This window comes from Pedobacter cryotolerans (genome assembly GCF_005116475.1).
In the GTDB taxonomy this organism is placed as follows: Bacteria; Bacteroidota; Bacteroidia; order Sphingobacteriales; family Sphingobacteriaceae; genus Pedobacter; species Pedobacter cryotolerans.
Genome location: NZ_SWBO01000004.1, coordinates 230,687 through 346,029, shown reverse-complemented (window position 1 = coordinate 346,029; position 115,343 = coordinate 230,687). Strand labels below are relative to the sequence as shown.

The following is a 115,343-nucleotide window of genomic DNA, read 5'->3' as shown; positions in this document are numbered from 1 at the left end:
ATTAGGAATTTTAACCGATCAGCAACATAATCTGATCATAAATAGTGAAGATCTTGTTTGGAAAACTGATCATAAAGACCATGAAATTTTCTGTTTAGACATTGACCTTTTCTTTTTAGAAAGATATTTACCAGTTGAACACCTAGGCTTATTAAACCTAAAGAAAGGTTTAGAAACAAATCAACTGGCCATGTTTTCACCTCAAAATCTACATATCAATCCAGAAATTGTTACTATACTTAATAACTTAAAAACTTCAAATCATACTGGTTTTTGTGAACGCTTGTTTTTAGAAGCAAAAGTTTTAGAATTGTTGATGTTTCAATCTTCGCAATTTGAGCATTTAAGTGAAAACGCTGAATTGAGACAGCTTAAAGAGGATGAAATGAACAGAATGTTAGCGGTAAAAGAAATATTGGTAAACCATATCGACAATCCATTTTCTTTACGTCATTTGGCGCACATGGTAGGCACTAACGAATTTAACCTTAAACGTAATTTTAAAATTGCTTTTGGCACCACGGTTTATGGTTACCTTAACCAGTATAAAATGGAAATGGCAAAAACCATGTTATTGGCCAAAAACATTACCATTGCCGAAATTGCCAATAAAATGGGCTACACCTACCCTACTCATTTTAGCAATGCTTTTAAAAAGTATTTTGGTTATTTACCTAATAAATTAAAATCTGGTAAGCTTTCGGTATTGATTTTTCGTGGATTGGAGAATTTTTAATACTTGTTTAAAGTTTAAGCAAACACCAATCGTCATTTCGAACGAGGTTCTTCACTGAGGAGAAATCTTTATCGTTTAGTTTAGGATAACTAAATATCAAAAATAAATACCTTTCTTAGCATTACGAGGCCCAGCCAAGCCACCATTGACGAACTGCTCTTCTTCCGCGTCATCCCCACGCAGGTGGGGATCTTAATGCGGTAGCAAAACTTTAAAAATCTCCTACCATAGATATTACGTTGCCCAGTCAAGCCACTATTGACGTTATTTTTTAAGTAACTGAAAATCAATTTTTATAAAAAGATATAAGCTCCTTGTTTTGTCATTCCCTGCCTGCCGGCAGGCAGGCGACTTCGGAGGAATCTCATAGTTGGAATACAAAATTCGAGATCCTTCGCTGCACTCTGGATGACAAAACGAGCTAAATTTATCGTCATATATATTAATTTTTATAAAATAAATTACCCATGAGTATGACGAACTGCTCCTCTTTCGCGTCATCCCCACGCAGGTGGGGATCTTAATGCAATAGCAAAAATTTAAAAAACCTATCATAGCATTACGATGCCCAGTCACGTGTCCCGAATTTACTTCGGGAAGCTGAGCATGATTTTTACGGATTAAACAACTGTAACCAAACACGTTATCTTATTCCTCGCCCTTCCCACTCCGATAAATCGGAATAAACTTTCCAGAGGCGGACAGGTATGATTTCGATTTTTGTACTTTCAGAAAAACCTCAATTATATTGATTTTAATAAAATAAATTATCGCTGAGCATGAAACAAAGCTAAAAGATCAATCCCTATCCTTAATTAAAATTCCTTTGTATTTGGGATATCTCTTCAATAGCTTTAAGCCTTCTTTTTTGCCCAATACCATAATCGATGTACTTAATGCATTGGCAAACTCTGCACTCGGACCAACAACTGTAACGCTAATTAATCCTATAGCTGGATAACCTGTTTTAGGGTTGATGATATGTGAATATCGAACACCATTAATTTCGGCAAATTTCTCATAACTACCTGAAGTGACAACGGCATGATCTTTCAATTTTATTTTTTTATAGATGCGGTTTCTTTTAAACGGATTGGTAATACCAACAACCCAAGGTTTGCCATTAAGCTGATTGCCCCAAGTCGCCATATCGCCAGAAGCATTTACAATTCCGCCAATTACACCTTTAGCCAGTAGCAATTCTTTACCACGATCGGCTGCATAACCCTTTCCAATAGAACCAAAACCAATTTTCATCCCTTTTTGAGCTAAAAAAATAGTGCAGTTCACACTATCTAAAATGATATTTTGATAACCAACATTTTTAATTGATTTTTTAATAGCTTCCTGATTTGGCAAAGTATCCATCGAGCCATCAAATTTCCAGATTTGATCTAACGCAGCAATGCTGATATCGAACGCACCATCCGTCATTTTAGCATAGTTGATTGCTCTTTTAGTTAAATCAAAAACTTCACGATCTACTTTAACAGCCTTAATACCTGCGTTTTGGTTAACTTTTGAAATCTGTGTTTCCGGTCTCCACTCAGAAATTAAATTTTCTATACGCTCTATTTCATTAATAACATCAGCAAAATTACTTTTTGCAGTTAAGTTATTTTTATCCACCACTGTGAAATTAAATACAGAACCCATTAAAGTTGTTTGCTTTTTTAAAATTACTTGGGCTGCACCTGGCTGAGAAGTAAACAGTACAACGACAAAAATGAAAAAGAAATATTTTGAAAGTAGTATTGTAGAAAAACTCATTAATAACAATCGCTAAGTAATTGTTTTTGATCTTTATATAAGCTCAATGGTATGTTGTTCATACTCATTGTTAATGTTTCTAAAACTTGCTCTACATCTTGTTGCATGGCAAGTGAACCACAAATCATAATCACACCACCATTAGCTAAAATATTTACAATTTTTGTAGCATCTTTTTTAATTAAATCCATCACATATTGCGAGTTTTCTTCTCGAGAATAGGCTATATCGAAACTATTCAATCTGCCTAAATTTATCTCCGCCGATGCGAAATCTTGATAGCTTTGCGTAAGTACGTTACGGTAACGAAAACCAGTATACAAATGAATTGGAATTTGTTTTTTGTTCTCTAAAATCATCCCTAAAAAGGGTGCAATACCCGTTCCATTAGCAATCATAACTATTGCTTTAACTTTTTTAGGCAAGTGAAAATTTGGGTTAAGCATTACTCTACCACTCAACGTATTGCCCTGCTCCAATTGATATAAAAAACTAGAGCCGAAGCCAGTAGTATATAATTTTACGATGAGTTGTATTTTTCCGTTCACTTGCGCAATTGAGTAAAATCTTTCTCTGTGATCTTCGGCCGGATAAATTGCCAATAAATCGCCCGATTTAAATTTCAATTTAGCTACAGGTTGTAGTATAATTTTAAACGTTGAATTATCATCGCTAACCAATGTTTTAGCAATTACTTTAAACTTTTTTAGATCAGGAATTTTCTCATTGTAAACTGCTGGGGCCGTTGCTAACGTAATTAACGATTTCTCGCTCCAATGCTTTACCCATTGCGTAAACTCTTCGGTGTCTTTATCATTAACAGTATGTATCGGTAAAAACTGTTTGGTCCAAGTTTGCTTATTTAATAATTCATCTAATTGAATAGCGAATGCACAATAATCTGGATAAGCTTTAGAGCCAAAACCAATAACAGAAAATTCTATTTGTTGCTGTTGAGGAAATTTTTGAAGTAAATTTTGAAATTGATTTGCATTAGTAGGTGCCGTACCCAAACCATAAGTTGAGGTAAAAATTAACAACTGTTTTGCATTAGGATAGACATTATATTGGTTGAGTTGAGCTATAAAAGAGCTTTTTCCGTCGGCCAATAATTGTTGGTGAATTTGGTTGGCAAAAAATAGCGTGCTTCCATTTTCTGAACCTACTAAAATCACAATTTCTGCCTGATCTGCTTTAAATTTGTTCTTAATTTTGGTGCGGGTTCTTTTGTAGGTAATTACAAAACCCGTGTAAATAAAAAATACAATATTTAAAGAGGCTAAACCTAATATAATTGCTAAAAGCACACTTGTTCTGCCGGTATGCCAATCTAAACTCAATTTTTCTAGCAGAGCTGAATAAGGATATTTAGTTTTGGCAACTATCTGACCATTAATTTGATTAACCGAAATTTCTTGATCTCTTAATTTTAAGATAAAAAACTCTTCGGGTTCATCTGCAATAAAAGGAAATTCTATTTTTTCTACTTCCGCCAGCTGAGTTATTTTAAAGATTGGAAATGCTGCTTCTTTAATTTTAGCAGCATCAACATTTACTTTCTGTTGCACCCTTTCTACTTTATTATTAGCAATCAAATTCATCCTTACCATAAAAAGATAAGTGCCAGTTAAAGCAATAATAAAAATTGGAATTAGAAATACCCTGCCGGTGATGACATGAAAATATTGCGCAAAAAAATCGCGGTTAATTTTGGCAAAAAAATGTTTGATCCCTTGCTGTCTTTTGATAATTAAAACCAACCCACTGATGGTGATTAATAGCAATAAAAAAGAAGCAATGCCGATGACAATTCTGCCTGTATCTTTTAAAAATAATGACCGATGCAAAGCGGTTGTCCATTGGATAAATTGGCTTTTGGTTTTTACTTGGCCTAATATTTCCCCATTGTTTGGATCGATGTAAGCTTTAACCGCCTCCCCATTCTGGTCAAAAGCATCAATACTTACAAACTGATTATGATCTACCGTAAGTTCGGTAATTTCTGGATAAACCTTTCGCAGCTCGGGCAAAACCTGCGAAAGATTTAAGTCATTAAAGTTTTCTACACGATAGGAAGGCACTTTTTCCTCCACTGCATCAAAAGCTAAAATAACTCCTGTTACAGCCAAAATAAGTACAAAAACTGAAGAAATTAAACCTAATGATAAATGAGAATACCTCCAGATAGATAAAGTCATCTTTGGTTTATTGCACTTTATTTAATTTAACCATTTTAATGTATCCTTTGCCTTTAGCCATTTCGGTAATGCCAACAGTGGTTAAAGGAATTTCTACATCGGTTATATGATATTTTTGCTCTTCTACCGCTGTTTCGAAACGCAAGGTATATCCCTTGTTCATTTTAGCGTTGTCAATTTCTAAAATTTTAATGGCTCTATCTCCACCTCCAATAGATGCACCTGTAACCGCACTTAATTTTTCTTTGGCTTTTGTTTGATATTTATACCAGTCTTTTAAAGTGTTATACCATTGTTTATCTGGCCCTAAAACCGCTAATGTTTTTTCGTAAGCACCCGCTTTGTTAACCAAAGACACCACAACATACGCTGCTTCACCTTCATAGCTAACCATCTGTATTAAACATTTGTATTTACTCGTTTGCGCATAAACATCAGCTTTGCTAAAACCTAAAACAACAAAAAGTAAGATTATAAATTTGATATTCAATTTCATGTGGGTTATTTTAAAAAGTCGACAGATACCTTATTTTTAGCCAAAAATTCGTTTTCTTTTGCTAAAGCATAAGCAGTTTCTTCAAACTCAGTTTTTAATTCCTTTTTAGCACCTAAAGCAATTAAAGTTTTTAAAATCGTATCATCCTTTGCAATTAAAGCCGCTTTATGTAAAGCTGTTGCTCCTTCGCTATCTTGCGCATTAATGTCTACTCCTAATTCTTTCGCCTTATTAATTAAGGTTAAATTTTCTTTTACTACAGCCAAATGAAATAAAGTACTTCCATTTTTTTGTGGTGTTGCAACATTTAAACCTGCAACTTTTAATACCGCCAGTTTAGCATCAAAATCATTGGCTTGTGTAGTTGCCGGTGCCCCTTGTGGTCTTCCAGCCGGTGCAGCATCTCTGTATCCATTAAACCAAAAATAGGCCAGGTTATTTTCATTTTTTGCAACCACCTTAACATCAGCGCCATTTTTTAAAAGTAAGGCAACAATTTCTGACGAACCTATAGCCACAGCTTGTGTTAAAGCACTTTCTCCTTTTTCGTTTACAGCATTTATATTTTTAGCTTTGGCTAAAAGTGTTTCTACCAATTGCGCATCTCTTCCACCAGCAGCAAGCATTAAAGCAGTATTACCTTCGTTATCAGCTTTTGCTACATCTACACCTTTTTCTAAAAAGTAATTGATTACCTCAGCATTTGGGCGGCGAACAACGGCATGTAAAAGCGTAGTTCCTTCCGGACTGATTACCTTTGGATCTAACTTTAAAGTTTCTACTAAATATTGAAAAGTGGCAATACCATTGCTTCCTTGTCTTGAACCTTGAGTTGCAAAAAATAAGGCCTGATTGGTTGGTTTTACACCTTTAGCTATCAATTTTTCTATCAATTCTTTATTACCAAATCTAGCAGCATAATCTGTTACTGTTCTGCCAAATTCGTCTTTATCGTTAATTGATAATCCTTTAGCAGTAAAATATTCAGTTAAAGTTAAATCTTGATCTGCTGCAATAGCTAACATCATTAATGTTGCACCATTTTTTACTTTTATTTTTGGATCAACGCCTTTTTTAAAAAGTTCATCATAAATAGCAGTATTCTTATTGCCAGATGATGCCGTGTAAGCTATAACTAAATCTCCATGGCTATCTTGGTGGTTAACATCTGCTCCTTTTTCTATTAAATATTTTACAATTTCTAAATTTCCAGCTGATGCTGCCCATTGTAAATACGTTCTACTATTGTGTGTTTTTTTAAGTGGTCCATTGCCTTCTTGCTCAATTAAAAACTGAATTACATCGTTTGAAACCTTATTGTTTATTGCCATGGTAGCAACATCAAAAGAATTTGAGTTTGATTGCGAGGGACTATTACCCTTGGCAATTTCTGCCTTCACCGCAGCCAAATCTGGCTTGGTTTTCCAAAAATCGGCACTTAACATAGTGTTGTTTTGTGCATTTGCATAAAGACCGGTTAATACCAGTGCAACAAGAAGGATCTTTTTCATCTTTATTTAAACTAATTCTAAATTGATGCGAAGATATAAAAATCTATCCGTTTACAAAAAATAGAGAAGAAAATTTGTTGTATCAAAATCGATATGACTAAAAAATTATATGTTTTTAAATTTTAATGTCTTTTCTTAATAGGCTGATAGCTACATAGGGTATAATTTTATGCATCAAAATCGTATCATTGCCATATCAAAACTTTATGTTAAAAGCCAAAGTAATCCTCCCTATTATTGTAATTGCGCAATTTTTTTGCACATCGATTTGGTTTGCAGGTAATGCAGTTATTACAACTATTCTTCCTCATGCAAATTCAACTAGCATCAGTAACGTATTATCGGCTGTGCAGTTTGGATTTATAACGGGCACGCTAATTTTCGCCTTTCTTTCGCTAAGTGATCGCTTTTCTCCATCAAAGATATTTTTTACAAGCGCTATTATTGCAGCAATTTTTAATATTGGAGTAGTTTATGCCAAAGGCGATTTAACAACCATACTTCTATTGAGGTTTGCATCAGGTTTTTTCTTAGCTGGCATTTATCCTATCGGGATGAAAATTGTTGCAGATTATTATAAAGATGGCTTAGGTAGTGCATTAGGATATTTAGTGGGTGCATTGGTGTTGGGCACTGCCCTCCCTCATTTATTAAAAGGTATTTCATTTAACCTCTCCTATCAATCTATTTTACAAATTACTTCTGCTTTGGCTCTAACAGGTGGAGTTTTGGTTGGCTTTTTAGTACCTAACGGACCATTTCGAGTTAAAAGTAATTTTGATGCATCAGCTTTGCTAAAAATTTTTAAACATGCAGAATTTAAGGCTGTTGCCATAGGTTATTTTGGGCATTGCTGGGAGTTATATGCGTTTTGGGCTTTTGTACCACAACTACTACTTCAGTACAACCGTATAAATGCAACCGTAGCTATAAACTCATCTTTAATGGCTTTTATAATCATCGCCTCTGGCAGTTTAGCTTGCATAATTAGCGGCTATTTTTCTAAAAAAATTGGCGTAAAAAGGTTAGCAACAATCATTTTATTGCTTTCATGTTTATGTTGTTTATTGTCCCCTCTGCTCTTTTACATTGCTTCAATTTGGCTAGTATTTGTTATTTTAGTTGTTTGGGGAATGCTTGTTGTTGCAGACTCTCCGCTGTTTTCGACACTTATGGCTCAGCATGCTCCAGTTGCTTTAAAAGGAACCGCATTAACCATTGCAAATTGTATCGGCTTTTCTGTTACCATCATCAGCATTCAATGTATTGGATTGTTAATTGAGCATATCAATCCATCTTTTGCTTATGTATTTTTAGCTTTTGGCCCTATTGTAGGCTTAATATCTTTAGCAAAAAAGAGACAAATTGAATAATAAGGATTAAAAAAAATATCAATTTCAAACAATTGACAGGCTACTGCGTTATAGGCAAATCCAATTTATATTTTAACGCAATTGAACGCTAACACATCACCTACTTCGGGCAAAGGTTTTAATGCCTTAAAAACCCTCATCATTTTAGGATTAGGTCTACTATTTTTAGCTGGGAGCTATTTTGGTTACCAATTGAACCAACTTTCTGAACGCCAACAAAAATTAAAAGAAGATTATGCAGCCATGAATAACATCATGTTGGGCTTATTTTCTATTGAGCAATGGCATGATAAAATTGAACGCATCATCAATTATCAAAGTAATAATTTAGACATTACTCCAGCACAAAAAAAAGCATTACAAAAAGAAATTGAACAGGTAATTTTAGCTTTAATTAACCGTGCCGAAGCGTTAGTTACCAAACCAGAGAAAAAATCGGTAAGGGGTAAACTGGTAAAATTTGCCGTTAAAAACTTTGTGGAGATTGACAGCTTCAAAAAACAGGTTCCCAGTTTAGCTAAATCTATGATGGATAAGGTGGATAACCCTCAAACTAAAAAGCAGCTTAGCAAAATAGGCTTAAAAAAGTTAGAGGAAATGGAAGATACCGAATTTATTGACAGTACTTTAAAAGCTAATGCAAGTAAAGTTGCCAAAGTTTATCGAGTTTATAAAGTCGATAACAGAGCTGCATTTAACCAAAAAATTAAAAGAGAACTAAAATCTATAGAAAGCCTAACCTACACCTACAGCATCGCAATACTTTGCGGCATTATAGTGATATTACTTTGTTGGTGGACCTTTAGAAAACGTAAAGATTTGCATGCAAGTTTGTTTATCATGTCGCTACTGTTTGCTTTTATGTTGTTAGGTGTTGGTTTAACTGCATCGATGATTGAAGTTGATGCTCGAATTAACACGCTAGAATTTACTTTATTAGGCCAACCAATTCAATTTAATGATCAAGTATTATTTTTTCAGAGTAAAAGTATTTTAGATGTGGTAGTTGTTTTAATGGGAGGATCAGGTTGGGATTCTATTGCCGTTGGAGTATTAATTTTAGTATTTAGTATTTTATTTCCGGTAATGAAATTAAGCTCAACTGGTATTCATTTATTAGGCAAAAAAAGCTTGGCAGAAAACAAAGTGATCAAATATTTCGCTTTTCAATCTGGCAAATGGAGCATGGCTGATGTGGTGGTTATTGCAATTTTAATGGCTTACATTGGTTTGAATGGTTTGTTAGAAGATCAATTGAAAAAGCTTGATATCCCTGCTGATACGCTTACGCTAATCTCTACACACAATACTGCTTTGCAACCTGGCTACATTATTTTTATCGCTTTTGTACTTTTCGGATTGGTACTATCTACCATTTTAAAGTTCATCACACCGCATGATTCGCATTAAAAATTAACAGAATTAAAGAAATTTCTATCAAATATACACTAACGTGGAAACCAATCAGCAGCCATCTCCTAATCCAAAACCTAAATATGCTAGTCTGGCAAATATTTTACTCCTATTGGGGCTGGGTATTTTGTTAGTGGTACAAGGCTATTTTGGATACCGTTTACATGAGCAATCTAAAAAACAACAACAGTTAAAAGAGGATTATGCCATGTTTAACAACATCAGTTTCGGCCTTTTTTCTGTTGATTTATGGAGCGATAAAATTTCAGCGGTTGTATCTGGCAAAATTAAAGGATTTGAGGTTACTGCCGAGCAAAAACTAGCCATCAGAAAACAAGTAGAAGCCCAGATGCACACCATGGTTAACCAAGTGGTGAGCCAGTTTAACAAAAAACAAAAAGGTATAGGCAATAAGCTTAAAAAATTTGCTTTTAAGCAGTTTGTTGATCCTAAAGAATTACATGCAGAAGTGCCAGGATTTGCAAAAACTATTGTGAATAGGCTTTTAAGTAAAAAAGCAACTAATCAACTTAAAAACATTGCTAATACAAAATTTGAGGAGTTAGCAGATCAAACTTATGACAGTACTGGTATTGCTATTGCAAAGCTGACTAAACACATGTATGGCAAATACAAGGTGAATAATCCCATTGCATTAAACCAACAAATTGAGCATAAAGTAGAAGATATAAGAAAGGTTAATTATAATTATGCCTACGCATTATTGTGTACATTGTTAATTGTTGTTGTAATTTGGGCTAGTTTAAGGAAGAAAAAACACCTGCAAACTAGTTTGTTTATCATGTCGCTGCTTTTTGCATTGTTGTTATTATTTGTTGGCGTAACGATACCTATTATTGAGGTTGATGCTAGATTAAGTTCCCTCAACTTTTTAATGATGGGCGAAAAGGTTGCCTTTGATAATCAGGTATTATTTTACCAAAGTAAAAGCATATTGGATATTGCAATCGTTCTCTTACAACAACCAAAGCCAGATTCAATTACTGTAGGTGTGATCATCATCTTATTTGTGATAATTTTACCCATACTCAGAATTACATCAAGAGGCATCCATTTATTATGCAAGCCATTAATTGCAGAAAATAAAGTAACCAGATATTTAGCTTTCGAATCTGGGAAGTGGGATATGGCGGATGTTATGGTAGTTGGAATTTTAATGACCTATATTGGATTAAATGGTATACTTAAAAGTCAACTCACGGATTTAAATATTAAGAATGAATTTTTAACCACTTCTACCGTAAATTATACTTCCTTACAACCTGGATATATCTTATTTGTTGGTTATGTGGTATTTGCCATTATGCTTTCTTACATGCTTAAACGCTTAACTTGTAGCACAAAGTAATTAAAGAAGCCACTTTATTTCATGTTATGCTCAGAAACCAACTCACCAAGCTGTTGTACAAAATCAGCATCTAAATCATCCATGGTTTTCCAAACTGTACCATCTTCTTCAACTTCTGGATAAATAACCCCTATTTTTTCTTCTCCATCAAAAATTCTGAAAGTACCATTTTCTTGCGGCTCTATTAAAAATGTTTGTTCTAATAATTGAATGCTAAATTTTTCCATACTGCCTTAACATTGGTTTTTAATAATTGTTTAAAAACAAATTTGTATTAACTAATCTCAACACACTTAACAAGTGTGTTGAGATTAGCATAAACATTGCCCATGGTATTATTAAAATACACATATACTTGTTTTTTATTGGCAAGCCAATCATTAATATAGCTGGAGTACTCATCTAAAACCTCATCATCATAAGTGCCTTTGTAATTGCCATCTGGACCATGGAAACGCAAATAGACAAAATCCATCTCAATATCAATAAATGGACTTGCAGACTTAGCCTTGTCATGCAGTACCATGCCCATGTTAAACTCATTTAAAAGTTCAAAAACTTCACCACAATAAAGCGAAGGATGACGAAATTCGAAAGCAATTTTCCAGCAATTATTAAGATTATTAACTTTCAAAACCATCATAAGTAAACGGATTTGTGCAAAATAATTAATGTTTATACTAGGAGGAAGTTGAACCAATACACATCCTTTTTTATTTCTAACATGATCAATTACCTTAAAAAATTGGCTTACTAAATCTTCATCAAATATTAAACCTTTTTGATGGGTAATTGCTTTAAAAAGTTTAAAAGTAAATTTAAAATCCTCTGGCACAGCTAAAGCCCATTTTGCAATGGTAATTGCCTGTGGTATTTTATAAAATGAACTATTAATCTCGATAGAATTTACTAGAGAGGAATAGTAACTAAGCCTACTTTTATCTTGAAATTTTTGGGGATAATAAGTTTTATTTGGAACAGGTAATAATAAGCCACTAGTACCCGCATAAAAATTATTTTTATTAATTGACATAGAATTTAAACAGCAATTAATAATTTTTGTTGCAAAAGAATTTGTATGAAATATTAAACATTCGAGACTTGAGAATGTTCATTAGGCACATTAACCTTACAAAATATGAATAACCTATTCGGACAAACATTTAACGACACTTTAAAAGACATTAATCTTAAACCAGCTAACTCCATAAACCTTGATGGTGGAGAAAGAACAATTTCTTTTTTAGCAGGGAGTTACTTACTTTATAAATCGCTCAAAAACATTACAAAACATCCTTTATTGGGCTTGCAAGGTGCAGCAGCTGGTGGTTTGTTAATCTATCGAGGTGCAAGCGGTGTGTGCCCATTATATCAACGTTTAGGAATAGACACTACAGATCCAGAGGCTATCCACATTTCAGAAACAATTACAGTTAACGCTCCAAGAGAAAAAGTATTTGCCTTTTGGCGAGAGCTTTCTAATTTACCAAAGTTTATGGCACACCTAAAAACGGTAACAGAAACAAGTGATACCACATCACATTGGATTGCAAATACACCAGGTAATTTAATCCCTTTAAGCTGGAACGCTGAAATTACTCACGAAGATGAAAACAAATATATTGGTTGGCAATCTACCACTGGATCGATGATTGAAAATGCAGGCAAAGTTGAGTTTATAGATACTTTGAATACGATTGGTACTCAGCTACATATCGAAATTAATTATTTCCCTCCAGCAGGCAGTGTAGGTAAAGGAATTGCCACTATTTTTAATGGATTATTTGAAAAAATGATAAGGGAAGACATACAAAGTTTTAAAAATTATGCAGAACATGCAGATTTTATGAATTATGCTGGTTTACAAATAGATAATTAATTTGTTTAACCGAAAAGGCTAAAAAAAATACAAGACTTTAAAAAAAATTAAAATGGAAAACACTCAAACAAGCGCATTAGAAAGCTTAAAAAGTAGCGAATATAAAATTGATGAAAATGAAGCTAATATTTTAGGTTGGGAAGTGAAAAATGAAGCCTCGTTGCAAATTGGAATAGTAGATGATTTGTTATTTGATTCGCTTACAAAAGATATCAGATATTTGATTATAACTTTAACTGCAACGAATTTAGAAGCTAAAAAAGTGATGATCCCGATAGGCATAGCTCAATTGCATGAAACCGAACCAGAGGTGATTTTACCTAATATTCATATTGATCAATTTAATGCTTTACCAAGTTTTGATGAAAATTTACCAAGCAATGATACAGAACAATTGGTTAGGCAAATTATTGGCAGTCCGGCAGCATTAAGAATTGAAGAAACAATTGCTGAATTAGATCAGCAAAATTTTTACAATCACCATCATTTTAATCCAACTAGTTTTTATCAAAACAGAAACTTATCTTCCAAATCATTTACAGATAGAGGCGCTCAAAAAGAGACCATTCACGAGTTGATTGAAAATTCAAAACAAAATGATTTGCATGCCGCTGATGACCATACCGGAGAAAATTCACATCACAATGAAGGAAAACATATCGATCTTAAAGAGCAGAAAAGAGAGATTTAATAGCAGATGGATAATTTAGCCGTTAGTGAAAAAATTGTTGCTGTAGTTAATTGGATGATTTTATTAGAACGTAAATGTGCCAAAACTTTTGATAAGTTAGCTCAGGCAGCATTTACTCCACAATTGGCAAAAGCGTTGCATCCAGAGCAAACTTATATTCAAAACCATTATCAGAGATTAAAGTTAATTACCAAGTTATTACCAAAAGGTAAAGCGCTAATATCATCTGCAATAGCAATTAACCCTATTAAACTTTCAAAAAAAAAATCTACTGAACAAGATGTAGAAATTATTTTCATAGCCAATCAGTTTTTGGCTATGAAAAATAATCAATATGAACTCCTCATTAATTTATTTAAGTTGTTGGCAGAAGATGAAGCAACTACCTTATTGCGCCAAACCATTACTGATAATGAAAACACACAAATTTGGATCAATAGGACATTAATTCAATTGGCAGAAAATTAAAACATTGTCCAATTTCTTATCTTTAAACCTTCAATATTTAATGATTGAAATGGTTACCAGTAACTTAATTTTTAACTGTTTTACCAAACATCTTTTTAACAACTGTCATTAATAATACAGCAATTAAGCCCGCTAAAACACCTAAACCAAATTCAGTAACCATTGCTGGTATGGTTGGAAAAAGTCCGTGTAAAAATCCAACATTATGTGCAAATATACCTCCAGCTACTAAAATGAGAGCAATTGTACCTACAACAGCAAGTATTTTAATTATTATTGGAAGTGCTTTTACCAATAAAACTCCAAGCGTATTTACTACACCCTTTTCGCCAGATTTTTTAATCAATTTGTAGCCCAAATCATCCATCCTTACTATCAAAGCTACAATTCCATATACCCCAACGGTGGCCACAATTGCAACAACAGATACCGAAAGTATTTGTACAGACATGCTACTTTGTGCGGCTGAGCCTAATGCTATGATCACAATTTCAACAGAGAGAATAAAATCAGTTAAAATGGCCGATTTTATCTTTGCTTTTTCTGCCTGTGGGTCATCCTGGATTATTTGAGTTGCAGGTTTGGCAGTTTCTTTTTTTCGATGAAATAAAAATTCTACAATCTTTTCCATCCCCTCATAAGCCAAATACAAACCACCTATTACTAAAATAACCTTAATAGAAATGGGCCAAAATATATTTAATCCGATGGCAATTGGTACAATAATCAATTTATTGATAAAAGAACCCTTTGTTATTGCCCATAAAACAGGGATTTCTCGCGAAGATAGAAATCCAGTAGCTTTTTCGGCATTAACGGCCAAATCATCACCTAATATACCGGCTGTTTTTTTGGTAGCTACCTTGGCCGCCATGGCCACATCATCCATTAGTAAAGCAATATCATCGAGAACAGCAAAAATACCAGAAGCCATATAAAATCATTTTGCGCAAAATAACAAATTGCATGCCACTACACAAATTAAGATTAGGCTTAACTTAATTAAGATTTAAAAATTAAGCTGACCAAACTACTTTAAAAAACGGAAAACAGTTTTGTAAGATAACATAGCTAATTAATCATCCTTAAATAAAATGATTAAAACACAATTTAAGCCAAAGGAAATATACCAAACGATTAAGGAATTAACCTACTCTTCTTTAGCTCATCAAACAGTTCTGTAAATACTTCCTGAGTATCCCTGTAAGCAGTGAAACCGAGTTTTCTGCTTTTTGACATATCGGTTAGCACTTCAATTGGTCTGCCAAGATCAAGATCAGTGTGCCAAGCACTAGATAATTGGTCTAATCTGCTTTCAATTAAGCCGTATTTTGTTGCCATTTCTTTCCATAAATCAGCATATTTTGGCATTTGAACATCCAATGGTTTTATTTTCTCTTCATAACCTACTGCTTCAACTCCGAAATAAGCTGCCAAATGAAACCACAAACTGCTCCAACGAAAAACATCACCATTAACAATATTGAATGCTTGGTTAGCAGCTACCTTATTACTTGATGCCCAAATCAATTGTTCTGCCAATATCCCTGCATCGGTTACATCTGAAATTCCATTCCATTGCGCAGCAGATCCAGGCCATACAAATTTAGATCCAAGCTCTTTACAAATACTAGCATAAACGGCAAGAGTTGTGCCCATATTCATTGCATTACCAACAGCCTTGCCAATTAACGTATGTGGCCTGTGAACGCTCCATGTATATCCATCTCTAGCTGCACCCTTAAATAATTCGTCTTCTTGCGCATAATAAAAATTCTCCATTTTCAATCTTGGTTGATTTTCTTTTAATGGAGTTTGAGGCAGAAAACCCTCTTGAGCATACGCTTCAAATGGGCCGAGATAGTGCTTAAGGCCTGTTACCAAAGCTATGTGTTCTGCCGATTTTTTAACTGACAATACATCTACCAAATTTCGTATCATCGCTGCATTTACCCTAACATTATCAGCCTCAGTGTCCATTCTTGTCCAAGTGGTAATAAAAACATGTGTTGGTTTAATGTCCGAAAGCGCAAATCCTAAACCTTTTTTATCCAAAAGATCAGCCGCAATCGGTTTAAGATCTTTTATATCATGTTTCGGGTGGCGAGATAAACCGTAAGTATTCCATCCTTCGGCTATCAGTTTCTCTGCAAGGTTACTCCCACTAATACCGCTTGCTCCTATTACGAGTGCAATTCTATTTTTCATATATTTTAATTTTTCTTTAACTCTTGGATTTAACTATCATAAATCCAGCCCCCAAAGATCTTGAGTTTTGATCCTTTAGTTGTTGACTTGCATCAAAAAAAACGATAGATCTAAATCAAGAAATTTCTTAGCGTTGATCATCCCAAACACAAAATAGCTAACTTTAAAAAAAAATCACCCCACATGATTGAAATACTTTTAGCCCACATACAGCAAAAAGTAACCCTTAACCAAACAGATAAGGTGTTGCTGAGTGCGTATTTCACACCTAAAAAAATCAGAAAAAAACAATATTTATTACAACAGGGTGATGTTTGCAAATCAATGGCATTTGTAGCCAAAGGACTACTTCGCACCTATAATATTGATGATAGCGGGCAACAGCACATGAGTATTTTTGGCTGGGAAGGTTGGTGGCTTTCAGACTTTAACAGCTTTCTAAATAGCGAACCTGCAGTATTTGATATTGATGCTATTGAAGACTCTGAGCTGCTATTGATCTCAAGAGAAGATTATGAAAAAATTACAATAGCTATTCCTATTATGGATCGCTATTTCAGAATTTTGTATCAAAATAGTTTAGTTACTAAGGAGAAAAGGTTAATGAGCAATATTACCCATACGGCAGAGGAAAAATACTTACATTTGGTAAAAAGCAATCCAGAACTCATCGCCCGAGTTTCCCAAAATCTTATCGCGTCTTATTTAGGTTTAGCCCCAGAAACCATCAGTAGGATTAAAAAATCACATGCTAGGAATAAATAAAATTAATTGAGCAACATGTGGTAAGCTATAAAAATTTATAGGTTAAAAATATATTTTGATCTCAAAACCAGAATTATGCTAAAAAGGTAGTTTAAACAATTTTAAGCGCTGTTTGCACTAACATAACCTACAATTGTTCGAATTTTTTCATCCAATTGGATAACAGAATTGTTAAGTACATTAAGATACTCCGGATTTAAATCAGATTTCTCTCCATTTATTAAATCCATAACACCAAGTATTGAAGAAACTGGCAGTCTTAATTCATGAGATTGAATACGGGCGATTTCCATAAAAGCCAAATTTTGCTGCCTCAACTTTTTTAGTGCCAGATCCAACTCCATAATATGACTTACCTGGCCAGCTAATGCAATTAAACTATTTCGCTGTTCGGCCGACAAGGTTTTTGGTTTAACATCATAAACACATAAAGTTCCTACATTAAAACCATCATAAGACCTCAGGTTTGCACTTGCATAAAAACGAATGTGAGGGTTATCCGCTACCACCGGGATATTGGCAAACCTTACATCCTTGGTTGCATCCTCTACAATCATTAAATCATCAGTTTCTATAGCTACGGTACAAAAAGAAGTTTTTCTGGGCATTTCTTTAATATCAGCTCCTATTCCAGCTTTAATAAACTGCAAATTTTCGTCCATTAAAGTAATTAGTGAGATTGGCGTACCGCAAATTTGAGAGGCTAACATTACCAGTTGATCCAATTCTTTCTCCCGATTTAGATTAAAATCAAGGTATCTTCGGGTTGCTTCTAGGCGAAAAATTTCTGTACTCAAAATATTTGGTTTATATCTATCGTAAACATACGTAAATAAACAAATACACAGACTTGGGAATTTAACAAAAATTTAATTTAAACTCTTGAATAAATAGTTGTTGCGCTATGCGCTATGACAATGTGATTAAGTTAAGCTTTTTAAAGCGGTCGTCCTTGCGAGGAAAGCGCAGAGACAGCCTTGTCCAGACTTTCGGGAAAGCAATCTTTTAAACAGGCTGGTATCTAATAGCTAAAATGCATGAAAGATTGCTTCGTTCTGTGAAAAACAGAAGCAATGACGAGCAAAGTTTCCTTAAATTAATAACATTATGCGCTAAGAAATAACGCTACTCATTTACTTAAACAGCATATAGGCAATCATCAGTGTGATAACGATATTGAACAATTGGGCAATTAAAAATGCATAAAAAGGAGTTTTGCTATGCTTATCAAAAAGTTCAGAGAATTTAGTTTCCAAACCTATGCTAGTAAATGCAAGGGCAAACCACAAACCCTGGAGGTTCTTTAAACTATCTTTTACACCAGTTATCGCCTCTTGGCTAAGTGCAAAACTAAACAGCAATGATGCCGCAACAAAGCCAATTACAAACTTTGGGAACCTTTCCCATATTACCCTTAGGGTAGGTTTTTCAACTACTGCCTGTCCATCAGGCTTTTGAGTATATGTCCAATACACTGAAATGGCAAATGCAGCAAGCCCTAACAATACATTTTGTGAAAATTTAACTATGGTACTGATTTTAAGAGCTTCCTCTCCAACTAAAGATCCGGAAGCCACCACTGCACCTGTTGTATCAATACTTCCTCCCAACCAAGCACCTGTAACCGCTTGACTTAAATTGAAATATTGAGCAAGGTATGGCATAAAGATCATCATAGGTATAGCGGTGATGAGTACCATAGAAATCACATAAGATAGCTTTTTTGGATCTCCTTTTATAGCTCCAGAGGTAGCAATTGCCGCAGACACACCACAAATGGATACTGCACTAGAAATCATCATGGTTAATTCTTGATCTACCTTAAGCTTTTTACATAGCCAAAAAGCAAAATACCAAACAGACAGCACAACCAGTAGTGCCTGTATTAAACCTAGTGATCCAGCCTTCAAAATATCGGAAAAGATTACAGAAGTACCTAACAATACCAGACCAATTTTTACAAAAAGTTCTGTAGAAAGGTTTGCTACAAACCATTTAGGCAGCCTAAAAAAATTGCTAATAGCTAGTCCTATACCCAAACTAAAAATAACCCCCTCGAGATTAAGTGACCTCATTGAAGCACTACCAGAAATAATTAGAGCTATTATGGTTAGTATATAAACAACAGGCACCACCACCAATAGTTTTTTAATTGGCCTTCCCATAGCGAGTGCGCCCAACATGGCAACAACAAAAATCAATAAAAATTGAGCGACAAACTTCAGCAAATTAGCTAGTGAAAGAATTTTATCGATTAATTCGGTCACATTTACCCACTTTAGCGCCGGAACTGGAACAATTAGGCCTGATAAGGAGAGTATAATAATAAGAAAACCAAGAACCACTACTGTCCAGTCTTCGGTAAGTAAGAATTTTGTTTTAGCCTGCATTAATCTATTGGTTGGATATCAATTTACCAAAACTCGTTAATTCAAAATTAAAAGCACAGAAATTATCATAATCTTTACTTTTCCGCTCGTTCTAACGCAATAACCATTCATTAATTGATCATTACCTTTTTACCTGTTTTTGCCGATGTTTTTGCTGCCTCCAATATCTTCACAACAATGAGGTTATTTGTTAAAGATGACAAATCATTTTTAGGTTCAATTTTTTTATCCAATACCGCTTTTAAATAATGTAAACTACTAGAATAGTTCTTCTCAATAGGTTCTGCCTTATAAATACTATAATTATTTTTTGAATTTTCTCGAAACCTTAACGTATTTGCATCAACTGCTTGTATATAGCCCTTATCTCCAAAAACTTCCATATCTTTTATGTTAAAGGGCCAATTCCAAGAAGCCTCAATAATACCTGTAGCATCTGCATACTCCAAAAGAATGGTTGCGTCATCATCTACATTAGGATATATTGTTGGTTTAAGCTGGTGAGTAATTGCACTCACTGAAATTGGAGCTTTTCCATCCATCAGCCAAGTCATTAAATTTGCACCATAACAGCCAAAATCTACCAAAGCTCCGCCACCATTTTTTACTGGATCAGTTAACCAATCTAAAAACTGTTTGCTCACACCAATTTCTTTCGGCCCTTGGTGCCCGTTGTGTACAATCATCTTTCGCACGTGGCCAATACGATTTTGCTCTTTAATATTTTTATAGCTTTCTTGATTGCTTGGATACCATGTAGTTTCGTAATTTGTAAGTATATTGATTTGGTATTGGTTAGCCAGTTTTACCATTCTTTCTGCCTGCTTTACGTTTACTGCCAAAGGCTTTTCTACCATAACAGAAATACCCAGCGGAGCGGCAACTTCAACAACAGCAAGATGATCAGCAATTGCATTATAGGCCAATACTGCATCTGGTTTATGCTTTTGTAATAATGTTTTGAGGTCATGATAAAATAAATGATTTGGGAGTTGATATCGCTTTTTGAAACGTTGCACCAAAATTGTATCAGCTTCTGCAATACCTATAATATTAACCTCACCTTTTTGATAACTATTCATGATTAAGTAAATATGATCATGACTTAAACCTGCAACAGCAACATCAAGTTTATCTTGCCCATTTGCTATAGAAAACAGACTAAGCGAAAAAATGAGCGTTAAAAAAGTCTTAAGATTTTTATTAAACATGATAACATAATTAGGGACAGCTCAAGTTAGAAATTTTAAATGATATTGAAACTTTTAGAAAGTTAAAAATCTATTGTTTACATAGACAAGATTTGAATTAAAATAAATTAACACACTGTAATTTAAATAAATAGATCAATCATTTTTAAATAAGACAAGGATAATAATGTTTTATACTGAGATTGTTTAGACTAAAAAATTGAGCGATTTCGATAAAAAGAAGATAAACTAAACGAAGAAAAAAACGTTTACTTTCTAACAAAAAAAGTGAAGTGATAATGATTATCAGGCATTTACATTATAAAAAATACAAATTCGGTACAAAACTGATTTATTTTGTTAATTCTAGCATATCGAGCTTTATCAATTCCCAGTGTTTACCACGCAAGCATTCGGGGTCAATATCCTTGTCTGCTTTTGTAAAATTAGACAGATTTTTAAGTATTAAATCCTTATCATGTCCATAGGGATATCTTTCTTCATGTAGTTTTATCATTTGCTCAACTGGATAGTAATCTAAAACTTCATGAATATCCCAAAAATCTTTCTTTCTACCAGCACTTTGAACAATTTCCATTTTCATGGCCATAATCTCTTGAACCGTGGCCAACCTCACTCCTTCTACAAATAACGCCTTTTGTATAAAAGGATCTGTATAGTTGATATCAAGCTTAACATTATTAAAATTATTTTCACCAACAGCATAAGATCTACCATTTGCAACCAACATTCCAAAAGACCCATCAACATAAGGAAAATTGTCTTTTAAGAACTCGTCAATTTTGTTAAAGTCTATAGATCTGTAAGGTGCATCAGTAAAAAGATCAATATCAATTGACATTCTATGCCCAAGTTGTAAACTTAAAGAAGTTCCTCCAACTAATCTAAATTGGTCGAATATGGAAGATTTCATCAACAGCAATAACGCATCTTTCAATGTATCATTTACAGTATTCCAATAGAGCATATACCGATATGTTTAAATTATTCTAATTTGATGTAACTACTCTTAGCTATATTTGAGCGTATATCAGCAACAACTTGTTTTCCGTAAAACCTCTCTATTTCCTCTTTCTCTTGCTGATTTCCTCGTTCAAAAATTCTTTGAATGATATACTCTTTATGGAACTCCCAATCTATTTTATTGATATTCGTATCCCAAAACAATACAGGACGTATTAATTTTAGATTTGGCGTTTTTTTATCTGCAAGCTTTTCTTTTACTTTTTTAATATCATAAAAAGATTGTAATATCATTAAAAAGCCTTCTTCCAAATTTAAAGCCTTTTCAATTCTTAAAGATAAAGCGGTATTCATATCCCTGTTTCCCTTAGTAATTGCACCAATAGTTTGGGGATGTTCTGACAAAGCAATTGCAAATTGTCGTTTAGACAATTTTTTCTTCTTGAGTTCATGCTCTAAGAAGAACCCTGGGTGAAGACCTTTTAATATGGATAGCTTTTCAAACATATACAAATATAAACAATTTTGTTTATATTATGTTTTTGTGCATTTCTAATTAGCAAATGAAATTATTCTCCTCAAAACACCTTTAAGAGTAAAGTATGTGATACCTTGACTTTAATAAAACTGTATACTTTTCTTTATAATCTTCAGAAAGAAAGGAATAGTTTATCCATTCTTCGGCAATAATTTTAAATTTTTCAAATCGTTTAAAAACACTCTTAATTTGCTTTTCATTGAGATCAAGCTTTGCTCCCAAATATTGAAAATTCTCTAGGCTAAGTTTTTTCTTTTTGCCTTCTAACGTTAAAGCCAATTCTTCCTTATCCTCGGGGTTTACAATTGCTACATTCAATAAATCATACGCTGGAGATAAACTCCACTTGTTATGATCTAATAGCAAAGAGAAATTTTTAAGGTGCATATCATTGTTTCCAGTTAAAAAACTGAAAACAGCTAATTCAAAAAAATAGAGTTGATCAAATGCTGAACGATTAGAATATTGACCTATGGCCTTTCCTACCTTTTCCATTGAACTTTTGTACTTATCAAAAGCCTCTAAAATTTGAAACATATCTAAAATGTGTTTCTTCTTGCCTAAATCAGTTCTGTCAAATCTTTTGGTGATATAGGAAAGTTCACCCGATTTTAAACGGATTAAGCTAGATTTTGCAGTCTTCATTCCAAAAGCTTCTGCCATTCTCATAGTGAGATGTTCATTTTGTGGCATTTCATTAAAGATTGAAGATGGTGGTTTAAAGATATAATTACCACCCAAAGCACCAACTACAGTGAGCCTACCATTTTTATCATCATCCAAAGCAGTATTAACCATCGTTAAAGACAGTTTAGGTTGTACTCCAGGAACTGCAATACTTCTTTCTATTACATTTTTCGCCAATTCATCCATCTGCGCTAACGAATAAGCAAATTCTGGCTGTTGCTTGGTGCCAAAAAAATCCAGACTACAATGCTCGTGGAAATCTCCATTCGTATCTTGGGGCAATTGGTTATAACAATATAAACAGTTCTTATTCATCACCCGTATGTATTGGTTTAACACTTACTGCACCTATACAATTTTGGCAACAGGCTAAAAGTAAACCCATCCTATCATTGGGATTAATTTTCCAGTTTTTTGATGCGATATTTAAAAGCCATCCCTCTGGAATTAAACCCTCGAAAAAAGGAAATAAACGATTGTCTTTAAATTTACCCTTGCCCACTGGCATAGAAAAAGTAAGAAATTGATTTGGATAGTTTTCGATATAATCCGTATCATATTCAAATGTATACTCCCCATCATTTGTCTCAATGAGTATTCCTGCCAATATATCTTGATAAAATATTTCAGCTATTCTCATACGTCATGATTTTGAGAAACACCATTTTTTTCAATCGGAGCTAACACATAACCAAACATTTTTAATACCTGATTTATACTAGAAAGATTAAGATTTTCTTTACCCTGTTCTATTTTTCGTATTACCGTTAGTGCCACACCCGCCCTATCCGCAAATTGTTCTTGGGTAAGCTTTTCTTCTTTTCTTTTCTCTTTAATAAACTCAGCTAAGTGTTTCATTATATGCAATTGCTCGTAATTTAATCAAATATATAAAATTATATGCAAAAAGATATACTTATAGATAATTAATAGTTTTATATGTTAAAGCATATACTAAAAAATGAAGCTAAAGATGTTGTTTCTTTCCTCAATTCAAAATCTAGAACATTCGGGATCAGCATTTTGGATGCAATAGACCTTAAATTTTACCGAGACGGAAAGCTACGCAATAGTTGATTAAGATAATTTATTGTTTTTAGGGAAAAGAAATTGGGCGTATGGAAATAGAAAATTTTGGAAATATTTTAGAAGGTAAGAGTATGAGGTGATGGCCTTTGCAAAAATTAGGGATTACAAAATCTGTTTATCATAAAATTTCGGGATGGCTTGCACAACATCTCCAATAGCAAAGTTAGTGCGTCAAACATCTTTTTTATGAACTTTCATCGGAACATTTTCAACCAAAAAATCATCAAAGGAGTCGCTTAAATCACTCATTCCTTTTTTTATCATTTCATTTTTAATTTCTTCATAAACACCAGGATAATGTTCATCAAGATATTTTTTAAAGAAACGTGATTCCATTTGTAGTGAGCGATTTAATGCTCGCCACATTTCAATTGAGTATGCCATAAAAATAATTTACATTAATGCTTAATCCTTTCCTACACGATTTTGCTCGTTTTTCTGCTTGAATAAATCAGTAATATCTATTGGAGGTAGGTCATAAGCACCAAAAACAGAAAGACTAGTCATTTGTAAAATGTGAGTTCTTAATCTATTGATTAATAAATTTACAGCAGAATAGTTCTGGAGATTTTTAATATGTCCTTCTGGAAGTTCCACTTCACTTTTAATCTGAAAAATTCCAGTTCCTTCTACCAAAATTTTATATCCAGCTTCTGGCTCATCTTCATTATTAATTTCAATTTTAGTGAAAGTTTGAAACGTTCCATCATCACTAATATTATTTGAAAAATCTACATCAATTACATATTTTTCAAAAAAAGTTGATGGGTCTAACTTCTTCTTTGAAATTGTTGCAGGTTGGATAAAATCAAATTCACTCTTTAGTAAAGCAAAATTCAACCAAATTAAAGGAGATAATTTCGCTTTCATTATGCTGCTTGAGTTTCATCATATTGAACATCACCATATTCAGCTTGAGGGGTTTGATAATCAGTCTCAAATTTATAATAATGCCATCCTTTAGGCTTAATTTCTGGAAAATCAAAAGATTTTTCTTCGGTTGTATGTTTATCTCGAACTTCAATGTCGAATTCCATACCTAAAGCTTCTTTCATCTTAGCTAAATTTATAAAATTCGGCAACCTATCTCCTCTAAATAATTGAGTGATGTAACTAGCCGATGTTCCGATAGATTCGGCCAAAGCTTTTTTAGACATTTTCTGTTCGCTCATCGCTTTATCAATCTCTGCCAAAAAAGAAAAAGCCAATGATTGAGCTTCTAGCTCTAAGCGTTCTTGTTCTGATGAGATGGATAAAATTTCATTAAAGCTATTTTGTATTTCTTCAGATGTCTTTGATGTCGTATTCATATTTAGCTATGCTTCTAATATTTTGTTTATCTTTTTTTGAGAGACCGGAGCTTGTTGTTTTTTTTGCCACAACACTGCAAGCTATAATCACAAACACTTTTTGTTCTCCGAATGTTTGTTCCTGACAATATATTCTTGGGTTATTTTTTCCTTTAAATAATTTTAAAGCGGTTATATGTTCGCAGCCTTTTTCAAAGTTTTCCTTATCATATAAATCTCTTGTAATTTTTCCATCTAAGAGTTGGTGGAGGGCAAAACGGAATTTCTTCTTGTAAGCTTCATCTTTATTAAGAATGGAATATATTTCTTTTGCATTTCGTTCGTCAACAAAGAAAGCTTTCTTTCCATCTATGGATTTCTTTACTAATATTGCTTTTCTTTGCATACAAACTTAAGCTATTGCTTAATTAAATTCAAATTTCTGATTAAATATTTACAATAAAAATATGTAAGTGTTTTTAATTTAATATTACAAAGACTAAAATAGATAATATCTAACTGAAATATTATAAAAGTTTTGCACCAATTTACGGTTTATCCCCACTTTTGTTTTACATACCCAATCATTTCTTCGGCATCTAACTCAATGGTACTTCCATTTCTACGAATGTAAAATTGCTTGCGGTTTTTATCTGCCTTGTTCTTCATAAAAACATGCGTTGCAGATTCTCTCACATCTACTACTGCTACCACTTTATCTTCAACTATGGCAAAATTTAACGAAACGTTATTCATTATTGCATTACCAAAGGCTGTACCAGTTAGGTTATCGAAATGCTTTACCCATTCATCTTGCAAGTTTTTGTTCTGTCTTAATCATTTTTGTTCTAATTATTTACTAGTATATATTGGAAAACTCATCTGTTATAAGCTTAGCCTGCTCTAATATTGTTTTAACTACTTGCTCCTGTTTCTCTAGCAGCTATCACATTGCCATTGGTAGCTAAACGCGTATTTACTTGCTGCATGGCTATGCTTGCATCTACTGCTTTGGTTTGTAATGCTGCTAGTTGAATGGATGCTCTCGATGGATTGTAAGTAGCACCATAGCTGGCTACAAATGAAATTAGGGTTTCGAAGTTGGCTACGTTTTTGGCGTGCCCTGTTTCATACACTTTTGACATAGGTTTGGTTTTTAATGATGAAGTTTTTGATTAATTGGTATCAAGTTAAGTATTAAAAACTATACAACAAATAGCTATACCTCTTTCATTATTTACTGAATTACAGCATTTTAACCAAAATATTCTTTAAAGAAATATTTATTTATTCAAAGTAAAACATTGATTGATTACCGATAATTTATTTCATTTAGGGAAAAGAAATTAAGCGTCTGGAAATAGAATAATTTTGAAATTATTTTATACAGGGCGAATAGGTGGTGATGGCTTTTGAAAAAATTAAGGATTATAAAATCTTTTTGTGCTAAAAAATTCGGGATGGCTTTGAGGATATATGGAATGGGTGGCGTGTTTTACTTAAGCGAAGAATTTATTGATGGGCGTAAAAGGGTTTGGCATGAGAGAGTTGGGGGAGTTACATAGAGCAGAAACCAAAAATAAATTTAACTATTAAATTAACTTAGGTTTTATACTATTGGTGTAAGCTTTATACAACCTTAAATTAAAAGTAGCAACATTTACATCTAAACCAAAGAAGTCTGCATCATGGGTTACAATAGTTGCGCCATATTCTTTAGCTAAAAGACAAAAATAATGGTCATTAAAGTCCATTTTATCTGCTTCGAAATTAGTTAAAGCATCAAAATCAAATTTACTTGGCTCTACCATTTGAAATCCATATGAAAATCCGGAGATATCATCAATAATACTTTCATATTTTAATTTGAAATCTTCGCTACATCTATATTCATCTTTATAAAAAGTGGTAAACTTTGGTATGCTTCCAGTCTTGCCATCATACTTCCTGTCATAAACCTTTCTTGCATCAAATCTTAATAATCTGTTTAAAATTTCGCTAAGCTGAACTGAACACAATAATATTTGTGGATTTTCTTTTTTAAGGAGCTTATCGAAAAATATTTGATAATGAGAACTTGTAGGCTCATCATCTAAACCTAGAATTGGCAGCCAAACGTTACTATCTAAAATATAATAGCAGTCTTGTGGACTGCTATTTATGTTTAAATTGATAATATTCAAGGCAATAAAAATTAAGCAAGCGCTTCCTCACGGTATGCTTGATAATTATCTTTATTGATAAAATTATCCCACATCTCTTGATACTTGTACATGAAATTTACAATTTCTGCATAGCTTGATGGATGGATAAATTTTTTCACACTTTCTTCACCATATTCAGCAAGTAATTTGCCGAATGAAGCGTTCAAGAATAGCGTAGAGCAACGTTTGATATTTGTAAAATCAACTTCAACCTGCTCATTTCTATTCGTATCGAAAGATTTTTGGATTGCATTGAAAAGCTGAATACCATCTGTATGTAATGAGGCATTTGCGCTATTTAATATATCATATACGCTGATTTTCATATCTAATTGGTTATTTTTCAATAGTATAACGATTATTAAATCAGTTTGTTTTTAAGAGGTTGCAAAGATATAACTTTTTACCGTTTTCTTAAAGACTTCTGAAATTAAGATTTTTTGTATTAAATTCCAAATTAATTGTAGCACCTAAATAATTATTTCGCAATGAACTTATACCATCTGGGTAGAGCACGCTATTAACTGTTTTGCTGCACCAACCTGCATCACCAGTATAAATTTGCATTGCTCCATTATTATTTTGTAAATAGGCATTTAAGCCTTTTAAACCGGTTCCCCCAGGCACATCAGGTTTAGTACTATTTCCTGCAATGGCCCATAATACAGCTTCACCGCAGGTTTTAATTTCTAAAGACTTTTGAGCATTAATCTTTTTAAAAAAACCTACACCCAAATCACTTATGGTAAAATTAAGTGCATTTTTTGATGGATAATATTGTCCACACACAAAAAATGGAAGCTCGGTTTCTGCATGTTTTTCTATATTTCCATATATCTCTCCTAAATTATCAATTAATTCATCCTGTATCGCTCGCGAAAGCTTTGGCATAGCATTATGTGCAAAAAGGTCGTTATCTAAATAATTAAAAAAATCATCTTTTTGATTGGGAAAGAAGCCTCTAAAGGGTAGGCATGAGTTTGTCTTATAATAATTTTCGTCTTGAGTAATCGGCAAAAAATCGTTAGCAAAGAGGATGTTACACTTCGCAGAAACCTGTTTAGCATCCATTGAAAATTTCAAATTATTCTCAATACTCAACCTATAAACTAATGCACCTAAAAATGCGCATAAATTTCCATCGATCCATCCGGTATTATCTAACTTGATATTTATGGTACAGTCGAAATATGCCTTACACTCATTATAAAATGCAAGCATCTGACGTATACCTGATGCATCAGTATAGATGTTATCCTGCCCTAAATTAATTTCTATTTCTTTATTCAAATTGTATTTTGTCTAACTTGCTAATTAATAAAACCCCTAAATCGTTTCACTCGTAATATCATAATATCTCTCAAAATAGGCGTTCAATTTTTCTAGCACTATTTCTTTTTTCTTAGTCCTATCTCCTGTTGCGGTAAACCTAGAAACTGGTGGTAAAATCTTGGCAAAAGTTGTTCCTGATGATTGTATCTCGCCATATTTAAAAGCATTATTTATAAAAGTGTAGGTCTCTGGTGCTTTTAAATTCTCTTCCTCAATTATCGTATCAAGCTCATCTTTTTTCTTTGTACTAACAAAAGCTTGCCAATCTTCTTCAACATTAGAAAATGGTGTTAATGATGCAATAAACTGTTCTATCAATTCTTTTTTATTTCTTAACTCAACGCTAGAATCTATTGCTTTACTAATATTAACAACTACTTCTTTATCTTTTAAATGGCTTTCATGATACTTCTGAATTAAAGCGATGATGTAATCGATATTAATTTCAACCTGCTTTATCAACTCCATTTCAAAAACAATATCATCATTTACATTTTCGGTATCTCCTTTTTCCTTATTTCTAAATTCTTGATACAGCTCTATATACATACTGTGATAATCCTGAAATTCGGCCTCACTTAATATCTCATTTCCTTCAAATTCATCAAAAGAAGTTAATATGTTTTTAAGTTTTAAGATTGCGCCATAAAGTTTGATAAACTCCTTTTTACTTTCTTCACTTATAATTCGTTTACCAATTGGGAATTTATCTTTTAATTCATGCACTAAATCGTAGTAACCGGCAATGTCTCTTTTACCATCGTTATAGCCATAATAGTAATCATTATATGCTTTTAACAATACAATTCCTCCTGCTTGGTTATCGCCGAATAAAGCTAAACTATCATTGGTAGCTTTTTCTAAATTACGGAAGCATACGATGTTACCAAAGGTTTTTATGGAATTTAAAATACGATTTGTTCTAGAAAAAGCTTGCAACAAACCGTGCATCCTTACATTTTTATCAACCCAAAGCGTGTTCAAGGTTGTAGCATCAAAACCAGTTAAAAACATATTTACAACAATCAACAAATCAATTTCCCTATTTTTCATCCTTAAGGAAACATCTTTGTAATAGTTTTGAAACTTATCTGCCGAGGTATCGTAAGTAGTTTTAAAATTTGTGTTATAATCTTTTATGGCATTATCTAAAAAGTCACGGTGACTAGCACTCAAACCATCCGTATTTTCGGAATTTTCATCTTCTACCCCATCTTCCTCAGGGTCATTTTGTGAGAAACTAAATATCGTTGCAATTTTTAATCTAGCTAACTTAGGTATTTCCTTTTGCTGTTTTTTAAATTCTTCATAATAAATCTTCGCAGCATCTATAGAGGCTACGGCAAAAATAGAATTGAAACCGCTTCTCCTTATTTTTTCTTTTACTTCTTCTATTTTATTACGATCTTTTGCTGATGCAACTTCGTAAACGTTAGACAGAGTTGTCATGTAATACGGCTTGCTATTGCGCTTTGTTTTTTGGTCGAAATGTTTTAAAATATAATCTACATTATTAAATATCCGCTGTGGTGCCATTAATGCATTTTCTCGATCAATATCTCTTACTTTACTATCTTTTACTTCCTCCTTTTCTTTCATTGTACGGATATAATCTATACGGAAAGGCAATACATTTTTATCAGCTATGGCATCTACAATGGTATAAGTATGAATAGCTGTTGAGTGATTTTCATCTGGACAATTTTCTGGTGCGCCGTGGGCATAACAGCCAAAAGCTTGTACCGTAGTTTTCATATCGGCTTTGCCTGCACTGCTAGAGTTTTTAGCAAAAATTGGTGTTCCGGTAAAACCGAAGAGAAAGTATTTTTTGAAGTTTTTGGTGATGGCTTCATGCATATCGCCAAATTGTGAGCGATGGCATTCATCAAAGATGATTACAGTAGGTTTACCAAAAGCAGCATTACTTTTATTTTTTTTAATAAGTATAGCTAATTTTTGGATGGTTGTAATAATTATCCTTGCGTTGGGATCATCTAACTGTTTACGAAGAACGGCAGTATTGGTATTACTATTGGCAGCACCTTTCTCAAACTTGTCGTACTCTTTCATGGTTTGGTAATCCAAATCCTTTCTATCTACAACAAATAATACTTTTTCTATAAATGGTAATTTACTGGCTATTTGTGCCGTTTTAAAAGAAGTTAAGGTTTTACCACTACCTGTAGTATGCCAAATGTAACCTCCAGAGCTTTCGGTACCGTATCTTTTATACTGATTTGCTGTATTTATTTTTCCTAAAATGCGCTCTGTTGCCACGATTTGGTATGGCCGCATGACCAACAGCAATTTATCGGAAGTGAGTACGCAATATCTTGTAAGAATGTTTAACAAACTGTGTTTGGCAAAAAAGGTTTTACCAAAATCCATTAAATCTAAAATGGGTGCGTTATTGGCATCAGCCCACCAAGAGGTAAACTCGTAGCTGTTACTTGTTTTACTCTTTTTAGTACTGGTGGTTTTCTCCTTTTCTTTAATATGAGTGTAGCGAGTGCTATTGCTATAATATTTTGTTAATGTACCATTAGAAATGATGAACAACTGTACATACTCAAACAAGCCACTGCCAGCCCAAAAAGATTCGCGATTGTAACGGTTAATCTGATTAAATGCTTCTTGTAAACTTACCCCACGTTTTTTTAATTCGACATGTATTAAGGGCAAACCATTTACCAAAATGGTTACATCATATCGGGTTGCTCTTTTGCCATCTTCAGTTTCATATTGATTAATAACCTGTAATTGGTTATTGTGTATATTCTCCTTATCTATTAAGCGTATGTTTTTTACCGAGCCATCTTCGCAATCTAATAGCTGGATAAAATCTTCTTGAATGATAGTTGTTTTTTCTACTATACCACTATTGGCATTGGCAATTTTAGCATCGAAAAACGTTTTCCATTCTTCATCTGTAAACTGGTAGCTGTTTAGCAATTCTAATTGTACACGTAAGTTATCTACCAAATCCTTTTCGGTTTTAATAGGTAAAAAAGTGTATGCCTGTTTCTCTAAAAGCGAAATAAATGCTTTCTCTAATTCTGCTTCGCTTTGATAAGAGGTTTGTTTTCTATACTCGGCTTCGTATTCGGCTACAACGGTGCTTTCTGGGTTTTCTGCTACCAGTTTATATTCTTTCATTCTGAGACGTTAATTAAAAGTTAGCAGTTTGCCACGGTAATATTCATACTGCTGCCTACGGGCTTTTATCTCTGCTGGCAAACCTGTAGAAATATCAGTTACCAAAGCATCAAACTTATCTAAAATGGCCACAATTCTATCTTGTTCTGCTCTTGGTGGAACAGGAATTTTAGCTTTACTTAAACCATTCGCGTTAATTGCAGAAATTTTACCAGATGAAATATGTGGTCTAATCTGGTCGTGAAAAAGTCTTGTTCTTAAAAAGTAAGAAACGTATTTAGGATTTAATGGACTTTTAAAAGAAAAGCAAGCATCGTGTGTAACCACATCTGTATCTGCCAACCAAGCTGTCCCTTTTCCAATATCTTCTATAGTTTCGCCAGCCGCAACAATAATCACATCGCCCGGATTGGCTTTTCGTAACTTACTAGCTAATTCTTCACTAATAAATGATTTAGATTGTTTTGCATAAATATTATAATGGGTGTACATTTCTCCGTAATGAATACAAGGAAAACCTTCTTCAATCATATCTGTACGCACAAATCTTTTACCTCTTAAAAACGTACCAACTTCGCCAAGCGTTTTCCATTCTACAGCCGTATTCTCAAAGCCTAATAATTTATCTCGATAGTATACATACTGGGTGCTTCTTGCCTCCAGCTCCGCCTCCAGCTCCGCTGTCAACGAAGTAAATTTATCCAAGATATTTACGATTTCTTGTTGGACGAGAAGTGGTGGGATAGGTATGGAAAAACTTCTAAGATTTTGTTGGGTAATTTTTGGAATATTGCCCTTAACAACTTTCGTAACATCAATTTCTGCAAGTGCAAAATAAATAAATCTTAATAAAGCTTTATCTTTATTTTCAGCTAAAATATGAGCATGATTATTAACCCATATCTTTCCAGATGCCCAATTCAGCACAGGCGAACCATCTTTATTAATTACACTGCCATCTTCTCCAAGTAATAGAAATGTTCCATCAAAAATATATCCCTCAACATAATCCTGAATACCGTTCGCACCGTAGTAAGGATATTTCCCTGCTATTCTATTTCCTTTTGAAATTGGCTTTCGTTTATTATCTAAAATCTGAACAATGTCACCCAAATCTTTATATTCTACTCCTTCTGGGCAATACTTCGCGATTAAATCATCAATCTTACCCATAGCTTTCTCCCTCTAAATCTGCTACAATTTCATCTATAGCATTGCGAAGTTCATTCTGTCGAGTAACGATTTCAGCAATGTGTTGGTTCAATAAAATGATATTGGTTTCTATACGGGTATCTTCTTGTGTAACATAACTGCTAACGGCAATGTTGTAATCGTTCTCAGCAATTAATGAATTAGGAACCAATTGAGCAAAATAGTCTTCATCTTCACGTTTTATAAAAGCATTGAGTATTTTTTTGCGGTTAGTTTCACTCAATTTATTTTTATTTCCGCCACGTACAAATTCTGCCGAGGCATCTATAAATAAAGTGGCATTATCCTTTTTGCTTTTCTTTAATACAATAATGCAGGTTGCTATACTAGTTCCAAAAAACAAATCTGGTGGTAATTGAATAACAGCATCAATGTAATTGTTATCAATTAAGTACTTTCTAATTTTTTGCTCAGCACCACTACGATACAATACACCAGGAAATTCTACAATTGCTGCCGTACCCGAAGTAGAAAGCCAATGCAACATATGCAAGGTAAAAGCTAAATCGGCTTTGCTTTTTGGCGCTAAAACACCAGCCGGAGAAAAACGAGGGTCGTTAATTAATAAAGGATTGGCATCACCATCCCATTTTATCGAGTAAGGTGGATTAGAAACAATGGCATCAAAAGGTTCATCATCCCAATGTTTTGGGTCGGTTAAGGTATCGCCATGCGTAATATTAAATTTCTCGTAATTAATATCATGCAAAAACATATTTATACGGCACAGGTTATGCGTGGTAATGTTTATCTCTTGTCCGTAAAAACCTTGGCGTACATTTTCTTTACCCAATACTTTGGCAAACTTAAGTAAGAGTGAGCCAGAGCCACAAGCAGGGTCGTAAACTTTATTTACTTCGGTTTTACCTACAACGGTAATTTCGGCCAATAATTCAGAAACCTCTTGTGGTGTAAAAAACTCACCACCAGATTTACCTGCGCTACCAGCATACATGGTCATTAAAAACTCGTATGCATCGCCAAAGGCATCAATAGAATTATCCTGAAAATCGCCCAATCTTAAACCTGCAATCGAATCAAGAATTTTAACCAACTTTTCATTTCTTTTTTGAACGGTGCCACCAAGTTTATTACTATTGACATCGATATCATCAAACAAGCCTTTTACATCATCTTCGCTATCGGTTCCTTTTGCAGATGCTTCTATATTTTTAAATACTTCGCTAAGGGTTTCATTTAGGTCTGCATTGCTTTTAGCATTTTGCTGTACGTTTTGAAAAAGCTCAGACGGCAGTATTTAAAATCCTTTTTCATGTACGGTATCGGTTCTTCCAAACTCAGCTTCTGCATCAGTTATTTTAGCATAATCGAAATTGGTACTACCTGTTTCTCGCTCTGCATTATTAATGTGACTTACTAAGTTCTCAGAAATGAAACGGTAAAACAGCATTCCTAAAACGTAGGATTTGAAATCCCATCCATCAACACTTCCTCTTAAATCATTAGCAATCTGCCAGATGGCACGGTGTAGTTCGTCGCGTTCTTGTTCTTTAGACATTAAATTTGTAGGATTAGAATTCAAAAAACTTTCATAAATGAAAGTTTTGGCTGAAATTACGTAAAAAGATGTTAAGGAAAAATGTTAACTTATTTAAATGTGTAATGCAAACACTTCATTATCCATTTATTTTTGGCTAATTTAAAAAAGAGTTATCACATCGTTTTACGGAAAACCGTATTTACATTTTTAAATCTTTAGTCAAAGGATTTTAACAAAAAAACTAAAGACTACCTACTTCCCGATACAAAAAGTTAACTACCAATGATTATCAATGAGTTACAAAAAATAGTCTGAAAATTGTAGGATGATTAGGTAGAGAATAGGAAGATATTAATAAATAAGGGCAAATAAACGATACAGACTACATACGATCACCTTCATACTTTCTAACGATCTCAAGTTGAATTTTCAATCCAGACAAAATATTTTTTGTCATAGAACTTGAAATAAATTCCCGAAGTCTGGATTCAAATTGATTACTATAAACATTCTCATATTTAGGTCTATTTTGTTTCGCGCTACCAAATAATATCATGTCAACTGGATATACGTTTACTAAGTCTTTCTGAATTACTTCAATTAATTTATAACTGTAGTATCTCATTTCGGGCACAACAAGATAAAGAGTATAAATAAGGCCTGTATTGTCATCATTGTATGTTCTAGTAACGTCCCCAGAAATAATTTCATCTGTCGCCTCTAATAACTGCCCTGCATACTCAACTAAAAAATCAAACGGAGTTTTTTCCTCTTTTTCTTCTTTTGAAAATTCCCAAATGCTTTTTGTCATATTAAATAATATTAAGATTAAATTTAATTGGAAGATGATCAGAATGTCCATAATGTAATAAACTTCCGCTCGATGTATAAGGTATAGATTTAACTAATTCATTTGTTGATATTTTAGTTATTACTTTCAGACTTTTCATATCTAATTCATTCATTATTTCTGGGCTCAATATAACACCATCAAAAAGGTTCCACGGATAGTTTTTAATGTCCTTTGGCACCCAATAGTAAGTACCAGAAATCTTATAACCTCCAGTTTGGTAATCAAAATCTCCTAACAAGTTCCACATAGGATTATAATAATATTTAACATCGAATGCTCTACCCTTTCTTGTCTTCAAAGCAGTAATTAGGTGTTTATCATTTAAGGCATTAAGAAATTTAGGGTGTAACATGTTTGCTTCGAATGGGTGATAATTAAAATCTCCGAGTATAACAGTTTTATCATTTTTCACCAATGCCTGATATTCATCAATATGTATTCTAACGGGTAAATTATCTAAATCTTGATTTGAAGATGTTTTTCCAACCTTACTATAAAGATGAACACCAATAATATTGAACTCATTCCCATTATACGTTTTAATCTTTAAACACTTGATCTTGTTATTTAGATAGGACACTGGATATGAATATGCTATCTTGGAATTTTTATTTAAAAAAACCCTTACATATTTTTTACCTTTTTCGGCCACAAATTCTGGTATCTCATCGAAATCAGATAAATTAGTTATTGGGTACTTCATCGAACATTCTTGCAAAACTAATATATCAATTCCTTGTAGTATCAGTTCTTTATTTAAATCTGAGTAGAACACAGAATTATTATTGTTCTTAACATTCCAAGTGAAAAAGTTAATCGCCATCTTAAAATTAAACTATATTCGAGTTAAACTTTTTACGATATCCCTAAAGCTATTTAGTGCACCTTCTAAATCATCAACAATTTCTTGCGCTAAAATATCAGGTTCAGGAAGACTGTTTAAATCAATTACATTATCATCCTTTAACCATGTTATATCGAAGTTGCTTTTTTCTCTTGAAATAATATCTTCATAATTATAACTTCTCCATCTGCCTGTAATATTATCTATTTCATTCCAAACATCGTTGGATTTATTTCTATCAGCTAAGTGATAAGAATTTATAAAATCCTTTAAATGTTCATATTGTAATTGATGCTTTTTTAGAGTGTGATGCACATTTGTCCTGTAGTCATAAAACCAAATTTCCTTTGTATTCGGTTTTTTTCTAATCTTTTTTTTCTCTAAAAATAAAACGTTTACTTTTACACCGTTTGCATAGAATATCCCTGTGGGCAATCTAAGTATGGTGTGAAGATTTGTTTCCTCAAGTAATTTTTTTCTTATTACTTCACCTGCCCCTCCCTCGAATAAAATATTGTCAGGTAGTACTATAGCGGCTCTGCCATTTTCTTCGAGCATAGAAATAATGTGTTGTACGAAACATAACTGCTTATTACTTGTTGTTGCCCAAAAATCCTTCCTAAGTATAAAACCTTCCTGTTTTGCTAATTTTTCATCGTTAGTTATAGTATAAGTACTGCTTTTTCCAAAAGGTGGATTTGCTAGTACAATTTTCACTTTTATCTTTGGCTCCTCTAACAAACTATCAATAACATTTATTTCCGGTGTTTCTTTTAAATCTCCAATACCATGCAGAAACAAGTTCATTAAACATAACCTCGCTGTTGATGGAACTATGTCCCAACCTTGAAAAGTTTTAAACTGCAAAAAGTCTTTTTTCACCTTATTCTCTCTCAGGTCCTTTTGAAAAGTTTTATTTAAATACTCAATTGAACCAAGAAAAAAACCGCCTGTACCACATGTTGGATCCGAAATGGTTTCAAGTGGCATAGGCTCAATACATTCTACGACTGCTTTTATTATTGACCTAGGTGTAAAATATTGACCCGCGCCGCTATTTTCAGCACTTTTCTGTAACAAATTTTCATAAATATCCCCTTTTATATCAACAGATTCTGACACCCAATCATCTTCGTTTAATAACTCAATAAGTTTTTTTAATTTGTAGGGATCATGAATTTTATTTTGAGCGCCATTAAATATTTTACTCAACATCTTCCCAGAATTTGATAACTTATTCAAGGCCGTCATATAATCCAAAGTCAACCCTTCTAATTCATGCGCTAACAAAAATTCCCAATTACAATCATGAGGAATATTATAATCTCTATTAAAAGGTGGTTTAGAATACTCATCAGCCATCTTTAAAAAGAGTAGATATGTAATTTGTTCTAAGTAATCACTGTAACCTACTCCATCGTCTCTCAAGGTATCACAAAATGACCAAATTTTTGCAACTAAATTATTTGTATTCATATTAGTGTTATTGCATTACTAAGTTTATATTCTCCAACCATGGGTAGTTATTTTTATCTTTAGACTTCTCCTTAATAAAACATTTCACAACCATTGTATAGGGTTCATTTTTTCTGGTTAGTGCTACTAATTGAATGAAACATTCACTTATTTTTGTATTTATTTGAACAGGTGTCGGGTTATGGAACTTGATATAGTTATTGGTTATGTCAACTATAGTTTCACATTTTTGCCACACCTTATTTCTGCTTCTTTGAATTGGTGTATGATCCAATCCATAAAACTTTATTGACAAAACCGCTTTCCTGTTATTTATTAAATTATCATTCAGCCCATAAGTTGGGTATACGTCTCCATTACTGTCAAAGGAAATTAAGGTAACATCATTAGGGTTAACAGGATCTATTAAAAGCGGGCTCTCATTGTTACATAAAAAATCTTGGGGTTGCGAAATAAAAGCATCCAGTAAAGGAAAAAAATTGCCTTTTCCAAATACCTCCTGACCGTTTTCAAATCTATCTTTTCTAAGTTTATTGACTAAACTTCCTGCAAGTCTGAAATTTTTCCAAAAATAAGAAAGCCACCAATATCCGTCTCCTCTAATAATAACTCCGTCTTCATTTTTTGATTGAGCTTTTGGTCTATAATGTTCGATTTCCCATTCTGATGAGTTTTCAGGAGCTTCTGAATACCAGCACTTGTGTCCAGAAAGTTCAGATAATGTTGAATAAAGATTTCTCCAATAATTATTTGTTCTCCAATAAGTACTTCGTTGTTGAGGGCTTAACGCTTCTATATTCTGCAAATGTTGGTTGGCATCATTTACCCAATTTTGAAAACTTGTATTTGGATTTAGCCTATTGAATGTTTCCTCTAACTCTGATATATCAATGTATCTCATGTTAATTATTTGAATTCATACTTTTTAGTATACCCTCAACTACCTTTTTGCTTTCTTCCTCTAAGAATTTCTTTTCCTCCTCTGAAAAATCAACTTGTTGAATTATTTCATATTTTGACATTTCAGATAAATACAATTTAAACCACTTATCTTCTACCTCCTCATAAAACCCAAATTCTTCTAATTCAGCTTTCTTTATCTGATATTCTTTATGCTCTTCCTCTGTTATATCATTCCGCATTAATTTTCCTTGCAAATACCGTTTTCTATTAAGCTTTATTTGAGTCTCCTTGTCTAGTATAGACGGCAACCCAAATAGTTCACTAGTTAGTATGCCTGCAACTCCCATTCCTTTCGGACTTTTAATTGGCTTCTCTACTATAATGTTTCCGTTTTCTGGATTTCTTTTGAAAATTCTTATTTGTTCTTTCTCTAATCCACCAATTACAAGAGGATCATGAGTATTTATAATTATTTGAGTTGTATCGTCTTCTTTACCAGTTTCAAAATCTTTTTTATAAATATTTTTGATGAGTTCAAGGTAATCCCATTTCCACAGAGGATTTAAATGAGTATCCGGCTCATCTAATAGAACCAAAGTTTCCTTATCCTTTGTAAATTTCAATAGTCCTAAAACAGTTAATAATTGTTGCTCACCTTCACTCAGCTCCTTAAATGTGATTTCATTATCTACATTTGATTTTTTAACCTTGACTTTAACCTCATCAATTAAATCAGAAATATATGTGCTTTCTAAAGCTTTAAACAATTCCGTATTTGTATGATAGAATTTATTTAATTCCCTAAGATGTTCTTTATCAGGTATATATAGATATAAATATTCCTTTTCCTTTCCAGCCGAGTCTCGAAAACTCTCTTTAAAATTCTCTACAACATCTATCGGACATAATGAAATTTCCCAGAGTTTTTCTAGAAATTCTCTCACTAATCCTTCTGCCCCCCACATAAAACTTTCTTTAAAATTCGATTTCTTTTGCCATTCGGGTCGTTGAAATTTAAATAGAATTGATTCTAGGTCTTCGATATTTAAGTACTTTGATAAAAAATCATTAGTTCCATCTTCTTCAAAAGTGTAAAATGCTAATAATACAAAATATGAATGCACTAATTGTACATAAAACATCCTTCTTAAATCCTCTACGTCATCTTTTGTAACACCTTTTGTTTTAGCTTTATTATAAAAATTCCTTTGATTTTCGTCAAAATGATTTTTTAGTTTATTGCTTATACCTGAATAATATGTAAAAACATATTTAGGCAAATAAATATCTTTATTTTTAAAAAACTGCTTTAAAGATTGTTTTTCTTTATCTACTTCAATCTCATATGCTTTCCTTTTTGTTTCTAATTCCGTGTAACATTTAACTTCAATAAATCGTTCTCTGCATTTATATTTTATCACGTAGTTAAACTCTGTATATAATCTTTTCGTTTCAGTACTTAAATCCAAAAATTTGAAAATTAATACCAAAGCCTCTAGAAAATTAGATTTACCTGTTGCATTTTGACCTAATAAGACCGTATTTAACTCATTTTCATCCAAGTCAATATTAAAGTCTATTAGATTTTTAAAATTTTCGATATGCACACTATCTATTCTCATAATTTTGACACTAGAACTTCAGTTTCATGTTTTTCCTGTTTAATTTTATTTTGAATTTTTTTGAGTTCAGAATAAAATTGTTCAATATTATCAATATACATAGAATCTTGCCACAATTTTTTAACAGTTATTGGCTCACTATTTTTTTCCAATACTTCTAATAGTGATAAAGTTGATTTTTCCATCTTTTTTAATTTTGGCAGATTTCGGGATATTTCAGACTTACTAACTTGATAGCCGGATTTTGCTGATTCGATTTTATTTAATAACTCATCTACTGAACTATCTGTATCATACTGTTTTGTCAAGTTTCCATTGAATGCATCAAACAGAATTTTAGATTTTAAAAGTTCAGTTTTAGCTAGGTTGACCTTCAGTTCATCTTGGAGTTTGTCAACCTCGGCAAAGTTGTGTTCAACATGCATTATTATTTTTTGCTGTTCTTCTAACGAAACTACGGGAATTTTAAGTTCTGATACTTTGGAACCATTAAAATTTGGTTGTCCAATGCCAGTAACTCCATCATTAATTTGTGTCCAGAATAAATTAGATTGAAAAAAAAAACTGAGATACTCTGGTAAAATTTTTTGTATGTCACATCTAATTCTTATTAGATATGAAGCATATAAAGATTTTGGAGGATTTTTAACTAAAACTGTTTTACCTACTGTATTTCCAGACCTAGCAAATAAAATATCATTTTCTAAAATTTGATATTTTTTTAAATCTTCAATATTAGCATCACAATAGGGTACCTTTTCCCAATCTATTTTCCCGTTTTGAATATCTGTAATACGTAAGTAAAAAATGCTGTTGTTATCCTTTGCACCTGTGTATGACTTTGCTGTAAATCCATAATCTACAGAGAGTGTTAAACTAGATAATGATTTATCAACAGCACCATGTTTTTTGTAATAATTATCTAACAATTTACTTTTGATATGCTTTGTTTTTCTCTCAGAAATTTTGAATTGTGCTATGTTTTTATCAATCTCACTAAATAATTCTTCAATCTTATCGACAATCCTATTTTGCTCCTCTACTGGTGCCAATGGAAAGGGAAAATCATTTAACACTTTTTGACTAATATTTGGTTGTGCACTTCCTTCTCGTTTGCTTAGCAAAGCATTGTTTGAAGACATCAAATAGTAATACACATATTTTGAATTGATTAGAAAAGTAGTAATTGATGCTATTGCCTGGTTCGTTGCTGCATCAATTCCTAAAAAAGCCATCCTACCAACAGTGTTACCGTAAAGAGCAATTAGAAGCGACCCTTTAGGAAAAAGCTTTGCACTTGAAGATCTTAATGCTTCCTTAGAAATATACTCCTCAGCTTTTAAAATAACATCATATTTTAGCTCTCCAGATTTCACCCACGGAATATCCCCCTTAAAATAATTAAAATTTTTTCTGTCAGGTGTTCCGCCACTACTAGTAACACAAATGCGCCCGATAGTGACCCATCTCCATTCAACTGGTATCTTATTTAAGTAATTATCCACAGCTAGCTAATGTAATCTTTAAATAATGAAATAAAAAGACATAAAATGTAAATCCTTAGATAGTAAATCATTAGTTTTTCAACAATTTTGAGTGAGAAAATAATAGAAATATAATGATAAATTCTAAAATATTTGAGACTTGTAAAGCCCATCGATAAATTCCTTTTTAATTGAACCTTTGGTATTTATGGTTTCTAAGAATTTGTTATCCAACCATTGTGCCCCTAATTCACTTAACTGCACATCCGCTTGCTGTCTTAAAGAATCCCATGGATTTGTTTTCTTACCACCAACAATGTATCTCATGTTAGTTCTAAAAAAAGCCTCATATTTTAAATCGTCAATCAAATTACTCATCATTGGACAATCACCCATCTTACCATCAATAAAAACTGGGTCTTTTATCCGAATATACACCCCATAATGTTCTTTCCATTTCACATGACTTATATCCTCTTCTGATGCCATATCTCTTAGATCGTTATGCTTAATTGCAGTTGCTTTTCCAAAAATTGCATATTCTCTGTTAGATAACATTGTTGCTAAATAGATAATATCGCCATCATTATATTTTCTAGGTCTCCCTTTTCTTCCCGAAAATGTTACAGCAAAATGGCAGTGACTACCCTCTACCATATCTTGAGTTGTGAATTCTTTATTTGCTCTAGAGTCTGACCTGCCAAAGAATTTGATAAAATATTTTTGATTTATGTTTTGCTTTCTGAAAGGAGAAGTTCCATAGTCTGGTAAATCCTCTGTTGGTTTATAAATTGGCTTTTCTTTTTTTATCTTATCTTCCCATATTTCGATTGTTTCTAGATTTAGGTTTTCAATATTAACGTTAAATAATCCTTCAAAATAAATTATTGCTTGATTTACTATTTTCTGGTCAAACGTCTTAATACCAAGTTCATAATTATTAAAAAATCCACCACCTGTGAAATTTGCCGATGAAATGATAGCACATCGATTATCAAAAGCGTACAATTTGCTATGCAATCCTTTAATACCCCGAACCTTGAACCCTTTCATTACAAGTCGCTTCAATGCAGATATGCTTGAAGCTCTAGACCTAAAATCGTTTAAATTATACCTAGTTATGACCTCAACTTCGGCATCACAGTAATTATCAATCAAATGGGTTACCATTACATTTGTAATGAATGGAGAAATTATACGAATTTTTTGAGCATTTTTTATCTGCTCTTTAAAATGTAGTAGCCAATCTTTACTTATTAATGAGAGCATTTTAACTATTTGAATTGTAAAAAGATAAGTATTTAATTATTTAAAGAAAATTTATAGTTTAAAATAATAATGTTCTCCATTTATGCTTTAAACTATAATATATATGGCAAATCTTCATGTTTTTATTTGCTTGCACACCATATTTTTTAAAAACCTGAATAATAGTTAATGGCCTATTAAATCATTTAATATCTTCCAATGCCTTTTTATTTGATTTTTCACCTTATTGTTTGGCATTTTGTTTACTGCTAAATGAGCATAAGAAATATAATTTCCCCAATTGTAACTTTCTGTTTTAGTCCATTTAGGTGGGATACCTTTATCCGGAATATACAACCTTCTTCTCTTGGCGCCTTTGTAGGAAAATTTTTTATACAAACGTGTTGTGAAAATTTGACCTATTGACTTTGAAGACTTTAGTACTCCTGAATAATATTGACTTCTGTTGTATGCCCTCTTCATTTTTCTATAAAACGAAGAAAGGCTAGATGATTTCAAATATGTGTTAAATCCATTAAAAGCAAAGCCCAAATATTCTAAATTTCTATTCGGAATTAATTTTGAATCGATGACTTGATAACATTTGAATTTATCATTTACTTTATTAAATTCAAAAATTTGAGTTTTGTCATGCTGAACTTCCAACTTTCGCTCCAAGATTTTTTCATCAAATAATTTAATAATATCCATAGTATACTTCTCATCGCACACCACAATCATGTCATCAGAATACCTTCTATAAATACCGCTAAAAGAAGATATAATATCGTTAACATTTTTATCAAAATCTAGCATATAGATATTTGCGAGGACAGCACTAATTGGAGAACCTTGAGGAATTCCTTTTGTTCTTGATGGGAATTTTAAATTTCCGTTCCCAATAATCAAATTTTTAGACCTTATTCTTTCAATATCTTTTAAGTCGCAATATGCAATTGCTCTTTGCTTTCTTAAATGATGAATTCTCTTTATCTCTCTTTTCTTCCTTATTTTACTTTCAGTTTCAGTAATAATTTCTTTTTGAAATTCATTAAATATTTCATTTTCATTCACGTAAGAAAATCTAGTTATATTTTTGAACACATTGTATTCATCGTCAGATAATGTGGTTGTTTGTGTTTCTTTAACCTGATACCAAGCTTTTTTTAAAAGTTTGTGATCCAAATTATCGAAGAAACCTTTAACATCAAATGTTATGGCAATCAACCTCTCTTTCTCACTTGCCAAGATATAATTAAATACTTCTGATGCGAAATCTGCACTTGATTTATGAGAAGATTCTTCTTGATCTAGATTAATCTTTATTCTTCTGTATGCAGTTACAATATCTTGCAATCCAGCTACAGCTATTTTTTTCTCATACTGTTCATTTAATAGTTTTGAATAGTAACTATAAATACAAGAATCTAGATGATTAGCATAATAAAGCTCTCTAGGTTTACTGCTTGCTGTTCTTAACTTGGACTTTTTTCCTGTAACTGGATCAATTGTTTTCCTAAATTTTCTAGTTATAGATGATCTGTGAATGAATGGATAAAACGCGTGGTTCTTTATTGACTTCAGATTTTTAACATATCGCTCAACCCATAGCCTATCAATTGTAGACAAGGGTAAGCCAATGTGCGGATATCTCTTTAATTTAAACCAATCTTTTTCCATACATAATTAAAGTGCAGGAACTAATAGTGACACGGGCTTGCTTTACTTAATGGGTTGTTACATGCTATACACGATGCTTTCACACCGCCCTTTCACGTCGGGAAATTATTTGCTTATCTTTACACTTCAGTAAAATGAAATACAGATTACTTATCAGCCTACTGGGCATTCTCCTAGAAGGATATTATCCAGAAATAGCTTTGATGTTAGAAATTTCGCACCCTTGAAGTCGTATATCACTTCAAGCTAATCTTAAAAAACGTATCAACCAGCTCCATCAGTTCACTGCACTTTATGCTAATATACAAGAAATTTATATTCAATCACAAAATGTAAATAAATAGAACATTTTAAAAGTTGAATTATATACATATCCACTATAATGACCAATAATTAAAAATAATAAGAGATTATCTATTATTTACGAATATTAACTACTTTTAAAAAAAATATATGTAAAAAAGAAAGCTTAAGAGTTATATTATAGATTTTGCATTTAGCAAACATCCCTGTATCTAAAAGGTCGAAAATTTAAGGTACTACAAGGAAGGTTAGTTAAGTGCTCAGGTAAAGCCTGGGCATTGAACTGCTTTGTAGTACAGGTATTCGACCACCTTAGATACGAGTAGAACTTTGTTCGGGCTTCTTTTATCTGAACCAAATCGAAAATCAAATGAAAAAATTAAACACTCTTATTCTAATCTGTTTGTTGTTTATCTCCTGCTCTCAAAACCCATGGAAAGGGAGAAAAGTGTATGTTCTAAATTGTAAGCTTCAAGGATATATCGCATCTTTGCAAGAAATAGAACTCAGCTTCATATCTGAAACTCATTTGGAAGCAAAGGAAACGCTAAATTCGACCCTAGGAGAATTTAGAACTTACAAAACAAACCCTCCTATTGGAACTCAATCAAAAATATTCAAATATAGCTATGAAGGAAGTGGTGACAATGAAATACTATCAATAGATGATTTAAAACTAAATCTTAATTTCACTAAGAATGGAAACGGAGAGTTAAAATCTAATTTAGACGAAACACTTTATAATACTTCCATAGTAGAGATAATAAATACAGAAGAAGCATTAGAACGGATTAGACAAGCAAGTCCGTCTCCATCATTGGCACCAATGTACATGAAGATGTTAAAGGCAAATAATAAAAACAAAATTAATTTAAGGGAAAGCAAGTCAGTAGCCGAAAAAAAGGTTGAGGATGAGGAAGAAGTTCCCGAGGGGTTTGAGTGCAAACAATAAAAGCAAAAAGCCTCTTAAATCAAGAGGCTAATAGTTAAAATTAATATTACACTGATATTTACAATGGTCTGATAGATGATTCATACACCTTTAATCTTTTATCTAACTCATTTTTTATAGTAACAAACTAATATTTAAAGCTTTACAAGAAAAATGCTTCTTTATACCACTGTAATTACATATTGTTTTACACAGATAAATGTGGTTACTTTCCCATTCAAAAAGTTAACAATATTGAGTAGCAGGTATTTACAAGTATCAGTTTTAATTAAAGCATTTTTTTGACGAAATTATTGTGTAGCGTAAAAACCAAACATCATAATTTTTGAAGTCAACTCTTCATTAAGGGCTGAAATTTTTACTAATACAGGATTATTCATCAAAGATCTTAATCTCGCTTTTATATTAGTTATTTGGTTGGGGTATTTATTGAAAGCTCCTTTCTTTTTACTTATATCAATCATTTCAAGTATCATATTCATTCCTCCGAGTGCTTTGATACCTTCTAATTGTAGCTGTTTGTAAAACATCCCTTTCTTATCAAATACTTTTTCATCGAAAAATTTCGGCTCATTGCTTTTATCAATCGATAGATAATTATCAACCCAGCTATTAACTAACTTCTCATAATTATCGAATATAGTATGTACAGTTACATCATTAATTGATAGAAATCTTTGAAGGGTGTTAGTTTTACAAAATCTATATTCATAACGCAAAACGTTGTTATCCTTTAAGATTTGGTCTATATTTTGACTTCTTTTTATTTGCAATTGTTTGATTTTATTATAAAAAAGAATTTTTCTATAACTATTACTGTAAGTTAGCGCGTTTGTATGCCTGAATCTCTCAGTTCTTTTGAAAGAGCTAAGAATTGAAAAATACTCCTCCACAGGTTTTTTAGTTAAAATATTTCCTGCAATATCAAGCCTTAATACCTTTGCATCCATTATATCTATCATTAGATCAATCCCTAATCTAAGAAGTCCATTAAATAGTTCATCTTTATAAGCTGTTTCCAGGGTATTTCCTTTAACATATCTAGTTAAACTACCTGTTATAAATAATCCTGTTAATCCTAAAGTGATATAAAAATTTTCATAATTACATATTAAGGTTGTTCTTCCAAATTCATTAGTGAAGTATCTTTTCCGAATAATTTTACTTTGAAGAAATGAGTAGTAATTTTCAGGAAGTTGATTAAGTTCTATTTTGATTCTTATTGTATCTATCATTATAAGTTTATATTATATTTTAATTGTTTATATCTATTGGTTGGCTAATCTCTTCTATGTATTCATTCAGCGAACCATTAATCATTAGTTGAAGATAATTAAGTACATGCCCCTTGTTGTTTGCGGAAACATAAATCTCAAAAATGTTTTCATTGGTAATTCTAAATAAAATAGCGTCTTTCACGTTTTCATATTTTACCACTCCAAACGGGAGTATACTATCGAATGATTGTAAGGATACAATGAGGTATTTATGGAATTTAGCTTTAAGTTTAATCTCAAAGGCTACATAATTGTTCATATCAGCTATGGGACCAATTTTAGTAAGCTCAAGAAATTCAGAACTTGCAAATATTTCATTTAAAATCATATTATTACCTCTTTTGAAAAGAGGTAATATTTTATAATTTTCACTATTATCAATTTCTTGAATTTCGAATTTATAATATGCGTCTAATCCTTCCATTTTTTTCCTTTTTGAGATGAAATATTATTTACATAATCAATAGCTTGCTGATTAATATCATCGGTGGAACTTACGGGGTTGGCTAGCAGAAAATTATCAACATCTGGTTTTCGAAAGAAAATAAGCTTTCCATTGGGACAGCTAAAAGGTAGTCGTTTTGCACTTGTTAATTTATATGCAAACGATTTTGAAAACCCTGTATAGCGACAGAATTCATCGATATTAAGAATTTGTTTTTGATTAAGAAGTAGTGCTTCTATCCGTTCAAGAGTATTACTGTGTGTGTTATCCATTTTTTTTGTTTTTAAGAATTTGAATTAGATTTAGGCCTTAAATCGTGTTCCAAAAGTCTTAAAAAACAAAGAGGTGTGAAAGAGCAAAACCTACACTTAGTGCAGCTAATGGTGTAGGTGTTATTTATATAACATACTATTAAACAATAAGTTAATATTGCTTTTTTCCTTATTTTTATTTAGATTTTGCTTATATCGAGTTCTACTACTTTTCATACTTTCAACTGTTACAGCTTGAGGAAAGCCGCTTTTTTCACCTAAACGAAAAAATTGATAAATAAAGCTGTTTTGCATCCTCTTATCTTTTGGTATCAAATAAGAAACTAGTTCTATTATAGACTGCTTGTTTATTTCATGACTATATGCTATGTCAATCCAGTAAATTATATCCGTGTTAGTTAGGTTTTTTTGTAGAATAATACGCTTAAAAGTGATATAAGATGTATCTTTTCCAATAAACCTAAATTCTAAAAGTTTCTTATGAAGTTCTGAAATTTGTTTATCATTTAAACTTATAATATTAAATGAAACTGGTTTAATTATTTTAGTTTTAAGTGATTTTTTAAAGTTCAAACTTTTTTCCTGATTTAAATGGCTATTTAAATCAGGATATAGTTTAATTGCATAATCTTCTAAGATTTCGTAAACATTTATATAATACAATTGAATAGCCAATAGAAATTCATCTTTGTCTAACCTTTTTTTATCATCAAAACGATAGATGAGATCTTGAGAAAACTGTTTGTCACTATCATATAATTCAAGCGCCTTATTGAAGTTTTTTATTAGATAATACTGTCTATCAAAGGACTGCTTTAAAAATTGGAAATATCCAACATTTTCATTCTTAATATTTAAATCTATTTCTTTCTTCCATAAGTGATCTTTCTTCCACTTTACAAAAAGCGTAAGTAGCCTTCTTAAGGCTAATGGTGGTTTATTGATAAAATCGTTTATTTCATTATCAAAATTATATACAAAGTTTGATTGATATTTAAATTCAATTTCCTCATACCTTGCTCTCGAAGAATTATATAACAAATCAATTTTATCAATAATAACCGTTTCCATATTTAACCATAAATTCTTGGTATCAAATCTACAGTTTCATTCTTCTTTGGATTAATAATTTTCGCATAAATTTGCGTTGTTTTTAGATTTTGATGTCCTAATAAACTTGATACAGTATAAATATCCCCTCCTGAGGTCAGCAACAAAGTCGCATATGTGTGCCTCGCACAATGAAAAGTGATTTTTTTCTTTATATCTGCATCCTTCCAAACCCATTCTGCAAGTTTATGATTATTCCATGCACTATATTTTAATCCTTTAAAAACTCTACCTAACTGATTTTGGTCGTTTACTAACATTTCATAAGCTTCATCAGAAATTGGATGATATTGTATTCCTTTGGTTTTTTTCTGCTTAAAATGTATCTTCCATTGATTTTCTGCTTCTGAATAAATTACTTCCTTCCAGTCTAATTTATTTATATCAGACCATCTTAATCCAGTGATACAGCTAAATAAAAACGCTGTTTTAAGCATTGGCACATCACATGGTGTTTTTACTAGTTTCTTTAATTCTTCATGAAGTAGGTACTCTCTAGGATTTTCTTCCTGTTGGATACCTTTAATTCTTGAACCTGGATTGTCTGTTATTATCCTATCATTATATGCTTGCGTTAGTGCTGCCTTAACTTTATTTAAATAAGAGAGTGCTGAATTATTTGAAAGTCTGGTATTGCTTTTAGTTAACTTTGCTTCTAACAAGAATCGTTTAAAGCCTTTCAAAAAATCATCATCACAATCACTGAATTTCACATCGTTACCATTAGCAAAATTTAGAAGGTGCTTATAAGCACTTTTCCAATTACCATAATTTCCTTCAGATTCTCTTCTCTCTCTACCTAATTTATTAAAGTACTCTAAAAAGCTACCTTGAGATTTAAAACCTGTATGAACGTTATAGCTTGTACTTTGAATTTCAAGCTGTCTCTTCGCAAGAATTGACTCCGCAAGTTTTTTTGTTTCAGCGTTATGATTCTTCTCATTGAGATTGGTGGGTTTCGAATACAAGAATAAATCTTTTAATTTATACTGTTTGCTTTTCCCTTCTTGATAGATTTTAAGCGCTAGGCTGACTTTGTTGTTTTGTAGTTTCTTTTGTACAATTTTGATACTCATTTCTGTATGTTTTTATGAATTGTAAAGGTAAGTTAGGTTAACATTACAAATGAAAATTACACCGTAAAACATTAGTCATCAACATCTTGCCTAAATTTAATCAGAAACTAAATGAAAACAAATGAAAATAGCGGCTATTTGAAGTGTTGTTACGTTTTTGAAACTTTTTTTGAGAGTTCTAAAAACGTAACAAAAATTATCAAGCAAATAGGCTTAAAAGAATTAAAAAGAAAGCTAGAGTATGCATTTGAACGCAATAGGCAATGATTCGTATATCAAATGCAAATTACCTACTTCCCAATACAAAACTTCGTAAAAATATTCTCCAATAAATCATCGGTAGTAACCTCGCCAGTAATCTCACCTAAATAATGGAGTGCCTGTTTAATATCCATCGCTAAAAAATCTGAAGTAACAGGGTTGTCTATATTATTCAGCACATTGGCTAAAGCATTTTCAGTTTGCTTCAACGCTTCTAAATGGCGAATATTCGTAACCAAAGTTTCGCTGGTATTAATGCTATGCAAGTTTACCTTAGCTAAAAGTGCAGTTTTCAACTCCTCTACCCCAACATTTTCTTTAGCCGACAGAAACAATACTTCTTTTTTAGCAAACTCCGCCTTTTGTTCATCGGTAAACAAATCAGCTTTGTTAACTATCGCTAAATATGGGATGTCTATTTTCTTCAAATCTGTCAATTGTTCATCTAGCTCATCTGGCGTTTGCAAAGCATCAACCATGTATAAAATCAGCTTGGCTTGTTTCATGCGTTCTAAAGTGCGCTCCACTCCTTTCGCCTCAATAATATCGGCAGTATCACGAATACCAGCCGTATCTATAAATCTAAAAATAATGCCGTTAATGTTCAGTTCATCTTCTATGGTATCTCTTGTTGTACCAGCAATATCAGAAACAATGGCTCTATCTTCATTTAACAAAGCATTTAACAAGGTAGATTTGCCTACATTAGGTTTACCTGCAATTACAATTGGCACGCCATTCTTCAACACATTACCCATCTCGAAAGAGGATATGAGACGTGAGATGTGAGTTATGAGACGTAAGATTAAAGCTTTTAATTGATCTCGATTGGCAAATTCTACATCTTCCTCCGCAAAATCTAACTCCAATTCTATCATCGATGCAAAATGGATCAGTTGCTCGCGTAAACCTTTCAACTCGTTACTAAAACCACCCCTCATTTGCTGCAAAGCTACATCGTGCGAGGCTTTACTGTCTGATGCAATTAAATCGGCCACCGCTTCTGCCTGACTTAAATCTAAACCGCCGTTTAAAAATGCCCGCAAGGTAAATTCGCCTGGTTTTGCAGGTCGAGCTCCTTTTTTAATTAGCAAGTTTAAAATTTGCTGGATGATGTAATTAGAACCATGGCACGAAATTTCTACCACGTTTTCTTTGGTGTACGATTTTGGCGCAACATACAATCCCGCAACTACTTCATCAATCAAAATGTCACCGTCTTTTACCAAACCAAAATGCAATGTATGCGAAGCTTGTTGTGTTAAATCTTTGCCAGCAAAAACTTCATTAGTTAAGGTAATGGCATCGGGGCCTGATAAACGAATTACGCCTATAGCACCGCTGCCTGGTGGAGTTGATAAAGCAATAATGGTATCTTGATTGTACATGCCACAAAAATACAGTTTTCAGTTGGCAGTTTTAAACTCAGGCCTAGATTTATCCATACAACAACGTTAACAATATTTTTTTTATTTTGAAAACGAATGGCAGTAGTTGATGGCTAAATCAGCCCCGCTAAACACTACAATTCCCGATAGAAAAAATCGGGAGATTTCCGTTCCTATCGAGTTTATAAAAAAAAGCTTTTGCTACTAGGAACGTTTTGAATAGCATAGTTTTTGCAAAATAGCCCTGATTGAGCGTAAATACTTTTTATAAAAGCCCCCTTTAGGGGGTTGGGGGTAAAAAGATTGCAACGAAAGCAGGAACAAAATTAAAAAGAGCGCTAAAATTGAGCTTCAAATTTTAAATCAGGCTCAAGCAAATTACTATAAAAAATATTTTAACGCATTAACTCCATAAAGCAAACAAATTGCCTAACTTTCTGTTGTTGCATCATAAATAAACTAAAATGAAAGAACTGCCACTTACCGTAAAGAGATCTATTGAATTATTGGGTATTGTACTTGCTGTTGCCATTATGGTAATTGGCAGAGATATCATCATGCCAATCATCATGGCATTCTTCATTAGCATCATGCTATTGCCTATCTATCGTTTTTTAAGAAGGTTTAAAGTTCCAGAATCGCTTTCTATAGTTATACCGATTTTATTGGTGGCTATTTTTATTGCTGGTATTGTTTGGTTCTTTTCGGCTCAAATTGGTATGCTGGTTGATGATTTTCCGCAGATAAAACAGAATGTAGCTAAACATTTGCAGTCGCTACAAGAATGGGTGGGCAGTTTAACTGGCATAGATACCAAAGAACAAACAAAATTCATTAACGAAAAGAGTGACGACCTACTTTCTATGGGCGGACAAGCTGCAAGTGGAGCAGCTGTAACCTTAACAGGTGTTTTTGTTTTTGTTGGTCTATTGCCAATTTATATCTACTTAATTTTATTTTATAAAGATATTTTATTGCGTTTTACTTTTATGTGGTTTAAAACCGACGATCATCCTAAGGTTAAAGATGTAGTTTATGAAACAGAAAGTATCATTAAAAGTTACTTAATTGGCTTGTTAATTCAAGTTACTTACATGACCATATTATTAGGCGGAATTCTGTTGCTTATCGGCATCAAACACGCTTTATTGATTGGGGTTATTTTCGCTATTTTAAACTTAATTCCTTATGTGGGGGCATTAATTGGAAACTTAATTGGGGTTTTGCTTACGCTTACTTCATCAACAGAGTTATGGCCAGTGGTAACTGTTTTAGGCGTTATTGCTGTAGTTCAGTTTTTAGATAATAATATTTTAATGCCTCGTATTGTAGGTTCTAAAGTAAAAATTAATGCTTTATTCTCTATTTTAGGTGTGCTAATTGGAGGTAGTATTGCTGGTGTTTCGGGTATGTTCTTATCACTGCCTATAATTGCTGTACTTAAAATTATTTTCGACCGTACTGAGCAATTTAAGCAATGGGGTGTTTTGCTAGGCGATGAAAGACCTGAGAAAAGCCCAATGCAATTTCCGAGTTTTAGAAGGAAAAAGGTTGTTGAAACAAAATCTGGGGTAGAGAAATAGATTATAGTTGATAGTTGATGGATTATATTTGATGGACTATGAGTTTATTGATTTGAAGTCAAAATATAAAGTGCTTAAAACATCTTAAAAATTTTTCTAAACAGTAGCAATTTTGGCTATTGACTATCAACTATTTACTATCAACTTCTTTATTTTAACACATCCCAAGCAAATCTTAATATCGTACCAAATACCACGATTAAAAAGAAAATACGGATAAATTTATTGCCTTTGAGCAAAGCTAACCTAGCACCAAAAAATGAACCGAGGATATTAAAAGCTGCCATTGGTAAAGCATATTGGTACAACACATGCCCTGTTGAACTAAAGTAAATCAGCGCTGCCAAATTGGTAGCAATGTTTACAATTTTAGCATGTGCACTTGCACCAACAAAATCGAAACCAAGCACAGCGATAAAAACTAAGATTAAAAAAGAACCTGTTCCTGGACCAATTAATCCATCGTAAAAACCGATTATTAACCCAAAAAAACCTGCTAACAAAACTTGTTTTTTAATGGAGTGTTCTTTATGCTGATGGATACCAAATTGCTTATTAAAATAGGTATAAATCGCAACTCCAATTAACACTACTAAAATTATTGGTTTTATTACATCATTGTTAATTAAGCTTACCGAATAAGCTCCTAAAAGCGATGCGCAGAAAGCGGTAAAAACACAGGATCCTAAAACTTTAAAATTAAATTTTACTTGTTTCGAGTATTTATATGCCGCTACGCTTGTACCTAGCAAAGAAGGTATTTTAACTGTTCCGAAAATACTTGCTACTGGATAATGTGGCAAAATTAACAGCGTTGCAGGTGTTTGCAATAAACCACCGCCACCTACAATGGCATCAATAAAACCTGCAGAAAATGCGGCAAGGCAAAGTAGAATAAGTTCTTGGATGTAGGTTGTCAATGGAGATGTGAGAATTTAGATATGAGATTTGAGACAAAGCTGCTTATTATGATCTTTGAAACAAAGATTTATAGCAATTTTATTGTTTGATAATGATGTTTTCTAATTCCCATTCGCCTTTTAAACAATTTTGAAAGCCGATTTCACTACCGTCTAATGGTTCAACAATCCATTTACCGACTTGTTTTCCATTTATTTTAACCATTAATGTGCCATCTTGTTGTATAATCTCGTATTTATTTAATATGTTGTATTCAAGACTAAATTCAGAGAATGATTTATCTATTAATTCATTGGACCATCTAAAATACTCCCAATTTTTTGGTTTGTTTAGTCTTGACAACCTCACTCTATTGGTATTAAAATCTAACTGGTAAATTGCAGTTTTCCTTACCCCATCAAATTCTTGCAACCTGCCCCATTGAATGTCAAATAAATAGTCTTTAAATTCAGAACTTAAACCTTTAGCTTCAAATTCTATCGTAAAATTTTGTCCAGTATTAAAGTTAGGTATTGTTTTTTTATACCATAAGCAACCATTTACAATTCTATTGTTATTGGCTTTACTAAAGAATAACTTTCCTTGATTTTGTTTAACAACAAACTCTTTATTTTTGATTTCTTGCCAATCATTTTCATAATCCTCAAAATCATCGCTAAAGATTAAGTTTTTTTGAGCAAATGATACTGATCCATAGATGATCATTAGAAAACAAATAATTAATTTTTGCATGAGTAGCGTAATAAGTTTAAAGTTTATTTTAATTAGATGATAATTTCTTGTAATCTTCTTAAGTGTAGATGATGTTTTAGTCATCTTCTCAAGATATTTTTCATTGCAATAAGAATGACAAACCTTATTAAGATTGATGTCAAATGAACTATTGAACGAATGATACCCTTTTTACATCCGCTCTGGCACATTAATCCCTAAAATTGCTGTTCCTGCTTTTAAAACATCAGCAGTAACTTTACAAATGTTTAAACGATGTTGCTTTAAAGTTTTGTTTTCTTCTTTTACAATTGGTGGTACTTCGTGGTAAAACTTGTTAAACAACTTAGCCACTTCATATAAATAATTTGCTAAAAACGCAGGACTATAGGCTTTTGCCGCATTAGTTAATTCTTCAGGATATTTTGCCAACAACATAATCATTTCCAACTCTGTAGGTTCTAATCCTTCGACTACGCTCAGGATGACATTCGATTTGAAATTAGCTTTTGCAAGCAAAGATTTAATTCTAGCGTGCGTATATTGAATAAATGGCCCTGTATTACCTTGAAAATCTATCGATTCAGCTGGATCAAATAACAAACGTTTTTTAGGCTCAACTTTTAATAAGAAATATTTTAATGCACCTAAACCAATGTTATAATACAATTCTTCTTTTTCTTCGTCCGAAAAATCGTTGATTTTACCTAATGCTTCAGTTTTTTCTTTTGCAGTATTAATCATTTCAGCGATCAAGTCATCAGCGTCAACAACGGTTCCTTCCCTACTTTTCATTTTACCGCTAGGTAAATCTACCATTCCATAACTTAAGTGATGTAAACCTTTTGCCCAACTTTTGCCTAATTTTTCTAAAATTAAAAACAATACCTTAAAGTGATAATCTTGCTCATTACCAACCACATAAATAGATTGATCCATATCAAAATCATCATATTTCATTTGGGCAGTCCCTAAATCTTGGGTAATGTAAACCGAGGTTCCATCGGCACGTAAAACCAGTTTTTGGTCTAAGCCATCGGCAGTTAAATCTATCCAAACAGAGCCATCTTCTTTTTTAAAGAAAACTCCCTTTTCCAATCCTTCCTCAACCGTATCTTTACCCAATAAATAAGTATAGCTTTCGTAGTAATATTGATCAAAATCTACCCCTAAATTTTTATAGGTTACTGCAAAACCATCATAAACCCAACGATTCATCTTTTTCCAAAGATTGATTACCTCTTCATCTCCGGCTTCCCAAGCTAACAACATTTGCTGGGCTTCTTTAATTAGTGGTGCATTCTTTTTGGCTTCGTCTTCAGTTTGCCCTTGTGCAACCAAAGCCTCTATTTCTTTTTTGTATTCTTTATCGAAAATTACGTAGTATTTACCCACTAAATGATCGCCTTTTAAACCAGAGCTTTCTGGAGTTTCTTCATTACCCCATTTTTGCCAGGCTAACATCGATTTACAAATGTGAATTCCTCTATCGTTTACCAAATTCACTTTAAAAACTTCGTAACCGTCAGCTTTTAGCAACTCAGCCACCGCATAACCCAATAAATTATTTCGCACATGACCTAAATGCAATGGTTTATTGGTATTTGGCGATGAATATTCTACCATCACTTTTTTACCATTTGCTTTGATCTTGCCAAAATCATCGCTCAATAGCTCATTATTAAAAAGATTTAACCAATAACTATCAGCTATGCTTAAGTTCAAGAAGCCTTTTACCACATTAAAGGCAGTAACCTCTGCTACGTTTTTAACTAAATATTCGCCAATTGCGGTAGCCGTTTCCTCCGGAGATTTTTTTGAAATTTTGGTAATCGGAAAAACAACAATCGTTACCTGACCTTCAAATTCTTTACGTGTTTCTTGTATATTGATTAAACTTTCAGCAATCTCTTCGTTGTAAATCTGTTTAACAGCCTTAAGTGTAGCGGTAATTATAAAATTCATGTTGCAAAAATAGCGATTAAAGACTAAAGCTGAAAGAAACATATTGATGCTTTCAAAATAATAATTTGGGCGTTCGGGCGGGCTATCCGCTATATCTTTTAGCTTTCCTTCGCTGCGCTCGGGCTAAAAGTATGCCGCTCCTATCCCTAACGCAACCTAACTAATTAACCAATGAACCATTCTTCCTAAATTTCCGTCTTTCCAACTTTCATACTTTCGGACTTTCAAAAATTCTAATAGCTTTGTAAAGAGACACCCCAAATATATGAGCGGAAAAGAAAATTTCGAAGTTAACGTAAATACAGAAATTGGCAGATTAAGAAAATTACTCATCCACAGTCCAGATAGTGGTTTAGGTAAAGTGGTACCTTCTAAGGCGCAAGATTGGCTTTTTGAAGATATTGTTCACTTAGATACCATCCGCAAAGGCGAATACGATTACTACCTTAAATTGTTAATGTACTTTTTAGATCCAGAAAAAATTAAAGGCAAATTAGCTGAAATTGATTCTGAGGAAGCTGATCGTAACTTCTTTAAACCCAACCATCCAGATTTTCATAATTCTAAAAATGTTATCGAAGTTCAAAACCTATTGAGCGAGATGTTGGAAAATGAATCCATCAGAAAAAAATTGGTTGCCGCTGTTGCTGCTATTGAAGGATGCACCTATAAAGTACAAATAGAATTAACCAATACCAATCCTAAAGATTTAGCAGAGATTTTAATATCTGGAACTTTACCAGACGACACCATGATTTTTGCGCCTATCCCGAATTTAATTTTTACTAGAGATGTAGGAACAACCATCAATAACCATATTTTATTAAATAAACCAGCAAAAAAAGCTCGTGTTCGCGAAACATTGTTGATGCGTTATATTTTCTTTAATCATCCTATTTTTGAAAGTTACAACAATAACATTTTAGAAATACCTGATGTTACCATGCACTTTTTACGTCCAGGAGATGAACCTGCATTTAGTACCACATTAGAAGGCGGTGATGTAATGATGGTTAGTCCGAATCATGTATTAATTGGTTGCAGCGAGCGTACATCAGAACATGGCGCAAATGAGGCTATTAAATTGTTATTTGAGCAAAATGTGGTAGAGAAAGTAACCGTTGTTAAAATTCCAGCAAAGCGAGATTACATGCACTTAGACACTGTTTTTACACAGGTTAAGCGAAATACTTGGGTAATTTTAAATTCTATTGCCCATTCGCCAAAGTTTAATGCTGATGAACCAATTAACTTTTTAAAAGAACCAGAAAAACTAGAAGCAACAACCGCCATTCAATTTCATAAAGACAAGCCTGGGCAGCCAAAATACTTTGAACATGTTGAGGCTTTGCTGAATGACATTAGTCAGAACGATTTAAAAAGCACCGAACCAACAAAAATTATCTACAGCGGTAACAATCAATTTCCTTACGATTCGAGAGAGCAATGGACTGATTCGTGTAACCTTTTAGCCATTAAAGAAGGTGTGGTTTTGGGCTACGACAGAAATGATAAAACAGTTGAAGCTTTTAAAGCAGAAGGTTTTAATGTGGTTGATGTTAAAGATTTAATTAACGATTTAGAAAGTGGTAAAGTTGATGCAGAAACCATTACAGATACTTTAATTTTAATGCCTTCGGCAGAATTATCTAGAGCAAGAGGTGGTTTTCATTGTATGAGTTTACCAATATTGAGGGATAATATTTAGAATTTTATCTTGCTACTATTACCAATAATTGGTAACTTTAGCTATAAATTTTGGAGCTATGGGAAATAACACTTCTGTATCATTAGGCAATTACTTTGAAGAATTTGTTGAAAATAGTATTGCAAAAGGCAGGTTTAAAAATGCAAGCGAGATGATCCGTGCTGGATTAAGACTTTTAGAAGAAGAGGAAGATAAAGCACTAGCATTAAAAAAAGCGATTAAAGAAGGTTTAGATAGCGGTATTGCACATCATTTCGATCCAAAATCACATCTAGCTGCCCTAAAAGCTCGTGCTAAAAATGGGTAGTTATGTATTATCCAATAAAGCTGTTGAGGACTTAACAGAAATTTGGTACTATACCTATCAAAATTGGTCTGAAAAGCAAGCTGACAAATATTATGAACTTTTAATTTATGCTTTTGATCAGATAGCAGAAAAACCTGATCTCGGTAGATTATACTCAACTATAAACTCAAACATTTTCGGACTGAATGTTGGTAAACATATCATATTTTATCAGGAAACGAAATTTAACAAAGTTGAAATTGTAAGAATTTTGCACGAACAAATGGATTACAAAATCAGGCTTAAAGAAAAGTAAAATGCAAACAACCAACCATATCCTAATGATACGCCCTGTTGATTTTAAGTTTAACGAACAAACAGCGGGCAACAATAAATTTCAACAAGCGAGCGAGCAAAGCGAAGTACAACAACAAGCTTTGCAAGAATTTGATGGCTTTGTTGCAATGTTACGCTCAAATGGTATTGATGTTACGGTAATTGACGATACTTTAAATCCAGCCACGCCAGATTCTATTTTCCCGAATAACTGGGTTTCCTTTCATGAGGATGGTTCGGTATTTTTATATCCTATGTTTTCTGAAAACCGTAGGTTAGAAAGAAGAAATGAAATATTAAAAACGCTTGAAAGTAATTTCGAAATAACCCATATCAATGATTTAAGCTTTTACGAAGATGGAAATATTTTCTTAGAAGGTACGGGCAGCATGGTTTTAGATCGAGCAAATAAAATTGCTTACGCCTGTTTAAGTGTACGTACCGAAGTAGAAGCATTTAATAATTTTTGTCAGCTGGCTGGATATAAATCGGTAATATTTAATGCTGTTGATTCAAAAAATTACCCAATTTACCATACCAATGTGATGATGTGTATTGGCGATAAATTTGCAGTAATCTGTCTTGATTCCATACCTAATTTATACGAACGTGATTTTGTACAAAAAGCATTAAGCCTTTCTGGAAAAGAAATTATAAAAATTAGTCTCGATCAAATGAACCATTTCGCTGGCAATATGCTGCAAGTTAAAAATGATAAAGGCGATAGTTTATTGGTGATGTCTGAGCAAGCTTATAAAATTTTGAATGAAACACAGATTGCTACTTTATCTAAATACGCAAAGCTGATTTATGCGCCTATTTATATGATAGAGCAAAATGGTGGTGGCAGTGCAAGGTGTATGTTAGCAGAGGTTCATTTACCATTAAAATAGGTTTTAACTATTACAGCCCTATTTGTACTCCTTTCATTTACCGTCATTTCGAAATGAGCTCTTCGCGATTGAGAACCCCGAAGGGCTCAGCGAAGCTAAATCTCTCTTTTTCTTAAGCACAAGCCAGCGGTCAGTCAGTGCTTTTTTGAAATAGATATCTCATCGCTCCCGAAGAAGTCGGGACTAGTGCGCTTTGTTGATATGACGTGAATCATTAATGTTATTGCTACTATTAAAACCCCAATCCAAATTAATTCAGTAATTTCGCGGAAAATCTAACATCAAATGTCTCTAGAAAAACAATTACAAACACGTTCAGGAAATAAATGCGAATTATGCACTGCAGACAGTAATTTAACGGTTTATGAAGTACCACCAACAGATAACGCCAATGCAGATAACAGCATTTTGGTTTGTAAAACTTGTTTAGATCAAATTGAAAAAACTGAACAAATTAATCCAGAACATTGGAAAGTACTAACAGAAACCATGTGGAGCGAGTTTGCACCCGTGCAAGTGGTAGCATGGAGAATGTTAAGTAGATTAAGAAATGAAGGTTGGGCTGCAGATAGTTTAGATATTTTATATTTAACTGATGAAACCTTAGAATGGGCTAAAAAAACTGGCGACCATGAGCAAGATGGCACAGTAGAATTTCACCAAGATAGCAATGGTGCTCGTTTATTAGAAGGAGATACTGTTGTGCTAATTAAAACTTTAGATGTTAAAGGAAGTACCATTAGCGCAAAATTAGGTACGGTTGTAAAAAATATTCGTTTAGTGCACGACAATACCGAGCAAATAGAAGGTAAAGTAGAAGGACAAACAATTGTGATTTTAACAAAATATTTAAGAAAAGGTTAATTTAAGGATAATACTACAACAATAATATTATTTATCAAGCTTTAAAATGATGAAAAATAAAATAGGTTTCAACTTAGTTTTTGCATTTCTAGCATTTCCGATAGGATTAGCATTGTTTCGTGAATTTGATTTTGAAAGTTTTACATTTAGAAAAACAGCTTTGGGTTTTCTATACCTGATTACTTTTATCGCAGTAATAGTTTTGATGCTGAAGAAAAATAAAAAATCAACAGAACAATAATCTGTCATTGTAACACATTATCGTCATTGCAAACGTAATAAAGCAATCTCCTTTTTGCTCTTTAACCACCAAAGAAACCTAAGTACACCAAAGCTTCAATTAGACCTAGTCATTTCGAACGAGTTTTTCACGAGGAGAAAACTGCTATTTCGTAGTACAGAATTTAATTTCACAAAAATTAGCTTATATAAACAAAAACATATCTTTCCGAAATTCGGAACAAGCTCTCGCTGCGCTACGTTCGATATGACGCCGAAGTATATTAAACCGCCAAGACACAAGAGCGCAAAGTTTTATTTTAGCTGTCAGTCTGAGCTTGTCGAAGACCTTCACAAATTCCTTGTATAAAATATAGGATAACATCTTTTTTTTTTGCGAGCCTGCAACCCATAATAGAATCACTACCCTAGCCACCTAAACCTGATGGCAGTGAAAATCCTTTTTGTCCTGCTGAGCGTAGTCGAAGCACAAAAAGATTGAAACGAACAGCAGGACCTCAATTGTCTATGAAAAACTGTTTTTGCTTTTCAAATGTTGTTAATTAATTATTTCTTTTTCGTAAAACTTTATACTACAAAACCGAATAATTTTAAACTACTACATTAATTCTCAATTTAAAATTACATTTTTGCAAAAATTATTTATTATAAATGCAGAGTTACTCCGAATTTCTTGACTTAAGTGTTGGTTTTCCGCAAGAAGGTTACAGCGTTATAGATGACGAATTGTACTTCCAAGACCTCAATTTAATGGAAATGATAGAAACCTATGGTACGCCATTGCGTTTCACCTATTTACCAATGATTAGTAAGAAGATACAACAGGCAAAATTGTTGTTTCAAACGGCTATCATTAAAAACAATTACCGTGGCGATTATAAATATTGCTACTGCACCAAGAGTTCTCACTTTCGCCATATTGTTGAGGAAGCGCTTAAAAACGGTATCCACTTAGAAACTTCATCGGCTTTTGATATGCCAATGATTGAGGCTTTGGAGAAAAAAGGATCCTTAAATAAAGACATTACTGTAATTTGCAATGGTTTTAAAACCTACCAATACAAGCAATACATTATCGATATGTTGCATGATGGTTATAAAAACATTATTCCGGTATTAGATAATAAGGAAGAATTTAATCTTTACGATGATGAAATAGAGATGGATACGCCTTGTAATTTGGGTATCCGTATTGCGGCAGAAGAGCAACCAGATTCGCAATTCTACACCTCTCGTTTAGGTGTGCGTATGGAAGATGTGATTGAGTTTTACAATAACAAAATTGCAGGAAACCCTAATTTTAGGGTTAAATTATTACACTTTTTTATCAATTCTGGTATTACCGATTCGCCGTATTATTGGAATGAGTTAGAGAAGTATGTAACGTTATATTGTAAGTTCAAAAAGATTAATCCAGAGTTAGATACCTTAGATATTGGTGGCGGTATGCCATTTAAAGATAGTTTGGTTTTCGATTTCGATTACGAATACATGGTAAACGAAATTGTAAAACGAATTAAAGAAATTTGTGCAGAACACGATGTAATGGAACCAGATATTATTACCGAATTTGGTAAATATACGGTTGCAGAAGCTTCTGGAATTTTGTACAAAGTTTTAGGCCGTAAACAACAAAACGACCGTGAAAAATGGTTGATGTTAGATGGTTCTTTCATTACCAACCTACCTGATGTTTGGGCATTAAACCAAAAATATATTCTCTTGCCTATTAACAATTACGATGCAGAATATGAGCGTGTAAACTTGGGTGGTATTACTTGCGATGGGCAGGATTATTACAATCAGGAAGCGCACATGAACAGTGTTTTTATGCCTAAAACGCGTAAAGTTCAGTATTTAGGTTTCTTTAATACAGGCGCTTATCAGGAGGTTTTGAGCGGTTATGGCGGTATTCATCATTGCTTGTTGCCTAGTCCGAAACATGTAATTATTCGCCGTAACAGAGATGAAACTTTTAATTTCGAGGTTTTTGGCGAAGAGCAAAATAGCAAGCAGGTGCTGAAAATTCTGGGTTATACTTCTTAAGCGAATTGAGTATACCGTATTGATCAAATACATTATCAAATCCTTCTCTTTTCGAGAGGGATTTTTTGTTATAAGTCCCCTTCAGGGGATTTAGGGGTAAAGCGAAACCATTGCTCATCGGTTTCTACAGTCCTGCCCTCGCTTCAATCTTTTTTGTGAGCACACTGAGCGTAATCGATTGCTGGCTTAACAAAAAAGTATTTCCGCTAAGTCAGGTTTAGTAAACAAAAGCTTGGGATACTATGATGTGGCTAAAGCCCAAAAGCATTGCTGGTAATCCGTCGTTTAAAACCGACGGTAATGAATAAGAAATCTAACAATTCTTTTTGCAACTATGCAAATTCATTACCGTTGGCTTCAGCCAACGGACATATAGATTAATTGAATTGGCTTTAGCCACATTTGGAAAATTCGTATTAATTTCCCTATCTTCCAGTTCCCTATTTAAATTTAAAGCTCAAATCTATCCATGCTTAAAGAAGTAGACTTAAATAAGGTTTTTGTAATTGATATTGAAACTGTACCCTTGTATGAGTTTTTCGAAGAAATGCCTCTACAAATGCAGGCATTATGGGACAATAAAACGCAATTTCATCGCAAAGACGATAAAACCCCTGAAGAATTTTACGAAAGAGCAGGAATTTGGTCGGAATTTGGGAAAATTGTCTGCATTAGTGTAGGATTATTTCACACACAAAAAGGCAAATTAAACTTCAGAGTAAACTCATATTACAGTGACAATGAAATAGATTTACTTAATCAATTTAATTTATTGCTAGCAAAACAGCCAAAAGACTTAATGTTATGCGCACATAATGGCAAAGAATTCGATTTTCCGTATTTATGCCGACGAATGTTGGTGAATGCGGTTAGTATTCCAGAACAATTACAAATAGCAGGTAAAAAACCTTGGGAGATTAACCATATCGATACTATGGAATTATGGAAGTTTGGTGATTATAAGAATTATACTTCGTTAAATCTATTGGCAGCTATTTTTAATATCCCAACTCCCAAAGATGATATTGACGGTAGTATGGTAAAAGATGTTTATTATAAGGAAAAAGATTTAAAGCGAATTGTAACCTATTGCCAAAAAGATGTAATTACTACTGCACAAATTTTATTGCGTTTTAAAGGGTTACTCGCAATTGCTGACGAAGATATTTCTATTGCTTCTGGAAATGCATAATTTTTTACATTGCCGATTACACTAACGTTAGATCACCTTTTCATTATTCACATCTTGGCGTTATAACGAATGTTTTGTTTTAGAATAAGAAAACATTATTACTTATGGCTTTGATCAATATCGTTGCGTAAAGCGTTGGCGAGGACGCCAACCCAAGAGATTTCCAACGTTGGCGTCCCCGCCAACGTATTTTAGTATTTAACCTTGTGCCATTTAGCGCCATGGTTCGTGTCTCCACGAACCAAACAATTAATTTACACCATAACAAGTCAAAATATTTTTTACCTTAGTAATTGATGTTAGATGTAAAAGAACTTGCCATATCATTTTATAACCGAGAAGAAAAAACTTGGAGTGAAGCTGTACACAAAGTAAGTTTTAGCCTCGCAAAAGGCAAGGTTTTAGGCATTGTTGGCGAAAGTGGTTCGGGTAAATCTGTTACTTCATTTTCTATCATGCGTTTGCATGATTCTAAAAACACCAATATTACAGGCTCAATTGATTTCGAAAACGTCAGTTTACTTAACTTATCTGATCATGAAATCAGGAATTATCGTGGCAACAAAATGGCCATGATTTTTCAAGAACCAATGACTTCATTAAACCCCGTTTTTACATGTGGCTACCAAGTGCAAGAAGCAATCATTCTTCACCAGAAAATAAGTAAAGAAGCTGCTAAGGCCAAAACTATTGCTTTGTTTAACGAAGTACAACTACCACGACCAGAAAATATTTTCGAAAGCTATCCTCATCAACTTTCTGGAGGACAGAAACAAAGGGTAATGATTGCTATGGCTTTGAGCTGTAACCCCGAATTACTCATTGCAGATGAACCAACCACAGCTTTAGACGTAACTGTTCAAAAAACAATCCTCGAGCTTTTACTTCGCCTTAAAACAGAACGCAACATGGGCTTGATATTCATTTCGCACGATTTAGCGGTAATGAGCGAAATTGCAGATGAGCTTTTGGTAATGTATAAAGGCGATATTGTAGAGCAAGGCCCAGCTAAACAATTGTTCGAAAACCCGCAACACCCCTATACTAAAGGGCTTTTGGCTTGCCGACCAGCACCGCAACGCAGATTAAAAAAACTACCCGTTGTGGCAGATTTTTTAAACGAAGATACTGCAATTGGTGTACAGCATTTACTTGCTGTAAACAGTTACACTAACCAAGAAATTGAACAAAGACGCCACGAACTATATACGCAAAAACCTTTACTACAAGTGCAAAATTTGTGTACTTGGTATCCGATAAAGAAGGGATTATTTGGTAAAACAAAATCTTACGTTAAAGCAGTTGATGACATTACTTTTGATGTTTTTCCGGGTGAAACTTTAGGGCTAGTTGGAGAAAGTGGCTGTGGCAAGACAACTTTAGGCAGAAGCATTCTACGGTTGGTTGAGCCAACATCTGGCCATGTTATTTTTGATGGAAAAGATTTAATCAAATTAGGTAAAGCCGATTTAAGAAAAATACGCAGAGATGTGCAGATCATTTTCCAAGACCCTTACTCCTCTCTAAACCCAAAAATAACCGTAGGCAATGCCATTATGGAGCCTTTGCAGGTGCATAAAGTTTTTAATAACGATCAAGAACGCAAAGCGCATGTATTACATTTATTAGAAAAAGTTAATTTAAATCCCGAACATTTCGATCGTTATCCACATGAGTTTTCTGGCGGACAAAGGCAACGAATTGTAATTGCCAGGGCATTGGCTTTAAAACCTAAATTTATTATCTGCGATGAATCTGTTTCGGCTTTAGATGTTTCTGTTCAAGCACAAGTTTTAAACTTATTAAGAGAATTACAGCAAGAGTTTGGTTTAACTTATATTTTCATTTCGCATGATTTAGCCGTTGTTAAACATATATCAGACCGCATGATTGTTATGAACAAAGGGAAGGTAGAAGAAGAAGGTTTCCCAGAAGTTATCTACAACTCGCCAAAAGCTGAATATACCAAGCGGTTGATTGCAGCAATACCAGGTAAGGATAGTTTTTAGTACGATTTTGTCATCCAGATCCGCCGTGGCGGAGAAGGATCTCTTTTATTGCATTTACAAATGAGATTCCTTCCCGAAAAGTCGGGATAAGCTGTTCCTCGGAATGACAAAAATTACTACTTGGTTATCATGGTGGTGGAATATTTATTACGTTTCCCTATGCGATGCAGATGCTGATCCCGAAAATTCGGTACAGCACGATAACTCTATTTTACTCTATACCTCGTAAAAGTGCTCGATAAACCGAACCGCATAAATGCATAACGATCTTTAAAATAAATATTATAAGGATCTTCGCCATAATAACCAATACTGCCCATTAAAAAAACATTCTGCATAAAAGGTAAACTGTAATTGGCTGATGCTTCAATATTTAACCTTCTCTTGGCAGCAAATAAATTATAATTATCGTATTTATTAACGGCGTAATCAACTTGAGCATTAAATCGCCATTTTTCTTTTTCTATCAATTCCGTAGTTGAGCTAGCTTTCTTTTTACCATCGTAAATTTGATAAATACGGTAGGAAAAATCATAATTTAAACGCGTAAAGCCATAATCGCCATTAAGCGCATTTTCATAAGCAAACCACTTATGCCACTCTAAACCAACTTTATGATGAATAGACTCTGAATTGCCATTTATAGCATTTGGATTTAAAAATTTACCAAATCGATAAGCAAACGTTAAATAGTTGGTGTTAAAATTTCCATTTTGAGTGTTAATGCTACCGTCTGCTAAAAATGCTGTTCCATCTTGCCCGTTTGAGTGATGTGTAAAACTGAGTTGAGCATATTGATAGTTTTTTATATCATCGGTTAAGCGAACATAAAAGGTTCCTCCCAATCTAAAACTAGGTGTCCTCACTCCTGCCGAACGCTCAGACCTAACCCTAACCGTAAAATCTGGATTAACAGAAAAAGCTACTGGCAAATTTTGATGGGCAAAAACTAGGTAGGAGGTGGTTAATTTACCGTTAAGTACATATTTAGATGGCGCTCCAATTTCGCCACCTGGCGATGTATAAGACATTTCACTATTTTCTTTATAAAGTGAGGTATAGAATAAATTTGCTTGTCTTTTACTTTCACTCAAAGTGTCAGATACTACTGTTTGGGCAAATAGATTACTCACTAAAAAACAAAACAACGTAGAAAGTAGTAGTTTATTCATATTTGCATTTACGTTGTTATTGGCGGGTAAGTTTTTAGCACAGCCTTTAGTTTAACAAACCTGATTGTAGTGTAAATACTTTTTGTTGCCCCAGCTTTCATACTTCGTAAGTTTTTAAAACTTACGAAGTTTTGCCCAAACCTTCGCAAAAAGATTGAAACGAAAAGCAGGACCACCACTAAAAAAGGCTACTGCCCCTGCTTTACCAAACAATTAGACAAGTAATTTGTGTTATAGAAACGTTATTTATTTATAAAAATAGCTTAAGCTAAACTTACAATTACTATCTTCGATACTATACGCAAATTGATATGGCTAAAAATAAAAATTCGCAAGTAAAACTCGTTTTAACACAGTTAATTACAGATATTTTTAATAAAAATAAAAACATTGCACTAAACCATAAACAGGTTGCAGCAAAGCTGAATTTAACTGATGGTGCATCTGCAGAAACCATTTTGGAAATATTGGTAGAACAAACCGAAAAAGGAATTTTTATTAGACCAGAGCGGGGTAAATTTCGATTAAAAGACCTAAAAACCTTTGTTACAGGTACGGTTGATATGACTGCAGATGGCTCAGCTTTTATTGTACCTGATGATGAGTTTGAAAAAGATATTTTTGTGGCTCCACGGAAACTCAAAAATGCTTTAAATGGCGATAAAGTAAAGGTTTATGTGTTCGCCAAAAAAACAAGTGGTCGCAAAAACGAAGGTGAAGTAGTTGAGATTATTTCGCGTGTTAAGACTGATTTTATTGGCGTTGCCAAAGTGAGCGAGCGTTTTGCTTTTGTAATTGCTGATGATAGAAAAATGCATCAGGATATTTTTGTACCCTTGAGCGATTTAAATGGTGCTAAAAATGGGCAGAAAGTGCAAGTGGCCATTACTGATTGGCCAGAAGGAGCTAAAAATCCAATTGGTAAAATTATAAATGTATTAGGTACGCAAGGCGAAAACGATACCGAAATGAATGCTATTTTGGCGCAATATGGGTTTCCATTAAGCTTTCCAGCTGAGGTTGAAAAAGAAGCGAATGCCATACCAGAAACCGTAAGCGAGGCTGAAATTAACGAAAAAGATAGAAGAGATTTTAGAGATACCGTAACTTTTACCATCGATCCTGCTGATGCAAAAGATTTTGATGATGCCATCTCATTTAAAAAATTAGCCAATGGTAATTACGAAATTGGTGTACACATTGCTGATGTTTCGCACTATGTAAAACCAAATAGCGCATTAGAAAAAGAGGCTTATGAGCGTGCCACTTCCGTTTATTTGGTTGATAGGGTAATACCAATGCTGCCAGAAAGATTAAGTAATGGGGTTTGCTCATTGCGACCAAATGAAGACAAGTTGTGCTTTGCTGCAGTATTTGAATTAGATAACGAAGCCAATATATTGGAACAATGGTTTGGCCGTACAACTATACATAGCAACCGTAGATTTAGCTATGAGGAAGCTCAAGAAGTAATTGAAACCAAAACTGGTGATTTTGCAGAAGAAATTTTGAAATTAAATGAGCTAGCCTACATTTTAAGAGATAAAAAGTTTAAAAATGGCGCCATTAGTTTTGAAAGTACCGAGGTTAAATTTAAGCTTGATGAACGCGGAAAACCAATTGGCGTTTATGTAAAAGAGCGAAAAGATGCACATAAACTAATTGAAGATTTTATGTTGCTGGCCAACAAAAAAGTGGCTGAGTTTATTGCCAAAAAAGGCAATGGCAAAAACAAGTTAACCTTTGTTTACCGCTCTCACGATACGCCAAACTTAGAGAATTTAAACAACTTTGCCACCTTTGCATCGCGTTTTGGTTATAAAATTAACATGAAAACCGATAAAGACATTGCCAAATCTTTAAACTTTTTAATGGCAGATGTAGAAGGCAAAAAAGAGCAGAATATGTTAACGCAATTGGCCATTCGCTCTATGGCAAAAGCAATTTATACTACGCAAAAAACCAGTCATTATGGTTTAGCTTTTGACCATTATACCCACTTTACCTCTCCTATTCGCCGTTACCCAGATGTGATGGTGCATCGCCTATTGGCAAACTATTTAGATGGTGGTAAATCTGCAAATGTAGATGCATATGAAGATGCGAGTAAACATTCATCAGCTATGGAAAAACGTGCTGCTGATGCAGAAAGGGCTTCTATTAAATACAAACAGGCTGAGTATTTAGAAGAAAATATTGGCAACATTTACACAGGCATTATTTCTGGCGTTACAGAATGGGGAATGTATGTAGAAATTAGCGAAAACAAATGCGAAGGCATGGTTCGTTTAAGAGACATTACCGATGATTTTTATGTACTGGATGAAAAAAATTATTGCATTGTTGGTCAGCGAAAACATAAAAAATACCAATTGGGTGATGAAGTACAGATTAAAGTTAAAAAAGTAGATCTTTCTAAACGCCAAATTGACTTTACCTTGATGCAAGATTAAAAATGAAGAAAGTAGCGATTTGTATTTTATTGGTTTTAGGCTTTTTGCAATTAAAAGCACAGGTTATACAAGGCAAAGTTATTGATGAAACTACAGGAAATGGAATACCATTTGTATCTATTGGTATTGTTGGCACTAATAACGCAACAGTTAGCAACGATAATGGCGAATTTATTTTAAGAACAAATGGTTACCCAGCAAAAGTTAGGGCAAGCCACATCAGTTATTTGCTAAGTGAAATAGACTTAAATGAAAAACCAGAAAATCTCATCATTAAACTTAATCCGGCTACTTTAACACTAAATGTAGTAACAATTGATCCATTTTTGGGGCAGCGTATTTTAAAATCGGCCTTAGAATTAGCCACTGCAAACAGCGAAATTTTCTATTACACCAACGCTTTTTATCGTCAATTAACAACCGTAAATGATAAACCAACCCAAATTTACGAGCTGTTTTACGATTTAAAATGGAATACCAAACGGGTACAGGGTTGGAATGCCAGACAAAGCAGGTTTGCCGAATATAAAGACGATATTTCGTTCTCGCTAAATAATCAATCTTATTTAACTTTCTCTTATAGTGGTTATTTATTACCTGTTAAAGGTGGCACATTTATTAGCCTCAATAACTTGGCAGATTATACCATCACCGTAGAAAAATACATCGATCAAGCAGATCAAAAAATTGCTGTTGTATCTTGCAAATACAAAAAAGCAAAACGCAAACAATACCATGTCAACTCAACCTATTACATTGGCTTAGAAGATTCTAAAATTTACAGGTTAGAAAATAATGTTTACAATTTACCCATCTCTACTTCAGATGCCACTGCAAAATATCCACCAGCAGTGAGCACAATTGCTACTTTCAACGGCAATGGGCATCCCGTTCCAATTTTAGAAAGTGTTTCTACCAAGTTTTTAATCAACATTACTTCTAAAGGTATTCCTATAAAAGCAGGTATTAACTCATTGCTAACTGTTTACAGAGAAGACAACAACTTAAGTAAGTTAAATTTTGAAGAGCTAAATAGAAAAACAAAAGATAAAAATGTAATCGAATCAATAGTTTATGATGCTAATTTCTGGAGAGACAATCCGGTAGTAAAGCAAACCACGCTAGAAGATTCGTTTATTAAAATGATGGAAAGCAAAAAAGCTTTCGGCACCATGATTAATCCATAAAGAATGCATACCCCAATACAATTACAAGAAATTTTAGAAAAAGCTATAGTAGAAATAGTTTACCCAAAACACCCTTCAAATCTATACGAACCTATTCGGTACATCATGAGTTTAGGCGGTAAACGCATCAGACCAGTAATGGTTTTAATGGCAGCCGAATTATTTACTGATGAATGTGTAAAAGCCTTAGATGTAGCATTAGCCATAGAAACCTTTCACAATTTTACTTTAGTTCATGATGATATTATGGATAATGCGCCATTAAGAAGAGGCAAAATAACGGTACACGAAAAATGGGGTGTAAACAATGCTATTTTAAGTGGTGATGTGATGATGGTTGAATCGAACAAACACCTTTCAAAAGTTGATATTTCGGTTTTAAAGCAAGTTTTAGACACTTTTAACTTAACTGCTCAAGGCGTTTGCGAAGGGCAGCAATTAGACATGGAGTTTGAACAGCGAGGCGATGTAAGTATTGAAGAATACATTGAAATGATCCGTTTAAAAACTGCTGTTTTGTTAGGTGGAGCCATGAAATTAGGCGCCGTTGTGGGTGGTGCAAACCAAACAGACGCTGATTTACTGTACCAATTTGGCGAAAACTTAGGTATCGCTTTTCAGCTACAAGATGATATTTTAGATGTATATGGCAACCCAGAAAAATTTGGCAAACAAGTTGGGGGCGATATCATATCAAACAAAAAAACGTTTTTGCATTTAAAAACCTTGGCTTTGGCGCATGGCGATGAAGCAAAAAGCCTAACCAGCGTAGATTTTGATCAAACCGAAAAAATAGATCAGGTAACTAAACTTTACAATAAATACGAAATTAAAGAATTGGCAACTGCCGAAATGGATCAGTATTTAACCAAAGCACTACAATCGCTTAACGACTTAGCAGTAGCTGATGAAAAGAAGACTCAATTTAGAGAGCTAGTGCAACAGATTATGGAGAGGGATCGTTGAGGTTTTTCATTGTATCATTAGTTCATTGGCTAAATTGTTGGTTATTCGCCTACATGTCAGTATGAGCTTGTCGAAGACCCTCCTCCGCATCATCTCGACTTTAGGAGAGATCCATTAAGTTTTGTCAGTCTGAGCCTGTCGAAGACCTTATCAATTAACATTCAAAAAAAATTCCTTCGACTACGCTCAGGATGACATTTTTTTTGATGATACTTAATTAATTAAAATTTTCCCCGTCATCTCGACCTAAGGAGAGATCCATTAAGTTTTGTCAGTCTGAGCTTGTCGAAGACCTTATCAATTAATATCAAAAAAAAATCCTTCGACTACGCTCAGGATGACATTTTTTTTTGATGATACTTAATTAATTAAATTTTCCCCGTCATCTCGACTTTAGGAGAGATCTATCTCCTCATGTCAGTCTGAGCTTGTCGAAGACCTTAACCTTGTCATCCAGAACGCAGTGAAGGATCTCTAATCCAAAAAAAACAACTAGATTCTTCGTTCCTCAGATTGACAAAAATTTATTAAAACTATATTTTGTCAGTCTGAGCCTGTCGAAGACCCTCCTTCGCGTCATCTCGACCTAAGAAGAGATCCATTAAGTTTTGTCAGTCTGAGCTTGTCGAAGACCTTATCAATTAATATCAAAAAAAAATCCTTCGACTACGCTCAGGATGACATTTTTTTTGATGATACTTAATTAATTAAATTTTTCCCGTCATCTCGACATTAGGAGATCTATCTCCTAATGTCAGTCTGAGCGTAGTCTAAGACCCTCCTCCACATCACCTCGACTTTTGGAGAGATCTATCATTTTAGTCTAAGCCTGTCTAAGACCTTAATCTTGTCATCCAGAACGCAGTGAAGGATCTCTTATCCAAAAAACAACGAGATATTTCGTTCCTCAGAATGACAAAAACTATTAAAACTATATTTTGTCAGTCTGAGCGTAGTCGAAGACCTTATCAATTAACATCAAAAAAAAATCCTTCGACTACGCTCAGGATGACATTTTTTTTTGATGATTCGCCGCGGCGGATCTGGATGACAAAGCAAGCTAAAATAAACATCAATTATATTGATTTTTATGAAATAAATTACCCCTGAGCCAGTCGAAGATCAAAAAAAAAGTCCCAATCAAAAGATCAGGACTTTTCCATTTGTAAATAAATTACAATATTATTCAGCAACTTCAGCTTCAGCTTCATCAGCTTTAGCCGCTTTTTTTGCAGGTGCTTTTTTAGCAACTGGTGCTTTAGCTTCTTTTTCTTCTTTAACCTCTACAGCAGCTTTAGCTACTTTTTTAGGTGCAGCAACTTTTGCAGGTGCAGCATCTTCTACAGTTAAAGGTAAAACCGAAACGTAAGATTTGTTATCTTGTTTCTTTTTGAAAGTAACGATACCAGGTACCAAAGCGAATAAAGTATGATCTTTACCAATACCTACGCCTTTATCTGGGTGGTGTTTTGTTCCGCGTTGACGAACGATGATGTTACCAGCGATAGCTTCTTGACCACCAAAGATCTTAATACCTAAACGCTTACTATGCGATTCACGTCCGTTTCTAGAACTACCGGCTCCTTTTTTATGTGCCATTTTATTTTATATTTTTTAAGCTGGCCAAGCCAAACTTACAATTAAACAATAAATTAACTACAGAGTGATACTCTCAATCTGGATTTTGGTGAAATACTGGCGGTGACCATTTTTCTTTTTGTAACCTTTTCTACGTTTCTTTTTGAAAACGATTACTTTATCACCTTTTAAATGAGACACGATTTTAGCTGTAACCGATGCACCTTTTACTGCAGGAACCCCTACTGTAATTTTACCACCATTATCAACCAACAATACATTGTCAAATTCAATACTAGCGCCTTCATCTCCTTGTAAACGGTGTACAAAAAGGTGCTGGTCTTTTGCAACTTTGAATTGCTGTCCTGCTATATTTACTATTGCGTACATTGTTAAATAATTATTTTATAGAATTGTTTATTTTTTTATCGAGGTGCAAATATAGAACAATTACTTTTCAATCGCAAACAGATATTCAAAATAATTTACATTGATTTTATTACGGTAAATCATATTTAAAATTTCATATATTTTATGATTAGAAAAGCAATTGCAGTGCAGCTGTTAAAATTAGTCCCGCTATTCGTTTTACTTCTGGGTAACCGCGAGGATTACCCCTACATGTTCACTCCTATCGGGTTTATTTAGCAAAAACACCTAAATTAGGTAACACCTAACCAACAACCTATGTATAGCGCCAAACTCATTAAACACAAAAATGAAGATCGAATTGCAGTAAATTTCAAAAACGATCCAGTATTGATCAGCAGATTTAAAAAGCTTAGCGGAGCAAAATGGAGCAATAGCTTAAAAACATGGCATCTGCCTGCAACCGAAAGTCATCTTAAAAGATTTAAGCTAACAAAAGAGCAAACACCTCCTCAAACATTTCATAAACAACAGATTAACAAATTTATCAGTTATTTAAAAAGCAAGCGATACAGCGAAAACACCATTAAAACTTATAGCGAAGCTATCGGAGTATTTCTTTCATTCTTCAATGAAAAAAGCTCAGTAGAAATCTCAAACGATGATGTGATCAGATTTAACAACGATTATATTTTAAAAAAACAACTTTCCGCATCCTATCAAAATCAAATGGTAAATGCCATCAAACTGTTTTTTAACATTGTTGAACAAAAACAGCTAGAAATTGGTCAAATTCATCGTCCTAAAAATGCCAAAACGCTACCTAACATCTTAAGCAAAGAAGAAGTAAAAATGATATTAGATGCAGCTACCAATATTAAACACAAAGCGATGCTTAGCCTAATCTACAGTTGTGGTTTGCGTTGTGGAGAAATACTAGCCCTAAAACCTATCCACATCGATTCGAAAAGAAATTTGGTAATTATCAAAAACGCTAAAGGCAAAAAAGACAGAATTGTACCTCTAAGTCTTAAAATCTTAGAACTATTAAGAGATTATTACAAGATTTTCAATCCACAAACCTATTTGTTTGAAGGAGAAACCAAAAATACACCATACCACCAAAGAAGTTTACAGCAAGTTCTAAAAAAAGCTTTGAGCAATACCAAAATCAATAAACCAGTTACACTGCATTGGTTGCGACATAGTTATGCTACTCATTTATTAGAAAGCGGCACAGACCTGCGCTACATTCAAGAACTTTTAGGACATAACAGTAGTAAAACAACAGAAATTTACACCCATGTAAGCACCAAAAGTTTACAACATATTAAAAGTCCTTTTGATGATTTATAAAAAAGAATATATTTACATAAAACTCGCATATAGTAGCGCATACATCTTAAAATTTGAAGGTATTGGCGCTATTGTATAGCGGATATAAATAAGTTAGTGGCAAGCATAGGACGAACCTGCAAACAATAAACAATGGCGACAATAATTGACAATATAGAATTAGACGAAACAAACGTTGAGTTCAATTATGCTTCCGACTTTGTAAAGCATACCGACAGACTTGTTTATCTCACAGGAAAAGCGGGAACTGGTAAGACAACGTTTCTTAAATATTTGCAGGAGACAACGACAAAAAATACCGTTATTCTTGCACCGACAGGAGTTGCAGCTATAAATGCAGGTGGACAAACTATTCATTCTTTTTTTCAGATAAAGCCAAGTGTTTATGTTCCAAATGACAAACGTTTACAAACTAGGGCTGACTTAAACGACACTGACAGAAGCACAATATTTGACCATTTTAAATACTTTAAAGAACGACTTGAAATAATAAGAGGTTTAGACCTTTTAATTATTGATGAAATATCAATGGTAAGATGCGACTTACTTGATGTAGTGGATAAATTGCTTCGTGTTTTTAGACGTAGAGAAAATGAACCATTTGGTGGTGTTCAGGTAATACTTATTGGTGACACTTTTCAATTACCTCCAATTGCAGATTTTGAGCAATGGGAAATACTACAACCTTATTACAAAAGTCCTTTTTTCTTTAGTTCAAAAGTTATTGAGCAAAATAAGCCAGTCTATATTGAGTTAAAAAAGATTTACAGGCAAAATGAACAAGAGTTTATTGACCTTCTAAATAGAGTTAGGGTTAATCAAGTTACTGCAAATGAGTTTAATCTTCTCAACTCAAAATACAATCCCACATTTACACCAAATGGAAGTACAAATTATATAACACTTGCGACACACAACAAATTAGTTGACAGCACAAATCTTACAAAACTTGCAGAATTACCCAGCGAACTAAAATTTTTTGAGGCAACCGTTAACGGACTTTTTCCTGAAAACATTATGCCTACCGACAGAATTTTGCAGCTTAAAGAAGGTGCACAAATTATGTTCATTAAAAATGACAAGGCTAAAAGATATTACAACGGTAAAATTGCAAAGATTAGTAAAATTGAGGAAAACAAAATTGTAGTTGAGTTTTCCGATGGCAACGAAATTACAGTTGAAAAACAAGAATGGAATAATATAAAATACACTTGGGACGAGCAAAAAAAGAAAATTGAAGAGGAAATTATCGGAACATTTACACAATTTCCGATTAAACTTGCTTGGGCAATTACAGTACATAAAAGTCAAGGATTAACTTTTGAAAAAGTAATTGCCGATTTAGGAGCAGCCTTTACATCTGGACAAGTTTATGTTGCATTAAGTAGATGCACAACATTTAGCGGTTTGGTTCTTAAAACAAAGATTGAGCAAAAGGCTATAAAGACTGACCCACAGGTTTTACAATTTGCACAAAACGAAACACCAAGTACTTTAATAGTTCAAGAACTAAATTCAGGGAAAGCTGATTTTTATTACAAAAAAGTCCGTGAAGGAATAAAAGCATTTGACTTTGTAGAAGCATACAATAACTTCACAAAAGCGATAAAATTTAGAAATGATATTGAAACTGAAAGTTTCAAAAAATATTTTGTTATAACAGCAGAAAGGTTTGGTAAAATAAAATCTGACTTTTTCATCCTTCAAGAAAAATATATAAAAGTTAATGACGAAAAGGTAGAATTAAAAGAAACTTTAAGAACGACCAAAATTTCAGTTAAAGAACAGAAGCAGAAAATAGATGACCAAAACAAATCATTAAAGTTGCTAATGCAAACAACTGCTAAAGCTGAACAAAAGAATACGGAAAATGAAGAATTAATTTCAAGATTATCTCTTCAAGTAAAGGATTTAGAAACGAGATTTCGGGTTTCTCAAAGTCATTTACAAACCGCAAATGAAAAAATAGGAAAAAAAGAATATCTAAATAAATTACAGGAAGAAACTATAAGAACGTTAAGACGTGATGAAGAAATCCAAGTAAAGAAAATACAAGAATTAAAATCAAATTTAGACAACTCTACAAAAGAAATCAAAAGATTGGAGAACTTAAAATGGCATCAGAAATTATTTGGACAGAAGTAATGCCAGCCACTAACATCGGTTTGGCAATATGGCGGCTGAAGTGCTTCAATGAAACATTTGTGCAAGGTTCAACAGCAGTAATTCTATTGAACTTTTGTGCTAAAAATCCGCCACATCGCCAAGCCGAAAAACGTTAGCGGGCATTGTAAAACGACATAGCAAAGAATGACTTTTAAAGACGACATAATCGCAAGAATAAATACTGATTTTGGAGAAAAAGCAGACAAAGCATTTTCAGTCTTATTTGACGCTATCTCAAAAGTTGACTATCTCAAAACAGACAGAGTAATTCGTTGTATCGTGTTTTTGGCAAATGGCGATTTGACAGACTTGAGCAAATACATTGAAACTGCAACTTTTGACACAAGAGATGTAATGCTTTGGGCGGAATATGAAAAATTAAGTGGTGACTTAAACTACAAAAGAAAGCGAGACTTTAATAAGGCATTTGACGAATGTACAAGCAATGTGAAAGAATAGGAATATGCAAATTGACACAAAACTTAAATTGCTATTTGTTTGTACAGTAAACAGAATGAGAAGTGCAACGGCTCATAAAATTTACGAAGGTGACGACCGTTTTGAAGTTAATTCGGCAGGAACTGACAAGTCAGCAAACACAGTTCTAACAGAAAAAATATTGAATTGGGCTGACAGTATTGTTGTAATGGAAAAACACCATAGAAATCATATAAGAAAACATTTCCCTCAAATCTATAAAAACAAGAGAATTGTTTGCTTATACATTCCTGACGACTATGACTATATGCAGACTGAACTAATTGGAATACTAAAAGACAAAGTAGAAGATGTTTACAGCAGAAAACTTATTTGACGAAGAAAAACAACGACCCGCTAACATCGGTTTGGCAATATGGCGGCTGAAGTGCTTCTATGAAACATTTGTGCAAGGTTCAACGGTAGTAATCTATTGAACTTTAGTACTTTTTAAACCCCACCTTCGCCAAGCCCAAAAACGTTAGCGGTAACCGTATGAAGACGACACTTCACATAATGATATTCGGACTTTTGACGACATTTTTTTCGTGTGGACAACCAAATGAGAAGAAGAATGTTACTGTGGTTGCAACTGACACTTTACAGTCAAACCTTGACAAAAAAGAAAGAGAGCGTTTAGAGAAAAGAAAGCAAATAGAAGAAAAAGACAATGCAGATAGCTTAAGGCTTGACAAAATTCTACAAGATGCTTTGAAAATTGCAAACCAAAATTTTAGCAAAGACAGGTTTAATAAGAAATATGAAGTTTCGACTGATAGTATTAATGTAAATGTTGAGATTAATTTAGACTACTACTTCACAAAAGCAAGCCCACACTTAATAATTACAAGAAATGACCCAAGTGCAATTCACATTGACATCTACTCAAAAACTTATAATAAATTTGAAAAAGTGGTTTCTCACAAGGCGATATGCGACTTTAGTAATTATTTATTAAGTTAGTGGTGTGGATAATTGCGAAAGTAAAATCAAAATAAGTCAAAACAAAAAACATTGATATTCTAACTAATAGCAATAAGAAAACATCACTTCACTATCTTTATGAAAACCCATATCCAAACCTATATCATTCTTTTCTTAACCATATTTGCTATCGCTTGCAATCTCCCAAATAAGTCAGCTTTCAAACAAAAAATAGTTTATCAGTCAAAAGATTTAATCATAACTCAACTAACCGAAAATTCGTTTCAGCATACCTCCTACCTGCAAACCAATGATTTTGGTAACGTACCTTGTAATGGATTAATTGTAAGTGATAAAAAGGAAGCTGTAGTTTTTGACACACCTACTACCAACAAAACTGCCGAAGAGTTAATCAATTTTATTAAACAAACGCTAAATTGTAAAATCAATGCCGTGGTGCCTACACATTTCCATAATGATTGTTTAGCTGGACTAGCTGCATTTCACGATAGAAAAATACCATCCTATGCCTATCTTAAAACCGTAGCTTTGGCAAAAGCCGATACGCTTATTGCACCACAAAACAGTTTCACCGATTCGCTTATTTTAAACGTAGGCTCAACAAACACCATTATCAAGTTTTTTGGCGAAGGCCATACCAAAGACAATGTTGTAGCCTATTTCCCTAAAGATAAGGTGATGTTTGGCGGTTGTTTAGTTAAGGAACTAAATGCCACTAAAGGCTTTTTAGGCGATGCTAATGTAACCGATTGGTCTAACACTGTACAAAAAGTTAAAAAAGCCTACCCAGCTGTACAAATTATTGTTCCTGGCCATGGTAAAGGTGGCAACCAAGCATTGCTTGATTATACCATCAAACTTTTTAAAGATTAAAATTGATTTCGCTAATAAAATACCTCCTATCTTATTTAGCATCAAGCTATTATTTCAAATAAACACCTTACATAATTGGGCATCAACTAAACTTTGCGTTAAAAAATGTTAAATCATTTTTAGTATTACGAATTTATCGTAGTTTTACGAAAGTTAAATATTTAAAAAATACTAAATTATGAAAATCATCATCACATCAGCTTTGCTAGCAATTACGCTAACTGCTACTGCCCAAAACCCTGATAAAGCATTGGCCAGAGTGCGCTATAGCTTTACACATATTAAAGATACTACTCAAAAAGATAAACCACATACCGAAAATATGCTGTTGGTAATTGGTAAAAATGCATCTGTTTATACCAGTTACGATAAAATTAATCAAGAATTAGATATTAAAAAAAGCTTGATGGAACAGATGAAAAGTCAAGCTGGATCGAGCAACATGAGCATCAATATTGATAAAACTGGCAGTAAACCAACTACTGCAGTTGATTATTTCTATTTCGCTAAGGAGCATAAGTTTATTACAAAAGAAAGGCTGCTAACTAACTATTTAATTGAAGAAGAAACACCTAAAATTGATTGGAAAATAAACAAAGATACCGCTAGCTTTTCGGGTGTGTTGTGCCAAAAAGCAACTGCTTACTTTAAAGGCAGAAACTGGATTGCATGGTTTGCACAAGATTTACCTTTTCAGAGTGGCCCATGGAAATTAAACGGCCTACCAGGATTAATTATTGAAGCGCATGATGAAAAGAAAGAAGTTTTATTTCAATTTGCTGGCATCGAAAATATAAACGAGGCAGAAATAGTTGCAGCAGAAGATAAAGATCAAAAAAATAGCACTCCGGCTGGCGTAGGCACAGTAAAAATTATGGGCTTAGATATGGGTAGTTCTTATTTAGGTAATGAAATTAAACTTCCTGCCGATGCAGTAAAAACCACCAGAAAAGATTTAGATAAATTAAAAGCGGCAAGAGACAAAGACCCACAGGGATTTATGAATGCGCAAATGGCGGCTCAAGGAATGAACATGGGCGGAGGCGCTACAACGGTAAGGAGATCTTCAAATTTCACATCATCTACCGGACCAAAAAATGTAACCAACAATCCGATCGAATTACCTGAAACAAAATGAGAACGTTATTTTTCATCATTTTATTCTTAGGAATTGGTTTTTCATCCGCCAATGCGCAAAAGCAAATTAAAGGAAAAATTAAAAACCAAAAGGGAGATGCCTTATCTGCTGTTAGCGTTAATTTAAAAGATAAGGAGGGCACTATCCTCAGTTTTACCAGAACAGATGATAAAGGCAATTTCACCCTCAACTTTAAAGAAAATGCAAGCGAATTAAGCATTGAAGCATCAATTATTGGCTATGTTAAAAAATCAACTGAGGTAACAGATTTGGGCAAACTTTACGAATTGCAATTGCAAGAAAGTGAAATTAATCTTAAAACCGTAGTAGTAAAAAATAGGCCTTCATTAGTTACCAATGGCGATACCTTAAACTATAAAACAGCAGATTTTGCGGATAAACAAGATAGAACCATTGGCGATGTAATTAAAAAAATGCCAGGTATAGAGGTTGCCGAAAATGGAAAAGTAACCTACAACGGTAAGGGTATTTCTAATTTATATTTAGATGGGGATAATGTTTTAGACGATAAATACAACATTGCAACCAAAAGCATACCGCATGGTGCTGTAGATAAAGTACAGGTAATTGAAAAAGACCAACCTATTAAAATGTTGCGCAAAAACAACACCAGCGATGATATTGCATTAAATTTAGTGATTAAAGATGATGCAAAAATGAAGCTCATGGGCGACATTAAAGCGGGTTTGGGCACTCCAGATCGTTATGATGGAAACATCAACGGCATGATGTTCAATAAAAAAAGCAAGTTCATTAACAACATTAAAGGTAATAACATCAATGTAGATCCGGCAGTAGATTTAACATCACACAACATGGGCGATTATTTAAGAAGACTAGAAAACGATAAACCTAGCAATTTTTTATCAGCCGGTGCTGCTGGGGTACCTACGTTACCTCCTACCCGAACGTTGTTTAACAATGCAGGTTTAGCCAACTTTAACACACTTTATAAATTTAATCCAGATTTACAATTGAGGGCTAACGTTGCCTATTTATACGACCAGAGAGATCAGATTTATAACAAATTTTCTGAAACCTACTTATCTGGTGAAACCATAAGCTATAACGAAGCACAAATTAATGCTGTTAATCCGCAGAAGCTACAAGCTCAATTTACGTTAAATAACAATACGAAAACCAATTACCTAAACAATGTTTTGCTGGCTAATTATGTCCCCAATCGTACCAATTCTATGATAACCATCAATGGCATTGGGGCTGGTCAGGAGTTATATCAACAAAATTTCGACTTATCTAACGAATTTAGTTTCCGTAAAAAGTTCAAATCGGATGATATCCTTCACTTTTATTCTTATGTAAATAGATCAACACAACCAGAAATTTTAAATATTAGACCAGGCTTAAATGAAGACATTTTAAACAATGGCGTTCCTTTTGCAGGCTTAGATCAGTACGTTAAACTACCCACTTGGTACACCAACAATTATGTTTCTTTTGCTGTGGTAAACAATAAATTCACATCAAGCTTTAAAACTGGTTTCAATTGGCAAAAGCAAGAGCTAAATTCAGAATTATTTAGTATTCAGAATGATCAAAGTACAGCATTAGTATCTCCAGATATGACCAATAGTTTAAATTGGTTTAAAACAAAAATTTACACCGAAGGAAATTTCGATTATACGACTGAAAAATTTAAGGCAACTTTAAATGTGCCGCTAAGCTATAATACCATCAGTTATAACGACGCCAGCAAATCATTAGACCAAAGCTTAAATAAGTTTTTCGTTAACCCAGCGGTAAATTTCAGGTACCAAACCAGTATAGAAAACTACGTAACGGCTAATTATGCATTTAAAAATGGTTTAGGTGGTTTAGATGACATTTACCAAGGAACGATATTAAAAAACTACCGATCCTTATTTAGCAACAACGCACCCATTTCCGAACGTAAAACTCATAGTGCTGGTGCTCAGTTTAATTACCGCAAAGCGATACAAATGTTTTTCTTTAATGTAAATATTGGTTATTCAAATACTACATTAAACACCATATCATCATTTACATTAACCAACAACATCCAACAAAGAGTAGTTTTGCCATTGTTAAACAGCCAACAAAATTTTACGTTTGGTGCAAATACAAGTAAATATCTTTTTAATTTACGGAGTACTGTAAATTTTGGCATAAGCTACAATAATAGCCAATTCGACCAACTGCAAAACAACGAACTATTGCCATTTACAGCGCAAGCAATTACCTATAAAGCTGGAATAGATGCAAAAATTACCAATTTCTTAAATTGGGCTTACAATGCAAATTACACGGTGAGCAGCAATCAATCGCCTGCGGCAAACAACATTAAAAATAACAACCAACAATTACGACAACAAACTGATATAACAGCAACAGCATTTAAAAGTGTATTTATAAACTTTTCTGCTGAACATATTTTTACTCAGCAGTCTAACCAGCCAAATTTGAGTTATTTATTTGCAGATTTTAATGTGAGATATAAATTAATGAAACTTAAAACAGATTTAGAATTTGGTATCACCAATTTGGCAAACATTAAAGAATTTCAGGCTAACTTTTTATCATCAAACTCATTTACTACTGGCACGTATTTAATACCTGGCAGAGTAGCGATGATGAAAGCAACCTTTAATTTTTAAGAAATTAGCCTGGATGGGCAAAATAGTTAATAGTTAATTAATAAACCACATCATGATGAGCCCCGAAACTTAAATGTTGAGGGGCTTTTTAACTTTTTTTCTTGGGTGTAGTAAACACAAAATCTTTTAAATAAAAAGGCTCAAAATAAGCTACATCATTAAAATTATCCGTTACAAAGGCTTGGTAAGCAAGTTTACTCATATTAGCTGCTGAGTTGTAATTGTGAGCATCAAAGTGGGCATTATCATGCATCAAAACAGCCTCACATTTTGCCGCTCCATCGCCAATAAAGGTTACATAATTTTTTTGAAGCGCTAAAATAAAGCTTTTATCATCAACAATTTTAGCGTTAACAGCTTCTATTTCTTGCAATTTATTGTCATAAATACTTGTAAATACTTCCATTCTTCTGGCATCAATCATAGGGCAAACTAAGCCTCCATAATTGGGATGGTTTTGCATATAACCATTGGCCATCATTTGCAAAGTACCTACAGCAATTAAAGGCTTATCTAAAGCAAAACATAGCCCTTTGGCAGTAGAAACCCCAATTCGTAAACCTGTATAAGAACCTGGTCCTTTACTCACTGCAATAGCGTCTAAATCTGCGTATTTTAACGAAGCAATTTTCATCACCTCTTCAATAAACAATGTTAAACTAGCAGCATGTATATTTTGAGCTGTTTCTTCTTTTAAAGCAATTGTTTCTCCGTTTACCGAAATTGCAACAGAACAAACCTGTGTAGCGGTTTCAATTTGTAAAATGGTGGCCATGGCGCAAAGATAATAAAAAGGTAGAAGGCTTAGAGGAAGAAGGTGGATGATTTAAAGATCGTATTACAAAAGTCCCCTTCAGGGGATTTAGGGGTTATGGCACTGGATCATGCCCATGTTTACCCCAAGGATGACAACTGGCAATACGCTTTAAAGTTAACCAACCACCATAAAAAGGACCATGTTTTTTAATAGCCTCTATACCATAAGCAGAGCAGGTTGGCGTATACCTGCAACTTGCACCTAACAATGGCGACAATAAGATTTGATACAACCTAATGATACCCAAAAATAACCACGAAAATAGCAGCTTAATTGTTTTCATCTGGGTTAAATTGAGCAGTTAATTTCTTAAAAGCGATGGCTAATTTTTTTTCGAAAAAAGCATAATCGTAAATCTGTTTGCCTATAAATTGTAAAGAAAGCAACAACAGTTCATCTCTATTTTTTAATGAAGCGTATAAAAGATTTTCTTTTTGTAAACGATAAGCCTCACGAGTTCTACGCTTAATTAAGTTTCGATCAACAGCCAATTTATAACGTTTTTTGGCAACGTTAATTACAACTTGTGCAGGATATTTGTGCGGCTCGGCAACAAAAAGATAAGTTACCCTGAACGGATAAAATAAAAAAGAAGAACCGTTTTTAAATAGCAAGTCTAATGACTTTTTACTACACAACCGTTCTTCTTTATTAAATTTGTTCATGTTTTTTGATTGCAATACTGCAGATTAGACTGCTTTACACCCAAAAACAGGTGGCAATCAAAAATTATGCTTTATGACGACGCTCGTCAGAAACTGATAATCTTTTTCTTCCTTTTGCACGGCGAGAAGCTAATACTCTTCTACCGTTTGCTGTAGCCATTCTTTCGCGGAAGCCATGCTTGTTTCTTCTCTTTCTTTGCGAAGGTTGGAATGTTCTTTTCATAACTGTATAATATCTTAACTAGAGTTTTTAAATAAGAGGTGCAAATATAATGCGATTTTTCTAAAAATGCAAGTGTGTATTCGTTTTATTTTTATTTATTTCAAATACAAGAATATCGGAAAGCGTATTTATTTTTTTAGAAAAGCAAAGCTAACCATTCTTTTGAAAGTACAGTCCCGCCCCCGCTTCAAGTCCTCGGCTTTCGTTCCTCAAACCTCCGGGCTTTCTCGCTTTGGTCGGGTTTAAAGTGAGAGATAGGTGCACAGAAACCCAGTTTCCTAAAGCCAGTTTCAGTTTAAATACTTTTAGCTACCCAATCGTCATATCGAAATGAGGAACGAATGAGATATCTGTTTAGCAATAGCTTTGTAATAAAAGATTTCTCGGTGAAGAACCACGTTCGAAAGGACGATACTGGCAAGTCCCCTTTAGGGGATTTAGGGGTTACAAACCCAAAGCCGCTTTTAATTTTACAAAACCACTCTTACTAACTGGCAACCAAATATTAGATTTTAGCAACACCACGTAACTGTCTTTTTCTTTCAATTCTATTTTAGTTACTTGAGCTAAGTTTATAATATATGAACGGTGAATGCGAATAAACTGAGTGGAATCTAAAGTTTGCTCGAAAAAGCTCATTGTTTTATTTTTCTGAAAATTACCTTCGGTTGTATTAATTTTCACATAATCATCATCCGCTTCGATATAGTTTAGTTCTGTAACTGATATAATTTTAATTACACCTGCATTTTTAACTACAATCCTATTGTTTTGAGCTGGCGATAAAGCCGCACTCTCTAATAAATCATTACTGGTTTCGCCTTTGGCTAATTTTGCTGGCAGTTTTTGCATGGCTTGGTCGAAACGAACTTTTTCTATAGGTTTCAATAAATAATCAACTGCGTTAACTTCGAAAGCCTTAATGGCATATTCATCAAAAGCAGTTGTAAAAATTACTGCAGGATGATTTTCTACCAATTCTAACATCTCGAAACCACTTATTTTAGGCATCTGTATGTCTAAAAAAATAAAATCTGGTTGATGTTGGGCAATTGCTTTTAATCCCTCAAATCCATCGCTGCACTCTGCAACAATCTTTATTTCAGGATACGATTGTAAGTAATGTTTAACCACATCCCTAGCCAATGCTTCATCATCAATTAGTATCGTTTTGATCATTTTTTTGAGGTATTTTAAGCTTAGTAATGTATAAATTATCGTTTTGTGTTTCTGTTTGCAGTAAATTATTGTCGGCAAATAACAAATAAAGTCGCCTTCTAATAGATGATAATCCGAAACCTGTTCCTTTGCTGGCTGTCATTTGTGGATCGTAGGGGTTGGCCACGCAAATTAGTAGCGTATTGTTTTCTAATGCTACCCTTATGGTTATAGTTATTGCGGTAGAAGTATTATACAAACCAAATTTAATGGCATTTTCTACAATTGGTTGTAATAAAGTTCCTGGTAAACACAAGTTGTGGGTATTTTCATCAATCTGCACATCAATATTTAAGCGATGACTAAATCTCACCTTTTCAATATCTAAATACAGTTGGATGTATTCCATTTCTTCGGCAACGTTTACCCAAACCTCATCGTCGCGTTTTAAGGTGCCGCGTAAAAAAGCTGCCAACTTGGTAATCATGGTGCCCGCTTCTGTTGGGTTTACGATAGTTAAGGCATATACCGAGTTTAAGCTATTGAACAAAAAGTGAGGCTGTAATTGGTGTCTCAATTTATTCAGCTCTGCTTCTTTAGCCAAACTCTGCGTTGCCAATAACCTACCCTGTGTTTCTGATTGTTCTTCTAACCTATACCATAAAATATTGGCGAGTGCACACCAATTTAAACACATAAAAGCCAATATATATCTGAAAGGAATAGAAAAATCTAAAAATATTAAATAGGGCTTTTGGTCTGCAAATAAATATTCGAGGCCATATTTACCAAAATAAACCACTACAAAAGTTAGCACAGCGGTTATTAAAATGATGAATAGCATTTTCTCATTTTTTGGCTGATAATATCCCAGCATATTGCTGATAATGATACAGCCAATGGCCAATAGACCGTTACTGATAACGCTATCAACCAAGGCAATTTGTAAATTAAAACCTACAACGTAATAAATAATTGCTGTGCAGCCAGCTACCCAGCAAGCTAAAATAATGCTGGAGACTATTTTTATCCGTTGGAGAGATAATGGTGTAGTTGTCAAAATTTAAATATTGAGGTTAAAAATTTCTGATATCCACACCGCCAAATAAGGCAATACCTCTTATAATTAATAATTTCTGTTGTCCATCTACGGCTGGTTGCATCCCACGCTTATCATCTAAACCTCCAAAAATTGCTGTAACTTCAGATTTTACGTGCCAACCGGGAGGAACAATGATTTTAGTTCCCCCAAAAATTGCGGTTACATCAATAATAATCTGTCCTTCAAAATCTGCTTGAGATAAATTTACATCGCAACCGCCAAAAACCGCTGTTATTTCGCCTCCTTTAAAGTTTTTAGAATATACAATTTGGTGGCTGCCGCCAAAAACGTTTACCGAATCTAAATAATCTAAATGGTTCGTAAGTCGATCAGGATCCATACCATATTCGCTATTCACAGTATTTGAAGTGTTTATTGGATCACTTGCACCCAAACTATCCTTCCACTTGTTTTTTTTTGGTTTACATTTTTTAAAATCACTTTTCGGTTTTAAAATAAGATATAATCCTATTGCGATGATTAAGGCTGGCCAACCAACTTTATCAAAATCAACCACATGATTTAAAGCCTTTTTTAAAGTAAAAAACAAGCCAACAATAATTAAGATGATACCGTTACCATTTTTAAAATTAGTTTTTGCACCAATAACTAACCCTAAAACAATTAATATATTGCTCCAATAAAATAACCAATTTGGCAAATTAAAGGCAATATTATTAACCAATAAAAGCGAACCTATAATCACGATAATTAAACCAGCTAATATTTTACCTGATCGGTTTTCTGTTTCTTTATAATTTTGATTTTCCATGATACTTAGTAATAATATGACCAAATGTATAGCCTACATTTTATAATAAAAATGCAAAACTGCTGTTCTGCTCAAATTTGTCGGTAAATAACCTTTATTAATCGGTAAAATTATTTGTTAATTTGATTTTTATTAAGATCTATCTATTTAACCAAATTAATAATTATAAATGAAAAAACTACTTTTTGCCTTAATGCTATTGTTACCGGTATTATCATATGCCCAAGATATAACCAAGCACTATAAAATTTATGATATTAAAAAACAAAAAACTATTGCTGTTGATGACATCATTACAGACATGAGCAATGCTGATGTGCTGTTTTTTGGCGAAGAACATAACGATTCGATTGGTCATTATTTAGAAGCCCTGATCTTTAAAAAATTGGCTACAGCATATCATGGCAAAGCAGCATTAACATTAGAAATGTTTCATACTGATGTGCAACCTATTATTAATGAATATTTGAGTGGAAACATCAGCGAAAAAAACTTTATAAAAGAAGCTAGGGCTTGGAATAACTATAAAGACTACAAACCAATGATTGAGGAGGCGAAAACAAACAAACTTGCAGTTATTGGTGGAAATGCAGCTGCAAGATATAGTAATGCAGTTACAAGAAACGGGATTGATATTTTAAACACTTTTCTGAAAGAATCTAAACAGTTTATTCCTCCATTACCAATTGATACGGCAACAGGTAGATATTATGATAAATTTGTAGAAACTTTGGGCGGACATAGCATGGGTGGAATGAAAGTTTATCAAACCCAAAATTTTTGGGATGCAACAATGGCCTGGTCTATTGCAAAATTCGCTAAAGCAAATAAAAACGTAAAGATTTTTCAAGTAAATGGCCGCTTTCATAGCGATGAGAAGTTAGGCACACTTGCTAAACTTAGAAACTATGCACCAAAATTAAGGATATTAAACATCTCATCATTTTCTGCAGAAGATTTTTCTAATCCCAATTGGGAAAAATATAAAGCATTGGGTGATTATATCATTGTCACAGATCCTGCTGTTAAAAGAACATTTTAGTTCGAAATCACAAAAAAACTCTGATCAATTTAATCAATCAGAGTTTTTTGTTTGCGGAATTGATTTATTTAGTTTTTAATAAATCTCTTATTTCTGTTAACAAAATTTCTTCTTTAGTTGGTGGTGTTGGCACAGATGGAGCAGCAACTTCTTTCTTTTTTAAATTATTTGCACCCTTAATTACTAAGAACAAAACAAACGCAACAATTATAAACGAAATTACTTGAGAAAGAAAGTTTCCATATTTAATTGCTGTACCCGCAATTGTTAACTCACTTAGGTTTTGTAAACCAGCGGCTTTTAAAGCAGGTCCCAAAACTGCTGGTGTAATAATATCTTCTACCAATGAGCTTACAATTTTACCAAATGCAGCACCAATAATTACACCCACTGCTAAATCAAGTACATTACCCTTAACAGCAAATTCTTTAAATTCCTTAACTATTCCCATAATAAATTTTTTAATTATTAATTAATTTGTTCGTTTATTAGTTAAAAGTAATAAACTTTACAATTACTGCAATAAATATTGAACAAAATTAAACACATTTAATTAGATAAGCACATTTTAAATTCATTAATTGTAAAGCAAATGCTTATTTTTGGCGACTAATATCATCTTCTTTTAATATATGTTAAGACAAAACCTACAGCAAAAATTACTTCAAAAGTTATCACCACAACAAATTCAATTTATTAAATTGTTGCAAGTGCCAACTGTTGCTTTAGATACGCGTATTAAGGAGGAGTTAGAGGATAATCCTGCTTTAGAAGACCCAAGTTTAATGACAGCTGAAGAACCTGTTAATGAATATGATGACTTAAATGAGCGAGAAGATTACGAAACTCCTGATGTAAAGGAAGATACAATTGCAGATGAATTTAATGTAGAAGATTACCTACAAGATGATAATACCAATGATTACAGCACATCATATAATAACAGTGATGATGATGAAGATAAAAAAGAAACTCCAATAGCAATAGAAAGCACATTTTTTGAAAGTTTACAAGAACAACTAGACCTTGTACCGCTTTCTGATAGCGATTTTATTGTAGGTAAACAGATAATTGGCAGTTTAGATGATGATGGCTATTTACGTAGGCCAATCACCTCTATGATTGATGATTTGGCATTTTCTCAGAATGTAATTGTTGAGGAGGAAGATGTTTTAGAAATGCTTAAAGTGATACAAGGTTTTGATCCGCCAGGTATTGCAGCTAGAGATTTACAAGAGTGTTTAAGCTTACAACTGAGACGAAAAGATATCAACAACCCAATTATAAAAAAAGCAATTGCTATTGTAGAACACCATTTAGATGAATTTACGCGTAAGCATTACGATAAATTAGAAAAGTCTGTTGGATTAAATGGCGATGAGTTGAAAGAAGTTGTTGCTGAAATTTTAAGACTTAACCCAAAACCAGGAGATTCTAATCAAGTTACTACTAAACAATTACAAATTATTCCAGATTTTCACATTAGTAACAACGACGGAATTTTAATTTTAACATTAAACTCTAAAAACGCACCAGAATTAAGGGTTAGTCGCTCTTACATGGATATGTTTGATCATTACGATAAAGCTTCTCAAAAAGATAAAAAAATGAAAGAGGCCGTTCAATTTGTGAAGCAAAAATTAGATTCGGCGAAATGGTTTATCGATGCTATCAAACAAAGGCAACAAACTTTGTTAAAAACCATGAACGCAATAATGCATTACCAATATGAGTATTTTTTAACTGCTGATGAGCGTAAAATGCGCCCAATGATTTTAAAAGACATTGCAGATAAAATTGGCATGGATATTTCAACTGTTTCAAGGGTGGCAAACTCTAAATATGTTCAAACAGAATTTGGTACGTTTTTACTTAAATCATTCTTCTCAGAGGCTATTCAAACCGAAAACGGCGAAGAAGTTTCGAATAAAGAAGTAAAGAAAATTTTAGAAGACTGCATTGGTAACGAGGATAAACGCAAACCTTTAGCAGATGAGAAGTTAACGGATATTTTAAAAGAAAGAGGTTATAATATAGCCCGAAGAACAGTTGCAAAATATCGTGAGCAAATGAATATTCCGGTTGCTAGATTAAGGAAAGAACTGTAAACAGTTTGCAATATAAGGTTTACAGTACTAGAAAATCAAATAACTGAAAATTGATAACTGTAAACCGTTAACTGAAAACTGCCAACTGAAAATTGAATTACCACATTCTCATCGAACTCATTACTCTGTAAACATTATTGAGTTGTAAGCCCAAAACAATTTCGTGGCTACCAGAACTTACTTGATTTAATTGCGAAGTGGTAAAATCATAAGCATAAGTTAGATTAACTAACCTGCTTACATTTAATCCGGCCATTGCCGAGAAAGAATCGTTGTGCCTATAACTACCTCCTACCCAAATTCTATCTTTAAAAGCCACTTTTAAATTTAAATCTACCGAAACAGGTGTGGGACTAACATATTTTAGCATAAAAGAAGGTATTGCAGCAATTTCATCATCAATCATCCACTTGTAGCCCGCTGTAACAAAAAAATGTGGCACTTCTTTACCCAAATTATAGTTAGGATCGCTGGTAAAAGAGAGCTTTTGAGGTAATATTTGTTGAACGGAAGCACCAGCAAAAAATTGAGCTCCATATAGCCAAACGCCCATGCTAAAATCTGGCTTAACTTGACTTGTAATTGTATTATTTAATGCCGGATCGTTAGGATTTTCTAATGTTAATGCATTAACATCTAATCCAATTCTAGTTATACCTGCTGCTGCACCAACTGATAAATTCCATGTACCTGCTAATTGTAAATGATAAGCATAAGTTAAATTTGCATCTAATCTTGAAATTGGACCAGCTTCATCTAATACAACTGTTGCACCCATGCCATGATGAGCGGGCGAAGCAGTGTAATTTTGCATATAATTTTGGCTCATCGGATCATCACCTTTTTCTGGTTGAGATAATGGATTTTTCCATAAATAATCATCTCCTAAACTCCAATGTGCAGATGCAAATGTTGTTTGAGGAGAATTATTAATTCCAGACCATTGTTTTCTGTAACCAGCTTTAAAATCAGTATAATTTTCTATTCCGCTTAAAGCAGGATTTAATAAATATTGATTAAAAATATACTGTGTGTACTGCGGCTTTTGTTGGCTGTAAGTTGTAGTACAACAAACTGACAATAAACAAACTATATATAAAATCCTTTTCAAACTATCTAATTATGGTTAAATTTCCTGTAATATTTTTTCTTCCACTATTTGGATTGATAATGTAGTAATAAGTTCCGACAGGCAAAGCTTTTTTATTAAAGTTTCCATCAAACGGAACAGCATAACCCCTACTACTTGCGTAAACTTTCTGCCCATTTCTATCAAAAATCTCTACCGTTGAGTTTGGATAAGTATCTAAATATTTAATATTCCATAAATCATTAATACCATCTCCGTTTGGAGAAAAAGTATTTGGTGCTTCTACTCCTTGTAAAACTTTCACTAAAATATCATCAAATGAAATACAACCTTGGCTAGATGTAACCTTTAAAGTGTACTTAGTATCAACTTCAGGTTTAGCAATTGGATTTAAAATATCTGTTCTACTTAAACCTATTGAAGGAGTCCATTCATAAGTTAAGTCGATACCAGATGCTGTTGCCGAAATTTGCTTTTCTCCACCTGCTAATATAAAAAAATCGCTACCAGCATCTACTGTAGGAGTTGGAAAAACCTCAACTGACTGACTTTTCTGGTCTTTGCAACCATTTTGTGCTGTAAATGTGTAAGTTATAGTATGTATGCCTACACCTGCAATTAACGGATTAAACAATCCTGAAATCGATATTCCTTTACCTGTATATACCCCAGCACCTTGTAAACCCCCGGTTTCTTTAGCTGTAAATTGGATGGTTCCACTATTTTCACAAAGTGGATTTACTGAATAAAATTCTACAATAGGCGATGCCAACAAAATAATGTCTTTCTCCATCACATTTTCACAAGTGCCACCCGAATAAGCCACCATTTTAACCTTAATTACTTTGGTTAATGGGCTTGTAAATTGAGGGATATTAAATGTATATTCTTTGTTAAAAGTTGGATCTAAATCATCATTACCATATTTAACTCCATCTAAAAACCATTGTATTTTTGTAACGTTACCAAAATCAACAGTTGATGTATTTTTTAACATGAAATCTGTATTACTACACAAATTGGTTGGATTTAGCACCTCAAAATTTGCCTTCGGATTAGAACCATTAACTATAAATGGTGTAGCTAAAGAGGTTACTGAACACCCGTTTGCATTGGTAACAGTAAGTGTTACAAAGTAATCTCCTGATGCATTATACTTATGTTTACCATTTCTTTCTGTAGAGGTATTAGAAGATGAACTAGGGTCTCCAAAATTCCATAAATAGGTAAGCCCGGTTTCCGTTAAGCCATCAAAATCAGTAGATTTATTAACAAAAATTGCTTCTGCGTCAGCCAAACAAACATCTGGCACTGTAAATTCTACTTTTGGCAAGTCATTTATAGTAATGCTTTTAGTTAAACTACTCACACAACCATTGTTAGTTTCTACAGTTAATGTGATGTTATAATTGCCAATAGCATTATAAATATGGGTTGGGTTTTGCAAAGCACTTGTGTTTGCAGAAGAACTCGGATCGCCAAAGTCCCAATTCCATTTTACGATATTGCCAACAGCTACAGTAGACTGGTCTGTAAATAAAATATCACTAGCTAAACAGGTTACCGCAGCTGGCAAAAATGCTACATTAGCTTTAGGATTAATTAATATATTATGCTCTACAACAGTAGAAAAACATCCATTTTCTGCACTTACAGAAAGTTTTACAATATAATTTCCAGCATTTGAAAAAGTGTGAACTGGGTTCTTATCAGTTGAAATTGGGCTACCATCTCCAAAATCCCATTTCCAAGAGGTAATAGATTTACCAACTACCATCGATGAGCTTTCATCCATAAACTTTACCTCATCTCCAGCACAACCATTTGTTGGAGCCCCAATTTTAGCTACTGCCAAAGGATCTACATTAAAATTAAATATCAACTCAACTTCATTGGTATAACAACTTCCAGCGCCAGCTACCAATGTAGCTAAAGCAGTAACTTGAGTTGCACCAACAACACTAAAAACCTTGTTTACAGGAGCTGTATAGGTATAAAGTTTAGTAGATGTTCCTGTTATAACAGGGTTAGGATCAAGGTCAGGATAATCTGGAGAACCATCAACAAATTGCCAAATTATTTTCTCTAGTTCATAAGGTAATGTAATTCGTAAATCTGACTGCTGACCAACGCAAGCAGCTGCATTTTCATTATTGGTTGATTTATTGACTACCAAAAGAAATTGCGATGATGCTAAATTTGTACCTGCAGAGTAAGCATAAGATTCATGATCGCCGAAACCATAGGCAATCGCATTAAAGCCATCATCAGCAGTAAGCGTTAAACTTTCTTCATAAACTGCTATCTGTATATAAGAATATGCTGGATTTGATGGCATTACTTGCCACGTTCCATTGTTAGGAACTAAACCATTTATTTTAAAACTAGAGGCTTTATCTGTTTTCATAAAAACATTTAAATATCTTTCTAAGATTCTAAATTTATCTGATGAAAATAATGTGATATTCTTAATGTTAAATTCTACAGGGTTTAGCAAAACCATTTCTGGATCGCCACTAGGCAAACCATTGCCTGTTGGCGAGGAGTGTTCTTGTGTGTAAGAATATTCTGCAACGCTAATCAACTTATCTGAGGATACAATTGTTGGCTCTATTAAAACTCTCTCAATAAATTGTCCTTTGTTTATCATTCCTGCAGATACTCCATCAAAATTGATAGTTGTATTATCTTCCTGAGCAAGCACCCTAACAATATATCTTCTATTTACAAAAGGAACTACTCCGTAAGTTTTACCCCAACTATTAATAGCGTAAAGTTGTTGCAATAATGGGTCAACACCACCTGTATTACCTCCTATTCTCATTCCCGAACTCCCAGAAAATGCAGCGAATTTTTTACAGGATGAATTTGCTGCAGTTTCAATATATGTTCCTGTTAAATCTTCAGAAGGCATCATATATTGATATACATCACCTTTTTTTAAACCATTTATAGCTAACGTTGTACCATTTCTATGTAAAACTAAATCGGTGTTATCTTCTGTTGCCACAACTGCTAAAAAATTACGACCTTGATTATCTTGTGTATAATTCATGGCGTAATATTGCTGTCCCAAGGCTTCAACAGGTAAAATTAAGGTGGCTGCACTTCTTGCAGCTGCAAAAACATGACTATATGCCACAATTTTCGGCATTCCAGGAGTAACAACGATATGAATACCCCTATTTATTAAATTTTGATTACTTTCTGATTCATCAATATAAGACTGAGCTCTGCTAACTAAGAAAGTAACAACTGTATTTGCTGGAATAGTTTTTGTTTGCGTAGTTGCACCACATGATACTGTAACTTCTGTATTAAATTTTGAGGTTACGTTAACATTCATTTCTGCCAGCACACCTCCACTAGGTCTATGACTTGGAAAAACAGTCCAAAACTCCATTCCCTCATTAGAAATATTTTGAGCTTTTACAGTTGAAAAAAAACTTGCAAATGATAAAAGTAAAATAAGTAGACGTAAGTTTTTCATTAAGAAGTTAATACAACATTTGGTCAATACAATAATAAGATTTTAAATATAAATTCTAACTATTATTTGACATTAAAATGTGTATAAACACACATAATTAGCGCAGTACAAAAAATTAAATAATTATGAAAGCAAGTTTTGTCTTGCAATAAATTCTAACTGTCTGTTTGCAACAATTAATTTTTCGGTAAGTTCTTTATTTTCTTTACGTAAATTGTATATCTCTACGGCCTTTTCTATGTTAATCCTTAAATCTTCTTCCATCCAAGGTTTTTGTATATACCGATAAACCTGACCTTTATTTATGGCATCAATTACAGCATCAATATCAGTATATCCTGTTAAAATCATGCGAATCGGATCTGGATGAGCCTCTAAAATCGAAGCCAAAAATTCTACCCCAGTTGTTTTTGGCATTCTTTGGTCAGTAATTACAATGTGTATATCTTCCTTATCTAAAATTTTCCTTCCCTCATCAGCAGATTCTGCGGTAAAAACTTTGTACAATCTTCTGTAAGTAGCCGCAAATGCACTTAAATTGTGGGGCTCATCATCTACGTATAATATGTTTGTATTCATTGTGTGTGCTTAATAAAAGATAAAAATACTTTAGATTTATTAATCTTAAAACACTAATTTAGTTGTTTTAACAACTAGTTGTATTTTTATTTTTTAACAAACGTATCCATCCCTTAAAATGCACGCCAAAATTGGTTCTAAATTATCGCTCTCTCAACTAAAAGTTCAAACATCAGAACTTCAAAACTTATATAAACCAGTATTTTACAGATTAGCTAATTTAAGCGATAAAGAAGAATTAGAAAACTTACTTAATAAACATCAGAATTTACAGGTGTATGATTACATACATGCTCAAGTTGAAGAATTAATTAAATGCTTGCATCCAACCATCGTATTTTCCCCTCCCACAGAATTTAAAAAGAAAGTAGAAGAAAAATTTGGCTTAACCCCTAGCGATGAATATGGTGTTTGGGTTTATTACCCATGGGCACAAAAGTTAGTTCATTTACTAGATGAACATGAATTTGCAATTGTAAGAACAAACCGTAACAAGCATAAAATTACCGACAAAGAGCAAGAGATTTTAGCAAAGAAAAAGATTGGAGTAATGGGTTTATCTGTTGGTCAGTCAGTTTCTTTAACATTGGCGATGGAGCGAGGATTTGGAGAATTACGCATAGCGGATTTTGATGAACTCGATTTAAGCAACATCAACCGAATTAGAACTGGTGTTTACAACTTAAAAATAAAAAAAACAGTAATTGTTGCGAGAGAGATTGCAGAAATTGATCCTTTTTTAAATGTGGTTTGTTTTGAAGATGGAATAACCGAAGAAAATTTAGCTGTATTTTTAACTGGCAACGGCAACTTAGATTTACTAATAGATGAATGTGATAGTTTTGATATTAAAATTAATGCCCGTAACAAAGCAAAATCTTTAGGTATACCTGTTTTAATGGAAGGTAGCGATAGAGGCACTATTGATATTGAACGGTTTGATTTAGAGCCAAATAGACCAGTTTTACACGGAATGGTTGAGCATTTGGATATGAGTAAATACAAATCGCTTAGCACTATGGAAGAGAAAATTCCATATATAACTGCTGTAACTGGCATTGAAACTTTATCAATGCGAATGAAAGCTTCTGCTATTGAATTGATGGCTACAATTTCTACCTGGCCCCAGTTGGCAAGTGCAGTAACTTTTGGCGGTGGTATAACTGCAGATTTATCTAGAAAAATCCTTTTAGGGCACTTGAATGTTTCTGGCAGATTTTTTATAGACATGGATGAGTTAATCTCCGACCCAGTAAAAACGACATCAATTACCGAAAAAAGCACCATTACCACCCCACTACAAACTAAAGAAATAGAAAATTTTATTGAAAGTAATCAATCAGCTTTCGAAAAAAGTGACTATCAAATGCCCTTAGCTATTTTAGAAAATATAATTGCTAATGGTAATAAAGCTCCTTCGGGTGGTAATAGCCAACCCTGGCGTTGGCATTTCCAAAATGGTTTATTGCATTTATTTTTAGAACCAAGTGCTGCTGAGGCCTATTTAGATCCTCAACATATCTCATCCTATCTATCATTAGGTACAGCAATTGAAAATGTAATACTTGCAGCAGCTGCCAATAATCTTGAGGCTGTATATCACCTCACTCCGCAACTTGAATCAAATCATATTGCTTATATCAGTTTTAAACCTGATTATCAAATAAATAAAGTACAAGAAACACTCGCTGCACAAATTAACAAAAGGCATACCAATAGAAAAATTACACCTCGCACCGAGATAGATCAAACTGCAATTGAAACTTTAAATATACTTACTCAAAGTATTGAAGGGGCTAAATTAAAATGGATTACAAATCCAGCAATAATTAAGCAGATTGGAGAAACTGCAACGCTAACCGATCTTTTAAGAATGTTTATTCCTGAAGCTCATGAAGATTTTATTACCAGAGAAATGCGTTGGAGTTTAGATGAAGTAACAAAAACCGAAGACGGTATTGGCATACATACTTTAGATTTAAACAATAATGACCAAGTGGGAATTAGGTTACTAAAAGATAAAAATATGGTTGCCTTTTTAAAACAAATAAATGGTGGCAGTGGCTTTAAACGACTTACCATGTCACAATTTATGTCTTCATCAGCCATAGGCTTAATTACAATGCCTAATGGAGAAATGAGCTCTTACATAAAAGCTGGTATTGCTGCACAAAAAATGTGGCTTGGGGCAACAAGCTTAGATTTACAAATTCATCCAGTAAACGTTCCACTTATATTTTTTTACAAAAACAGCGTAGAAAACAGCTTACCAATTCCTTTAGAAGTAAAAGCACAGCTTACACAAGCTGAAAATAATTTTAAACAGATATTTGAGCTAAATAATAATGAGCAAGCTACCTTCATGTTCAGAATTTTTAATGCTAGCCCATCACCAGAAAGAACCATCAGAAAATTAATCTCAAAAACATTCTCAATTGGAAGAGCTTAAACCTAACATCGAAAATTTATATTTTAAAGCGTTTAGAGCAGTAGATGACCGTGCCGCTTGCATGAAGTTTATAGAAGGTCATACACATGTATTAGAAATTTTTGGAATTACCCAAATTACTTCTGCAAAAATAGATTGGGTTTTAAACCCTGATGTATATGTAATTATTGTAAGTGCCGAAAAAGATGGAAAAGCATTAGCTGGAGGAAGGATCCATCAAGCAAATAGAAAAAATCCTTTACCTTTAGAAGGAGCCGTTGGTAATATGGATGATCGTATTTATAAAATGGTTGAAGATAGAACAGACGGAGGGACAGGAGAATTTTGTGGTTTATGGAACTCTTGGGAAATTGCAGGTTTAGGAATTGGTAGTATGCAGTTAAGTATTGCCTCTGTTGCCTTCGCCGGACTTATAAATTTGGATACTTTATTCGGTTTATGTGCACCTGCAACTTACAGAAACTCTATAAGAGGAGGTTTTAGGGTGATCAATGAAATTGGTATTAATGGAAAGTTCTATTATCCGAAAGAGGATTTAACAGCAACTGCAATTTTAATTGATGATGTAAAGAACTTACCACTAACTTATGATGAGGTTAAAAAAGAAATCATGAATTTAAGAGAAAATCCCATAACTACCCACCAAATGATTGCTAAAACAGGAGAAACAATTAATATGCATTATGATTTAACACTTAATTTATAATGAAAAAAATAATATTCATTTTATTTTCATTTCTTGCATTACTTAATTTAGAGGGTTATTGCTATCAAAAAAATGATGATTTAAAATCTTATGGGTTAAACATCTCTTATTTAAAAGATGAAAATCATAATTTTTCTGTAAACCAAGCCCTTAAATTACCTTTTACTAAGTATGAATCGGATATATTTAATTTTGGAGTTGACCAATCTACCTATTGGATAAAACTTACTGCAAAAAGAGCTATCAAAAAACAAAATTTAGTTCTTTGGATTGATCAATCTAGGTTATTAGAATCTTACCTATTAATTAAGTCAAAGAACTCTCAAATTAACACCATTCCCACTTTTAATCCATTTTCATCATCAAAACCAGATTATACACAAGGAAAAATTTACAAGCTCCCAAACCCCATAAATATTGATGATATCATTTTATTAAAACTACGTAGTAAGGAAGTTTTTTTAGCCCCAGTAAGCATAGTTGACGAAAGAACTTTAATTGAATCTTTTTCAGTACGAGGGATAGTTTTTGGCTTTTACTCTGGTATCATGTCTATTATGTTTGTATATAATTTATTTTTATACATTATCATTAGAGATAGAAGTTACTTGTTTTATATCTTCTATATATTTTTCACGTGGTCAACCCAAGTTTCTATACAAGGTTATTCGTCTAAATATTTTTGGGATCAATTTTCTTTTATTGATGATTATTCAATTATATTATTTTCTAATCTAGCCTTATTATTTGCCAGTTTATTTACAATTTCTTTTTTAAACACCAAAGCATTTTCAAAAACCGCTCATAATCTTATTACGCTATTATGCTGGTTAACAATAATTAACATCGTAATACTTTTTGCATTTGGCAAAAATATCTCCTTCCTTATCATGCAAATTTTAACGGTAAGCGGAACTATTTTAGCATTGTCTGCAGCAAACTTTGTTTACTTTAAAAAGCATTTTAAGCCAGCGGGCTATTATTTAGTAGCTTGGTCTATATTATTACTCGGGGCAATTTTGTTTATCCTTAAAGATTATGATATTATTCCTTATAATAACTTTACCATTTATTTGTTGCAAATAGCTTCGGCGGTAGAAGTTACCTTACTTTCTTTCGCTCTGGCAGATAAAATTAATTTCTTTAAAAAGGAAAATGAAGTTGCACAAGTGCAAGCCTTAAATGCATCATTAGAAAATCAAAAATTAATAAGAGAACAAAATATTGTTTTAGAGCAAAAAGTAAAAGAACGTACAGAAGAGTTAGAAACCACAAATTCTACCCTAAATATAACTTTAACTAATTTAAAAGATACGCAATCTCAATTGGTAGATTCCGAAAAAATGGCTGCTTTAGGTCAGTTAACTGCTGGTATTGCGCATGAAATTAATAACCCAATTAACTTTGTTACCTCTAATATTAAACCTTTAGAACTTGACATTAATGATTTAAAAGAAATAATTTCTCGTTACGAAGAAATTGATTTTGATGGTGATGTAAAAGCTCAAATTGAAGAAATTGAAGGCTTTAAAAAACAGATTGACTTAGGGTTTGTTAACAATGAAATATCTTCATTACTCTCTGGCATTAGTGAAGGAGCAAAAAGAACAGCAGAAATTATTAGAAGTTTAAGGAATTTTAGTAGAGTTGATGAAACAGACATGAAACCTATCGACTTAAATGAGGGACTTCACTCTACACTTGTTTTGGTAAAAAATAGTATGCCAGATAACTTAACTGTTATTAAAGATTTAGGTAATCTTCCAAAAGTAGAGTGCCAACCTGGTAAAATAAATCAAGTTTTTATGAATTTGGTTTCAAATGCTATTCAGGCTATTAAAACAAAGAGCGATCAAAGAGAGGAAGAATTTTTAACTATTAAAAGTTGGTATATAGATCAACAAGTTAAAATTAGTATTAAAGATACAGGTACAGGGATGAGTGAGGAAACTAAACATAGAATTTTTGAACCATTTTTTACTACAAAAGATATAGGTGAAGGAACCGGATTAGGTTTATCTATTGTATTTAGTATAATAGAAAAACATAAAGGACACATTGAAGTTAATTCAAAAATTGGTGATGGAACAGAATTTATTATTACTTTGAATGTTAACCCCAACTAATTCATTTTTATGAAAAATAGCAGTGTAAGAGTTTTGTACATAGACGATGAGGAGAACAACCTTCACGCTTTTAAAGCAGGTTTTAGACGTCAATATGAAATTTACACAGCTAACTCTGCTGCAGAGGGTTTAAAATTACTTCAAAGTATTGATATACATGTAATTATAGCAGATCAGAAAATGCCTAACACAACTGGCGTTGAATTTTTTCAAAGTATTTCAGAAACTTATCCTGATCCTTGTAAAATTTTGTTAACTGGTTATACAGATATTGAGGCACTTACAAATGCAATTAATCATGGAGATGTTTACAGGTACATCCAAAAACCTTGGCAAGATTTAGATTTAAGTAATACCATTAAAAATGCTTATGATGCTTATAAAGCTAAAGTTGACTTAAGAAATAAGATTGCCGAACTAGAAAAAACAAATGATGAATTAAATAGGTTCATTTATAGTATTTCTCATGAGCTAAGAGCTCCATTAGTTTCTGTAATAGGCATTGTAGAATTGGTGAAAATGGAGGGTTTATTTAACTCTAGCGGAGAATATTGGCCTTTGATTGAAATATGCTCTAATAAATTAGATTATTATATTCAAAAAACACTTCAGTATTACAAAAATAACAAAAATGTAGCCGATCATATACAAATTGATTTTAAAAGATTGGTTGATGATTTAGTAGAAATTTATGCTTATTCAGATCGAAATACAAATTTTACAGTAAATGTTAATCAGCCTTCTGTATTTTATGGAGATTTATTTAGAATTGAAGTGATTTTAGGAAACCTAATTTCTAATGCTATCAAATACCAAAAAGAACAAGAATTAGACAAAAAAGTTAATATTGATGTAAACGTTAATGATAACAACGTTGAAATTAGTATTAGCGATAACGGAATAGGAATTTTGAACGAACACCTAGAAAAAATATTTACGCAATTTTTTAAAAGCAAAGCACAAGAAGGTAGTGGCTTAGGTTTATTTATTGTAAAGGAGGCCCTTAATAAAATTAATGGTCGCATTAAAGTTAGCTCTCACATTAACTTTGGTACAACCTTTAAAATAACAATCCCAAATGTCAAATAACCAGCAAATGGTCATGTTAGTCGACGACAACATTATCGATTTAACTATTAGCTCTAAATTAATTCAGTTTTCAAAATTATTTGATGAAATCATTGTGTTTCAATCTGGTGATGAAGCGTTGAATTACATTAAAACCAATTTAAAACAGCCCAATTTATTACCCAGATTTATATTATTAGATATACAAATGCCAGAAATGGATGGTTTTGAATTTCTAAATTATTATAAAAAGCTTCCTACAAGTTTTACCGATAAATGCCAAATTGCAATGCTATCTTCTACCTTAGATTTTGGAGATATTAATAAAGCAGAAGCTAATCATTATGTGGTTAAATTGTTAAGAAAACCTCTTTCTACCACCGAATTGCAAAAACTGCTCTAATTATTTAATGTTTAATTTTTAAAATAAAACATTACAATTTTGAGGTTGTTTATAGTTCATAAAATCATACGATTATGGATATTAAAGAAAACATTGCAGGCTTAGGAAAAGATCACGATGATGCAGCTCGTGAAAATGATATCGCTAAAAAACAAAGTGATGCAAAACCTGCGGCAGAAAATTTAGATATGATGCCAAATACTGTTAATAAACAGGGTAATAGTGATTTTGAAGCTAATCAAAAAAATGACGAACTACATGATAAAGCTTCAGCATACGCTGAAAAAGAACATGCTAAAGCCAAAAATTGGGATGAAAACACTGATTTAACCGACAACAAAACCTAGAAGATATTTTATCTTCAAAGTTGAATATCAATTTCAAAATTATTTACCTGCCAATATCAAATTATTGTAGAGTGAATTTACAGTTCGTTTTAAGGCATCATTAAATCCATTTGTATAAATAGGATTACAGCCATTTGTAATTACTACTATACCAAATTCTTCTTTCGGATTAAAAAACATCATGCTGTATAAGCCATAAGCAGACCCGGTATGCCCAACCATTTGTTCACCTTCAATTAAATTGCTGGTTTGTAGCAAAGCCAAACCATAATTTTCCTCATCAGATAGCTTAGTTTGCATAATTTTTGCACTTTTTTTACTAATTATTCTTTTGCCGTTATAGCTTCTTTTATACATGTGCATCGTCATGTATTTTGCCAAATCAGTAGCCGAAATTTTCATTCCGCCAGTTGGCGAAAATATAGGTGTGGTGTAGCCTAAAGTGTAATTTTTAATTTCTTCTCTCCTTGGGTTGTATGCCATAGGCGATGATGTAAACTTATTTGCTTTGGCATCAAATTCGTACAAAGTAGCAAAACGGGTAGCATCTAAAGAATCTACACAATAACCACCATATAAACCTAATGGATTTAAAATGTGGTTTTTCACATAATTATCAAACCGTTCTCCAGAAAATTTTTCGATAACGGCACCAACCATATTAAAATTTAAGTTACAATATTGATAACCTTTGCCTGGCTCATAATCGTTATAGCATTTAGCCCAATTTTCATTCTTAGCAGGATTTATGGCATCTAAATTAAAATAACCTTCGCTATCATTAATACTTGAGGTATGAGATAGCACCATTTTTAAGGTGATAATTGTTTGAGGATACTTCGGATTTCTCACTTTAAAGCCCACCAAATTGCTAAAATCATCTTTTAATGACATTTTACCCGCTTCTACCAATTGCATTATTGAAGTTGCTGAAAAGGATTTAGAAATAGATGCAATTCTAAATATATCATCATCTTTTAGTAGCGTTTTTGATTCGATATCTTTTAAACCAAAAGAATTTGAGTAGATTAACTCTCCCTTTTTAACTACTGCAACAGATAAACCAACAACATTTCGATCTTTCATAATCTGCTGAATTTCTGCGACTGCTTTTTCTTTCTGCGCAAAAACATTAAACCCAGCAAAAAGCATTAAATAAACAAAAACGTAAGTTTTAAATTGGTTTAATCTCATAAATTTTAGGATATGAATTTTAAATTGTTTTGTCTGAAGATTTGAGCCAAAGTGCAGATCCATAAATCACACCAAGTTGTAAAATCAAATAGCCATTTTTAAACCGTTACTTCATCCAATTTAAAAAATAAATTATCTACAATTCTCTTATCCAAATATTTTTAAAGCTTATCGGCACACTTTTATCACCATGTGATTGCAACTTAATTGGAGTAGCTCCATGAGCTTTTTTATAAGATGGCTTGCCAATGTATTGCGTTGGACCACCTAATATAAAATTATTTTGAACTAAAACTCCGTTAAACAAAACGGTAACTTTTGCTTCGCTCTTTAAACTTCCATCGCTATAAAAAACAGGTGCCGTCCAAATGATATCATAAGTTTGCCATTCTCCTGGTTTTCTGTTTGCGTTTACTAGCGGAGCCGTTTGTTTGTAAATGCTTGCCGCCTGACCATTGGTATAGGTTTTGTTGTTATAAGAATCTAAAATTTGCAATTCATAACCATCATCTCCAGGGCCAGTTGAAGCTAAAAACAAACCCGAGTTACCTCTTGATTGTCCTTCTAAATTAATATCTGAAGGAATTAACCACTCAATATGTAGTTGATAATTATTAAATGATTTTTTAGTTTCAATGTTGCCAGTACTTTTGTCAACAGTAAACATTCCATCTTTTACCGTCCACTTTGCAGCGCTTTTATCCTTTACACTTACCCATTGATCTAAATTTTTTCCATCGAACAAAACGATAGCATCTGATGGTGCAGCATTGGCATTACCTGGTGTAACTATTGGCGGAACGGGAGTATAAAACTCAGTATCTTGTGGTTTAGGTTTATCTTGAGCACTCACAGTGTAAATTGATACGCTACACAAAACACCTAGTAATAAGAATTGTTTCATTGATATATAGTTAAAAATGTATGGCTAAAGTTAACAAATCAGAATACTTTTCTCTGTAAAATTATTAATTCATGAATATAAGCTATTTCTTACCTTACATCAACGTTGCATAAAAGCGATAAACTTAACTTTGAATTATTAAAATTATAAGCATGGAATTAGGAATAGGAATGTTTGGTGATTTATCTTTTGATACTGCAACAGGAAAACCAAGAGCAGCAAAAGTTAAATTACAAGAAATTTTAGAACAAATTAAATTAGCTGATGATATTGGCTTAGATGTTTTTGGTTTAGGCGAACACCATAGACCAGACTATGCAGTGTCAGCACCAGAAATTGTGTTAGCAGCAGCGGCAAGCATCACTAAAAATATAAAATTATTTAGCACAGTTACGGTTTTAAGCTCGGCAGAACCAGTAAAAGTTTACCAAAATTTTTCTACCATAGATTTAATATCAAATGGCAGAGCCGAAATTGGTGTTGGTAGAGGTAGTTTTATTGAATCGTTTCCCCTATTCGGATATAATTTAAAAGATTATGATCAGTTGTTTGAGGAGAAATTAGATCTTTTATTAAACATTAACAACAATGAAGTAGTAAATTGGAAAGGCGAATTGAGAGTGCCATTAATTAATCAGCAAGTTTTACCAAGAGCAACCAACAATGGCAAATTACCTATTTGGATTGCTGTAGGAGGCACACCAGAATCAGTTTTAAGAGCTGCAAAACTGGGCTTACCTTTAATTGTAGCTATTATCGGCGGAATGCCAAAACAGTTTAAACCACTAATAGATTATTACAAACAAGAGTACGTAAAGCATGGTCATGATGTTGCAAACATGCAGATTGGCATCCATTCGCATAGCTTTTTAAGCAACGAACCACAAAATATAGCCGAGTACTTTAATAACTACGCAGCGCAAATGAACCGTGTTGGCGCATCAAGAGGTTGGCCGCCTTACGCAAAATCGCAATACGATGGTGGTAGAACGAAAGAAGGCGCTTTATTTATTGGTGATGCAAATGAAGTAACTGATAAGATTTTATACATGCATGAGTTATTTGGCATCACTCGTTTTATCGGTCACATGGATGTTGGAGATCCATCTCACAAAAACATGATGAAAGCTATTGAATTGTTTGGTAAAGAAGTTGCACCAGCAGTTAGAAAAGCGGTTGTGTAAAAGCAAAAAAGCCTGTCTTTCGACAAGCTTTTTTAGTGCGCCCACCTGGGCTCGAACCAGGGACCAAAAGATTATGAGTCTTCTACTCTAACCAACTGAGCTATAGGCGCCGGAAAACGTATTAGGTTTTGCGAGTGCAATGTTACATATTTGCATCGAATTTTGGAAACCATTTTATGGAAAAAATTAAAAATATTATTTTCGATTACGGCAATGTAATCTTCGAAATCAATTTTAAACGCACTCAAGATGCTCTTTTACAATTAGGTATAGCTAATCCTACCGAATTTTACGGACATAGAAATCAAAATCCTATTTTTGATAATTTTGAGATGGCCGGAGTTACTGCTGATGAATTTAGAGCAGAAATTAGAAAAGCAGCAAATAATTTAGATTTAACTGATGAGCAAATTGACGAAGTTTGGAACAGTTTGTTAATTGGTGTTTCGGCAAACAACCATGATGTTTTGCTAGAAGTGAAGAAGAAATACCGTACTTTTTTATTGAGTAACAACAATGAAATCCATTACAATTGGATCATTAAACATATTCAAGAAAAATATGGTATAAATAATTATGATGCATTTTTTGAGAAGGCCTACTTCTCTCAATTAATGAAATTGCGCAAACCAAACGTTAATATTTTTGAACAAGTAATTAAAGAAAATAATTTAAATCCTACAGAAACACTTTTTATTGATGATAGTCCGCAGCACATTGAAGGTGCAAAAAAAGCAGGCTTACATACCTTATTAATGGATCTGCATCCAGAGAAATTAGAAGATTTTTTAAAACAGCATAAGCTATTGTAAGAAACCCATTTCATTTGCTTAAATTTAATCACAAAAGTTTATTTAATGAATGAGAAAAAGTATAAATCTCTAAAAGAATTTTATCCATTTTATTTATCAGAACACCAAAACCTTACCAGTAGAATACTTCATTTTATTGGTACTGGTTTAGTAATCTTGTGCTTAATTGCAGCAGTTCTATTTCATAACTGGCAGTTTTTTATAGCCATTCCTTTTATTGGTTATGGTTTTGCATGGGTAGGTCATTTCTTTTTCGAGAAAAATAAACCAGCCACATTTCAGTATCCTGGTTACAGTTTAGCTAGCGATTTTATGCTTTTTTGGGATTTGCTAAGCGGCAACCAACCCTTTAAGGTTAAATAGCTTTTAACTATACGCTCATAGAAAAAAGGTGTTTGGTATAGCGCCTAAGCTTTGCTAATTTTATAAAAATCAAAAGCCAATTTGTGTTGGTAATCATTAGCTAATAAATGTATTAATTATGGAAGATCAAGGAAACGACATCAGCAAATGCCCATTTCACAATGGCAGTATGAATAATGAGCGTACAGTAATAGGTGGTACAAAAAATCGAGATTGGTGGCCTAAACAATTAAAATTAAATATTCTTCGTCAGCATTCATCACTTACCAACCCAATGGGAGATGATTTTAATTATGCCGAAGCTTTTAAAAGCTTAGATCTTGAGGCATTAAAATCAGATTTAAATGTGCTGATGACCGATTCTCAAGATTGGTGGCCGGCAGATTTTGGGCATTACGGTGGTTTATTTATACGTATGGCATGGCATAGCGCAGGTACTTATCGCGTTGGCGATGGCCGTGGTGGTGCCGGTCAAGGGCAACAACGTTTTGCACCTTTAAATAGTTGGCCAGACAATGTGAGTTTAGATAAAGCTCGTCGTTTGCTTTGGCCAATTAAACAAAAATATGGTAATAAAATCTCTTGGGCCGATTTAATGGTTCTAGCTGGAAACGTAGCTTTAGAATCGATGGGTTTTAAAACATTTGGTTTTGCTGGCGGAAGAGCAGATGTTTGGGAAGCAAGCGAAGATGTATATTGGGGAGCAGAAAAAACTTGGTTAGGTAACGATGAGCGTTATAGCGTTGGTGCAAAAGGTGTTGCTGATAGAGGTGTTCTTGTTTCTGATGATAATGCAAACGGCGAACAACACTCTCGTGATTTAGAAAAGCCTTTAGCCGCAGCACACATGGGTTTAATTTACGTAAACCCAGAAGGACCAAACGGTAACCCCGACCCTATTGCTGCTGCAAGAGATATTAGAGATACGTTTGCCCGTATGGCAATGAATGACGAAGAAACGGTTGCCTTAATTGCTGGCGGACATACCTTTGGTAAAACACACGGTGCTGCTTCATCAGATCATGTTGGTGCAGAACCTGAAGCAGAAAGTTTAGAAAACCAAGGTTTCGGTTGGAACAATTCATTTGGTTCTGGAAAAGGTGCTGATACGATTACCAGTGGCTTAGAAGTTACTTGGACAACCACTCCTACTCAATGGAGCAACAACTTTTTCGAAAATCTATTTGCTTTTGAATGGGAATTAACAAAAAGCCCGGGTGGTGCACACCAGTGGGTAGCAAAAAATGCAGATGAAATTATACCAGATGCATTTGATGCCAATAAAAAACATAAGCCAACTATGCTAACCACAGATTTATCTTTAAGGTTAGATCCGGCTTATGAGAAAATTTCTAGACGCTTTTTAGCAAATCCTGATGAGTTTGCCGATGCTTTTGCTCGTGCTTGGTTTAAGTTAACACACCGTGATATGGGGCCAAAAGCTCGTTACCTAGGTGCAGATGTGCCTGCAGAAGATTTGTTATGGCAAGATGTTATTCCTGCTGTAAATCACACATTAGTGGATGAAAATGATATTGCTTCATTAAAATCACAGATTTTAGCTACTGGATTAAGTGTTGGGCAATTGGTTTCAACCGCATGGGCTTCGGCCTCTACATTCCGTGGTGGCGATAAACGTGGCGGAGCAAACGGTGCTCGTATTCGTTTGGCACCGCAAAAATATTGGGCAGTAAACACAGCTGGCTCGGTTGATAAAGTTTTAACAGCTCTAGAAAATGTACAACAACAATTTAATGCTGCACAAGGTGGAGATAAAAAGGTTTCATTAGCCGATTTAATTGTTTTAGCGGGTGTTGCTGCAATAGAAAAAGCTGCACAAAATGCAGGCTTAGATATTAAAGTTCCTTTTACAGCTGGCCGTATGGATGCTTCGCAAGAGCAAACAGATGTAGAATCGTTTAGTTATTTAGAACCAGCCGCTGATGGATTTAGAAATTACAAAAAAGCTAGATTTACAGTTGCCACCGAAGAATTATTAATTGATAAAGCACAGCAACTAACACTTACCGCACCAGAACTAACCGTTTTAGTTGCAGGTATGCGCACTTTAAATGCAAACTTCGATGGTTCTAAAACTGGTGTATTAACTCATCAGCCAGAAAAGCTAACAAACGATTTCTTCGTGAACTTATTAGACATGAGCACACAGTGGAAAGCTGCCGACGATCATAAAGAATTGTACAATGGTCTAGATCGTAAAACTGGCGAAGTGAAATGGACCGCCTCTCGTGCTGATTTGGTTTTTGGATCGAATGCAGAATTAAGAGCTATTGCAGAAGTTTACGCAAGTGCTGATGCTAAAGATAAATTTGCTAAAGATTTCGCAACCGCTTGGCATAAGGTGATGAATTTAGATCGCTTTGATTTAGTTTAATTTTTTCTTTTAATACAGAAGCTTAGAAAGGGTTTCCAAGAGATTGGAAGCCCTTTTGCGTTATTGGTATTTGATATAAATTAGTGAAACTAAAAATTTCAAAAACTTCCTCCTATATTAGATTATCGGATGGCTTGGGAAAGTTTTTAAAGAAAAAGATGCCGTCATAAATGAGTTATAAGCAAGCTAAATAGCTCCAATCAATCAAAAATGTTAGAACAAGAATTTGAAAAACAGATAAAAAAGCCTGATAAAATACAAGATGCTTTGAATTATATTCTTTGTTCTTCTATGATAGTAGGTGGACTTTTCTTTTTCTATAAGTTTTTTCAATCGGTAAAACAAAATAGTGAAACTTATCAATTTATTTATCCAGCCTTATTTCTATCAATTCTTGGCGGTTATGGACTATGGAGGATATCGAAGGATTACAAAATTGTTAAAGTCATATCCAACCAGAGCTTAGAGCAAAAGACGAAAGTAATTGAGGAATTCATAACGACAATAAACATTAAAAGTTTGTCAGTCGAAGACGACATTTATATAATTCAATACAGAAATAAATTCTGGGTTTCAGTAGATGTCTTTATCGGATTTGACAATGATTTTTACTATTTGAATGCAAAAGCATCTGACTACGGAAGTAAAGGAATTATAGATTTCGGAATTACTAGACGGTCTTTAAAAAAGTTAGAAAATTATTTTACAGGTAAAGCCAACTTATAACAGTGGTTTTGCAATGGGCGGGGTTTCGTGCTCAGCAGACAGTTTAGGGGTAGGTGGAAGTTTTGTGCTCCGTATCAACATTAGTGGTAAAAAGCCCGCCCAACGTAAATCCTCAAAACGTTTAGCCAAGGTGCGTGTCTTCACGCACCATTTGAATTTTCTCTTTATCCTCCCAAAGTAATATATCGCTTTATATTTTGATTTACCATTATTCAAAGCCATATTTGCTAGATGCACACTGCTCAACAGTTTTTCAAAAACCTAATTTTTGCATTCAACAAAAAGCAAGAAATGGTTATCGCTGTTTTGAGCACTCATTTATCGCGAAAAAATTACGCGATAGGCTTTACTTTCCAATCAACAAGTAAAGACTTTATTAATTAGCCCCGGGTTTATATCAAAAACCTTCTTTTTAACTCGGGGAAAGCTTAACAAGCTTCATTTCTTTTTTAATTCAACACTACAGCAAAAACTGTGGTTCTATTTATTTACATATTTTTTTTATCATGAACAAATCAATCTTACTCTCAAAAAGTGATTTTAAGTTTTTAAGCGAACATTTCGAAAAAGCGATAATGAGCGATTACAACAAATCACGTTTAAGAACAGAAATTAAACAGGCTACTATTTTTAACGATGATGAGTTACCATACGATGTTGTTTCGCTACATACCGAAGCAAAAATTGTAAGCACTGATAATGGCAAGGAATTTATTTTTAAAATAGTATTGCCAAAAGAAGCAAATATCAAACTGCAAAAGGTTTCCATATTTGCGCCAATCAGTATTGCTTTGTTAGGTTACCAAACAAACGATTTAATTAATTGGGAAATGCCCGATGGGATTAAAGAATTTAAAATTTTAGCAGTGAGAAAACTGGAGGCTTCGGAATTATGAAAATCCAACGTTGGCGTCCTCGCCAACGTCATATATTAGCTTACCGCATGTTTGTTTAAAAAATTGTAGGTCATCTACCAAAGCTTAGCTAGCCGCTGAAAGGCCTTTTTCTTTTTCTTGATAAAAAAAACAAAAATCAAATTTTCGGATTGGAAATAAAAGAATTCGCTGCGCTTCAGCCTATGGCAGACAGGCAAACAGCTTTTATATCTTGTAATCCTACAAATTGATTTTTCACGCTAATTCGCTGAGGTCGTATCGCATGATGTTTAGTTTAGATGATAAATTAAACTGCTTTTTTGGCGTTCTCGCCAACGTTAAATTACCATTTCGCAATTACCAAATCAAAAAGGCGTTATCTTTTATTACAGATTTTATTATTTTTGACTATGCATCCTGACAAAAAAGAAAAACTTAAAACCTGGATCAAAAAGCTTGGCTTTTGGGGTTTTATGTTTTTCTTGGTAAAAGGTTTAGTTTGGTTGGCCGTTGGATATTTTATCGTAAAATAGCCCTTATTGCATTAATTAGACGTATTTAATCTCCAAATTACCACCCCGCCCTTTGGGCACCCCTCCAAAGGAGGGGAATTGAGTTCGTAAACCCTCTAATAGGTCAGAGGATAGTCGAAGACCGGTTTTCTAAAATTCAGAATATTGTTATGCTTTAAGACATGCAACTTGAGTTATTTGCACAACATTTCGTCCATAAACCCGATTTAGTGGAAATCCTTTTACCCCTAAATCCCAGCCGCGGCTGGGATTTAGGGGTAAAAGATTGAAACGAGAGCGGGACTACATTAACCGATAAGCAAAAGCTTCAATTTTCAAATCAATCTTTGGCCTTTCACCTTTGGTATTTAGTCTTTCTACAGCTTTCTTCTAGCTTTTTCTTTACTAATTAACCCCAATTCTCTACCAGTTTGGCCAGCTACCGAAGTATTTTCTTGTGCTCTACGGAATAAATATGGCATTACTGCCTTAATTGGCCCATAAGGCACATATTTAGCTACATTGTAACCAGCATCAGATAAATTGAAACTCAAGTTATCGCTCATACCTAACAACTGCGCAAAGTAAATATGTGAGTGATTATGTGGAATGTTTTTTTCGTCTATCAAATAGGTTAACAAACGAGAACTATCTTCGTTATGCGTACCACAAACTATGGCAATTTGATCGATATGTTCAATACAAAATCTTAAACTCTCATCGTAATCCTTATCAGTTGCTTCCTTATCTGGTTGTATTGGCGATAGATAACCCATTTCAGCTGCTCGTTTTCGCTCTTTTTCCATATAAGCACCACGCACCATTTTAACGCCTAAAATAAATCCGGTTTCTTTGGCAATTAGATAATCAGCTTTTAAATCCGCCAACTTATCATGACGGTACATTTGATAAGTGTTGTAAACGATAATTCCTTGTTTATTAAACTTGGTCATCATTTCTAAAGCCAATTCATCAATGGTATTTTGCACCCAACTGTCCTCGGCATCAATCATTACAGGTACTTTTTTATCAAAAGCAGCTTGGCAAATTTTTAAACAACGGGCTTTAACACGATCAAATTCTTTAACCTCATTAGCTGTTAATTCTTGTTTGGCGTCTAATTTTTCTAACAATGCAAACCTACCAATACCTGTAATTTTAAAAACGGTAATGGGCACACGTGGGTCGCCATCTGCCCTATTTATGGTTCTTATAATCTCTTCGCAGGTAAAATCGAAAACTTCTTCTTCGTCTTCGCCTTCCACAGAATAATCTAAAATGGTACCTACCTTGCCTAAACTCAGTTGTTCTATGGTATGTTCGCAATCGGCAATGGTTTCGCCACCGCAAAACTGTTTAAAAATGGTAGCTTTAATTGCTCCTTTTATTGGAAACCCAACATTTAATAAAAAATTAGTTATTGGCGGACCAACATTTGTTAAAAAATTACTACTTATAATTTTAAATAACCAATAAGCTTGGTTTAATTCTCCATTAGATTTATTGCGAAAAGCGATTTCAGTATTGTCAAAATTGATGTTTTTTCTAGGAGATTGTTCCATTTTGGTGTATTGGTTAGTCAGACGAGTGCAAAAATATAAATTACAATGGTTGTTAAGGTAAAACACATTATAAATTAATTGTAAATTTGTAACCACAATGATAAAATTCAAACTTGAAGGCGAATTTATTCCGCTAATTGCACTCCTAAAAGCAACCGGCTTGGTACAAAGCGGTGGCGAAGCTCAATCTGTAGTAGAAGAAGGCTTAATTAAATACAACGGAACTGTTGATTATAGAAAACGACTTAAAGTTAGGGTTGGCGATAAAATTGAGTTTTTAAGCAAAGTAATCGAAGTAATTTAATGGAACCAATTAAAAACGCAGATCATTTGATCCATTTCGAATCTAACCTTGCCCCTTTAAAAGACATTTTAGATCAAAAAAAATACAGCAAGGTTTTTGTTTTTGCAGACAGCAATACTGCTGAGCATTGTTTACCAGTTTTTAGGTCTTTATTAGATGATTTAGACGATTTCGATATTATTGAGACTGACCCAGGCGAAGAAAATAAAAACATAGATTTTTGCATTGGTATTTGGAAAACGCTTTTAGATTTTGGTGCCGACCGCAAATGCTTAATGATCAATTTAGGCGGTGGGGTAATTACCGACATGGGTGGTTTTGTGGCTTCAACCTATAAAAGAGGGATAGATTTTATCAATATTCCTACAACTTTGCTCTCTCAAGTAGATGCTTCTGTTGGTGGTAAAACTGGTATTGATATAGATAATGTGAAAAACATGGTAGGCACATTTTCGTTGCCACAAGCTGTCTTTATCGAAAACATTTTTTTAAATACGCTTTCTAAAAGAGAACTATTATCTGGCTTTGCCGAAATGATTAAACATGGTTTAATTAAGGATAAAGCTTATTATAACCGATTAAAAGTAAGCGATTATCAAAAATTGGCTCCATTAGAAATTTATCGTTCTATCG

110 protein-coding genes and 1 tRNA gene (2 of these 111 running past the window's edge) are annotated in these 115,343 nt (G+C 33.3%); 47 read left to right on the top strand and 64 right to left on the bottom strand.

All coding sequences use genetic code 11. The features are described from left to right. A protein-coding gene (locus tag FA045_RS09415) for a helix-turn-helix domain-containing protein (RefSeq protein ID WP_136876810.1) crosses the window boundary here: on the top strand, positions 1-736 show its 3' portion. The gene continues 194 nt to the left of window position 1, outside the view; the window shows 736 of its 930 coding nt (coding positions 195-930); the start codon falls outside the window, past its left edge; it ends in the stop codon at positions 734-736. Between the two features lie 798 nt (positions 737-1,534). On the opposite strand, the gene FA045_RS09410 is transcribed toward FA045_RS09415, so the two are convergent. The 4 genes from FA045_RS09410 to FA045_RS09395 are packed head-to-tail and all read right to left on the bottom strand — an operon-like array spanning position 1,535 to position 6,711. Continuing rightward, entirely contained in the window at positions 1,535-2,506 is a 972-nt protein-coding gene (locus tag FA045_RS09410; RefSeq protein ID WP_136876809.1) for an FAD:protein FMN transferase, read from the bottom strand. Beyond that, positions 2,506-4,704, bottom strand: coding sequence for a PepSY domain-containing protein (locus tag FA045_RS09405; protein WP_136876808.1), 2,199 nt, complete (start codon positions 4,702-4,704; stop codon positions 2,506-2,508). The genes FA045_RS09410 and FA045_RS09405 overlap by 1 nt, the downstream gene beginning before the upstream one ends. 7 nt (positions 4,705-4,711) lie before the next feature. Beyond that, positions 4,712-5,200, bottom strand: coding sequence for a DUF2271 domain-containing protein (locus tag FA045_RS09400; RefSeq protein ID WP_136876807.1), 489 nt, complete (start codon positions 5,198-5,200; stop codon positions 4,712-4,714). 5 nt (positions 5,201-5,205) lie between these two features. Further along, positions 5,206-6,711 (bottom strand): ankyrin repeat domain-containing protein, encoded by a 1,506-nt coding sequence (locus FA045_RS09395; RefSeq protein ID WP_136876806.1) that lies wholly within the window; start codon positions 6,709-6,711, stop codon positions 5,206-5,208. Between the two features lie 206 nt (positions 6,712-6,917). Between FA045_RS09395 and FA045_RS09390 the strand changes: the two genes are divergently transcribed. The 3 genes from FA045_RS09390 to FA045_RS09380 all read left to right on the top strand — a co-directional run bounded on the left by FA045_RS09390 (position 6,918) and on the right by FA045_RS09380 (position 10,866). Continuing rightward, entirely contained in the window at positions 6,918-8,084 is a 1,167-nt protein-coding gene (locus FA045_RS09390; protein ID WP_136876805.1) for an MFS transporter, read from the top strand. A gap of 81 nt (positions 8,085-8,165) precedes the next feature. Continuing rightward, positions 8,166-9,494, top strand: coding sequence for a paraquat-inducible protein A (locus FA045_RS09385; RefSeq protein ID WP_225871312.1), 1,329 nt, complete (start codon positions 8,166-8,168; stop codon positions 9,492-9,494). A gap of 43 nt (positions 9,495-9,537) precedes the next feature. Continuing rightward, complete coding sequence (locus FA045_RS09380; RefSeq protein ID WP_136876804.1) at positions 9,538-10,866, top strand: paraquat-inducible protein A; 1,329 nt, start codon at positions 9,538-9,540, stop codon at positions 10,864-10,866. Positions 10,867-10,880: 14 nt separating this feature from the next. Here the strand turns inward: FA045_RS09380 and FA045_RS09375 are convergent, their stop codons facing one another. After that, entirely contained in the window at positions 10,881-11,093 is a 213-nt protein-coding gene (locus FA045_RS09375) for a hypothetical protein (protein WP_136876803.1), read from the bottom strand. A 47-nt stretch (positions 11,094-11,140) separates the two neighbouring features. Continuing rightward, positions 11,141-11,899, bottom strand: coding sequence for a DUF72 domain-containing protein (locus FA045_RS09370; protein WP_136876802.1), 759 nt, complete (start codon positions 11,897-11,899; stop codon positions 11,141-11,143). 105 nt (positions 11,900-12,004) lie between these two features. On the opposite strand from FA045_RS09370, the gene FA045_RS09365 reads away from it, so the two are divergent. From FA045_RS09365 to FA045_RS09355, 3 genes are read left to right on the top strand one after another with little or no spacing between them, the layout of a single operon-like run. Further along, positions 12,005-12,745 carry an SRPBCC family protein gene (locus tag FA045_RS09365; protein WP_136876801.1) on the top strand — a complete coding sequence of 247 codons (741 nt, stop codon included), beginning with the start codon at positions 12,005-12,007 and terminating at the stop codon, positions 12,743-12,745. 52 nt (positions 12,746-12,797) lie between these two features. After that, positions 12,798-13,436 (top strand): PRC-barrel domain-containing protein, encoded by a 639-nt coding sequence (locus tag FA045_RS09360; protein WP_136876800.1) that lies wholly within the window; start codon positions 12,798-12,800, stop codon positions 13,434-13,436. 6 nt (positions 13,437-13,442) lie between these two features. Further along, on the top strand, positions 13,443-13,904 hold the full coding sequence (locus FA045_RS09355) for a DUF892 family protein (RefSeq protein ID WP_136876799.1): 462 nt from the start codon (positions 13,443-13,445) through the stop codon (positions 13,902-13,904). A gap of 64 nt (positions 13,905-13,968) precedes the next feature. Here the strand turns inward: FA045_RS09355 and FA045_RS09350 are convergent, their stop codons facing one another. Further along, positions 13,969-14,838: a DUF808 family protein gene (locus FA045_RS09350; RefSeq protein ID WP_136876798.1), complete on the bottom strand. Its 870-nt coding sequence runs from the start codon at positions 14,836-14,838 to the stop codon at positions 13,969-13,971. 203 nt (positions 14,839-15,041) lie between these two features. Then, positions 15,042-16,112, bottom strand: a complete 1,071-nt coding sequence (locus tag FA045_RS09345) for an SDR family oxidoreductase (RefSeq protein ID WP_136876797.1) — start codon at positions 16,110-16,112, stop codon at positions 15,042-15,044. 183 nt (positions 16,113-16,295) lie between these two features. Here FA045_RS09345 and FA045_RS09340 point away from each other — a divergent pair, with 183 nt between their 5' ends. Further along, positions 16,296-16,877 carry a Crp/Fnr family transcriptional regulator gene (locus FA045_RS09340; RefSeq protein ID WP_136876796.1) on the top strand — a complete coding sequence of 194 codons (582 nt, stop codon included), beginning with the start codon at positions 16,296-16,298 and terminating at the stop codon, positions 16,875-16,877. Positions 16,878-16,978: 101 nt separating this feature from the next. On the opposite strand, the gene FA045_RS09335 is transcribed toward FA045_RS09340, so the two are convergent. The 29 genes from FA045_RS09335 to FA045_RS09200 form a co-directional block, all read right to left on the bottom strand. Next, entirely contained in the window at positions 16,979-17,674 is a 696-nt protein-coding gene (locus FA045_RS09335; protein WP_136876795.1) for a sensor histidine kinase, read from the bottom strand. A gap of 336 nt (positions 17,675-18,010) precedes the next feature. Beyond that, entirely contained in the window at positions 18,011-19,267 is a 1,257-nt protein-coding gene (locus FA045_RS09330; RefSeq protein WP_136876794.1) for a YeiH family protein, read from the bottom strand. Between the two features lie 110 nt (positions 19,268-19,377). Next, positions 19,378-20,478, bottom strand: a complete 1,101-nt coding sequence (locus tag FA045_RS09325; protein ID WP_136876793.1) for a Gfo/Idh/MocA family protein — start codon at positions 20,476-20,478, stop codon at positions 19,378-19,380. Between the two features lie 331 nt (positions 20,479-20,809). Next, positions 20,810-21,445, bottom strand: coding sequence for a nucleotidyl transferase AbiEii/AbiGii toxin family protein (locus FA045_RS09320; RefSeq protein ID WP_136876792.1), 636 nt, complete (start codon positions 21,443-21,445; stop codon positions 20,810-20,812). Between the two features lie 17 nt (positions 21,446-21,462). Beyond that, entirely contained in the window at positions 21,463-21,948 is a 486-nt protein-coding gene (locus FA045_RS09315; RefSeq protein WP_136876791.1) for a helix-turn-helix transcriptional regulator, read from the bottom strand. An 82-nt stretch (positions 21,949-22,030) separates the two neighbouring features. Further along, positions 22,031-22,981 carry a HipA domain-containing protein gene (locus tag FA045_RS09310; protein ID WP_136876790.1) on the bottom strand — a complete coding sequence of 317 codons (951 nt, stop codon included), beginning with the start codon at positions 22,979-22,981 and terminating at the stop codon, positions 22,031-22,033. Then, positions 22,974-23,306 carry a HipA N-terminal domain-containing protein gene (locus FA045_RS09305; protein ID WP_136876789.1) on the bottom strand — a complete coding sequence of 111 codons (333 nt, stop codon included), beginning with the start codon at positions 23,304-23,306 and terminating at the stop codon, positions 22,974-22,976. Before FA045_RS09305 ends, FA045_RS09310 begins: the two co-directional genes overlap by 8 nt. Then, positions 23,303-23,524: a helix-turn-helix domain-containing protein gene (locus FA045_RS09300; protein ID WP_136876788.1), complete on the bottom strand. Its 222-nt coding sequence runs from the start codon at positions 23,522-23,524 to the stop codon at positions 23,303-23,305. The genes FA045_RS09305 and FA045_RS09300 overlap by 4 nt, the downstream gene beginning before the upstream one ends. A gap of 402 nt (positions 23,525-23,926) precedes the next feature. Beyond that, positions 23,927-24,139, bottom strand: a complete 213-nt coding sequence (locus FA045_RS09295; protein WP_136876787.1) for a hypothetical protein — start codon at positions 24,137-24,139, stop codon at positions 23,927-23,929. Between the two features lie 21 nt (positions 24,140-24,160). After that, the gene (locus FA045_RS09290; RefSeq protein ID WP_136876786.1) at positions 24,161-24,625 is read right to left on the bottom strand and encodes a protein-export chaperone SecB; all 465 of its coding nucleotides are present in this window, start codon (positions 24,623-24,625) and stop codon (positions 24,161-24,163) included. Continuing rightward, entirely contained in the window at positions 24,625-25,065 is a 441-nt protein-coding gene (locus FA045_RS09285) for a helix-turn-helix domain-containing protein (protein ID WP_136876785.1), read from the bottom strand. Before FA045_RS09285 ends, FA045_RS09290 begins: the two co-directional genes overlap by 1 nt. Beyond that, a complete protein-coding gene (locus FA045_RS09280; RefSeq protein WP_136876784.1) occupies positions 25,040-25,450 on the bottom strand; it encodes a hypothetical protein in 411 nt (136 codons plus the stop codon). The genes FA045_RS09285 and FA045_RS09280 overlap by 26 nt, the downstream gene beginning before the upstream one ends. A gap of 149 nt (positions 25,451-25,599) precedes the next feature. Then, a complete protein-coding gene (locus FA045_RS09275; protein WP_136876783.1) occupies positions 25,600-25,863 on the bottom strand; it encodes a hypothetical protein in 264 nt (87 codons plus the stop codon). Between the two features lie 95 nt (positions 25,864-25,958). Next, positions 25,959-26,189, bottom strand: coding sequence for a hypothetical protein (locus FA045_RS09270; protein WP_136876782.1), 231 nt, complete (start codon positions 26,187-26,189; stop codon positions 25,959-25,961). A 447-nt stretch (positions 26,190-26,636) separates the two neighbouring features. Next, positions 26,637-27,227 carry a PIN domain-containing protein gene (locus FA045_RS09265; protein WP_136876781.1) on the bottom strand — a complete coding sequence of 197 codons (591 nt, stop codon included), beginning with the start codon at positions 27,225-27,227 and terminating at the stop codon, positions 26,637-26,639. Positions 27,228-27,238: 11 nt separating this feature from the next. Beyond that, entirely contained in the window at positions 27,239-27,574 is a 336-nt protein-coding gene (locus tag FA045_RS09260; protein ID WP_136876779.1) for an STAS-like domain-containing protein, read from the bottom strand. Positions 27,575-27,662: 88 nt separating this feature from the next. Continuing rightward, positions 27,663-28,538 carry a hypothetical protein gene (locus FA045_RS09255; protein ID WP_136876777.1) on the bottom strand — a complete coding sequence of 292 codons (876 nt, stop codon included), beginning with the start codon at positions 28,536-28,538 and terminating at the stop codon, positions 27,663-27,665. Between the two features lie 36 nt (positions 28,539-28,574). After that, the gene (locus FA045_RS09250; RefSeq protein ID WP_136876775.1) at positions 28,575-31,736 is read right to left on the bottom strand and encodes a type I restriction endonuclease subunit R; all 3,162 of its coding nucleotides are present in this window, start codon (positions 31,734-31,736) and stop codon (positions 28,575-28,577) included. Positions 31,737-31,745: 9 nt separating this feature from the next. Continuing rightward, positions 31,746-32,909: a restriction endonuclease subunit S gene (locus tag FA045_RS09245; RefSeq protein ID WP_136876773.1), complete on the bottom strand. Its 1,164-nt coding sequence runs from the start codon at positions 32,907-32,909 to the stop codon at positions 31,746-31,748. Further along, complete coding sequence (locus tag FA045_RS09240) at positions 32,902-34,203, bottom strand: type I restriction-modification system subunit M (RefSeq protein WP_225871316.1); 1,302 nt, start codon at positions 34,201-34,203, stop codon at positions 32,902-32,904. Before FA045_RS09240 ends, FA045_RS09245 begins: the two co-directional genes overlap by 8 nt. A gap of 3 nt (positions 34,204-34,206) precedes the next feature. Further along, positions 34,207-34,467 carry a type I restriction-modification system subunit M N-terminal domain-containing protein gene (locus FA045_RS18960; RefSeq protein WP_205943130.1) on the bottom strand — a complete coding sequence of 87 codons (261 nt, stop codon included), beginning with the start codon at positions 34,465-34,467 and terminating at the stop codon, positions 34,207-34,209. A gap of 364 nt (positions 34,468-34,831) precedes the next feature. Then, positions 34,832-35,260: a Rossmann-fold NAD(P)-binding domain-containing protein gene (locus tag FA045_RS09235; RefSeq protein WP_136876771.1), complete on the bottom strand. Its 429-nt coding sequence runs from the start codon at positions 35,258-35,260 to the stop codon at positions 34,832-34,834. Position 35,261: 1 nt separating this feature from the next. Next, entirely contained in the window at positions 35,262-36,125 is an 864-nt protein-coding gene (locus FA045_RS09230) for an endonuclease/exonuclease/phosphatase family protein (RefSeq protein ID WP_394347471.1), read from the bottom strand. 12 nt (positions 36,126-36,137) lie between these two features. Then, complete coding sequence (locus tag FA045_RS09225) at positions 36,138-37,622, bottom strand: type I restriction-modification system subunit M (RefSeq protein WP_136876764.1); 1,485 nt, start codon at positions 37,620-37,622, stop codon at positions 36,138-36,140. A gap of 7 nt (positions 37,623-37,629) precedes the next feature. Next, a complete protein-coding gene (locus tag FA045_RS09220; protein ID WP_136876762.1) occupies positions 37,630-38,523 on the bottom strand; it encodes a hypothetical protein in 894 nt (297 codons plus the stop codon). Between the two features lies 1 nt (position 38,524). Further along, the gene (locus FA045_RS09215; protein WP_136876760.1) at positions 38,525-40,147 is read right to left on the bottom strand and encodes an AAA family ATPase; all 1,623 of its coding nucleotides are present in this window, start codon (positions 40,145-40,147) and stop codon (positions 38,525-38,527) included. Continuing rightward, positions 40,144-41,652, bottom strand: a complete 1,509-nt coding sequence (locus tag FA045_RS09210) for a restriction endonuclease subunit S (protein WP_136876758.1) — start codon at positions 41,650-41,652, stop codon at positions 40,144-40,146. Before FA045_RS09210 ends, FA045_RS09215 begins: the two co-directional genes overlap by 4 nt. Positions 41,653-41,775: 123 nt before the next feature. After that, on the bottom strand, positions 41,776-42,900 hold the full coding sequence (locus FA045_RS09205) for a phospholipase D family protein (protein WP_136876756.1): 1,125 nt from the start codon (positions 42,898-42,900) through the stop codon (positions 41,776-41,778). A gap of 165 nt (positions 42,901-43,065) precedes the next feature. Beyond that, the gene (locus FA045_RS09200) at positions 43,066-44,559 is read right to left on the bottom strand and encodes a reverse transcriptase domain-containing protein (protein WP_136876754.1); all 1,494 of its coding nucleotides are present in this window, start codon (positions 44,557-44,559) and stop codon (positions 43,066-43,068) included. Positions 44,560-45,232: 673 nt separating this feature from the next. Here FA045_RS09200 and FA045_RS09195 point away from each other — a divergent pair. Then, the gene (locus tag FA045_RS09195; protein WP_136876752.1) at positions 45,233-45,814 is read left to right on the top strand and encodes a hypothetical protein; all 582 of its coding nucleotides are present in this window, start codon (positions 45,233-45,235) and stop codon (positions 45,812-45,814) included. A 290-nt stretch (positions 45,815-46,104) separates the two neighbouring features. Here FA045_RS09195 and FA045_RS09190 read toward each other — a convergent pair whose 3' ends face one another. The 6 genes from FA045_RS09190 to mnmE form a co-directional block, all read right to left on the bottom strand. Beyond that, entirely contained in the window at positions 46,105-47,049 is a 945-nt protein-coding gene (locus FA045_RS09190) for a phage/plasmid replication domain-containing protein (protein ID WP_136876750.1), read from the bottom strand. A 19-nt stretch (positions 47,050-47,068) separates the two neighbouring features. Further along, on the bottom strand, positions 47,069-47,515 hold the full coding sequence (locus FA045_RS09185; protein ID WP_136876748.1) for a hypothetical protein: 447 nt from the start codon (positions 47,513-47,515) through the stop codon (positions 47,069-47,071). Further along, complete coding sequence (locus FA045_RS09180) at positions 47,503-47,808, bottom strand: helix-turn-helix transcriptional regulator (RefSeq protein ID WP_136876746.1); 306 nt, start codon at positions 47,806-47,808, stop codon at positions 47,503-47,505. Before FA045_RS09180 ends, FA045_RS09185 begins: the two co-directional genes overlap by 13 nt. A 120-nt stretch (positions 47,809-47,928) precedes the next feature. After that, positions 47,929-48,879: a hypothetical protein gene (locus FA045_RS09175; RefSeq protein WP_136876744.1), complete on the bottom strand. Its 951-nt coding sequence runs from the start codon at positions 48,877-48,879 to the stop codon at positions 47,929-47,931. Positions 48,880-48,881: 2 nt separating this feature from the next. Beyond that, positions 48,882-49,994, bottom strand: a complete 1,113-nt coding sequence (locus tag FA045_RS09170) for a site-specific integrase (protein ID WP_136876742.1) — start codon at positions 49,992-49,994, stop codon at positions 48,882-48,884. A 290-nt stretch (positions 49,995-50,284) separates the two neighbouring features. Next, positions 50,285-51,643 carry a tRNA uridine-5-carboxymethylaminomethyl(34) synthesis GTPase MnmE gene (gene mnmE, locus FA045_RS09165; RefSeq protein WP_136876740.1) on the bottom strand — a complete coding sequence of 453 codons (1,359 nt, stop codon included), beginning with the start codon at positions 51,641-51,643 and terminating at the stop codon, positions 50,285-50,287. Positions 51,644-52,107: 464 nt separating this feature from the next. Here mnmE and FA045_RS09160 point away from each other — a divergent pair, with 464 nt between their 5' ends. Then, on the top strand, positions 52,108-53,226 hold the full coding sequence (locus FA045_RS09160) for an AI-2E family transporter (protein ID WP_136876738.1): 1,119 nt from the start codon (positions 52,108-52,110) through the stop codon (positions 53,224-53,226). Positions 53,227-53,375: 149 nt separating this feature from the next. Here FA045_RS09160 and FA045_RS09155 read toward each other — a convergent pair whose 3' ends face one another. The 3 genes from FA045_RS09155 to argS all read right to left on the bottom strand — a co-directional run bounded on the left by FA045_RS09155 (position 53,376) and on the right by argS (position 56,823). Beyond that, a complete protein-coding gene (locus tag FA045_RS09155) occupies positions 53,376-54,146 on the bottom strand; it encodes a sulfite exporter TauE/SafE family protein (RefSeq protein WP_136876736.1) in 771 nt (256 codons plus the stop codon). A 79-nt stretch (positions 54,147-54,225) separates the two neighbouring features. Continuing rightward, on the bottom strand, positions 54,226-54,879 hold the full coding sequence (locus FA045_RS09150) for a hypothetical protein (RefSeq protein WP_136876734.1): 654 nt from the start codon (positions 54,877-54,879) through the stop codon (positions 54,226-54,228). A 171-nt stretch (positions 54,880-55,050) separates the two neighbouring features. After that, on the bottom strand, positions 55,051-56,823 hold the full coding sequence (argS, locus tag FA045_RS09145) for an arginine--tRNA ligase (protein WP_136876732.1): 1,773 nt from the start codon (positions 56,821-56,823) through the stop codon (positions 55,051-55,053). A gap of 265 nt (positions 56,824-57,088) precedes the next feature. Between argS and FA045_RS09140 the strand changes: the two genes are divergently transcribed. The 9 genes from FA045_RS09140 (at position 57,089) to FA045_RS09100 (ending at position 66,397) form a co-directional block, all read left to right on the top strand. Further along, positions 57,089-58,531, top strand: coding sequence for an arginine deiminase family protein (locus FA045_RS09140; RefSeq protein ID WP_136876730.1), 1,443 nt, complete (start codon positions 57,089-57,091; stop codon positions 58,529-58,531). A gap of 58 nt (positions 58,532-58,589) precedes the next feature. After that, on the top strand, positions 58,590-58,838 hold the full coding sequence (locus FA045_RS09135) for a type II toxin-antitoxin system ParD family antitoxin (RefSeq protein ID WP_136876728.1): 249 nt from the start codon (positions 58,590-58,592) through the stop codon (positions 58,836-58,838). Beyond that, a complete protein-coding gene (locus tag FA045_RS09130) occupies positions 58,831-59,133 on the top strand; it encodes a type II toxin-antitoxin system RelE/ParE family toxin (protein ID WP_136876726.1) in 303 nt (100 codons plus the stop codon). Before FA045_RS09135 ends, FA045_RS09130 begins: the two co-directional genes overlap by 8 nt. Position 59,134: 1 nt before the next feature. After that, the gene (gene ctlX / locus FA045_RS09125; protein WP_136876724.1) at positions 59,135-60,046 is read left to right on the top strand and encodes a citrulline utilization hydrolase CtlX; all 912 of its coding nucleotides are present in this window, start codon (positions 59,135-59,137) and stop codon (positions 60,044-60,046) included. 285 nt (positions 60,047-60,331) lie between these two features. After that, positions 60,332-60,910 (top strand): PhnA domain-containing protein, encoded by a 579-nt coding sequence (locus FA045_RS09120; RefSeq protein WP_136876722.1) that lies wholly within the window; start codon positions 60,332-60,334, stop codon positions 60,908-60,910. Between the two features lie 46 nt (positions 60,911-60,956). Continuing rightward, a complete protein-coding gene (locus FA045_RS09115; protein WP_225871311.1) occupies positions 60,957-61,151 on the top strand; it encodes a hypothetical protein in 195 nt (64 codons plus the stop codon). A 650-nt stretch (positions 61,152-61,801) separates the two neighbouring features. Next, positions 61,802-63,196: an arginine decarboxylase gene (locus FA045_RS09110; RefSeq protein WP_136876720.1), complete on the top strand. Its 1,395-nt coding sequence runs from the start codon at positions 61,802-61,804 to the stop codon at positions 63,194-63,196. Between the two features lie 469 nt (positions 63,197-63,665). Next, complete coding sequence (locus FA045_RS09105) at positions 63,666-64,388, top strand: 3'-5' exonuclease (RefSeq protein ID WP_136876718.1); 723 nt, start codon at positions 63,666-63,668, stop codon at positions 64,386-64,388. Positions 64,389-64,684: 296 nt separating this feature from the next. Beyond that, a complete protein-coding gene (locus FA045_RS09100) occupies positions 64,685-66,397 on the top strand; it encodes an ABC transporter ATP-binding protein (RefSeq protein ID WP_136876715.1) in 1,713 nt (570 codons plus the stop codon). A gap of 206 nt (positions 66,398-66,603) precedes the next feature. Here FA045_RS09100 and FA045_RS09095 read toward each other — a convergent pair whose 3' ends face one another. Next, positions 66,604-67,569, bottom strand: coding sequence for a hypothetical protein (locus FA045_RS09095; RefSeq protein WP_225871310.1), 966 nt, complete (start codon positions 67,567-67,569; stop codon positions 66,604-66,606). Between the two features lie 311 nt (positions 67,570-67,880). Here FA045_RS09095 and rnr point away from each other — a divergent pair, with 311 nt between their 5' ends. The 3 genes from rnr to FA045_RS09080 are packed head-to-tail and all read left to right on the top strand — an operon-like array spanning position 67,881 to position 72,175. Next, complete coding sequence (gene rnr / locus FA045_RS09090; protein WP_136876713.1) at positions 67,881-70,022, top strand: ribonuclease R; 2,142 nt, start codon at positions 67,881-67,883, stop codon at positions 70,020-70,022. 2 nt (positions 70,023-70,024) lie between these two features. Continuing rightward, positions 70,025-71,209, top strand: a complete 1,185-nt coding sequence (locus FA045_RS09085) for a carboxypeptidase-like regulatory domain-containing protein (protein ID WP_136876711.1) — start codon at positions 70,025-70,027, stop codon at positions 71,207-71,209. A 3-nt stretch (positions 71,210-71,212) separates the two neighbouring features. Further along, positions 71,213-72,175, top strand: a complete 963-nt coding sequence (locus tag FA045_RS09080; protein ID WP_136876709.1) for a polyprenyl synthetase family protein — start codon at positions 71,213-71,215, stop codon at positions 72,173-72,175. 1,182 nt (positions 72,176-73,357) lie between these two features. Here the strand turns inward: FA045_RS09080 and rpmA are convergent. Continuing rightward, positions 73,358-73,774, bottom strand: a complete 417-nt coding sequence (rpmA, locus tag FA045_RS09075; protein ID WP_136876707.1) for a 50S ribosomal protein L27 — start codon at positions 73,772-73,774, stop codon at positions 73,358-73,360. A gap of 57 nt (positions 73,775-73,831) precedes the next feature. Further along, positions 73,832-74,143 (bottom strand): 50S ribosomal protein L21, encoded by a 312-nt coding sequence (rplU, locus tag FA045_RS09070; protein WP_055133669.1) that lies wholly within the window; start codon positions 74,141-74,143, stop codon positions 73,832-73,834. 297 nt (positions 74,144-74,440) lie between these two features. On the opposite strand from rplU, the gene xerA reads away from it, so the two are divergent. From xerA to FA045_RS09030, 9 genes are all read left to right on the top strand, one after another. Then, entirely contained in the window at positions 74,441-75,478 is a 1,038-nt protein-coding gene (gene xerA / locus FA045_RS09065; protein ID WP_136876705.1) for a site-specific tyrosine recombinase/integron integrase, read from the top strand. A gap of 132 nt (positions 75,479-75,610) precedes the next feature. Then, complete coding sequence (locus FA045_RS09060; RefSeq protein ID WP_136876703.1) at positions 75,611-77,623, top strand: ATP-dependent DNA helicase; 2,013 nt, start codon at positions 75,611-75,613, stop codon at positions 77,621-77,623. Continuing rightward, a complete protein-coding gene (locus FA045_RS18860) occupies positions 77,593-77,760 on the top strand; it encodes a hypothetical protein (RefSeq protein WP_169305039.1) in 168 nt (55 codons plus the stop codon). The genes FA045_RS09060 and FA045_RS18860 overlap by 31 nt, the downstream gene beginning before the upstream one ends. Before the next feature lie 28 nt (positions 77,761-77,788). Further along, a complete protein-coding gene (locus tag FA045_RS09055; RefSeq protein WP_136876701.1) occupies positions 77,789-78,103 on the top strand; it encodes a hypothetical protein in 315 nt (104 codons plus the stop codon). Positions 78,104-78,158: 55 nt separating this feature from the next. Continuing rightward, positions 78,159-78,458, top strand: coding sequence for a protein tyrosine phosphatase (locus FA045_RS09050; protein WP_205943129.1), 300 nt, complete (start codon positions 78,159-78,161; stop codon positions 78,456-78,458). Positions 78,459-78,616: 158 nt separating this feature from the next. Next, positions 78,617-79,084, top strand: a complete 468-nt coding sequence (locus tag FA045_RS09045) for a hypothetical protein (RefSeq protein ID WP_136876697.1) — start codon at positions 78,617-78,619, stop codon at positions 79,082-79,084. 99 nt (positions 79,085-79,183) lie between these two features. Continuing rightward, the gene (gene bla / locus FA045_RS09040; protein WP_136876695.1) at positions 79,184-79,939 is read left to right on the top strand and encodes a subclass B1 metallo-beta-lactamase; all 756 of its coding nucleotides are present in this window, start codon (positions 79,184-79,186) and stop codon (positions 79,937-79,939) included. Positions 79,940-80,117: 178 nt separating this feature from the next. Then, positions 80,118-81,077, top strand: a complete 960-nt coding sequence (locus FA045_RS09035; protein WP_136876693.1) for a GLPGLI family protein — start codon at positions 80,118-80,120, stop codon at positions 81,075-81,077. Further along, positions 81,074-83,734 carry a carboxypeptidase-like regulatory domain-containing protein gene (locus tag FA045_RS09030; protein ID WP_136876691.1) on the top strand — a complete coding sequence of 887 codons (2,661 nt, stop codon included), beginning with the start codon at positions 81,074-81,076 and terminating at the stop codon, positions 83,732-83,734. The genes FA045_RS09035 and FA045_RS09030 overlap by 4 nt, the downstream gene beginning before the upstream one ends. An 88-nt stretch (positions 83,735-83,822) precedes the next feature. Here the strand turns inward: FA045_RS09030 and tsaB are convergent, their stop codons facing one another. From tsaB to FA045_RS08995, 7 genes are all read right to left on the bottom strand, one after another. Further along, a complete protein-coding gene (gene tsaB / locus FA045_RS09025; RefSeq protein WP_136876689.1) occupies positions 83,823-84,509 on the bottom strand; it encodes a tRNA (adenosine(37)-N6)-threonylcarbamoyltransferase complex dimerization subunit type 1 TsaB in 687 nt (228 codons plus the stop codon). Between the two features lie 94 nt (positions 84,510-84,603). Next, positions 84,604-84,834 carry a membrane protein insertion efficiency factor YidD gene (gene yidD, locus FA045_RS09020; protein WP_136876687.1) on the bottom strand — a complete coding sequence of 77 codons (231 nt, stop codon included), beginning with the start codon at positions 84,832-84,834 and terminating at the stop codon, positions 84,604-84,606. Next, positions 84,821-85,216, bottom strand: a complete 396-nt coding sequence (gene rnpA / locus FA045_RS09015; protein WP_136876685.1) for a ribonuclease P protein component — start codon at positions 85,214-85,216, stop codon at positions 84,821-84,823. The genes yidD and rnpA overlap by 14 nt, the downstream gene beginning before the upstream one ends. A gap of 64 nt (positions 85,217-85,280) precedes the next feature. Continuing rightward, the gene (rpmH, locus tag FA045_RS09010) at positions 85,281-85,439 is read right to left on the bottom strand and encodes a 50S ribosomal protein L34 (RefSeq protein WP_055133745.1); all 159 of its coding nucleotides are present in this window, start codon (positions 85,437-85,439) and stop codon (positions 85,281-85,283) included. Positions 85,440-85,883: 444 nt separating this feature from the next. Then, on the bottom strand, positions 85,884-86,618 hold the full coding sequence (locus tag FA045_RS09005; protein WP_136876683.1) for a LytR/AlgR family response regulator transcription factor: 735 nt from the start codon (positions 86,616-86,618) through the stop codon (positions 85,884-85,886). Beyond that, positions 86,596-87,657: a sensor histidine kinase gene (locus tag FA045_RS09000; RefSeq protein WP_225871309.1), complete on the bottom strand. Its 1,062-nt coding sequence runs from the start codon at positions 87,655-87,657 to the stop codon at positions 86,596-86,598. The genes FA045_RS09005 and FA045_RS09000 overlap by 23 nt, the downstream gene beginning before the upstream one ends. 16 nt (positions 87,658-87,673) lie before the next feature. Further along, positions 87,674-88,471, bottom strand: a complete 798-nt coding sequence (locus FA045_RS08995) for a LiaF transmembrane domain-containing protein (protein WP_136876681.1) — start codon at positions 88,469-88,471, stop codon at positions 87,674-87,676. Between the two features lie 169 nt (positions 88,472-88,640). Between FA045_RS08995 and FA045_RS08990 the strand changes: the two genes are divergently transcribed. Next, positions 88,641-89,513 carry a ChaN family lipoprotein gene (locus FA045_RS08990; protein WP_136876679.1) on the top strand — a complete coding sequence of 291 codons (873 nt, stop codon included), beginning with the start codon at positions 88,641-88,643 and terminating at the stop codon, positions 89,511-89,513. Between the two features lie 64 nt (positions 89,514-89,577). On the opposite strand, the gene mscL is transcribed toward FA045_RS08990, so the two are convergent. Next, positions 89,578-89,964, bottom strand: a complete 387-nt coding sequence (gene mscL, locus FA045_RS08985) for a large-conductance mechanosensitive channel protein MscL (RefSeq protein ID WP_136876677.1) — start codon at positions 89,962-89,964, stop codon at positions 89,578-89,580. Positions 89,965-90,145: 181 nt separating this feature from the next. Between mscL and rpoN the strand changes: the two genes are divergently transcribed. After that, the gene (gene rpoN, locus FA045_RS08980; RefSeq protein ID WP_136876675.1) at positions 90,146-91,621 is read left to right on the top strand and encodes an RNA polymerase factor sigma-54; all 1,476 of its coding nucleotides are present in this window, start codon (positions 90,146-90,148) and stop codon (positions 91,619-91,621) included. A 97-nt stretch (positions 91,622-91,718) separates the two neighbouring features. Here the strand turns inward: rpoN and FA045_RS08975 are convergent, their stop codons facing one another. From FA045_RS08975 to FA045_RS08965, 3 genes are all read right to left on the bottom strand, one after another. Further along, on the bottom strand, positions 91,719-92,732 hold the full coding sequence (locus FA045_RS08975) for a PorP/SprF family type IX secretion system membrane protein (RefSeq protein WP_136876673.1): 1,014 nt from the start codon (positions 92,730-92,732) through the stop codon (positions 91,719-91,721). Between the two features lies 1 nt (position 92,733). Next, positions 92,734-96,201 (bottom strand): PKD domain-containing protein, encoded by a 3,468-nt coding sequence (locus FA045_RS08970; protein ID WP_136876671.1) that lies wholly within the window; start codon positions 96,199-96,201, stop codon positions 92,734-92,736. Between the two features lie 123 nt (positions 96,202-96,324). Further along, on the bottom strand, positions 96,325-96,780 hold the full coding sequence (locus FA045_RS08965) for a response regulator (RefSeq protein ID WP_136876669.1): 456 nt from the start codon (positions 96,778-96,780) through the stop codon (positions 96,325-96,327). Between the two features lie 118 nt (positions 96,781-96,898). Between FA045_RS08965 and FA045_RS08960 the strand changes: the two genes are divergently transcribed. The 6 genes from FA045_RS08960 (at position 96,899) to FA045_RS08935 (ending at position 103,879) form a co-directional block, all read left to right on the top strand. Next, positions 96,899-99,229, top strand: a complete 2,331-nt coding sequence (locus FA045_RS08960; RefSeq protein WP_136876667.1) for an Rv1355c family protein — start codon at positions 96,899-96,901, stop codon at positions 99,227-99,229. Further along, on the top strand, positions 99,216-99,935 hold the full coding sequence (locus tag FA045_RS08955; protein WP_136876665.1) for a hypothetical protein: 720 nt from the start codon (positions 99,216-99,218) through the stop codon (positions 99,933-99,935). Before FA045_RS08960 ends, FA045_RS08955 begins: the two co-directional genes overlap by 14 nt. Next, positions 99,935-102,061, top strand: coding sequence for a sensor histidine kinase (locus FA045_RS08950; RefSeq protein WP_136876663.1), 2,127 nt, complete (start codon positions 99,935-99,937; stop codon positions 102,059-102,061). The genes FA045_RS08955 and FA045_RS08950 overlap by 1 nt, the downstream gene beginning before the upstream one ends. Positions 102,062-102,070: 9 nt before the next feature. After that, positions 102,071-103,150, top strand: coding sequence for a hybrid sensor histidine kinase/response regulator (locus FA045_RS08945; protein WP_136876661.1), 1,080 nt, complete (start codon positions 102,071-102,073; stop codon positions 103,148-103,150). Beyond that, positions 103,140-103,532, top strand: coding sequence for a response regulator (locus FA045_RS08940; protein ID WP_136876659.1), 393 nt, complete (start codon positions 103,140-103,142; stop codon positions 103,530-103,532). The genes FA045_RS08945 and FA045_RS08940 overlap by 11 nt, the downstream gene beginning before the upstream one ends. 74 nt (positions 103,533-103,606) lie before the next feature. Then, positions 103,607-103,879 (top strand): hypothetical protein, encoded by a 273-nt coding sequence (locus tag FA045_RS08935; RefSeq protein ID WP_136876657.1) that lies wholly within the window; start codon positions 103,607-103,609, stop codon positions 103,877-103,879. A gap of 39 nt (positions 103,880-103,918) precedes the next feature. Here FA045_RS08935 and FA045_RS08930 read toward each other — a convergent pair whose 3' ends face one another. Together FA045_RS08930 and FA045_RS08925 are read right to left on the bottom strand one after the other, a co-directional pair. Beyond that, positions 103,919-105,073 carry a serine hydrolase domain-containing protein gene (locus FA045_RS08930; RefSeq protein WP_136876655.1) on the bottom strand — a complete coding sequence of 385 codons (1,155 nt, stop codon included), beginning with the start codon at positions 105,071-105,073 and terminating at the stop codon, positions 103,919-103,921. Between the two features lie 136 nt (positions 105,074-105,209). After that, positions 105,210-105,977, bottom strand: a complete 768-nt coding sequence (locus FA045_RS08925) for a 3-keto-disaccharide hydrolase (RefSeq protein WP_205943128.1) — start codon at positions 105,975-105,977, stop codon at positions 105,210-105,212. 152 nt (positions 105,978-106,129) lie between these two features. On the opposite strand from FA045_RS08925, the gene FA045_RS08920 reads away from it, so the two are divergent. Next, positions 106,130-107,161 (top strand): Atu2307/SP_0267 family LLM class monooxygenase, encoded by a 1,032-nt coding sequence (locus tag FA045_RS08920; protein ID WP_136876650.1) that lies wholly within the window; start codon positions 106,130-106,132, stop codon positions 107,159-107,161. A 36-nt stretch (positions 107,162-107,197) separates the two neighbouring features. Here the strand turns inward: FA045_RS08920 and FA045_RS08915 are convergent. Then, positions 107,198-107,271, bottom strand: a tRNA-Ile gene (locus FA045_RS08915). Positions 107,272-107,337: 66 nt separating this feature from the next. Here FA045_RS08915 and FA045_RS08910 point away from each other — a divergent pair. From FA045_RS08910 to FA045_RS08890, 5 genes are all read left to right on the top strand, one after another. Next, entirely contained in the window at positions 107,338-107,973 is a 636-nt protein-coding gene (locus FA045_RS08910; RefSeq protein ID WP_136876648.1) for an HAD family hydrolase, read from the top strand. Between the two features lie 45 nt (positions 107,974-108,018). Beyond that, positions 108,019-108,336, top strand: a complete 318-nt coding sequence (locus FA045_RS08905; RefSeq protein WP_136876647.1) for a DUF962 domain-containing protein — start codon at positions 108,019-108,021, stop codon at positions 108,334-108,336. Between the two features lie 118 nt (positions 108,337-108,454). Then, positions 108,455-110,731, top strand: a complete 2,277-nt coding sequence (gene katG / locus FA045_RS08900; protein WP_136876645.1) for a catalase/peroxidase HPI — start codon at positions 108,455-108,457, stop codon at positions 110,729-110,731. A 210-nt stretch (positions 110,732-110,941) separates the two neighbouring features. Continuing rightward, complete coding sequence (locus FA045_RS08895; protein WP_136876643.1) at positions 110,942-111,457, top strand: hypothetical protein; 516 nt, start codon at positions 110,942-110,944, stop codon at positions 111,455-111,457. Between the two features lie 506 nt (positions 111,458-111,963). Then, positions 111,964-112,353, top strand: coding sequence for a GreA/GreB family elongation factor (locus FA045_RS08890; protein ID WP_225871308.1), 390 nt, complete (start codon positions 111,964-111,966; stop codon positions 112,351-112,353). A gap of 868 nt (positions 112,354-113,221) precedes the next feature. Here the strand turns inward: FA045_RS08890 and FA045_RS08880 are convergent. Further along, the gene (locus FA045_RS08880) at positions 113,222-114,406 is read right to left on the bottom strand and encodes a proline dehydrogenase family protein (protein ID WP_136876637.1); all 1,185 of its coding nucleotides are present in this window, start codon (positions 114,404-114,406) and stop codon (positions 113,222-113,224) included. 97 nt (positions 114,407-114,503) lie between these two features. On the opposite strand from FA045_RS08880, the gene FA045_RS08875 reads away from it, so the two are divergent. Then, entirely contained in the window at positions 114,504-114,710 is a 207-nt protein-coding gene (locus FA045_RS08875; RefSeq protein ID WP_136876635.1) for an RNA-binding S4 domain-containing protein, read from the top strand. Continuing rightward, positions 114,710-115,343 carry the 5' portion of a 3-dehydroquinate synthase gene (gene aroB, locus FA045_RS08870; protein WP_136876633.1) on the top strand. It continues 425 nt past the right edge of the window, so the window shows 634 of its 1,059 coding nt (coding positions 1-634); it begins with the start codon at positions 114,710-114,712; the stop codon falls past the right edge of the window. Before FA045_RS08875 ends, aroB begins: the two co-directional genes overlap by 1 nt.

Coding starts and splice junctions, on each gene's coding strand:
- FA045_RS09410 (WP_136876809.1), bottom strand. CDS start 2,506: ATGAGTTTTTCTACAATACTACTTTCAAAATATTTCTTTTTCATTTTT.
- FA045_RS09405 (WP_136876808.1), bottom strand. CDS start 4,704: ATGACTTTATCTATCTGGAGGTATTCTCATTTATCATTAGGTTTAATT.
- FA045_RS09400 (WP_136876807.1), bottom strand. CDS start 5,200: ATGAAATTGAATATCAAATTTATAATCTTACTTTTTGTTGTTTTAGGT.
- FA045_RS09395 (WP_136876806.1), bottom strand. CDS start 6,711: ATGAAAAAGATCCTTCTTGTTGCACTGGTATTAACCGGTCTTTATGCA.
- FA045_RS09390 (WP_136876805.1), top strand. CDS start 6,918: ATGTTAAAAGCCAAAGTAATCCTCCCTATTATTGTAATTGCGCAATTT.
- FA045_RS09375 (WP_136876803.1), bottom strand. CDS start 11,093: ATGGAAAAATTTAGCATTCAATTATTAGAACAAACATTTTTAATAGAG.
- FA045_RS09370 (WP_136876802.1), bottom strand. CDS start 11,899: ATGTCAATTAATAAAAATAATTTTTATGCGGGTACTAGTGGCTTATTA.
- FA045_RS09365 (WP_136876801.1), top strand. CDS start 12,005: ATGAATAACCTATTCGGACAAACATTTAACGACACTTTAAAAGACATT.
- FA045_RS09360 (WP_136876800.1), top strand. CDS start 12,798: ATGGAAAACACTCAAACAAGCGCATTAGAAAGCTTAAAAAGTAGCGAA.
- FA045_RS09355 (WP_136876799.1), top strand. CDS start 13,443: ATGGATAATTTAGCCGTTAGTGAAAAAATTGTTGCTGTAGTTAATTGG.
- FA045_RS09350 (WP_136876798.1), bottom strand. CDS start 14,838: ATGGCTTCTGGTATTTTTGCTGTTCTCGATGATATTGCTTTACTAATG.
- FA045_RS09345 (WP_136876797.1), bottom strand. CDS start 16,112: ATGAAAAATAGAATTGCACTCGTAATAGGAGCAAGCGGTATTAGTGGG.
- FA045_RS09340 (WP_136876796.1), top strand. CDS start 16,296: ATGATTGAAATACTTTTAGCCCACATACAGCAAAAAGTAACCCTTAAC.
- FA045_RS09330 (WP_136876794.1), bottom strand. CDS start 19,267: ATGCAGGCTAAAACAAAATTCTTACTTACCGAAGACTGGACAGTAGTG.
- FA045_RS09325 (WP_136876793.1), bottom strand. CDS start 20,478: ATGTTTAATAAAAATCTTAAGACTTTTTTAACGCTCATTTTTTCGCTT.
- FA045_RS09320 (WP_136876792.1), bottom strand. CDS start 21,445: ATGCTCTATTGGAATACTGTAAATGATACATTGAAAGATGCGTTATTG.
- FA045_RS09315 (WP_136876791.1), bottom strand. CDS start 21,948: ATGTTTGAAAAGCTATCCATATTAAAAGGTCTTCACCCAGGGTTCTTC.
- FA045_RS09310 (WP_136876790.1), bottom strand. CDS start 22,981: ATGAATAAGAACTGTTTATATTGTTATAACCAATTGCCCCAAGATACG.
- FA045_RS09305 (WP_136876789.1), bottom strand. CDS start 23,306: ATGAGAATAGCTGAAATATTTTATCAAGATATATTGGCAGGAATACTC.
- FA045_RS09300 (WP_136876788.1), bottom strand. CDS start 23,524: ATGAAACACTTAGCTGAGTTTATTAAAGAGAAAAGAAAAGAAGAAAAG.
- FA045_RS09295 (WP_136876787.1), bottom strand. CDS start 24,139: ATGGCATACTCAATTGAAATGTGGCGAGCATTAAATCGCTCACTACAA.
- FA045_RS09290 (WP_136876786.1), bottom strand. CDS start 24,625: ATGAAAGCGAAATTATCTCCTTTAATTTGGTTGAATTTTGCTTTACTA.
- FA045_RS09285 (WP_136876785.1), bottom strand. CDS start 25,065: ATGAATACGACATCAAAGACATCTGAAGAAATACAAAATAGCTTTAAT.
- FA045_RS09280 (WP_136876784.1), bottom strand. CDS start 25,450: ATGCAAAGAAAAGCAATATTAGTAAAGAAATCCATAGATGGAAAGAAA.
- FA045_RS09270 (WP_136876782.1), bottom strand. CDS start 26,189: ATGTCAAAAGTGTATGAAACAGGGCACGCCAAAAACGTAGCCAACTTC.
- FA045_RS09260 (WP_136876779.1), bottom strand. CDS start 27,574: ATGAAAATCAGCGTATATGATATATTAAATAGCGCAAATGCCTCATTA.
- FA045_RS09250 (WP_136876775.1), bottom strand. CDS start 31,736: ATGAAAGAATATAAACTGGTAGCAGAAAACCCAGAAAGCACCGTTGTA.
- FA045_RS09245 (WP_136876773.1), bottom strand. CDS start 32,909: ATGGGTAAGATTGATGATTTAATCGCGAAGTATTGCCCAGAAGGAGTA.
- FA045_RS18960 (WP_205943130.1), bottom strand. CDS start 34,467: ATGTCTAAAGAACAAGAACGCGACGAACTACACCGTGCCATCTGGCAG.
- FA045_RS09235 (WP_136876771.1), bottom strand. CDS start 35,260: ATGACAAAAAGCATTTGGGAATTTTCAAAAGAAGAAAAAGAGGAAAAA.
- FA045_RS09230 (WP_394347471.1), bottom strand. CDS start 36,125: ATGGCGATTAACTTTTTCACTTGGAATGTTAAGAACAATAATAATTCT.
- FA045_RS09225 (WP_136876764.1), bottom strand. CDS start 37,622: ATGAATACAAATAATTTAGTTGCAAAAATTTGGTCATTTTGTGATACC.
- FA045_RS09220 (WP_136876762.1), bottom strand. CDS start 38,523: ATGAGATACATTGATATATCAGAGTTAGAGGAAACATTCAATAGGCTA.
- FA045_RS09215 (WP_136876760.1), bottom strand. CDS start 40,147: ATGAGAATAGATAGTGTGCATATCGAAAATTTTAAAAATCTAATAGAC.
- FA045_RS09205 (WP_136876756.1), bottom strand. CDS start 42,900: ATGCTCTCATTAATAAGTAAAGATTGGCTACTACATTTTAAAGAGCAG.
- FA045_RS09200 (WP_136876754.1), bottom strand. CDS start 44,559: ATGGAAAAAGATTGGTTTAAATTAAAGAGATATCCGCACATTGGCTTA.
- FA045_RS09195 (WP_136876752.1), top strand. CDS start 45,233: ATGAAAAAATTAAACACTCTTATTCTAATCTGTTTGTTGTTTATCTCC.
- FA045_RS09190 (WP_136876750.1), bottom strand. CDS start 47,049: ATGATAGATACAATAAGAATCAAAATAGAACTTAATCAACTTCCTGAA.
- FA045_RS09185 (WP_136876748.1), bottom strand. CDS start 47,515: ATGGAAGGATTAGACGCATATTATAAATTCGAAATTCAAGAAATTGAT.
- FA045_RS09180 (WP_136876746.1), bottom strand. CDS start 47,808: ATGGATAACACACACAGTAATACTCTTGAACGGATAGAAGCACTACTT.
- FA045_RS09175 (WP_136876744.1), bottom strand. CDS start 48,879: ATGGAAACGGTTATTATTGATAAAATTGATTTGTTATATAATTCTTCG.
- FA045_RS09170 (WP_136876742.1), bottom strand. CDS start 49,994: ATGAGTATCAAAATTGTACAAAAGAAACTACAAAACAACAAAGTCAGC.
- mnmE (WP_136876740.1), bottom strand. CDS start 51,643: ATGTACAATCAAGATACCATTATTGCTTTATCAACTCCACCAGGCAGC.
- FA045_RS09160 (WP_136876738.1), top strand. CDS start 52,108: ATGAAAGAACTGCCACTTACCGTAAAGAGATCTATTGAATTATTGGGT.
- FA045_RS09150 (WP_136876734.1), bottom strand. CDS start 54,879: ATGCAAAAATTAATTATTTGTTTTCTAATGATCATCTATGGATCAGTA.
- argS (WP_136876732.1), bottom strand. CDS start 56,823: ATGAATTTTATAATTACCGCTACACTTAAGGCTGTTAAACAGATTTAC.
- FA045_RS09140 (WP_136876730.1), top strand. CDS start 57,089: ATGAGCGGAAAAGAAAATTTCGAAGTTAACGTAAATACAGAAATTGGC.
- FA045_RS09135 (WP_136876728.1), top strand. CDS start 58,590: ATGGGAAATAACACTTCTGTATCATTAGGCAATTACTTTGAAGAATTT.
- FA045_RS09130 (WP_136876726.1), top strand. CDS start 58,831: ATGGGTAGTTATGTATTATCCAATAAAGCTGTTGAGGACTTAACAGAA.
- ctlX (WP_136876724.1), top strand. CDS start 59,135: ATGCAAACAACCAACCATATCCTAATGATACGCCCTGTTGATTTTAAG.
- FA045_RS09120 (WP_136876722.1), top strand. CDS start 60,332: ATGTCTCTAGAAAAACAATTACAAACACGTTCAGGAAATAAATGCGAA.
- FA045_RS09115 (WP_225871311.1), top strand. CDS start 60,957: ATGATGAAAAATAAAATAGGTTTCAACTTAGTTTTTGCATTTCTAGCA.
- FA045_RS09110 (WP_136876720.1), top strand. CDS start 61,802: ATGCAGAGTTACTCCGAATTTCTTGACTTAAGTGTTGGTTTTCCGCAA.
- FA045_RS09105 (WP_136876718.1), top strand. CDS start 63,666: ATGCTTAAAGAAGTAGACTTAAATAAGGTTTTTGTAATTGATATTGAA.
- FA045_RS09100 (WP_136876715.1), top strand. CDS start 64,685: ATGTTAGATGTAAAAGAACTTGCCATATCATTTTATAACCGAGAAGAA.
- FA045_RS09095 (WP_225871310.1), bottom strand. CDS start 67,569: ATGAATAAACTACTACTTTCTACGTTGTTTTGTTTTTTAGTGAGTAAT.
- rnr (WP_136876713.1), top strand. CDS start 67,881: ATGGCTAAAAATAAAAATTCGCAAGTAAAACTCGTTTTAACACAGTTA.
- FA045_RS09085 (WP_136876711.1), top strand. CDS start 70,025: ATGAAGAAAGTAGCGATTTGTATTTTATTGGTTTTAGGCTTTTTGCAA.
- FA045_RS09080 (WP_136876709.1), top strand. CDS start 71,213: ATGCATACCCCAATACAATTACAAGAAATTTTAGAAAAAGCTATAGTA.
- rpmA (WP_136876707.1), bottom strand. CDS start 73,774: ATGGCACATAAAAAAGGAGCCGGTAGTTCTAGAAACGGACGTGAATCG.
- rplU (WP_055133669.1), bottom strand. CDS start 74,143: ATGTACGCAATAGTAAATATAGCAGGACAGCAATTCAAAGTTGCAAAA.
- xerA (WP_136876705.1), top strand. CDS start 74,441: ATGTATAGCGCCAAACTCATTAAACACAAAAATGAAGATCGAATTGCA.
- FA045_RS09060 (WP_136876703.1), top strand. CDS start 75,611: ATGGCGACAATAATTGACAATATAGAATTAGACGAAACAAACGTTGAG.
- FA045_RS18860 (WP_169305039.1), top strand. CDS start 77,593: ATGGCATCAGAAATTATTTGGACAGAAGTAATGCCAGCCACTAACATC.
- FA045_RS09055 (WP_136876701.1), top strand. CDS start 77,789: ATGACTTTTAAAGACGACATAATCGCAAGAATAAATACTGATTTTGGA.
- FA045_RS09050 (WP_205943129.1), top strand. CDS start 78,159: ATGAGAAGTGCAACGGCTCATAAAATTTACGAAGGTGACGACCGTTTT.
- FA045_RS09045 (WP_136876697.1), top strand. CDS start 78,617: ATGAAGACGACACTTCACATAATGATATTCGGACTTTTGACGACATTT.
- bla (WP_136876695.1), top strand. CDS start 79,184: ATGAAAACCCATATCCAAACCTATATCATTCTTTTCTTAACCATATTT.
- FA045_RS09035 (WP_136876693.1), top strand. CDS start 80,118: ATGAAAATCATCATCACATCAGCTTTGCTAGCAATTACGCTAACTGCT.
- FA045_RS09030 (WP_136876691.1), top strand. CDS start 81,074: ATGAGAACGTTATTTTTCATCATTTTATTCTTAGGAATTGGTTTTTCA.
- tsaB (WP_136876689.1), bottom strand. CDS start 84,509: ATGGCCACCATTTTACAAATTGAAACCGCTACACAGGTTTGTTCTGTT.
- yidD (WP_136876687.1), bottom strand. CDS start 84,834: ATGAAAACAATTAAGCTGCTATTTTCGTGGTTATTTTTGGGTATCATT.
- rnpA (WP_136876685.1), bottom strand. CDS start 85,216: ATGAACAAATTTAATAAAGAAGAACGGTTGTGTAGTAAAAAGTCATTA.
- rpmH (WP_055133745.1), bottom strand. CDS start 85,439: ATGAAAAGAACATTCCAACCTTCGCAAAGAAAGAGAAGAAACAAGCAT.
- FA045_RS09005 (WP_136876683.1), bottom strand. CDS start 86,618: ATGATCAAAACGATACTAATTGATGATGAAGCATTGGCTAGGGATGTG.
- FA045_RS08995 (WP_136876681.1), bottom strand. CDS start 88,471: ATGGAAAATCAAAATTATAAAGAAACAGAAAACCGATCAGGTAAAATA.
- FA045_RS08990 (WP_136876679.1), top strand. CDS start 88,641: ATGAAAAAACTACTTTTTGCCTTAATGCTATTGTTACCGGTATTATCA.
- mscL (WP_136876677.1), bottom strand. CDS start 89,964: ATGGGAATAGTTAAGGAATTTAAAGAATTTGCTGTTAAGGGTAATGTA.
- rpoN (WP_136876675.1), top strand. CDS start 90,146: ATGTTAAGACAAAACCTACAGCAAAAATTACTTCAAAAGTTATCACCA.
- FA045_RS08970 (WP_136876671.1), bottom strand. CDS start 96,201: ATGAAAAACTTACGTCTACTTATTTTACTTTTATCATTTGCAAGTTTT.
- FA045_RS08965 (WP_136876669.1), bottom strand. CDS start 96,780: ATGAATACAAACATATTATACGTAGATGATGAGCCCCACAATTTAAGT.
- FA045_RS08960 (WP_136876667.1), top strand. CDS start 96,899: ATGCACGCCAAAATTGGTTCTAAATTATCGCTCTCTCAACTAAAAGTT.
- FA045_RS08950 (WP_136876663.1), top strand. CDS start 99,935: ATGAAAAAAATAATATTCATTTTATTTTCATTTCTTGCATTACTTAAT.
- FA045_RS08945 (WP_136876661.1), top strand. CDS start 102,071: ATGAAAAATAGCAGTGTAAGAGTTTTGTACATAGACGATGAGGAGAAC.
- FA045_RS08940 (WP_136876659.1), top strand. CDS start 103,140: ATGTCAAATAACCAGCAAATGGTCATGTTAGTCGACGACAACATTATC.
- FA045_RS08935 (WP_136876657.1), top strand. CDS start 103,607: ATGGATATTAAAGAAAACATTGCAGGCTTAGGAAAAGATCACGATGAT.
- FA045_RS08930 (WP_136876655.1), bottom strand. CDS start 105,073: ATGAGATTAAACCAATTTAAAACTTACGTTTTTGTTTATTTAATGCTT.
- FA045_RS08925 (WP_205943128.1), bottom strand. CDS start 105,977: ATGAAACAATTCTTATTACTAGGTGTTTTGTGTAGCGTATCAATTTAC.
- FA045_RS08920 (WP_136876650.1), top strand. CDS start 106,130: ATGGAATTAGGAATAGGAATGTTTGGTGATTTATCTTTTGATACTGCA.
- FA045_RS08910 (WP_136876648.1), top strand. CDS start 107,338: ATGGAAAAAATTAAAAATATTATTTTCGATTACGGCAATGTAATCTTC.
- FA045_RS08905 (WP_136876647.1), top strand. CDS start 108,019: ATGAATGAGAAAAAGTATAAATCTCTAAAAGAATTTTATCCATTTTAT.
- katG (WP_136876645.1), top strand. CDS start 108,455: ATGGAAGATCAAGGAAACGACATCAGCAAATGCCCATTTCACAATGGC.
- FA045_RS08895 (WP_136876643.1), top strand. CDS start 110,942: ATGTTAGAACAAGAATTTGAAAAACAGATAAAAAAGCCTGATAAAATA.
- FA045_RS08890 (WP_225871308.1), top strand. CDS start 111,964: ATGAACAAATCAATCTTACTCTCAAAAAGTGATTTTAAGTTTTTAAGC.
- FA045_RS08880 (WP_136876637.1), bottom strand. CDS start 114,406: ATGGAACAATCTCCTAGAAAAAACATCAATTTTGACAATACTGAAATC.
- FA045_RS08875 (WP_136876635.1), top strand. CDS start 114,504: ATGATAAAATTCAAACTTGAAGGCGAATTTATTCCGCTAATTGCACTC.